This window comes from Amycolatopsis sp. NPDC058340, from assembly GCF_042723975.1.
In the GTDB taxonomy this organism is placed as follows: domain Bacteria; phylum Actinomycetota; class Actinomycetes; order Mycobacteriales; family Pseudonocardiaceae; genus Amycolatopsis.
This window is the reverse complement of record NZ_JBHXIB010000006.1, coordinates 129,344-237,159: the sequence shown is the minus strand read 5'-3', so window position 1 is coordinate 237,159 and position 107,816 is coordinate 129,344. Positions and strand designations below refer to the sequence as shown.

137 protein-coding genes and 1 tRNA gene (2 of these 138 running past the window's edge) are annotated in these 107,816 nt (G+C 69.0%); 95 read left to right on the top strand and 43 right to left on the bottom strand.

Annotated elements, in window-relative coordinates:
• Both ACFWIW_RS11165 and ACFWIW_RS11160 read left to right on the top strand, forming a co-directional pair.
• Positions 1–823, top strand: partial view of a pyridoxal phosphate-dependent decarboxylase family protein gene (locus ACFWIW_RS11165; RefSeq protein ID WP_378368304.1) — the 3' portion only. It extends 542 nt beyond the left edge of the window; only the last 823 of its 1,365 coding nucleotides appear in the window; its start codon lies beyond the left edge, outside the window; it ends in the stop codon at positions 821–823.
• A 33-nt stretch (positions 824–856) separates the two neighbouring features.
• Entirely contained in the window at positions 857–2,245 is a 1,389-nt protein-coding gene (locus ACFWIW_RS11160; RefSeq protein WP_378368303.1) for an amino acid permease, read from the top strand.
• Here ACFWIW_RS11160 and ACFWIW_RS11155 read toward each other — a convergent pair.
• The gene (locus tag ACFWIW_RS11155) at positions 2,214–3,191 is read right to left on the bottom strand and encodes an ROK family protein (protein WP_378368302.1); all 978 of its coding nucleotides are present in this window, start codon (positions 3,189–3,191) and stop codon (positions 2,214–2,216) included. The two genes, ACFWIW_RS11160 and ACFWIW_RS11155, sit on opposite strands and share 32 nt — an antisense overlap.
• An 8-nt stretch (positions 3,192–3,199) precedes the next feature.
• On the bottom strand, positions 3,200–3,628 hold the full coding sequence (locus ACFWIW_RS11150) for a helix-turn-helix domain-containing protein (protein ID WP_240594667.1): 429 nt from the start codon (positions 3,626–3,628) through the stop codon (positions 3,200–3,202).
• 127 nt (positions 3,629–3,755) lie between these two features.
• Between ACFWIW_RS11150 and ACFWIW_RS11145 the strand changes: the two genes are divergently transcribed.
• Positions 3,756–5,171: an MFS transporter gene (locus ACFWIW_RS11145; RefSeq protein WP_378368340.1), complete on the top strand. Its 1,416-nt coding sequence runs from the start codon at positions 3,756–3,758 to the stop codon at positions 5,169–5,171.
• Here ACFWIW_RS11145 and ACFWIW_RS11140 read toward each other — a convergent pair.
• The 4 genes from ACFWIW_RS11140 to ACFWIW_RS11125 all read right to left on the bottom strand — a co-directional run bounded on the left by ACFWIW_RS11140 (position 5,111) and on the right by ACFWIW_RS11125 (position 8,299).
• Positions 5,111–5,575 (bottom strand): SRPBCC family protein, encoded by a 465-nt coding sequence (locus ACFWIW_RS11140; RefSeq protein ID WP_378368301.1) that lies wholly within the window; start codon positions 5,573–5,575, stop codon positions 5,111–5,113. The genes ACFWIW_RS11145 and ACFWIW_RS11140 overlap by 61 nt on opposite strands.
• 28 nt (positions 5,576–5,603) lie before the next feature.
• Positions 5,604–6,602, bottom strand: coding sequence for an aliphatic amidase (locus tag ACFWIW_RS11135; protein ID WP_378368300.1), 999 nt, complete (start codon positions 6,600–6,602; stop codon positions 5,604–5,606).
• A gap of 26 nt (positions 6,603–6,628) precedes the next feature.
• The gene (locus ACFWIW_RS11130; RefSeq protein ID WP_378368299.1) at positions 6,629–7,129 is read right to left on the bottom strand and encodes an AmiS/UreI family transporter; all 501 of its coding nucleotides are present in this window, start codon (positions 7,127–7,129) and stop codon (positions 6,629–6,631) included.
• Between the two features lie 93 nt (positions 7,130–7,222).
• Positions 7,223–8,299, bottom strand: a complete 1,077-nt coding sequence (locus tag ACFWIW_RS11125) for a substrate-binding domain-containing protein (RefSeq protein WP_378368298.1) — start codon at positions 8,297–8,299, stop codon at positions 7,223–7,225.
• A gap of 87 nt (positions 8,300–8,386) precedes the next feature.
• Between ACFWIW_RS11125 and ACFWIW_RS11120 the strand changes: the two genes are divergently transcribed.
• On the top strand, positions 8,387–8,797 hold the full coding sequence (locus ACFWIW_RS11120; RefSeq protein ID WP_378368297.1) for a MarR family transcriptional regulator: 411 nt from the start codon (positions 8,387–8,389) through the stop codon (positions 8,795–8,797).
• A gap of 40 nt (positions 8,798–8,837) precedes the next feature.
• Here ACFWIW_RS11120 and ACFWIW_RS11115 read toward each other — a convergent pair whose 3' ends face one another.
• Positions 8,838–9,308 carry a GNAT family N-acetyltransferase gene (locus ACFWIW_RS11115; protein ID WP_378368296.1) on the bottom strand — a complete coding sequence of 157 codons (471 nt, stop codon included), beginning with the start codon at positions 9,306–9,308 and terminating at the stop codon, positions 8,838–8,840.
• A gap of 338 nt (positions 9,309–9,646) precedes the next feature.
• On the opposite strand from ACFWIW_RS11115, the gene ACFWIW_RS11110 reads away from it, so the two are divergent.
• Complete coding sequence (locus tag ACFWIW_RS11110; RefSeq protein ID WP_378368295.1) at positions 9,647–10,531, top strand: LuxR C-terminal-related transcriptional regulator; 885 nt, start codon at positions 9,647–9,649, stop codon at positions 10,529–10,531.
• 36 nt (positions 10,532–10,567) lie between these two features.
• On the opposite strand, the gene ACFWIW_RS11105 is transcribed toward ACFWIW_RS11110, so the two are convergent.
• From ACFWIW_RS11105 to ACFWIW_RS11050, 12 genes are read right to left on the bottom strand one after another with little or no spacing between them, the layout of a single operon-like run.
• Positions 10,568–11,317: an amino acid ABC transporter ATP-binding protein gene (locus ACFWIW_RS11105; RefSeq protein WP_378368294.1), complete on the bottom strand. Its 750-nt coding sequence runs from the start codon at positions 11,315–11,317 to the stop codon at positions 10,568–10,570.
• 7 nt (positions 11,318–11,324) lie between these two features.
• Positions 11,325–12,002, bottom strand: coding sequence for an amino acid ABC transporter permease (locus tag ACFWIW_RS11100; RefSeq protein ID WP_378368293.1), 678 nt, complete (start codon positions 12,000–12,002; stop codon positions 11,325–11,327).
• 4 nt (positions 12,003–12,006) lie between these two features.
• Positions 12,007–12,816 carry a substrate-binding periplasmic protein gene (locus tag ACFWIW_RS11095; RefSeq protein ID WP_378368292.1) on the bottom strand — a complete coding sequence of 270 codons (810 nt, stop codon included), beginning with the start codon at positions 12,814–12,816 and terminating at the stop codon, positions 12,007–12,009.
• 3 nt (positions 12,817–12,819) lie between these two features.
• Positions 12,820–14,277, bottom strand: coding sequence for an amidase (locus tag ACFWIW_RS11090; protein ID WP_378368291.1), 1,458 nt, complete (start codon positions 14,275–14,277; stop codon positions 12,820–12,822).
• Positions 14,274–15,245 carry an aspartate carbamoyltransferase gene (locus ACFWIW_RS11085; protein ID WP_378368290.1) on the bottom strand — a complete coding sequence of 324 codons (972 nt, stop codon included), beginning with the start codon at positions 15,243–15,245 and terminating at the stop codon, positions 14,274–14,276. Before ACFWIW_RS11085 ends, ACFWIW_RS11090 begins: the two co-directional genes overlap by 4 nt.
• Before the next feature lie 6 nt (positions 15,246–15,251).
• Positions 15,252–16,274 (bottom strand): hypothetical protein, encoded by a 1,023-nt coding sequence (locus tag ACFWIW_RS11080; protein ID WP_378368289.1) that lies wholly within the window; start codon positions 16,272–16,274, stop codon positions 15,252–15,254.
• Positions 16,253–17,230 carry an aldo/keto reductase gene (locus ACFWIW_RS11075; RefSeq protein ID WP_378368339.1) on the bottom strand — a complete coding sequence of 326 codons (978 nt, stop codon included), beginning with the start codon at positions 17,228–17,230 and terminating at the stop codon, positions 16,253–16,255. Before ACFWIW_RS11075 ends, ACFWIW_RS11080 begins: the two co-directional genes overlap by 22 nt.
• Positions 17,231–17,235: 5 nt before the next feature.
• On the bottom strand, positions 17,236–18,405 hold the full coding sequence (locus ACFWIW_RS11070; protein WP_378368288.1) for a pyridoxal phosphate-dependent aminotransferase: 1,170 nt from the start codon (positions 18,403–18,405) through the stop codon (positions 17,236–17,238).
• 13 nt (positions 18,406–18,418) lie between these two features.
• Positions 18,419–19,537, bottom strand: a complete 1,119-nt coding sequence (locus ACFWIW_RS11065) for a zinc-binding dehydrogenase (RefSeq protein ID WP_378368287.1) — start codon at positions 19,535–19,537, stop codon at positions 18,419–18,421.
• 16 nt (positions 19,538–19,553) lie between these two features.
• Positions 19,554–20,801, bottom strand: coding sequence for an aminotransferase class III-fold pyridoxal phosphate-dependent enzyme (locus ACFWIW_RS11060; RefSeq protein ID WP_378368286.1), 1,248 nt, complete (start codon positions 20,799–20,801; stop codon positions 19,554–19,556).
• The gene (locus tag ACFWIW_RS11055) at positions 20,798–21,559 is read right to left on the bottom strand and encodes a thiazole biosynthesis family protein (RefSeq protein WP_378368285.1); all 762 of its coding nucleotides are present in this window, start codon (positions 21,557–21,559) and stop codon (positions 20,798–20,800) included. The genes ACFWIW_RS11060 and ACFWIW_RS11055 overlap by 4 nt, the downstream gene beginning before the upstream one ends.
• Before the next feature lie 3 nt (positions 21,560–21,562).
• Positions 21,563–22,747: a peptidogalycan biosysnthesis protein gene (locus ACFWIW_RS11050; protein ID WP_378368284.1), complete on the bottom strand. Its 1,185-nt coding sequence runs from the start codon at positions 22,745–22,747 to the stop codon at positions 21,563–21,565.
• 261 nt (positions 22,748–23,008) lie between these two features.
• On the opposite strand from ACFWIW_RS11050, the gene ACFWIW_RS11045 reads away from it, so the two are divergent.
• Positions 23,009–24,259 (top strand): MFS transporter, encoded by a 1,251-nt coding sequence (locus ACFWIW_RS11045; RefSeq protein ID WP_378368283.1) that lies wholly within the window; start codon positions 23,009–23,011, stop codon positions 24,257–24,259.
• On the top strand, positions 24,256–25,422 hold the full coding sequence (locus ACFWIW_RS11040) for a peptidogalycan biosysnthesis protein (protein WP_378368282.1): 1,167 nt from the start codon (positions 24,256–24,258) through the stop codon (positions 25,420–25,422). Before ACFWIW_RS11045 ends, ACFWIW_RS11040 begins: the two co-directional genes overlap by 4 nt.
• 307 nt (positions 25,423–25,729) lie before the next feature.
• Here the strand turns inward: ACFWIW_RS11040 and ACFWIW_RS11035 are convergent.
• Together ACFWIW_RS11035 and ACFWIW_RS11030 are read right to left on the bottom strand one after the other, a co-directional pair.
• Positions 25,730–25,803: transfer RNA gene (locus ACFWIW_RS11035), tRNA-Arg, on the bottom strand.
• 242 nt (positions 25,804–26,045) lie between these two features.
• Entirely contained in the window at positions 26,046–26,435 is a 390-nt protein-coding gene (locus ACFWIW_RS11030; protein ID WP_378368281.1) for a peptidase inhibitor family I36 protein, read from the bottom strand.
• Positions 26,436–26,572: 137 nt separating this feature from the next.
• On the opposite strand from ACFWIW_RS11030, the gene ACFWIW_RS11025 reads away from it, so the two are divergent.
• Positions 26,573–28,144 (top strand): recombinase family protein, encoded by a 1,572-nt coding sequence (locus ACFWIW_RS11025; protein WP_378368280.1) that lies wholly within the window; start codon positions 26,573–26,575, stop codon positions 28,142–28,144.
• A 152-nt stretch (positions 28,145–28,296) separates the two neighbouring features.
• Here the strand turns inward: ACFWIW_RS11025 and ACFWIW_RS11020 are convergent, their stop codons facing one another.
• Both ACFWIW_RS11020 and ACFWIW_RS11015 read right to left on the bottom strand, forming a co-directional pair.
• Positions 28,297–28,590 carry a hypothetical protein gene (locus tag ACFWIW_RS11020; RefSeq protein WP_378368279.1) on the bottom strand — a complete coding sequence of 98 codons (294 nt, stop codon included), beginning with the start codon at positions 28,588–28,590 and terminating at the stop codon, positions 28,297–28,299.
• Between the two features lie 291 nt (positions 28,591–28,881).
• Positions 28,882–29,445 (bottom strand): hypothetical protein, encoded by a 564-nt coding sequence (locus tag ACFWIW_RS11015; protein ID WP_378368278.1) that lies wholly within the window; start codon positions 29,443–29,445, stop codon positions 28,882–28,884.
• Between the two features lie 104 nt (positions 29,446–29,549).
• Here ACFWIW_RS11015 and ACFWIW_RS11010 point away from each other — a divergent pair, with 104 nt between their 5' ends.
• From ACFWIW_RS11010 to ACFWIW_RS10830, 37 genes are all read left to right on the top strand, one after another.
• On the top strand, positions 29,550–29,891 hold the full coding sequence (locus tag ACFWIW_RS11010) for a helix-turn-helix transcriptional regulator (RefSeq protein ID WP_378368277.1): 342 nt from the start codon (positions 29,550–29,552) through the stop codon (positions 29,889–29,891).
• Positions 29,888–30,040 carry a hypothetical protein gene (locus ACFWIW_RS11005; RefSeq protein WP_378368276.1) on the top strand — a complete coding sequence of 51 codons (153 nt, stop codon included), beginning with the start codon at positions 29,888–29,890 and terminating at the stop codon, positions 30,038–30,040. The genes ACFWIW_RS11010 and ACFWIW_RS11005 overlap by 4 nt, the downstream gene beginning before the upstream one ends.
• 76 nt (positions 30,041–30,116) lie before the next feature.
• A complete protein-coding gene (locus ACFWIW_RS11000; RefSeq protein ID WP_378368275.1) occupies positions 30,117–30,521 on the top strand; it encodes a hypothetical protein in 405 nt (134 codons plus the stop codon).
• Positions 30,518–30,874: a hypothetical protein gene (locus ACFWIW_RS10995; protein ID WP_378368274.1), complete on the top strand. Its 357-nt coding sequence runs from the start codon at positions 30,518–30,520 to the stop codon at positions 30,872–30,874. Before ACFWIW_RS11000 ends, ACFWIW_RS10995 begins: the two co-directional genes overlap by 4 nt.
• Positions 30,874–31,245 (top strand): hypothetical protein, encoded by a 372-nt coding sequence (locus tag ACFWIW_RS10990; protein ID WP_378368273.1) that lies wholly within the window; start codon positions 30,874–30,876, stop codon positions 31,243–31,245. The genes ACFWIW_RS10995 and ACFWIW_RS10990 overlap by 1 nt, the downstream gene beginning before the upstream one ends.
• Positions 31,242–31,670 carry a hypothetical protein gene (locus ACFWIW_RS10985; RefSeq protein ID WP_378368272.1) on the top strand — a complete coding sequence of 143 codons (429 nt, stop codon included), beginning with the start codon at positions 31,242–31,244 and terminating at the stop codon, positions 31,668–31,670. The genes ACFWIW_RS10990 and ACFWIW_RS10985 overlap by 4 nt, the downstream gene beginning before the upstream one ends.
• Complete coding sequence (locus tag ACFWIW_RS10980) at positions 31,667–32,575, top strand: PD-(D/E)XK nuclease-like domain-containing protein (protein WP_378368271.1); 909 nt, start codon at positions 31,667–31,669, stop codon at positions 32,573–32,575. Before ACFWIW_RS10985 ends, ACFWIW_RS10980 begins: the two co-directional genes overlap by 4 nt.
• A complete protein-coding gene (locus ACFWIW_RS10975) occupies positions 32,572–33,762 on the top strand; it encodes a hypothetical protein (RefSeq protein ID WP_378368270.1) in 1,191 nt (396 codons plus the stop codon). Before ACFWIW_RS10980 ends, ACFWIW_RS10975 begins: the two co-directional genes overlap by 4 nt.
• The gene (locus ACFWIW_RS10970; protein ID WP_378368269.1) at positions 33,759–34,016 is read left to right on the top strand and encodes a hypothetical protein; all 258 of its coding nucleotides are present in this window, start codon (positions 33,759–33,761) and stop codon (positions 34,014–34,016) included. Before ACFWIW_RS10975 ends, ACFWIW_RS10970 begins: the two co-directional genes overlap by 4 nt.
• Complete coding sequence (locus tag ACFWIW_RS10965) at positions 34,013–34,165, top strand: hypothetical protein (RefSeq protein ID WP_378368268.1); 153 nt, start codon at positions 34,013–34,015, stop codon at positions 34,163–34,165. Before ACFWIW_RS10970 ends, ACFWIW_RS10965 begins: the two co-directional genes overlap by 4 nt.
• Positions 34,162–34,512, top strand: a complete 351-nt coding sequence (locus ACFWIW_RS10960) for a hypothetical protein (protein ID WP_378368267.1) — start codon at positions 34,162–34,164, stop codon at positions 34,510–34,512. The genes ACFWIW_RS10965 and ACFWIW_RS10960 overlap by 4 nt, the downstream gene beginning before the upstream one ends.
• Entirely contained in the window at positions 34,509–34,802 is a 294-nt protein-coding gene (locus tag ACFWIW_RS10955; protein WP_378368266.1) for a hypothetical protein, read from the top strand. The genes ACFWIW_RS10960 and ACFWIW_RS10955 overlap by 4 nt, the downstream gene beginning before the upstream one ends.
• A 148-nt stretch (positions 34,803–34,950) precedes the next feature.
• Positions 34,951–35,313 carry a LuxR C-terminal-related transcriptional regulator gene (locus ACFWIW_RS10950; RefSeq protein WP_378368265.1) on the top strand — a complete coding sequence of 121 codons (363 nt, stop codon included), beginning with the start codon at positions 34,951–34,953 and terminating at the stop codon, positions 35,311–35,313.
• Positions 35,313–35,573, top strand: coding sequence for a hypothetical protein (locus ACFWIW_RS10945; protein ID WP_378368264.1), 261 nt, complete (start codon positions 35,313–35,315; stop codon positions 35,571–35,573). The genes ACFWIW_RS10950 and ACFWIW_RS10945 overlap by 1 nt, the downstream gene beginning before the upstream one ends.
• A complete protein-coding gene (locus tag ACFWIW_RS10940; protein ID WP_378368263.1) occupies positions 35,573–36,229 on the top strand; it encodes a hypothetical protein in 657 nt (218 codons plus the stop codon). The genes ACFWIW_RS10945 and ACFWIW_RS10940 overlap by 1 nt, the downstream gene beginning before the upstream one ends.
• Positions 36,226–36,888, top strand: a complete 663-nt coding sequence (locus ACFWIW_RS10935; protein ID WP_378368262.1) for a hypothetical protein — start codon at positions 36,226–36,228, stop codon at positions 36,886–36,888. Before ACFWIW_RS10940 ends, ACFWIW_RS10935 begins: the two co-directional genes overlap by 4 nt.
• On the top strand, positions 36,885–37,088 hold the full coding sequence (locus ACFWIW_RS10930; RefSeq protein WP_378368261.1) for a hypothetical protein: 204 nt from the start codon (positions 36,885–36,887) through the stop codon (positions 37,086–37,088). Before ACFWIW_RS10935 ends, ACFWIW_RS10930 begins: the two co-directional genes overlap by 4 nt.
• Positions 37,085–37,306 carry a hypothetical protein gene (locus tag ACFWIW_RS10925; RefSeq protein WP_378368260.1) on the top strand — a complete coding sequence of 74 codons (222 nt, stop codon included), beginning with the start codon at positions 37,085–37,087 and terminating at the stop codon, positions 37,304–37,306. Before ACFWIW_RS10930 ends, ACFWIW_RS10925 begins: the two co-directional genes overlap by 4 nt.
• Positions 37,303–38,361: a DUF5131 family protein gene (locus tag ACFWIW_RS10920; protein WP_378368259.1), complete on the top strand. Its 1,059-nt coding sequence runs from the start codon at positions 37,303–37,305 to the stop codon at positions 38,359–38,361. Before ACFWIW_RS10925 ends, ACFWIW_RS10920 begins: the two co-directional genes overlap by 4 nt.
• On the top strand, positions 38,358–39,317 hold the full coding sequence (locus tag ACFWIW_RS10915) for a DNA translocase FtsK (RefSeq protein WP_378368258.1): 960 nt from the start codon (positions 38,358–38,360) through the stop codon (positions 39,315–39,317). The genes ACFWIW_RS10920 and ACFWIW_RS10915 overlap by 4 nt, the downstream gene beginning before the upstream one ends.
• Complete coding sequence (locus tag ACFWIW_RS10910; protein ID WP_378368257.1) at positions 39,314–39,511, top strand: hypothetical protein; 198 nt, start codon at positions 39,314–39,316, stop codon at positions 39,509–39,511. Before ACFWIW_RS10915 ends, ACFWIW_RS10910 begins: the two co-directional genes overlap by 4 nt.
• 84 nt (positions 39,512–39,595) lie before the next feature.
• Positions 39,596–39,871, top strand: a complete 276-nt coding sequence (locus ACFWIW_RS10905) for a hypothetical protein (RefSeq protein WP_378368256.1) — start codon at positions 39,596–39,598, stop codon at positions 39,869–39,871.
• Positions 39,872–40,458: 587 nt separating this feature from the next.
• Entirely contained in the window at positions 40,459–40,596 is a 138-nt protein-coding gene (locus ACFWIW_RS10900; RefSeq protein ID WP_378368255.1) for a hypothetical protein, read from the top strand.
• Positions 40,593–40,841 carry a hypothetical protein gene (locus ACFWIW_RS10895; RefSeq protein ID WP_378368254.1) on the top strand — a complete coding sequence of 83 codons (249 nt, stop codon included), beginning with the start codon at positions 40,593–40,595 and terminating at the stop codon, positions 40,839–40,841. The genes ACFWIW_RS10900 and ACFWIW_RS10895 overlap by 4 nt, the downstream gene beginning before the upstream one ends.
• On the top strand, positions 40,838–42,079 hold the full coding sequence (locus tag ACFWIW_RS10890) for a hypothetical protein (RefSeq protein ID WP_378368253.1): 1,242 nt from the start codon (positions 40,838–40,840) through the stop codon (positions 42,077–42,079). The genes ACFWIW_RS10895 and ACFWIW_RS10890 overlap by 4 nt, the downstream gene beginning before the upstream one ends.
• Positions 42,072–42,767, top strand: a complete 696-nt coding sequence (locus ACFWIW_RS10885; protein WP_378368252.1) for a hypothetical protein — start codon at positions 42,072–42,074, stop codon at positions 42,765–42,767. The genes ACFWIW_RS10890 and ACFWIW_RS10885 overlap by 8 nt, the downstream gene beginning before the upstream one ends.
• Positions 42,760–43,137: a hypothetical protein gene (locus ACFWIW_RS10880; RefSeq protein WP_378368251.1), complete on the top strand. Its 378-nt coding sequence runs from the start codon at positions 42,760–42,762 to the stop codon at positions 43,135–43,137. The genes ACFWIW_RS10885 and ACFWIW_RS10880 overlap by 8 nt, the downstream gene beginning before the upstream one ends.
• Complete coding sequence (locus ACFWIW_RS10875; RefSeq protein WP_378368250.1) at positions 43,134–43,322, top strand: hypothetical protein; 189 nt, start codon at positions 43,134–43,136, stop codon at positions 43,320–43,322. Before ACFWIW_RS10880 ends, ACFWIW_RS10875 begins: the two co-directional genes overlap by 4 nt.
• Before the next feature lie 50 nt (positions 43,323–43,372).
• On the top strand, positions 43,373–43,792 hold the full coding sequence (locus tag ACFWIW_RS10870; RefSeq protein ID WP_378368249.1) for a RusA family crossover junction endodeoxyribonuclease: 420 nt from the start codon (positions 43,373–43,375) through the stop codon (positions 43,790–43,792).
• Entirely contained in the window at positions 43,789–44,052 is a 264-nt protein-coding gene (locus ACFWIW_RS10865; RefSeq protein ID WP_378368248.1) for a hypothetical protein, read from the top strand. The genes ACFWIW_RS10870 and ACFWIW_RS10865 overlap by 4 nt, the downstream gene beginning before the upstream one ends.
• Positions 44,053–44,137: 85 nt before the next feature.
• Positions 44,138–44,383, top strand: a complete 246-nt coding sequence (locus ACFWIW_RS10860) for a hypothetical protein (RefSeq protein ID WP_378368247.1) — start codon at positions 44,138–44,140, stop codon at positions 44,381–44,383.
• Positions 44,380–45,423, top strand: coding sequence for a hypothetical protein (locus ACFWIW_RS10855; RefSeq protein WP_378368246.1), 1,044 nt, complete (start codon positions 44,380–44,382; stop codon positions 45,421–45,423). The genes ACFWIW_RS10860 and ACFWIW_RS10855 overlap by 4 nt, the downstream gene beginning before the upstream one ends.
• Complete coding sequence (locus tag ACFWIW_RS10850; protein ID WP_378368245.1) at positions 45,420–45,716, top strand: helix-turn-helix domain-containing protein; 297 nt, start codon at positions 45,420–45,422, stop codon at positions 45,714–45,716. Before ACFWIW_RS10855 ends, ACFWIW_RS10850 begins: the two co-directional genes overlap by 4 nt.
• Positions 45,677–46,210, top strand: coding sequence for a hypothetical protein (locus tag ACFWIW_RS10845; RefSeq protein ID WP_378368244.1), 534 nt, complete (start codon positions 45,677–45,679; stop codon positions 46,208–46,210). Before ACFWIW_RS10850 ends, ACFWIW_RS10845 begins: the two co-directional genes overlap by 40 nt.
• The gene (locus ACFWIW_RS10840; RefSeq protein ID WP_378368243.1) at positions 46,207–46,614 is read left to right on the top strand and encodes a hypothetical protein; all 408 of its coding nucleotides are present in this window, start codon (positions 46,207–46,209) and stop codon (positions 46,612–46,614) included. Before ACFWIW_RS10845 ends, ACFWIW_RS10840 begins: the two co-directional genes overlap by 4 nt.
• Entirely contained in the window at positions 46,611–47,213 is a 603-nt protein-coding gene (locus tag ACFWIW_RS10835; RefSeq protein WP_378368242.1) for a hypothetical protein, read from the top strand. The genes ACFWIW_RS10840 and ACFWIW_RS10835 overlap by 4 nt, the downstream gene beginning before the upstream one ends.
• Positions 47,210–47,506, top strand: a complete 297-nt coding sequence (locus ACFWIW_RS10830; protein ID WP_378368241.1) for a hypothetical protein — start codon at positions 47,210–47,212, stop codon at positions 47,504–47,506. The genes ACFWIW_RS10835 and ACFWIW_RS10830 overlap by 4 nt, the downstream gene beginning before the upstream one ends.
• A gap of 45 nt (positions 47,507–47,551) precedes the next feature.
• Here the strand turns inward: ACFWIW_RS10830 and ACFWIW_RS10825 are convergent, their stop codons facing one another.
• The 7 genes from ACFWIW_RS10825 to ACFWIW_RS10795 all read right to left on the bottom strand — a co-directional run bounded on the left by ACFWIW_RS10825 (position 47,552) and on the right by ACFWIW_RS10795 (position 50,846).
• Positions 47,552–47,809 (bottom strand): hypothetical protein, encoded by a 258-nt coding sequence (locus tag ACFWIW_RS10825; protein ID WP_378368240.1) that lies wholly within the window; start codon positions 47,807–47,809, stop codon positions 47,552–47,554.
• A 25-nt stretch (positions 47,810–47,834) separates the two neighbouring features.
• Positions 47,835–48,365 carry a hypothetical protein gene (locus ACFWIW_RS10820; RefSeq protein ID WP_378368239.1) on the bottom strand — a complete coding sequence of 177 codons (531 nt, stop codon included), beginning with the start codon at positions 48,363–48,365 and terminating at the stop codon, positions 47,835–47,837.
• A 122-nt stretch (positions 48,366–48,487) separates the two neighbouring features.
• On the bottom strand, positions 48,488–49,126 hold the full coding sequence (locus tag ACFWIW_RS10815) for a hypothetical protein (protein ID WP_378368238.1): 639 nt from the start codon (positions 49,124–49,126) through the stop codon (positions 48,488–48,490).
• 92 nt (positions 49,127–49,218) lie between these two features.
• Positions 49,219–49,632, bottom strand: coding sequence for a hypothetical protein (locus ACFWIW_RS10810; protein WP_378368237.1), 414 nt, complete (start codon positions 49,630–49,632; stop codon positions 49,219–49,221).
• A gap of 105 nt (positions 49,633–49,737) precedes the next feature.
• Positions 49,738–50,067, bottom strand: coding sequence for a hypothetical protein (locus ACFWIW_RS10805; RefSeq protein ID WP_378368236.1), 330 nt, complete (start codon positions 50,065–50,067; stop codon positions 49,738–49,740).
• Between the two features lie 152 nt (positions 50,068–50,219).
• The gene (locus ACFWIW_RS10800; protein ID WP_378368235.1) at positions 50,220–50,438 is read right to left on the bottom strand and encodes a hypothetical protein; all 219 of its coding nucleotides are present in this window, start codon (positions 50,436–50,438) and stop codon (positions 50,220–50,222) included.
• 57 nt (positions 50,439–50,495) lie between these two features.
• Positions 50,496–50,846 (bottom strand): DUF6011 domain-containing protein, encoded by a 351-nt coding sequence (locus ACFWIW_RS10795; RefSeq protein WP_378368234.1) that lies wholly within the window; start codon positions 50,844–50,846, stop codon positions 50,496–50,498.
• Positions 50,847–50,988: 142 nt separating this feature from the next.
• On the opposite strand from ACFWIW_RS10795, the gene ACFWIW_RS10790 reads away from it, so the two are divergent.
• The 11 genes from ACFWIW_RS10790 (at position 50,989) to terL (ending at position 56,966) form a co-directional block, all read left to right on the top strand.
• Complete coding sequence (locus ACFWIW_RS10790; protein WP_378368233.1) at positions 50,989–51,192, top strand: hypothetical protein; 204 nt, start codon at positions 50,989–50,991, stop codon at positions 51,190–51,192.
• Entirely contained in the window at positions 51,185–51,559 is a 375-nt protein-coding gene (locus tag ACFWIW_RS10785; RefSeq protein WP_378368232.1) for a hypothetical protein, read from the top strand. The genes ACFWIW_RS10790 and ACFWIW_RS10785 overlap by 8 nt, the downstream gene beginning before the upstream one ends.
• Positions 51,556–51,849, top strand: coding sequence for a hypothetical protein (locus ACFWIW_RS10780; RefSeq protein ID WP_378368231.1), 294 nt, complete (start codon positions 51,556–51,558; stop codon positions 51,847–51,849). The genes ACFWIW_RS10785 and ACFWIW_RS10780 overlap by 4 nt, the downstream gene beginning before the upstream one ends.
• Positions 51,846–52,070 carry a hypothetical protein gene (locus ACFWIW_RS10775; protein WP_378368230.1) on the top strand — a complete coding sequence of 75 codons (225 nt, stop codon included), beginning with the start codon at positions 51,846–51,848 and terminating at the stop codon, positions 52,068–52,070. The genes ACFWIW_RS10780 and ACFWIW_RS10775 overlap by 4 nt, the downstream gene beginning before the upstream one ends.
• Before the next feature lie 182 nt (positions 52,071–52,252).
• Positions 52,253–52,639, top strand: coding sequence for a hypothetical protein (locus tag ACFWIW_RS10770; RefSeq protein WP_378368229.1), 387 nt, complete (start codon positions 52,253–52,255; stop codon positions 52,637–52,639).
• Positions 52,636–52,842: a hypothetical protein gene (locus tag ACFWIW_RS10765; RefSeq protein WP_378368228.1), complete on the top strand. Its 207-nt coding sequence runs from the start codon at positions 52,636–52,638 to the stop codon at positions 52,840–52,842. Before ACFWIW_RS10770 ends, ACFWIW_RS10765 begins: the two co-directional genes overlap by 4 nt.
• Before the next feature lie 26 nt (positions 52,843–52,868).
• Complete coding sequence (locus ACFWIW_RS10760; protein ID WP_378368227.1) at positions 52,869–53,270, top strand: hypothetical protein; 402 nt, start codon at positions 52,869–52,871, stop codon at positions 53,268–53,270.
• 6 nt (positions 53,271–53,276) lie between these two features.
• Positions 53,277–53,600 carry a hypothetical protein gene (locus ACFWIW_RS10755; protein ID WP_378368226.1) on the top strand — a complete coding sequence of 108 codons (324 nt, stop codon included), beginning with the start codon at positions 53,277–53,279 and terminating at the stop codon, positions 53,598–53,600.
• Between the two features lie 451 nt (positions 53,601–54,051).
• Positions 54,052–54,657, top strand: coding sequence for a hypothetical protein (locus ACFWIW_RS10750; RefSeq protein ID WP_378368225.1), 606 nt, complete (start codon positions 54,052–54,054; stop codon positions 54,655–54,657).
• A 99-nt stretch (positions 54,658–54,756) separates the two neighbouring features.
• Positions 54,757–55,530, top strand: coding sequence for a hypothetical protein (locus ACFWIW_RS10745; RefSeq protein ID WP_378368224.1), 774 nt, complete (start codon positions 54,757–54,759; stop codon positions 55,528–55,530).
• Positions 55,527–56,966: a phage terminase large subunit gene (gene terL, locus ACFWIW_RS10740; RefSeq protein WP_378368223.1), complete on the top strand. Its 1,440-nt coding sequence runs from the start codon at positions 55,527–55,529 to the stop codon at positions 56,964–56,966. The genes ACFWIW_RS10745 and terL overlap by 4 nt, the downstream gene beginning before the upstream one ends.
• A gap of 93 nt (positions 56,967–57,059) precedes the next feature.
• On the opposite strand, the gene ACFWIW_RS10735 is transcribed toward terL, so the two are convergent.
• Together ACFWIW_RS10735 and ACFWIW_RS10730 are read right to left on the bottom strand one after the other, a co-directional pair.
• Positions 57,060–57,224 carry a hypothetical protein gene (locus ACFWIW_RS10735; RefSeq protein ID WP_378368222.1) on the bottom strand — a complete coding sequence of 55 codons (165 nt, stop codon included), beginning with the start codon at positions 57,222–57,224 and terminating at the stop codon, positions 57,060–57,062.
• A gap of 43 nt (positions 57,225–57,267) precedes the next feature.
• Positions 57,268–57,483 carry a DNA-binding protein gene (locus ACFWIW_RS10730; RefSeq protein ID WP_378368221.1) on the bottom strand — a complete coding sequence of 72 codons (216 nt, stop codon included), beginning with the start codon at positions 57,481–57,483 and terminating at the stop codon, positions 57,268–57,270.
• Positions 57,484–57,624: 141 nt separating this feature from the next.
• Here ACFWIW_RS10730 and ACFWIW_RS10725 point away from each other — a divergent pair, with 141 nt between their 5' ends.
• From ACFWIW_RS10725 to ACFWIW_RS10610, 24 genes are all read left to right on the top strand, one after another.
• A complete protein-coding gene (locus ACFWIW_RS10725) occupies positions 57,625–57,843 on the top strand; it encodes a hypothetical protein (protein WP_378368220.1) in 219 nt (72 codons plus the stop codon).
• Positions 57,836–60,013, top strand: coding sequence for a phage portal protein (locus ACFWIW_RS10720; protein ID WP_378368219.1), 2,178 nt, complete (start codon positions 57,836–57,838; stop codon positions 60,011–60,013). Before ACFWIW_RS10725 ends, ACFWIW_RS10720 begins: the two co-directional genes overlap by 8 nt.
• A complete protein-coding gene (locus ACFWIW_RS10715; protein ID WP_378368218.1) occupies positions 60,013–61,053 on the top strand; it encodes a head maturation protease, ClpP-related in 1,041 nt (346 codons plus the stop codon). The genes ACFWIW_RS10720 and ACFWIW_RS10715 overlap by 1 nt, the downstream gene beginning before the upstream one ends.
• Complete coding sequence (locus ACFWIW_RS10710) at positions 61,050–62,480, top strand: phage major capsid protein (protein WP_378368217.1); 1,431 nt, start codon at positions 61,050–61,052, stop codon at positions 62,478–62,480. Before ACFWIW_RS10715 ends, ACFWIW_RS10710 begins: the two co-directional genes overlap by 4 nt.
• Positions 62,477–62,659 carry a hypothetical protein gene (locus ACFWIW_RS10705; protein ID WP_378368216.1) on the top strand — a complete coding sequence of 61 codons (183 nt, stop codon included), beginning with the start codon at positions 62,477–62,479 and terminating at the stop codon, positions 62,657–62,659. The genes ACFWIW_RS10710 and ACFWIW_RS10705 overlap by 4 nt, the downstream gene beginning before the upstream one ends.
• 84 nt (positions 62,660–62,743) lie before the next feature.
• Positions 62,744–63,154 carry a hypothetical protein gene (locus ACFWIW_RS10700; RefSeq protein ID WP_378368215.1) on the top strand — a complete coding sequence of 137 codons (411 nt, stop codon included), beginning with the start codon at positions 62,744–62,746 and terminating at the stop codon, positions 63,152–63,154.
• Positions 63,155–63,173: 19 nt separating this feature from the next.
• Positions 63,174–63,626, top strand: coding sequence for a hypothetical protein (locus ACFWIW_RS10695; RefSeq protein ID WP_378368214.1), 453 nt, complete (start codon positions 63,174–63,176; stop codon positions 63,624–63,626).
• Positions 63,626–63,934: a hypothetical protein gene (locus ACFWIW_RS10690; protein ID WP_378368213.1), complete on the top strand. Its 309-nt coding sequence runs from the start codon at positions 63,626–63,628 to the stop codon at positions 63,932–63,934. Before ACFWIW_RS10695 ends, ACFWIW_RS10690 begins: the two co-directional genes overlap by 1 nt.
• A 13-nt stretch (positions 63,935–63,947) precedes the next feature.
• Entirely contained in the window at positions 63,948–64,163 is a 216-nt protein-coding gene (locus ACFWIW_RS10685) for a hypothetical protein (RefSeq protein ID WP_378368212.1), read from the top strand.
• A 59-nt stretch (positions 64,164–64,222) separates the two neighbouring features.
• A complete protein-coding gene (locus tag ACFWIW_RS10680) occupies positions 64,223–65,269 on the top strand; it encodes a hypothetical protein (protein ID WP_378368211.1) in 1,047 nt (348 codons plus the stop codon).
• Between the two features lie 2 nt (positions 65,270–65,271).
• Entirely contained in the window at positions 65,272–65,649 is a 378-nt protein-coding gene (locus ACFWIW_RS10675) for a hypothetical protein (RefSeq protein WP_378368210.1), read from the top strand.
• Positions 65,646–66,098 (top strand): hypothetical protein, encoded by a 453-nt coding sequence (locus tag ACFWIW_RS10670; protein WP_378368209.1) that lies wholly within the window; start codon positions 65,646–65,648, stop codon positions 66,096–66,098. Before ACFWIW_RS10675 ends, ACFWIW_RS10670 begins: the two co-directional genes overlap by 4 nt.
• A 1-nt stretch (position 66,099) precedes the next feature.
• Positions 66,100–66,876: a hypothetical protein gene (locus ACFWIW_RS10665; RefSeq protein ID WP_378368208.1), complete on the top strand. Its 777-nt coding sequence runs from the start codon at positions 66,100–66,102 to the stop codon at positions 66,874–66,876.
• 9 nt (positions 66,877–66,885) lie between these two features.
• Positions 66,886–67,314, top strand: a complete 429-nt coding sequence (locus ACFWIW_RS10660; protein ID WP_378368207.1) for a hypothetical protein — start codon at positions 66,886–66,888, stop codon at positions 67,312–67,314.
• A 10-nt stretch (positions 67,315–67,324) separates the two neighbouring features.
• Positions 67,325–67,732, top strand: coding sequence for a hypothetical protein (locus ACFWIW_RS10655; RefSeq protein ID WP_378368206.1), 408 nt, complete (start codon positions 67,325–67,327; stop codon positions 67,730–67,732).
• A gap of 18 nt (positions 67,733–67,750) precedes the next feature.
• A complete protein-coding gene (locus ACFWIW_RS10650) occupies positions 67,751–68,146 on the top strand; it encodes a hypothetical protein (RefSeq protein ID WP_378368205.1) in 396 nt (131 codons plus the stop codon).
• 8 nt (positions 68,147–68,154) lie between these two features.
• On the top strand, positions 68,155–68,277 hold the full coding sequence (locus ACFWIW_RS10645) for a hypothetical protein (protein ID WP_378368204.1): 123 nt from the start codon (positions 68,155–68,157) through the stop codon (positions 68,275–68,277).
• Positions 68,278–71,694 carry a hypothetical protein gene (locus ACFWIW_RS10640; RefSeq protein ID WP_378368203.1) on the top strand — a complete coding sequence of 1,139 codons (3,417 nt, stop codon included), beginning with the start codon at positions 68,278–68,280 and terminating at the stop codon, positions 71,692–71,694. It abuts the gene before it with no gap.
• A complete protein-coding gene (locus tag ACFWIW_RS10635) occupies positions 71,691–74,495 on the top strand; it encodes a hypothetical protein (RefSeq protein ID WP_378368202.1) in 2,805 nt (934 codons plus the stop codon). The genes ACFWIW_RS10640 and ACFWIW_RS10635 overlap by 4 nt, the downstream gene beginning before the upstream one ends.
• Positions 74,496–74,504: 9 nt before the next feature.
• Positions 74,505–74,978, top strand: a complete 474-nt coding sequence (locus ACFWIW_RS10630) for a hypothetical protein (RefSeq protein ID WP_378368201.1) — start codon at positions 74,505–74,507, stop codon at positions 74,976–74,978.
• A gap of 53 nt (positions 74,979–75,031) precedes the next feature.
• A complete protein-coding gene (locus tag ACFWIW_RS10625; RefSeq protein ID WP_378368200.1) occupies positions 75,032–75,256 on the top strand; it encodes a hypothetical protein in 225 nt (74 codons plus the stop codon).
• Entirely contained in the window at positions 75,253–75,954 is a 702-nt protein-coding gene (locus ACFWIW_RS10620) for a hypothetical protein (RefSeq protein ID WP_378368199.1), read from the top strand. Before ACFWIW_RS10625 ends, ACFWIW_RS10620 begins: the two co-directional genes overlap by 4 nt.
• The gene (locus ACFWIW_RS10615; protein ID WP_378368198.1) at positions 75,954–76,949 is read left to right on the top strand and encodes a hypothetical protein; all 996 of its coding nucleotides are present in this window, start codon (positions 75,954–75,956) and stop codon (positions 76,947–76,949) included. The genes ACFWIW_RS10620 and ACFWIW_RS10615 overlap by 1 nt, the downstream gene beginning before the upstream one ends.
• Entirely contained in the window at positions 76,946–77,275 is a 330-nt protein-coding gene (locus tag ACFWIW_RS10610; RefSeq protein WP_378368197.1) for a hypothetical protein, read from the top strand. Before ACFWIW_RS10615 ends, ACFWIW_RS10610 begins: the two co-directional genes overlap by 4 nt.
• Before the next feature lie 544 nt (positions 77,276–77,819).
• On the opposite strand, the gene ACFWIW_RS10605 is transcribed toward ACFWIW_RS10610, so the two are convergent.
• The 4 genes from ACFWIW_RS10605 to ACFWIW_RS10590 are packed head-to-tail and all read right to left on the bottom strand — an operon-like array spanning position 77,820 to position 78,962.
• The gene (locus ACFWIW_RS10605; protein WP_378368196.1) at positions 77,820–78,164 is read right to left on the bottom strand and encodes a hypothetical protein; all 345 of its coding nucleotides are present in this window, start codon (positions 78,162–78,164) and stop codon (positions 77,820–77,822) included.
• Positions 78,164–78,484 carry a hypothetical protein gene (locus ACFWIW_RS10600; protein WP_378368195.1) on the bottom strand — a complete coding sequence of 107 codons (321 nt, stop codon included), beginning with the start codon at positions 78,482–78,484 and terminating at the stop codon, positions 78,164–78,166. Before ACFWIW_RS10600 ends, ACFWIW_RS10605 begins: the two co-directional genes overlap by 1 nt.
• Positions 78,481–78,765 carry a hypothetical protein gene (locus ACFWIW_RS10595; RefSeq protein WP_378368194.1) on the bottom strand — a complete coding sequence of 95 codons (285 nt, stop codon included), beginning with the start codon at positions 78,763–78,765 and terminating at the stop codon, positions 78,481–78,483. Before ACFWIW_RS10595 ends, ACFWIW_RS10600 begins: the two co-directional genes overlap by 4 nt.
• Positions 78,762–78,962, bottom strand: a complete 201-nt coding sequence (locus ACFWIW_RS10590; protein WP_378368193.1) for a hypothetical protein — start codon at positions 78,960–78,962, stop codon at positions 78,762–78,764. Before ACFWIW_RS10590 ends, ACFWIW_RS10595 begins: the two co-directional genes overlap by 4 nt.
• Positions 78,963–79,128: 166 nt before the next feature.
• Between ACFWIW_RS10590 and ACFWIW_RS10585 the strand changes: the two genes are divergently transcribed.
• Both ACFWIW_RS10585 and ACFWIW_RS10580 read left to right on the top strand, forming a co-directional pair.
• Entirely contained in the window at positions 79,129–79,617 is a 489-nt protein-coding gene (locus ACFWIW_RS10585; RefSeq protein ID WP_378368192.1) for an NUDIX domain-containing protein, read from the top strand.
• 27 nt (positions 79,618–79,644) lie between these two features.
• Positions 79,645–80,862, top strand: a complete 1,218-nt coding sequence (locus ACFWIW_RS10580) for a helix-turn-helix domain-containing protein (protein ID WP_378368191.1) — start codon at positions 79,645–79,647, stop codon at positions 80,860–80,862.
• 69 nt (positions 80,863–80,931) lie between these two features.
• On the opposite strand, the gene ACFWIW_RS10575 is transcribed toward ACFWIW_RS10580, so the two are convergent.
• The 5 genes from ACFWIW_RS10575 to ACFWIW_RS10555 all read right to left on the bottom strand — a co-directional run bounded on the left by ACFWIW_RS10575 (position 80,932) and on the right by ACFWIW_RS10555 (position 83,991).
• On the bottom strand, positions 80,932–81,312 hold the full coding sequence (locus ACFWIW_RS10575) for a hypothetical protein (RefSeq protein ID WP_378368190.1): 381 nt from the start codon (positions 81,310–81,312) through the stop codon (positions 80,932–80,934).
• Between the two features lie 94 nt (positions 81,313–81,406).
• The gene (locus tag ACFWIW_RS10570) at positions 81,407–81,997 is read right to left on the bottom strand and encodes a hypothetical protein (protein ID WP_378368189.1); all 591 of its coding nucleotides are present in this window, start codon (positions 81,995–81,997) and stop codon (positions 81,407–81,409) included.
• A 52-nt stretch (positions 81,998–82,049) separates the two neighbouring features.
• The gene (locus ACFWIW_RS10565) at positions 82,050–82,274 is read right to left on the bottom strand and encodes a hypothetical protein (protein WP_378368188.1); all 225 of its coding nucleotides are present in this window, start codon (positions 82,272–82,274) and stop codon (positions 82,050–82,052) included.
• Entirely contained in the window at positions 82,271–82,735 is a 465-nt protein-coding gene (locus tag ACFWIW_RS10560; RefSeq protein WP_378368187.1) for a hypothetical protein, read from the bottom strand. The genes ACFWIW_RS10565 and ACFWIW_RS10560 overlap by 4 nt, the downstream gene beginning before the upstream one ends.
• Before the next feature lie 206 nt (positions 82,736–82,941).
• Entirely contained in the window at positions 82,942–83,991 is a 1,050-nt protein-coding gene (locus ACFWIW_RS10555) for a LacI family DNA-binding transcriptional regulator (RefSeq protein WP_378368338.1), read from the bottom strand.
• 121 nt (positions 83,992–84,112) lie between these two features.
• Here ACFWIW_RS10555 and ACFWIW_RS10550 point away from each other — a divergent pair, with 121 nt between their 5' ends.
• Positions 84,113–85,291 (top strand): MFS transporter, encoded by a 1,179-nt coding sequence (locus ACFWIW_RS10550; protein WP_378368186.1) that lies wholly within the window; start codon positions 84,113–84,115, stop codon positions 85,289–85,291.
• Between the two features lie 104 nt (positions 85,292–85,395).
• On the top strand, positions 85,396–86,586 hold the full coding sequence (locus ACFWIW_RS10545) for a sensor histidine kinase (RefSeq protein ID WP_378368337.1): 1,191 nt from the start codon (positions 85,396–85,398) through the stop codon (positions 86,584–86,586).
• Here the strand turns inward: ACFWIW_RS10545 and ACFWIW_RS10540 are convergent.
• Positions 86,560–87,198 (bottom strand): histidine phosphatase family protein, encoded by a 639-nt coding sequence (locus ACFWIW_RS10540; RefSeq protein WP_378368185.1) that lies wholly within the window; start codon positions 87,196–87,198, stop codon positions 86,560–86,562. The genes ACFWIW_RS10545 and ACFWIW_RS10540 overlap by 27 nt on opposite strands.
• Before the next feature lie 42 nt (positions 87,199–87,240).
• Here ACFWIW_RS10540 and ACFWIW_RS10535 point away from each other — a divergent pair, with 42 nt between their 5' ends.
• From ACFWIW_RS10535 to ACFWIW_RS10525, 3 genes are all read left to right on the top strand, one after another.
• Entirely contained in the window at positions 87,241–89,274 is a 2,034-nt protein-coding gene (locus ACFWIW_RS10535; RefSeq protein WP_378368184.1) for a cytochrome c oxidase assembly protein, read from the top strand.
• 207 nt (positions 89,275–89,481) lie between these two features.
• A complete protein-coding gene (locus ACFWIW_RS10530; protein ID WP_378368183.1) occupies positions 89,482–90,024 on the top strand; it encodes a hypothetical protein in 543 nt (180 codons plus the stop codon).
• 353 nt (positions 90,025–90,377) lie between these two features.
• Positions 90,378–92,252 (top strand): Calx-beta domain-containing protein, encoded by a 1,875-nt coding sequence (locus ACFWIW_RS10525; protein WP_378368182.1) that lies wholly within the window; start codon positions 90,378–90,380, stop codon positions 92,250–92,252.
• Positions 92,253–92,305: 53 nt separating this feature from the next.
• Here ACFWIW_RS10525 and bla read toward each other — a convergent pair whose 3' ends face one another.
• Positions 92,306–93,196, bottom strand: coding sequence for a class A beta-lactamase (bla, locus tag ACFWIW_RS10520; RefSeq protein WP_378368181.1), 891 nt, complete (start codon positions 93,194–93,196; stop codon positions 92,306–92,308).
• Positions 93,197–93,297: 101 nt separating this feature from the next.
• Between bla and ACFWIW_RS10515 the strand changes: the two genes are divergently transcribed.
• The 8 genes from ACFWIW_RS10515 to ACFWIW_RS10480 all read left to right on the top strand — a co-directional run.
• Positions 93,298–94,179, top strand: a complete 882-nt coding sequence (locus tag ACFWIW_RS10515) for a LysR family transcriptional regulator (RefSeq protein WP_378368180.1) — start codon at positions 93,298–93,300, stop codon at positions 94,177–94,179.
• Positions 94,176–95,078, top strand: a complete 903-nt coding sequence (locus ACFWIW_RS10510) for a serine hydrolase (protein ID WP_378368179.1) — start codon at positions 94,176–94,178, stop codon at positions 95,076–95,078. The genes ACFWIW_RS10515 and ACFWIW_RS10510 overlap by 4 nt, the downstream gene beginning before the upstream one ends.
• A gap of 62 nt (positions 95,079–95,140) precedes the next feature.
• Positions 95,141–95,614, top strand: a complete 474-nt coding sequence (locus ACFWIW_RS10505; protein ID WP_378368178.1) for a flavodoxin family protein — start codon at positions 95,141–95,143, stop codon at positions 95,612–95,614.
• A 179-nt stretch (positions 95,615–95,793) separates the two neighbouring features.
• Positions 95,794–97,563 (top strand): alpha/beta hydrolase, encoded by a 1,770-nt coding sequence (locus tag ACFWIW_RS10500; RefSeq protein WP_378368177.1) that lies wholly within the window; start codon positions 95,794–95,796, stop codon positions 97,561–97,563.
• 185 nt (positions 97,564–97,748) lie between these two features.
• Entirely contained in the window at positions 97,749–98,666 is a 918-nt protein-coding gene (locus ACFWIW_RS10495) for a helix-turn-helix domain-containing protein (RefSeq protein ID WP_378368176.1), read from the top strand.
• A gap of 158 nt (positions 98,667–98,824) precedes the next feature.
• Positions 98,825–100,201: an MFS transporter gene (locus tag ACFWIW_RS10490; RefSeq protein WP_378368175.1), complete on the top strand. Its 1,377-nt coding sequence runs from the start codon at positions 98,825–98,827 to the stop codon at positions 100,199–100,201.
• Positions 100,202–100,370: 169 nt separating this feature from the next.
• Positions 100,371–102,131 carry a fatty acyl-AMP ligase gene (locus ACFWIW_RS10485; RefSeq protein WP_378368174.1) on the top strand — a complete coding sequence of 587 codons (1,761 nt, stop codon included), beginning with the start codon at positions 100,371–100,373 and terminating at the stop codon, positions 102,129–102,131.
• Positions 102,128–107,816: the 5' portion of an SDR family NAD(P)-dependent oxidoreductase gene (locus tag ACFWIW_RS10480; RefSeq protein WP_378368173.1), read on the top strand. Its footprint extends 731 nt past the window's final position; the window shows 5,689 of its 6,420 coding nt (coding positions 1–5,689); the start codon lies at positions 102,128–102,130; its stop codon lies beyond the right edge, outside the window. Before ACFWIW_RS10485 ends, ACFWIW_RS10480 begins: the two co-directional genes overlap by 4 nt.

Below are 107,816 nucleotides of genomic sequence, written 5' to 3'. Positions count from 1 at the left end.
GCTGCTGCGCACCGGGAAGATCGGCACCGTCGTCCTCACCGCCGGGACGACCGCGCTCGGCACGGTCGAGCCGGTCCACGAGGCACTGGCGTTGCGCGAACGCTACGGCGTACGGGTGCACGTCGATGCCGCGTACGGCGGATTCTTCCGGCTTCTGTCCGGTTTGGACGGTCCGGAGGGGCTGCCCGAAGCCCCGTGGCAAGCCATCGCCGAGGCCGACTCGATCGTCATCGATCCGCACAAACACGGCCTCCAGCCCTACGGCTGCGGCGCGGTGCTGTTCAAGGACCCCGGGGCGGGCCGGTTCTACCTGCACGATTCGCCGTACACCTACTTCACCTCGGACGACCTGCATCTCGGCGAGATCAGCCTCGAATGCTCCAGGGCGGGCGCGGCCGCCGCCGCGCTGTGGCTCACCTTCCGGGTCCTGCCGCCCACCCCCGACGGACTGGGCCGGGTGCTCGCGGCCGGGCGCCGCGCGGCGTTGCGGTGGGCGAAGCTGCTGGAGGACTCCGAGCGGTTCGACCTGTACCAGCCGCCGGAACTCGACATCGTCACCTACTTCCCCCGCACGGAGCCGCTTTCGCTGTCGAGGATCGACCGGGAGAGCGAGCGGATCCTGCGCACCGGCATGGCCGCGGCGAGGGAGCCGGTGTTCCTCAGCACGCTGCGGGTCGGCGAGCCGCAGTTCGGTCTGCGTCACACCGGGGCCGACGCGGATGCGGACGGCGCGAGGATCCTGCGTAGCGTGCTGATGAAGCCCGAAAGCGAGGACCACGTCGACCGGCTGCACGAACGGCTGGAAGAGTTGTCCCGCGGTTGAGCTCCACCGGTACCGCAGACGAATGGATCCACCATGCCCGCACCAGGTCCCGCCGAACCCGTGACCGCGATCGAGACGAAATCGCTCGGCTCCGGGTTCCGGCGGCGGCACGTCACCATGCTGGCCATCAGCGGGGCGATCGGCGCCGGGCTGTTCGTCGGCACCGGCGCGGGGATCAAGACCGCCGGCCCCGGCATCCTGCTGTCCTATGTGGTCGCGGGCCTGCTCATGGTGCTCGTGATGCGCATGCTGGGCGAGATGGCGGCCGCCGAGCCGAGCAGCGGTTCGTTCTCGGTGTACGCGGAGAAGGCGCTCGGCCGCTGGGCCGGGTTCACCGTCGGCTGGCTGTACTGGTCGCTGCTGGTGGTCGTGGTCGCCGCCGAGGCCACCGCGGCCGCGGGGATCGCGAACGGGCTGCTGCCGCAGGTTCCACAATGGACCTGGGTGCTGCTGTTCATGGCGGTGCTGACCGTGGTGAACCTGTTCGCCGTGCGCTCGTTCGGGGAATTCGAGTTCTGGTTCGGCGCGATCAAGGTGACCGCCGTGGTCGCCTTCCTCGTCCTCGGCACCCTGGCGGTGTTCGGGATCCTGCCGGGGACGACGGCGGTCGGCCTGGACAACCTCACCGGGCACGGCGGTTTCCTGCCCAACGGCCTGCAAGGCGTGCTGACCGGGCTGCTCGCGGTCGCGTTTTCCTTCGGCGGTATGGAACTGGTGACCATCGCGGCCGCGGAGTCCGACGACCCGGCGGGGTCGATCCGCCGCACCACGCGCACGGTCATCGTGCGGCTGCTGCTGTTCTACATCGGTTCCGTGGCGCTGATGGTGCTGTTGCTGCCGTGGGAATCGGCCTCGGCCAACACCAGCCCCTTCGTCACCATTCTGGAGAAGATCGGGGTGCCGTCGGCGGCGCTGCTGATGAGTTTCGTCGTGCTGACCTCGTTGCTTTCGGCGCTCAACGCGAACCTCTACGGCGCCTCGCGCATGGTGTTCTCCTTGGCCGGACGCGGTGAAGCGCCGCGCGCGATGCTGAAACTGTCCGGGGCCGGCGTTCCGAGGACGGCGGTGCTCGCTTCGGTGGCCTTCGGTTTCGTGGCCGTATTGCTGAACTTCCTTGCCCCGGAACACGTTCTGCCGTTCCTGCTCAACGCCATCGGGGCGAATATCCTGCTGGTCTGGATCTTCGTCGCCGTCTCCCAGTTGCGGCTGCGGAAGGCGGCGGAACGCGACGGCACGGCCGCCGATCTGCCGGTGCGGATGTGGGGTTTCCCGTGGCTCAGCTGGGTCGCGCTGCTCGCGATGGCGGGTGTGCTCGTTCTCATGTGGACGGACGCCGACGCGCGGACGCAGCTGTTCACCAGCGGCGCGGTCGCCGTGCTGATCGTGGCGATCAGCCTGCTCCGGCGACGTCCTCGACACTGAACAGTTCGCGCTCCACCCGGCTCAGCGCCAGCCGGACCGCGCCGAGCGCGACCGCGTCTTCGCCGAGCGCCGACGATTCGACGCGCACCGGGAACAGGCACGACCGGGCCAGTTCGGCGCGCAGTTGCGTGGTCAGCTCCCCGGAGCCGCTGATCACCACCAGTCGCGGGTCGAGGGCGAGGACGATGGCGGCGACCAGCTCGGTGAACCCGCCTGCCTGGCGCAGGGTGCCGATCTGGCCCGCCGCGCCGTGGTGGCCCGCGTGCAGCTTCCCGCCGAGCAGCAGGCCCAGCGAGACGGCGGGCCCGGCCCGTACGTAGACGACGTCGTCGAAGCCGTGCGCCGCGCCGCGCCAATGCTCGGCCAGCGTGGCGAGTTCGGTGTCGTTCCCGGCCAGCACCGGGCAGCCGCCGAACTCGGCGGGCAGGTCGACGCCGGTCCAGCCGGGCAGGCGGTAGTTGTGGACGACCTTGCCGCCGGACACCACGCCGGTGGTGCCGATGCCGAGCACCCGCACGTTCGGGTGGCCTTCGACGGCGGTGGTGAGCACCCGGTGCGCGGTGCCGAGCCGGTCCGCGGCGGCCGTTTCCGGGGTGAGCCCGGCCCTCGCCCGTCCGACGACCTCGCCCCGCAGGTCGGCGACCAGGCACAACGCCTGATGCGGGCCGATCTCGAGGCCGGCGACGTGCCCGGACTCGTGGCGGAAGCGGTATCGCTTGGCGGGCCGCCCCACCGGCCGCGGCGCGCCGGGCGGAAGCGGGACCTCCTCGACCAGCCCCTGTTCACCGAGGTCGGCGGCGATCTCCTCGACCGTCGGACGGGAGACCTCGCTCGCCTTGACCAGTTCCGCGAGGGTGAGCTCCTCGGCCGCGTACAGCGCCCGCAGGACGGCGATGGCGTTGAGCCGCCGCAGCAGTGACGGATCCCCTCCGGACAGTCTGGCCATGCGGCTCCCTAGGCGGTGACGCGTTTGTCGTACTGGGCGCGCGCGAGGGCGATCTCGCCCTGGTGGTCCTCGGTCCAGGTGACCAGCGACTGGATCGTCTTGTGCAACGTCATCCCCAGCGGGGTCAGCGCGTACTCGACGCGGGGCGGCACCACCGGGTAGACGGTGCGGCTCACCAGCCCGTCGCGTTCCAGATGCCGCAGCGTGGTGGTGAGCATGCGCTGGCTGATGCCGTCGATCTTGTACTTGAGCTCGGTGAACCGCAGGGTGTTGCGGTCCAGCAGCGCGATCACCAGTAGCGACCACTTGTCCGCCACCCGGTCCAGGATCTGGCGGACCTCGCAGTCCTCACGGGTGTCCCACTGGAAGGCCTCGTAGTCCTCCTCGGTGAGTTCGCAACGACTAGGTGAGTTCAAAGTGCCTTCTTCCATGGTCATCGATGGTGACGGAAGATCCCCTTGGTTACAAGAGGGAACCGACCGGCCGATGAGTAACCGTCGGTTCCCGTTCACTGAGGGAGATCCGATCTTGAACGACTCGCAAACGCTTGCGCGCACCGACCGGATGGGCGGGCGGGCCTGGGGCGTGCTCTTGGTGCTGTGCGGTGCCATCTTCCTGGAGGGCATCGACGTCGCGATGCTGAACGTGGCGCTGCCGTCCATCCGGGCCGAACTCGGCCTGTCGACCGCGACGCTGAGCGGCGTGGTGAGCGCCTACGTGCTCGGCTACGGCGGGTTCATGCTGCTGGGCGGGCGCGCCGCCGACCTGTACGGCCGACGCCGCATGTTCGTCGGCTGGCTGGTGGTGTTCCTCGTCTTCTCCGGGCTGGGCGGATTCGCCACCGAAGGCTGGATGCTGGTGCTCGCCCGGTTCGTCACCGGCGTCGCCGCGGCCTTCATGACCCCGGCGGGCCTGTCCATCATCACCACGAGCTTCGAAGAGGGCCCGAAGCGCAACAAGGCCCTGTTGTTCTACGCCGGCACCGGGGCGGGCGGCTTCTCGCTCGGCCTCGTCATCGGCGGCCTGCTGACCAGGATCGACTGGCGCTGGGTGTTCTTCACGCCGGTGATCCTGTCCGCGGTCATCCTGCTCGCCGCGCTCTGGCTCATCAAGGAACCCGCTCGCGAGGGCGGTGGACCGCGCCGCCTGGACTTGGCCGGAGCGGTCACCGTCACGGTCGCGATGCTGCTGATCGCCTACGCGGTGGTCCGGCTGGAACACCCCGGACAGGGCTGGGGCTGGACCGTCGCGTCGTTCGCCGGGGGAGTGGCCGCGCTGGTGGCCTTCGTGTCCGTCGAACGCCGTTCACCCGCGCCGCTGGTGCGCCTCGGCATCCTGAGGTCGGGGCCGCTGGTTCGGGCGAACGTCAGCGCCCTGCTGTTCGCGGGCTCGTTCTTCGGGTTCCAGTTCCTGGTCACGCTGTACCTGCAGGAACTGCGGGGCTGGTCGACGCTGGAGACGAGCCTGGCGCTGCTGGCGGTCGGGATCGACGCGATCCTCGCGCCGACGCTGACCCCGCGGCTGGTGGCGAGGTTCGGCAACACCCGGCTGATCTTCGGCGGCCTCGTGCTCGCGGCCGTGTCCTACGCGCTCTTCCTGCCGCTGGGCCTGGACTGGACGTACGCGGCGATGTTCCCGTCGATGATCATCCTGGGTCTCGGCTTCGCGCTCGCCTACGGTCCGCTGACGATCGTCGCCACCGAGGGGATCGCCGAGGACGAACAGGGGCTCGCGGGCGGTCTGCTGTACACGGCGTTCCAGTTCGGCGCGGCGCTCGGGCTGTCCGCGGTGACCGCCGTCAACGTCGCCGCGCTCGGCGCGGATGGTTCGCCCCAGGCGGCACTCGGCGGGTTCCGGGCGGCGCTGGTGGTGCCGCTGGTGATGGCCGTGCTCGCCGCGATCGTCATCGCGTCCGGCCGTCAGCGCGTTTCGGCGAAGGAAGCCAGGTTGGCCAGTGAGGAGGCGATCCCGGCCTCGTGATCCGCCTGTCCGATACCGGGCGGCACGTCCGTCGCGGTGACGGTCACTTCGGTGCCGTCACCCGCCGCGGCCAGGTCCCAGGTCATCGTCATGGTGCCCGCGAACGCGGGATCTTCGGACTCGAAGACGGCCTGCTGCACCACGCGTTCGGCGGGCACCAGGTCGGCGAACCCGACCTCGACGACGTCCGTCGCGTCCGACGATTTGCCGGGCGCGGCGGACGCGTCGAGGTAGGTGAGGGTCATCCGGAAACCGCCGCCCGGCCGCGGATCCCAGTGCTCGATCCGGCCGCGCATCCCTTCGGGCGGCAGCCAGGCTTCGAGGGACTCGCGGTCGAGAAGTGCCCGATAGACGGTCTCGGGCGGGGCGGCGATCGTCCGGCTGCCGCTGTCGATCCTGTCCATGCGCCGAGTCTAGGGCGCACCGTCCTGGTCAGGGGTGCCGAGGAGTGATGGTGTCGCGGGTGATCGATTCCACCTTCTCCTGCGCCTTCTTGGCGTCGGTGACCCAGAGCTTGTAGAAGTCGAACGGGCAGTCCGCGACGCCCTTGTCGCCTTCGTCCGCGTCCTGCACGCCGGTGTAACCCCGGTGCAGCAGCTTGAAGATGTGGTTCTGCGACTGGTCGTAGGTCCGCGCGTCACGGATCGCCGAAACCGAAAGCTGCGCGTACTGGATCCCGTATTCCTCTTCGCCGGTCTCGCCGAGCGTGCGCCCGTCGAAGCCGATGATCGCGGAATGCCCGAAGTAGGAGTACACGCCGTCGAAACCGGCGGCGTTCGCCACCGCCACGTAACAGTTGTTGGCCCACGCCATCGCCTTGGCGATCAGGATCTGCTGTTCCTTGGCCGGGTACATGTAGCCCTGGCAGCGCACGATCAGTTCGGCGCCCTTCATCGCGCAGTCGCGCCAGATCTCCGGGTAGTTCCCGTCGTCGCAGATGATCAGCGAGATCTTCATGCCCTTGGGGCCGTCGCTGACGTAGGTGTCCTCGCCGGGGTACCAGCCTTCGATCGGGCACCACGGCAGGATCTTGCGGTATTTCTGGACGATCTCGCCGCGGTCGTTGATGAGCACGAGCGTGTTGTACGGCGGTTTGGCCGGGTGGTCCTCGTGCCGCTCGCCGGTGATCGAGAAGACGCCCCACGTCTGGGCTTCGCGGCACGCGGCGGCGAAGATCTCGGTCTCTTCGCCGGGAATCGTCGCCGCGGTCTCGTACATCTCCTTCGGGTCGTACATGATGCCCTGCGTCGAATACTCGGGGAACACCACGAGATCCATGCCAGGAAGGCCGGATTTCATGCCCACCACCATTTCGGCGATCTTGCGGGCGTTGTCGAGGACCTCGGCCTTGGTGTGCAGGCGCGGCATCTTGTAGTTGACCACCGCGACGCCGACCGTGTCCGGGCTGGCGGAAATATCACCGTGTCGCATGAAGACTCCTTTTCTCCGAACGGTTTTCAGGACGGGTAAACGCCGGTGAGGCCGAGGAAGGCGGGCACCGTGCACGTCGGCTGGCTGAGCAGCAGGGTGGTCCAGCCGGTGAACCGCGTCAGCTGTTCCTTGCCAAGGCCGAGAACCAGGAAGAACAAGGTCCACAGCAGGGCCCAGGACAGCCAGATGACGCCGAACACCGGATCGTCGTCGTGCCAGAACGCGATTCCCGCGTACACCACGGCGGCGCCCGCCACGAAGAGCGAGAACCAGCCGATGCCTTCGGGCTCCAGGCCGGCGAGGTTCGCGATACCGACGTACAGATAGGTGAAACCGAACAGGTACAGGCCGGACGCGGCGAGGATCGCGTCCCGGTCGCCGCCCGCCTGCACGATCAGCACGGTCGGGGTGACGCACTGCAGCGCGCCGACGAACAGGTTCAGCACCGCCGCCGAACGCGGAGGTATCCGGCCGAGCAGCATCAGGCCGTTGATCATCAAGGCGGCGCCGACGTAGAGTAGGCCCACGTCACCCATGCTCACCTCCGCAAGATGTGCGTCACATGGAATAATTTCAAATGAAAGTATGTGGTGTGCCGGAGCGAGTCAAGAGGGCGGATTTCAGAGCCTGGTGAGGACTTCGAAGTCGTAGCCGTCGGCGACCGCGAGATGGACGTGCTGATCGGCCTGCCGCCCGCGGAACTCGATCGTGCCTCGAGGGCCGTGATAGGCGACGCCGTCGATCGCCGCGTTGAGCGCGGGGAGCTCCGACGTCCCCGCCCGGCGGACGAGTTCCGCGAGCGTGTGCAGCCCCTCGTAACAGGATTCGGCGGCGTTGTTCAGGGCGGGGGCGCCGGGGCCGTTGCGGTCGACGTAGCGGCCGAGCAGGTCCATCGCGTCGGCGGTGACCATGGACCGGAAGTAGGCGGCGGAGACGTAGAGGTTGCCGGTGGCGTTCGCGCCGCTCGCCAGGAGCATGTTCTCCTCCATCAACGGGCTGAACCGGACCAGCCGATCGCTGAGCCCGTGCGCGGCGAAGGCGCGGTTGAAGCGCACCGCGTCCTGCCCGACCAGCAACATGAGCACACCGTCGCTTGTGGACCGTTCGATCTCGCGGACCACTGTGGACATATCGCCCGCCCCGAGCCCGACGAACGCCTCGCCGGTGATCCGCAGATCGAGCTCCCTGGCGTAGTGGCGGATCGCGCGGGTCGACCGGTGCGGCCAGACGTAGTCGTCGCCGACGACGAACCAGCTTCTGGTTCCGAGGTGATCGCGCAGCCAGCGCAGCGCCGGCTCGATCTGGCAGCGTGGTGTCTCGCCCGTGCAGAAGATGCCCGAGCGGCGCTCGCCGCCTTCGTAGAGCGACGTGTACACGTACGGGATCCTGTCGGCCACGACCGGCGCGAGCGCGTGCCGGATCGACGAGATGTGCCAGCCGCTCACCGCGTCGACCCGCCCCGTGCCGACCAACCGCCGCAGCTCATCGGCGACCTGCGCGGGGGTGCCACCGCCGTCGACCACCTCGGCTTCGACCTGCCTGCCGAGGATGCCGCCGGATTCGTTGAGCTCGTGGACGGCCAGTTCCGTGATCGCCTCGCACGACGGGCCGAACAGCCCGGCGGGTCCCTGCAACGGGACCACCATGGCCACACGCCAGGTGTCGTCGCGGGGCCGGGTGGCGAGGCGTGGGGGCATGGCGCTCCGTGCGGTGGCCCGGTAAGGTCAAAGTGCTTTCACCTGGAAGTATTGCGAGGGTGTCCGGTTTTGGCAAGGGGACGGGATATGGGGACACGCGGCGTCACGACCGCCGGAACGTCGCTCACCGGCTCGCTCACCCGCGCCGCCCGGGCCGTCGCCGCCAAGGTCGAGCAGGTGCTCGCCAAGGAAGGCCTCACCTTGGACCAGTGGCTGGTGCTGGACGCGCTGAGCGGCAAGGGCGGTCTCGCCATGGCCGACCTCGCCGACCGGACGCTCGCCACCGCCCCGACGCTGACCAGGGTGGTGGACAAACTGGTGACCACCGCGCAGGCCTACCGCGAGGTCGACGCTACGGACAGACGTCGCGTGCTCGTCCACCTCAGCGCCCGTGGCCGCGCGACGTACCGGCGCGTGGCCGCGAAGGTGTCGGAAGTGGAAGCCCGGCTCGACGTGCCGGACGAAGTGCTCGTGGCGTTGCGGGGTCTCGGCGACTGAACGTCGGGGATCCGGATTCCGTGCCACCGCCGGATCGCCGTCATTCGTCGAGAACCCGCGCCAGCAGCATGGTCGCCGGGCCGAAGCCCGCGCGCAGGTAGAACGGCACCGACCGGTCGGTGGGGGACAGGACGACACGATCGCAACCGCACGCGCGCGCGTAGGCGAGGGCGGCGTCGACCAGAGCGGCTCCTATTTCCCGATCGCGGTGCGTGGCGAGCACGAAGGCATTGCCCAGGTAGGCCCAGCGTGTGGCGGAGAGACCGGGCCGCGGCATTCGTTCGATCAGGGCGAGGTTCACCATACCGACGGCCTCGCCGTCGAGTTCGGCCAAGAACGCCGATCGGCGCGATGCTTCGGCGGCGTACCAGCAGGCGAAACGCTCTTCGAACCCGTCGTCCTCGACCGGCTTTCCCGACTGCTCTTCCGTCCATGCTCGCCGCAGTGCCGCCAGTGTCGGCACGTCGCGCTCGCCGGCCTGCCGGATCGACACCGGGTGCGAAGACGTCATGACCTGATCTTGGCATGGTGCGGGGGTCCCGGTCCGAGTGACTCCGCCCGGTCCCGGCGATTACCACGCTTTTGCCGGTATCGACGGCGATGAAATCGCGCGTAGCGTGGATGACGAGGCCATTTCGTCATTTATCTGCGTCAGGTCTTCAAAGGTAACTGTGGGGGTACCTGTTGCTCTGCCATTGTCGCGATAAGTCGCCTGCATGTCCCCTGTCTCGCTCGACGACGTCCCGATTACCGGGACGCGTCGTCACGTTCCTCGAAAACACCGACGAGATCGCGCAGCTGGTGGCCGGCCGGGAACAAAGCTCTCTGCGTGCCCATCTTCTGGTGGCGATGAACACCTTCTGGCCGACGGACTCGGTGCGTGTGCTGCGCCTCGGCGAGTCGGATCCGCCGCTGGACGCCGACGCACTGGGCGACTGGATCCTGGGGCGCCGGTGGCCGTACACCGTCGACCAGGACGAAGGCGTGGTGCTGCGCGGAAGCCCGTGGCTCGAAGCCCTGCGATTCGGTTTCCAGGACGCGATCGTGGTGCCGGTGCTCGACGCCGGGCACGCGGGCCGTTGCCGGGTGATCGGCTTCGCCGCCGCCTTGTCGTGCAGTCCGGACGTCTACGACGCACAGGCGGTGGAGGCGTTCTTGCGCCTGACGCGGACGATGATCGACGAGTCGGCGGAAGGACGGTCCGAAGGCCGGGAAGCCCACCCGGACGAAGATTCGCCGGCGGGGTGGTCCTGCCCGCCGGAGCTGGCCGACAGCATCGGTGGGAAGCTGTTGCCGCTCCGCGCGGGTATCGCCCGGGTCAGACGGACGGCGCCGAGCGAGGAAGTCGCGCTCCAGCGCGCCGTCCAGGAATTGAACGAGACCTTCGGAGCGGTGTGGAACGAGATGTTCAGTCTCCTCACCGGGCCCGCCCGCAAATCGGAGAACCTGGTATCCCGGCTGACCCCCCGGGAAAAGGAAGTCGCCGAACTCGTGGCGAAAGGGCACAGCAACAGGGAAATCGCCAGGTGCCTCTACATCAGCGAACCGACGGTGAAGACGCACGTCTCGAGAATATTGCGCAAGCTCGGGGTCGGGCAGCGTGCCGAGATCACGGCGCTGGTCCGGTCGGCGCCCCGCCGGGTTTGCGGGACGCCGGCGCGGGACTCGCCCGGCCGTCGGCCGAACGGGCGGCTGAAGAGGAAGGACGGCCGCGAACGGGACGGCCGCCGGTGAGCGGGCACTGAGACGGCCGGGCCGCCTGTCCGGGAGTCATCGCGGGGTGCTCGGAGGTTGGTCCGCTTCGGTGACCGGCGTGAGCGTACGTTCGTACTCCGGCGAGGTTTCCGTGACGATCCGGCCGTCGTGGAGCACGACGATCCGATCGGCGAACCGTTTGGCGAAGGTCAGTTCGTGGGTCACCATCAACATGGGCAGACCGGTGTCGGCCAGACGGCGGATGATGGCGAGCACGTCCGCGGTCAACGTGGCGTCGAGTGCCGAAGTGATCTCGTCGAGCAGGAGGATCCGGGGCCGCATGGCCAGCATGCGGGCGATGGCGAGCCGCTGCTGCTGCCCGCCGGACAGCGTGGTGGGGCGCCGGTCGCCGAGGCCGGAGAGCCCCACCATCTCCAGGTGTTCCACCGCGATCCGGACCGCGGCGTCCAGTGGGACGCGGTCCACCACCCTCAGCGGCATGACGATGTTGTCACGGACCGTCCGGTGCGGGAACAGGTTGAACTGCTGAAAAACCATCCCTATGGCGTTGTCCCGCCTGCGTTCCCTGCCGCTGATCCGCCGTCCCCGGACCAGTATCGCCCCGGTGTCGGGTTCCGCCAGGCCCGCGATGCAGCGGAGCAGCGTGGATTTGCCGCTGCCGCTGCGGCCCATGACGGCCACGAGTTCCCGTTCTCCCACCGAGAGGTGGATGTCGTGCAGTACCGGCGATCCGCTTTGGTAGGCGAACGACAGACCGCGCACGGCCAGCACCTCGGCCGTGTTCCCGTTCCGGGGCTCGTCCATGCTTCTCCTACACCATCGCGAGTTTGCGTTCGAGCCTGCCGCTCAGCATGGACAGCGGGTATGTGACGACGAAGTACATGACGGCGAGCAGGGTGTAGACCTCCAGCGGCCGGAAGGTCGCGTTGACGATGGATTGGGCCCGGTAGGTGATCTCCGGTACGGCGATCACACTCAGCAGCGAAGACTCCTTGATCAGGAGGATCAGGGTGGTCGCCAGCGCGGGCAGCACATGGCGGAACGCCTGCGGAAGGATCACGTGCCGGATGGTCTGCAACCGGGTGAACCGCAGCACCGCCGCGGCCTCCAGCTGGCCGGGCCCGACCGAGGTGATCCCCGCCCGGAACACCTCCCCGAGGACCGCCCCCGAGTTCAGGGTCAAGGCCAGTACTCCGGCCGAGATCACCGGCAGTTCGACCCCGAGCAGGATCGGCAGCGCGTAGAAGATCCAGATCAGCTGCACCAGCCCCGGCGTGGTGCGGAAGAACTCGGTGTAGGCGTAGGCGAGCTGGCCGAGCACCGGCACGTTGTTGGCGCGCACGAGCGCGCAGAGCAGACCGACCACGCTGCCCGCCAGCAGGGAGACCACCGAAAGGCCCGCGGTGAAGGCGAGCCCGCCGAGCGCGGCGTCCAGCGCCTCTCCGGTGAACAGGTAGGTCCAGTCGAACGTGTAGTCCGTCGCCGCCATTCCCTCACCCGCCCAGCGAGTTCTCGGGGGTGATCCACTTCTTGAGCGCTTCGTCGATGGTCCGGTCCGCCTTCTTCCCGGCGATGAACCGATTGAGTTCGGCGAGCAGTTCGCCGTCGCCCTTGGGAACGCTCCAGCCGACAGGTACCGGGTCGACCCCCTCCGGTGCGTCGGGAATCACGCGGAATTGCGGGTACTTCGCCAGGATCGCCGGCATGATCAGCGCCTCGGCGGCGACGGCGCTCGCGCGGCCGCTGCCGAGTTCCGAGATCAGTTCCGGCAGACCGGATCCGGCCGAGGGCAGCTCCCGCAACTTCGCCCTCGGCACGACGTGACGGCAGATCAGGCACTGCGCGCCACCGGCGAGGCAGGCGATCGTGACCCCGGGGTCGTTGAGCGAGGCGAGGTCGGTGAGCCTGGTGTCGGTCTTGGCCACGAGCCAGGCGCCGCCCATGGACAGCAGCGGATCGGCGAAGTCGACCGCTTTCCGGCGCTCTTCCCTGGCCTGCAGTGAGGTGATCATGTCGTATTTCCCTGATTGCAGACCGGCGATGATCGTGGCGTAACTGGTCCCCACGTACTCCACCCGTACGCCGAGGCTCCGCGCGAATTGATCGATCAGGTCGACGTCCAGGCCGACGTACGAGCCGTCGGCACGCCGGATCGTCAGCGGTGGAGAGGCGCCGATCCCGACGCGCAGCACCTTCTCGTCCCGGATGCGCTGGAGGCTCGTCCGCTGGTCGGTCGCGGCGCAGGACGAAGCGACCAGTGCCAGTGCCAGCAGGAGACCGAGCAGAACACGGGGCTTCAGCATGGATCACCCTCCACTTCCCGGCCGACGCAGGACCGGACGACGGCTCGTCCATGGCCGGACCTGCTCGAACACTTGTGCCACTTCCAGCAGGAGCGCGTCGGCTCGCCAGCCGGTGATCAGTTGCAGCCCGACGGGCAGCCCGGCGGAGGTCCACCCCGCGGGCAAGGTGATCGCCGGATTGCCGGTGAGGTTGAAGGGATAGACGGCCGCACCGGCCAGCAGGGCGTCTTCCCGGCCGGGTGTCAGCCCGGGGGTCCGGTCGTGCGGCCAGCCCGCGACCGGGCAAGTCGGGGTCAGCAACACGTCCCAGTTCTCGAAGAACTCGCGGAAATGGTGGAAAAGCCGGGTCCTGGCCCGGCCGGCGGCCCCCAGCTCGGCCATCGACCGGGTCCTTCCCCGCCGGACCAGGCGGCGCAGGGAATCCGGGCATGAGGCGTCGACCGGACCCGGATAGCGCATCGCCAGGCCGCCTTCCCAGAGCACTCGCTGCACCTCGCTCTGATCTCCCCAGCCAGGTGACGGAGCCGGGGGAGCGGACCCGAGTGCCTGCGCGAGTCGTCGTGCCGCTTCTCCCGTGATCGCGGCGACTTCGGGGTCGACCGGCAGCCCGCCTTGGGGGGATTCCGTCCAGGCCAGCCGCAACGGGGCAGGTCGCCGGGCAGACCCGCCGTCCGCCACCGGGGCCGACCACGAGAACGGGTCCCGGGAGTCGGCGCCCTGCGCCAGGCGGAGGAAGAGCGCCGCGTCGGCGACCGTTCGGGCCAAGGGGCCGATGTGGACTCTCGGAGCGGTGAAAGCGTCCGCTACCGGGAAGGCCGGGATCCTGCCGAAGGAGGGTTTCAAACCCACGACACCGCACAAAGCAGCCGGAACGCGGATGGATCCGCCGCCGTCGCTGCCCAGCGCGAGCGGGCCCATTCCCGCCGCCACGGCGGCGGCCGCTCCGCTGCTGGAACCGCCGGCACCGTAATCGAGCCGCCAAGGTGTGCGCGCCGCCACGCCGTCGCTGGACATCGACGAGTAGCAGTAGCCCTGTTCCGGAGACCGGGTCTTTCCGAAGGGGATCGCCCCCGCGGCCCTGAGCCGACCGACGACCAGGTCGTCCTCGGTCTCCGGTTCCGCCCCGCGGACCGCCCTCCCGTGACCGGTCCGCATCCCGCGCACCGGATGCAGATCCTTCACGGAGAACGGGATCCCGGACAACGGCCCGGCTTCTCCCCGCCGGTACGCGTCGTCGGCCGCGTGCGCCGCCTTCAAGGCGCCCGCCGCGTCCACCTCCACGAAAGCGTGCAGGAGGGGATCGACGGCGGCGACGCGATCGAGCACCGATTCCATGATGGAGGCCGCGGTCACCGTGCCGCCGCGGAGTGCGGCCAGCAGTTCGGTGGCCGGCAGCGTCCAGAGTGCCGTCGTGGAGCGGGCCGCGGCCCGCTCGCCGGAGCCCGCCTCCACTTCGGTCACCGGATCCCCACCGCCAGCTGCTCGGGTGCGCACAAGCAGGAGGCCAGCATCGCCGCCTTCATCCACATGCCGTGCCGGACCTGGGGAAGGTAGTGCGCCACGGGGAGACCGTCGACGTCCGTCGCCACCTCGTCGGTCCGCGGTCCGGGATGCAGGATCGGCACCTCCCGGTTCACCCGTTTCAGCACCGCCGCGTCGATGCGGAACCGTTCCGGGGTCGAGCTGACGTCCGCCGCGTTCGCGAGCTGCTGTGCCGTGCTGTGGTCCGGATGCCGGGTGCCGATCGTCTCCACGAGGTCGCATCGGGTGAGCAGGTCTTCCACGTCGCCGACCGTCGTCCAGCGGACTCCCGCCGCTTCCAAGGCGAGCCTGCTGTCTTCGGGCACCGAAGTCCCCGGCTCGGGAAGGAACACGACCTCGGCCGGGCGCAATTCGGCCAGTACGAAGGTGATCGAGTGCAGGGAACGCACGTTGGCGTTACCCAGCAACCCGATGCTCGTGCCGGCGAGGTCACCCAACAGCTGCCACATCGTCCAGACGTCGCCGAGGGCTTGCGAGGGATGCTCGTTGTAGCCGTCGCCCGCGTTGATCACCGGAACCGGTGACACCAGTGCCGCGCGAGCGGCGGCACCGCTTTCGAAATGCCGCAGCACCACCGCGTCGCCGAGCATGCCCAGGTTCGCCACCACGTCCTCGAGCGTCTCCTGGTAGAAGTCACCCGCCCTGGTGGAGGACGCTTCCGCGAATCCGGTGCAGGCGGCGCCGAGGCGCAGTGCCGCCGATTCGAAAGCGGTCCGGGTGCGGGTGCTCGGCTGGTAGAAGGCGCTGACGACGACGCGGCCGTGCAGCAGCGTGGACCGCTGCGCGGCCGGGAGCGCGCGAATACCCGCGGCGAGATCGAACATGCGCCGGATGGCTTTCCCGTCCATCGACCGCACAGAGGTGAAATGCCGGATCTCCGTGGCCATGGCGGGTTATCGGGCCATGGCCTGTGTGGTGACCTGGGACCAGCGCGACTCGGCCGAGTTCGCCGAGTAGTACTCGAGGACACCGTTCATCAAGGCGTCGTAGAGCTCGACGATGCCGCGTGCCGCCTTCGTGAGTGCCGCGTACCTGAGCGGTTCGACGACGGGCACGGTGGTGAAGACGTCGAGCGGGAACGATCCGTGGTCGAGGTCCGCGTCGAGGGTGGCGTGCCAGTGGAAGCGTTCGGTGACCTCCTTCGGAACGTCGTAGTGCGTGCGCATGGCCTCGTACACGTCGGTCTCCGGCGCTGGCGTCGCGTCCAGGCCACTGCCTTCGTCGCGCATCAGCGCCACCGCGTACAGCAGCGGGTCGCTCTGCGCCCACCAGTTGTAGGTGTTGAGCAGGCCGAGGGTCTGCGGGAGCGGTACCGCCGCGTCGATCCCGGTTTCGGGCAGCCAGTGCGCCAGCGCCTCGCGCAGCATGTCGCCGTGCGGATGTTCCTCTTCGTAGAACTCCATGTAGAGGTCGCGAGCGGCCTTGGTCGGCGCGTTCGCGATCGCCAAAGAGATCTCGCGTGGCGCGTTGGACACCTGGTGGCAGATTTCCAGGCAGAACCCCTTGACGACGTCGATCGGCGCGCGACCGGCCCCGACCTCGACGTCGAGGGGAGTCACCGGCCGGATGTCGGTACGCTGGCCCAGCCCGCGCCAGTCCCACATCTGGCCTTCCAGGCGCCAGTACGCCTCGCGGCCGCTCAGCCCGCCGTCCGCCAGCACCTCCTGCTCCCCGTCGAGCAGAAGCGGCGTGCCGGACAGCTCGGTCACCAGCTCCTGGACTTCGTCGGTGCCGAGCAGGCTGTTGAGCGCGATCTCCGGCAGCGGTGTGCGCCCGTCCATGGCCATCGTGGCGAGTTCCACGGGCTTGGTCAGGGACACGGGGAAGGTGTAGGCCCGGCCACGATAGGTGAACCGGAGGTTCTCGCTCTCTCGGTCGATGACCGCGGCGGGCTTCAGATACGGCTTGGTGACCATGTTCGTGGTTCCTCTCTCCGGTCCGGGTGGCTGGACGGCGCGACGGACGGTCCGTCGCGCCAGGGCGGTGCGAGATATTCGGGGGTGCCCGCGGGGCCGGGCATGGGCGGATGCCGCACACCGGCGGCGCGCAACGCGGCGAGCAGGCCGGGATCCAGGACGCGCGTCGCCGCGGCGGTCAGCGCCGCGACCTCGGAGACCGACGACAGGCCGACGCAGACTCCCCGGGCCCGGTGCTCGGCCAGCACGAAGGGCACCGCGACGTCTTCGACCCGGACTCCGGCCTCATGAAGCAGCGTCCGCAGCCGGGTCGCCGCCGCTGCCAGCCCGGGGACCTTCGTGAGCGCGGCGAGATCGAACAACCTTCCTTGATGGAACGGAGCGCCGAGATCGACGCGGAGACCCGGGGTGGCGAGAAGGACTTCGGCCGAACGCCACAACAGGTCGTACTGCTTGGCCACGAGCACCCCGGTCGCGGACAGCCGGGCCGCCGCGGTGGCGAGGATTCCGGCGTTGTTGCCGGACACCCCGATACCGACCCCGGTCTCGGCGGCGAGCTCGCGCAGCGTCTCCCAGGCGGGCACCGGCCGCCCTGGCGGCGGGGCGCCCAGCTCGCCAGGCGAGGAGCGAGGATCCCACCAGCACGCCCAATCCGCCTCGTGCAGCAGCACTTCGCCGGGCAGGCCGCCCAGCCTCGCGACGCTGCGTTCGAACGCCTCGCGCACGGCCGCGTGCTCGCGATGGTCTCCCGGTTTCTCGAAATAGCCGAGTTTCGTGCGCACACGCACCACCGGCCCGGCCCGGCGCAGCCAGGAGCCCAGTACGGACTCCACATAGCCGCGGCCGTAGAACGACGCGGTGTCCACCGCGGAGCCACCGGCTTCGGCGAACGCGTCGAGCACGCGATACGCGGTCTCCGGGGGCAACTTGGCGAAGTGCACGGTCCCGAGCGTCATCCGGTTCACGGGTTCGGCTGCTCCGCGACCCCGAGCAGCGTGCGGATCCGGGCCGCGGCCGTGGCCGCCACGTCGTCGTCGAGGCCGACGAAGAACCGCACGTGACCCCGGCCGCTGCTTCCCGCCGCTTCTCCGGGAACGCACAGCACGTGTTGTTCGGACACGATGCGCTCGGCGAGCGACTCGCCGTCCACGTCCGCGATCCGGGGGAAGACGTAGACGCCGCCCTCTGGCATGGCGCACTCGATCCCGGGGATCGAGTCCAACGTTTTGGCCAGGCGGGCCGTCTTCTCCTCGTATTCGGAGCGGACCCCTTCCAGGTAGGTGGCGAGGTCGGCCCGCAGCGCGGCCGTGCCGAGCACCAGGGCGGGGCTGGAGCTGTACATGTAGGTGAAGAGGCCGAACCGCTTCAGCGCGTCGATCGTGGGTGCGTCCGCGGTGATGTACCCCATCCTGATCCCGGTCAGCGCGAAGCTCTTGGACAGGCTGAACAGGGAGATCGCGGACCGGCGCGCCGCGCGCGCGGTGGTGTGCCGTCGGGAGCCGTAGACGAAGGTTTCGTACTCTTCGTCCACGACCATGCGCGCGCCGCGTGACTCGCACAACCAGCCGACGCGGTCGAGTTCCTCCTCGCTCAGCACCGATCCCGTGGGGTTGAGCGGGGTGTTCAGCAGGACCGCGGCCGTGTCGTGGTCGATCAGGCGGTCCAGGTCGTCGAGGTCGATCGTGTCGTGGGCCGAGTGGCGGGTGGTCCGCACCCGCACCACTTCGGCGCCGGCCGCGATCGCGATCCGTGGATAGTGTTCCCAGCACGGATCGGTGATGATCACCTTCTTGCGGGTCCCGTGCACGAGGACCGACAAGGTGGAGAACAAGGCCTGCGCGCCACCGGGTACGGCGATGATCTCGTCCGGGCCGACGTCGAGATGGTTGACCTCGTGCAGCTTGTGCCGCGCGGCATCGAGGAAGTCCGCCGTTCCCTTGAACGGCGAGTACTTGGTCAGCACGTCCGGTGCTGCCGTGTGCAGGGAGTCCAGCAGGCCGGGCGGGCAGGGGAAGCGCGGTTCGCCGCCGGCCATCGGTATCACGTCGGGCCATCCCGCCGCCGCGGCGCGTTCGGCGATCGCGGCGACGGCGGACAGGGGAAGATCCGGTCGGATCAGGGGAGTCGTCATCGTCTTCCTCTCTTCAGCCGTTCGGCCGCACCACTCGCTTGAGGTAGTCGCGTTCGCCGAGGACCAGATCGAGGTCGGTCAGCTGGGCGAGCGTCAGCTTCGAAGACACGATCTCGTCGAAGGCGAGATCTTCGCGTTGCAGCAAGCGAAGCGCCTTCGGATAGGCGGTGGGCGGGGCGAGCACCGAACCGACCACTTCCAGGTCCTTGCGGCAGATCACCGCCGGATCGGTCGGGACGGTCCCGTTCGGGATGAAATGCCCCAGTTCCACGACGCGGCCACCCGCTCTGGCGAGGGTCAGCGCGTCGGTGAACAACTCCGGGACGCCACCGCATTCGACGACCACGTCGAAGCCGAGGCCGCCGGGGGAGCCGGCGATCAGTTCGTCGAGCCAGGGGGTGCCGGGCTCGGGGACGATCACGCGCAGCCCGAGCTTTTCGCCGACGTACTTGGCCCGCCACTCGTTCGTCTCGGTCACCGTGACCTCGAGTCCGGCCGCGGCGAGTACCAGGGCGACGACGGCACCGACCGGCCCGGCCCCCAGAACGGCCGCGGTTCCCCCGAGCAGGGTCCCCATCCCGATGTCCGGCCTGCCGTGGCCCAGCGCGCGTTCGGCGCCCCGCACCGCGACCGAGACCAGCTCACCCAGTACCGCGCGGTTGACGTCCATGCCATCGGGCACCGGGATCACGGCGATGTCGTCCGCGAGCTCGATCTCGGTGGAGAACCCGCCGAGAGGGAACGCGCCGTCCGGGCGGAACGCGGAGAATCCGTGCACGACGCGCCGCGGGCACAGGTGCTCATGCGCGCCGAAGGACAGGCACATGGTGCACCGTCCACAGGCCTTGCCGGGAACGACGAGCACCAGGTCTCCGGCGGCGATCGTGCTGCCGCCGACCACCGGCGTGGCGGGCCCCGGCCGCTGGACCCGGCCGAGGATCTCGTGCCCGAGACCGAGCACGTTGTCCGGCCTGCCGAAACCGCTGTGCGCCAGCACGTGCAGATCGGTTCCGCAGATACCGGCGGCGACGACCTCCAGCACGGTGCTGTCGGTCCGGTGCACGTGCTTGACCGTGTGCTCGGACAGTGCGGTCCCGTCCCAGACCACTGTTCGCGCTTCAGACGTTTTCACTGATGGCTCCCCATTTCTAGTGGCCACGCGTTTCGTCGACGACCCGGCCGATGGTGTGCAGTGCCTTGGCGAGTTGATCGGCGGTGATCGACCGGGGCGGTTTGATGCCGAGCGCGCTGCCATAAGGGCGCACGTAAACCCCCGCGTCGAGGCAGGCGTCGGAAATGTGCCTGACGTAGGCGGGATCGGCGGGGACACCGTCGGACAGGATCTCCCACGCCCGCACCATCCCGATCCCTCGCGACCGGGCATGGGTTCCGGTGGCGGGGGGAAGATGCTCGTCGAGCACCGAGCAGAGTTCGCCGAAATCGCGCTGCTGGGCGGGATCCGCCAGCAGTTCACACGTCGCGTCCATCGCCGCAACCGCGACCGGATGCCCGCCGTTGGTGTAGTCGGCCTCGCCCCAGTTGAGGTTGTCCAGCTCCGCCGTGGTCGCGCAGACGGAGAGCGGGAAACCACCCGCGACGCCTTTGGCCAGCACGAGCGCGTCGGGCCGGACCTGCCACAACGTCGACAACGTGTTCCCGGGAACCCAGCCGAAGGACTGGCATTCGTCGAGGACGAGCGGCACGCCGAATTCACGGCAGGCGGCCGCGACGGTGGTGACGAAGGCGGACATGGCCCGCCCCAGGAACACCCCTTTGCTCAGGAGCACCGGATCGACCAGGACACAGGCGAGTTCGCGATGGTGGCGTGCGATCAGTTCGGCGGTGAGCTCGCCGTTCTCGGTCGGGCATTCCAGCGGATCGTGACCGTGGTCGTCACAGTACGGCGTCGGCGCGAACAGCACGTCCTCCGTGCTGCCGCGCAGGATGTCCGACGGCCGCTCGCCGAGCCCGCGGAAATGGATGACCTGGGTGGTCTGGCCGAGGTAGATGCCGTCCACCGTGAGCACCCGGGACCGCCCAGTGGCCCGTCTGGCCTGTTTGACCGCGCACTCGACCGCGTCGGAACCGTTGCACATCCGGATGTTGAACGAGGTCAGGTTCGGTGGGAGCAGAGGCCGCAACCGCTTGATGGCCATACGGTCGCGCGGGCAGTCGAAATCCTGGTCGACGAAGGTGTAGTCCCGCAGCTGCCCGATCACCCGTTCGGTGATGAACGGATGCGACTGTCCGAAAAGGAGATTCACGGTCTGGCTGCTGAGGTCCAGCCATTCCCGGCCCGCCGCGTCCCTGATGACCGCGCCGTCCCCGCCCACCACCGAGATCGTCCCCCGGCGGGGGATGGTGTTCCGGGACAGACGGGGGTCATCCGAGGTCATCGTGCCGCGGCCAGGACGAAGGTGTCTCGTGCTTGCGCGACGAAGTCGGCCATCACGGTCTCCGGGGGCCTGCCGTCGTCGAACAACACGCTGTTGACCAGCGCGCCGTCCGCGCCGAGCTTCGCCGCCAGCGCGAGGTCGGCCGGTTTGCCGACCCCGCCGTCCAGCACCACGGGCACCGGGAGCTCGCAGATCCCGCCGAACGTGATCGGGTCGGCGATCCCGGCACCGGTGCCGATGTTGGAGCCCATCACCCGCAGCAGCCCGCAGCCGGCGTCGGCGGCGGCCTTCGCGGCGGCGAGATCGCAGGACAGCAGCGGGAACACGGCCAGCGACGGGTCCCAGCTCATCAGCCGCGTCGCCGCCTCGATCACCTGGTCGTCTCGCGACGCTTTCAGATCCGGTGTGAGCACCTCGAGCTTGAGCACTTTTTCACCGGTGAGCGCGACGGCGGCCTTCGCCGCTTCCACGGCCGCGTCCGCGCTGGTGCGGAGATTGATGTTGAGCATCTTGACGTAACGTCCGACGTCGATCCGCTCGCCGAGCGTGTCATAGGTGACACCGGCGAAACCCAGTTCGAGTGCGGCGCGATCGCCCGCGGCGTCGAGATGGTGGGTGTTGATCGGGAGTACGTTCGTCCCCGACGCCTTCAGCAACTTGATCACGGTGTCCAGCGAGGCGCGGTGGCGTTCGGTCCCGAAACAGTGCCACAACCGGCTCACCGTCAGCCCGGCGACCTCGATTTCCTGCTTGACCATGTTTTACCCCTCGGTCGGTTGTCCCGTTCGGCTTGTTTCCCGAGCAGGCCGGCTCTTGTCCGTCAGGGCTCGAACCACGGTCCGCAAAGTGCCCTCCGGTGCCCGGCGCCGCGATTCGGCGAATTTGACGTAGGCGAATCGGGGCTGTGACTCGCAGCCCCGGGATTTCTTGGTCTCTTCTGCACTGATGGAGTAGTCGATGTATTGAAAACCGTGAGCGACGGCATGTCTGATCGGTGTGTAGAAGACGGTTTGGAAGTAGATCGGCAGCGAGGGCTCCCAGCCGTATTCGCGGCCGGGCTCGCGGACGTGGATGGTGTGGCCTGCCGGGATGAACGTCGTGAACCCACGCAGGGTGCCGTCCCTGGTGCGCGCCGTCGCGACCAGGTAGTCGTCCCCGAAGACCTCCCTGGCCTGTTCGTGCCGGGCCACCAGCTGCTCGACCTCGGTCGTCACCCCGTATTTGAGTTCGTGGGCCTGCTGCAAAGGGGCCAGCTCACGTATCACCGGCGAAGTGCATCGCTCGACGGCGGCGACCACACCGGCGGCGTCCAGCCGTCGTTCCTCACGCCTGATCGCCTGCGCGCGCCGTTTGGAGACACTTTTCAGGTATCCGTCGAAACCGTCGGCGGGAACGGTGAGCATATGGTTGCGATGACTGGGGAATTCCGTGTACCCGTTGGCCGAAAGGCAGTCGCGCAGAGAGTGGTCGCTCTCCGCGACGTAGAGGAACGCGGTACTCGCCGCGCCGAGTTCCTCGGTGAGCCGGTCCAGCTCTCGCACGGCCGCGGTCAGGACGGCGCGTCTCTCGGACGTGGTCAGCCCCGGCCGGATCGGTGCCGCGGTATGCGAGGTCCGCCTGCCACCGCACAAAAGGGTGGGCAGTGCCGATTTCGCCAGGTCCGCGCCGGAGACGTCGCGCCGGACCGGTTCGGGGAGCAGGCCCGACAGGAAGGTGTCGAGCCGGATGAACGGTGAACCCGCCGAGCGGTCGTCGAGCAGGAAACAAGGAAGCGCCGACAAGAGCGAACCTTGCTTGTTCCTGACGGCCAGGTAAATGGGCTTGTCCCGGCTCACACGTTCTTCGAGCCGTAACCAGCGCGACGATACGAACAGGTTTTCGGTGTCCGCGACCTGTCCGTATCCCATACCGGTCAGTCGGTCGATCGAATCGTACCTTTCCAGCACGAAGGACTCCCCCTGGTCGCTTCCCGGCCGATCGCAGTGATCAGGACTTTACTCAGGGGCCGTCGAAGCCGGTCAAGTGAACGATGGATTTGTGAAACTAAGATGTACGCCGAAAGTCGTCCCTCAATCGGAGTATTGAGGGAAGCGCCGGATACTTGCCATCATAAAACGTATTTACCCTCGCGTGATATGCGGCCGTCTATTTGGCGTGCGCGAAATCGGTAATTCGGCCCCGGGGTGAAGCATCGAATTGTCGGGAGGATGACGGTGGCGTTGGCCCTGTCGTGGCGGGCACCTCTGTTCCGGCGGTTCGCCGTGTCCAACGGCCTGTCGATGGCGGGCGACCAGTACGCCCAGGTCGTTCTGCCACTGGCGATTCTCTCGATCGGCGGCGCGGTCGAAGTGGGCTTGGCGCTCGGTGCGCGCGCCTTGTCCACCACGGCCTTCCTGCTCCTCGGCGGTGCGATCGCCGATCGGGTGCCGCGCGCCGCGGTGCTGATCGCCGCCAACGCGGTCAAGGTCCTCGTGCAGGTGGCGACCGTCCTGCTGTTGCTGGGCGGTGTGTCCTCGGTGTGGCCGATCGTCGCACTGCAATGCGGATACGGGGCGGCGGTCGCCGCCTACCTGCCCACGACGAACGGGGTGATCCAGCATCTCGTGCCCCGGTCCCGGTTGGCCTCCGCCAATGCCCAGGTGGGCATCATCACCAGCCTGGCCACCGGCGGCGGCCCGTTGCTGGCAGGCGGACTGCTCGTCGTCGCCAGCCCCACGGTCGCCCTGCTCGTGGGCGTCGCGGCCTTCGTGGTCGCGATCCTGCTGCTGGTGAAGGTCCCTTGCGGGCGTGCGCCCCGGTCGGCCGGGCCCGGCCTGGTTCGGGACCTGGTCACCAGCTGGAACGCGTTCAAGGAACTCACCTGGTTGTGGAGCGGAGTGCTCTTTCTCGGGCTCTTCCAGTTCGTGGTGATGGGGCTGTACTACGTCGGGGGGCCGCTCGTGGCCGACGAAAGGCTCGGAGGACCCGACATCTGGGGATTCCTCGCGGCCGCCTACGGCTGTGGCACGGTGGCAGGCAGCGCGCTCACCCTGCGATGGCGCACGTCGAATCCGCTGCACGCGTTCTACTGCGCCCTGGTCTTGATGGTGCCCGCTCTGCTCTGTCTCGGCTGGGCCGCCCCGCTCGGATGGCAACTGGCCGTGCACGCGCTCGCCGGGGCGGGAATCGCCTACGCGAGCGTGTTGTGGGACCTGTCGGTGCAGGCGTCGGCCGAGCCGGAGTACGTCTCGCGGATCTCGGCGTACGAATGGCTGGGGTCGACGGCGCTGCGCCCGCTCGGGCTCGCGCTCGCCGGGCCCGTGCTCATCGGACTGGGGATCACCGCCACCTTCACCGCCGCCGCCGCCCTGCTGGTGGCGGGAGGCGGGCTCATGCTCGTGATCACGAGCATGATGACCTCGCGGCCGAAAGAACTCGACGTCGGCGCGGGACGTTCCCCGGAGGAGGTCTCCAAGTGACCTGGACCGTCGGCATCGCCACCAGCGTGCACGAATTCGGCCCGCACGAATGGGACGTGCTCGCCGATCCCGCGGGCTGTTACGCCGGCTGGTCGTGGACGGCGTTCGCCGAGGCGGAGACCGGCAGGCGATGCGCGTATGTTTTCGCGCGGGACGGACGCGGGCTCGCCGCGGTGCTGCCGTTGTGGTTCACCACGGCGGACGAACACGAGTTCAGGACACCGTCGCTGCTGCTGGGAGATCTCGGGGTGACAGGGGTCCGCTACGCGGTGATGGGGTTTCAAAAGTCCTATCGCAGCGGGGTGCTGACCCGCGACGGTATCGACTCGCGCTCAGTGATCCCGGAGCTGACCGCGGCGGCGAATCGGCACGCGGCCGAACACCGGGCCTCGGGTGTGCTCGCGCTCTACGCGGACACTTCCACCATGCTGCGGCTGACCGGTGCGGTGGGTATGCGCCGGGCCGTACTGCTCGACGGCTGCGCGGGAATCGAGGTTCCGGCCGACGGACTGGAGGGCTACCTCGATCGGTTCTCGCATCAGCGCAGAGGACAGATTCGCCGCGAGATGCGCAAGTTCGCGGGCGCGGGCTACGAGGTCGGCGTCGAGTCGCTCACCTCGTGTCTCCGGGAATTCGCTCCGCTGGCCGCCCAGCTCGAGAGCAGGCACGGTATGGGCGGTGACGCCGAAGAAATGCTCGCGTCACTGACAAGACAGGCGAAGGCGGGAGACGAGCACACATCGGTGTTCACCGCTCGCCGTGACGGCGCGCTGGCGGCGGCCTGCCTTTCCTATCACTCCCGGCCGGACCTGCTCGTGCGCATGTTCGGCAAGGACTACGACCGCCCGGACAAGGCCGAATACTTCAACCTCCTCGTCTACGAACCCCTGCGTTACGCGATCACGCACGGGTTCGATTGGGTCGAATTGGGGCACAGCACGGCCGCCGCCAAAGTGGCCCGCGGCGCGATCTTCCGCGCGTTGTGGGCAGTCGATCTCTCGGACCGTCCGTTGTGGACCGAACAGCGGGGACGAGCGCACACCGCGAGCCGCTTCGAGCTGCTGACCGCCGAGGCGACGAAGCTGCGGTCGGTGGCTCCGGCGTCGCTCTGGTCGGACCTGTCCCCTGAACTCGCGGAATCGGTGGGTTTGTCCTCCCGCTGAGCCGTGGAGGCTCGCGATGGCCGAGAGCGCGGCGGCCTCTCCTCGACGGCGGCCGGAGTCAACGAGCAACCTGATTGGCCTTGCTTGAGAAACTCCCCACCGGCGTCAGTGATCTCGAAGCGATGCGGGATGAGCTCGCTCGCGGGCTCTTCGAGATGGCTGTATGCAGGATCACACCGGCAGGGGAGACGCTCCCGGCGCTTCAGTGAACGATCCGGGAAGGTTGCCTGGTGGCGCGGGTCCGAGAAGTGACATCGCGGGCGGAGGGGCCTGTGTGGCCCCTCCCGTCCCGTTCTCCTCTGCGACGTGCCCCCGGCAGGACTTGAACCTGCGACCTAGAGATTAGAAGGCTCTTGCTCTATCCAGCTGAGCTACGAGGGCCGACGTCGGCGACGTTGGGTGTCGCCCAGCATCGGCAGCTTAGCCGTCGCCAACCTGTCGATCGTTCGACACCGCCAGATCGTTTCAGGTCGAGCCCACCGTTTTTTGGAACACCCGTGAGCGCGTCACGACGCGGGGTGACGCGCTCACGGGCCGGGGCCGCTTCGGGGGAGCGGCCCCTGGGTTCGTGCAGGTCGCGAGTCGACTCGTCCGCGAGCGACCGGCACGAACCGCCGGGGTGGTCAGTCCCAGATCTTGAGGGCGCGGATCACGAACGGTCCCTGGGGTACGTAGGTGCCGCCACCCGGATAGGTGATGAAATCTCCCTCCGTCGTGCATTCCTCGCTTTGGTAGATCGTCACGTCACGGCTCAGCCGATTGACGAACGAATGCCCGTCGAAGCCTTCGGGCAGGGGAATGCATTCCTCGGGATTGGCGGTGCGCAGGTCGAATTTGTGCACCGCGCCGCCGTATGATTCCGCGCCCCATACGCAGAACTCGCCCTTCAGGCAGTCGGGCTGGGGCGGCGCGGTGGCGGCGCCGGCGACTCCGGCGCTGGTCAGCAGGCCCGCCAGGGCGAGCAGGAGTACGTGCGGGAGGCGGGCGCGCAGGTTCGTCAGACGTCGTTGCATGGCTGGGTTCTCCCCCGTGAATCGGCGGCTTGAGCGCCGTCAATGAATGTTTGATTCCACGATGCCGCGCGGGGAAGGCTTTGTCTGCCCGCATTTCTACTTCTGTAGAAATGCCTTCTTAGATGTACCCTAACCTGATGGACGTCATCGGACCAGAGGCAGCCACCCGGATGCAGCAGCCGGCCGGGATCGAAGTCGCCGCCTACGAGCGGGTTTCGAAGGACGAAAGCGGCATCGAGCGATCCCCTGAACAGCAGCACGAGGGGCACCTGGATACCTGCGCCCAGTTCGGCTGGGCGATGAGCGAGAAGGCCGTCTACCGGGAGGTCGGGTCGGCGTCGAAGTACCAGCGCAAGGCCCGTGCCGCGTTCGACAGGTTGATCGCCGATCTCCGCGGTGGCCGGTTCACGGCGAAGGTCCTCATGCTCTACGCGATCAACCGCGGCTCCCGGAAGACAGGGGAGTGGCTTGATCTGATCGACCTGTGCGAGGAACTCGGCATCGTGTTTTGGGTCACAATCTATGACCGCATCGTCGATCCGAAGAAGCCCCGCGATCGGAAGCTGCTCATCGACGACGCCTCGAAGGGGGAGCTCGACGTCGCGGAGATGTCGCAAACGATCCGCCGCGCCACCGCCGCCGCCGCGAAGAAGGGGCTCCCGCACGCCAGGATCCCCTACGGTTACCGCCGGATCTACGACGAACGCACCCGGAAGTTCGTACGCCAGGAACCGGACCCTGTCGAGGCGCCGATTCTCCAGGAGATGTACCGGCGGGTACTGAAGGGCGAATCGTTGAGGGGGATCGCGAAGGACCTCAACACCCGCGGCTCGAAGCGGCGGGGCGGCGGTGACTGGAACTCGCAGAACATCGGGTTCCTGCTGCTGCACGAGACCTATCTCGGGATCCGGGTTCACGATCCGAACCGGCGGTCGGTGTATGACCCGATGACTCCGGACGCCGTCGTGACTCAAGGCGTGTGGGAGCCGCTGGTCGACAAGCCCACGTGGCTCGCGGTGAAGCGCATCCTGCGTGACCCGTCCAGGCTGACGAACCTGCGTCCCGGCGCGGTGATCCACCTCTTGTCGGGCATCGTCGCGTGCGCCAAATGCTCGGAACCCTTGCGCGTGAACCTGAAGAAGCGGAAGTACTGGCGCTACGTGTGCGTCAAGAACGGCTGCGTGAACATCGACAAGTTCGACCTGGAGGAGTACGCGGAGCGGCTGATGCTGAAGTATCTCGAAACCCTCGACGAGTACCTCCTGGTCGACGACACGAACACCGAGCTGGCTGAAGTGCTCGCTCAGCTGGCCGAGGCGCGCAGCGACTACGACGATGTGACGGCCGCCGCGCGGGCGCGTAAGGACGCAGGGAAGGCGAAGTCGAAGTTCGCGACCGAGCGGGCGATGGAACTGGAAGACGAGATCGCCGACCTCGAGAAGCGGGAGGCGGAGCTGCGGACGCCGAGCGCGCTGTCCGGGTTGATCACTCCGGGTGCCGGTGTTCGGCGGGAGTGGGCGGATGCCGCGTTCTCGACGAAGCGAGAGATCGCGAAGATCATTCTTGCGCCGACGCCCCATGGAACGTTGGGTTTGGGGCAGTTGCGGGTCGAGCAGATCGGGCCGACGGGCCGCGGTCGAAAGGTGATGCCGATCGAGCGGACGCATTTCTACCGGCCGGAGAAGTCTGAGGTGAAGCGGCTGCGGTAGCGGAGGGGGGTGGGAAAGACGGCTTTAGAAGACGCCCCCCCCCCCCGCAGTTTTACGGTTTCGTCTCAGGCGTTGCCGGGGGAAGCGGCGTGCCTGAAATGAATTGATCAACGTCGGGCGGGACCACCCCGTTCGCCCGACGTTCCCCCGGGTTATCGGTGCTGATCCTGTGTGAGGATCTCGTCGATCTCGTCCAGCATCTCGCGCGTTTCCCATGCGTCGCGGATGTACTCCGCGCGGAGCTGGGCAGTCTCCGCTCGCCAGCCGAGCAGGATGAGCACGATTACTAACCCAAGGTTCAGGATCAGCAGGTGCGGCGGCCAGTCGAGCGCCGCGCCGGCGACTGCCTGAGTTGCTCCGATCGCGAGAGCGCCCCCTGCGCTCCAGTAGAGCTTCCCGTGGGAGACCGTGTTTTTCGTTGGCAAAGTGGCCCTAGGGGTGGTCACTCGTTGACTCCCTCCTCTGTCGTACGGGGATGACCCGATTGCAGGAGGACTATCGCCAAACCGTGACCAAGCGTGAGCTGAAAATTCAAGGATCTTTCAGTTCCACTCGAAGGGCCTACAGTTTGGTCACATCGCGGTTGCAGAGATGCAGAGTCTCGGCCTCGGGAGGGTTCAGCTATTTCGGACGATCTTGTGCGCCACTACGGTGCTCGCGTATCTGACAAAACCGCAGGTCAAACTAAGGTTGCACTGTCCTAAGTGGCCCGGTTGCGCGTGTCTAAACGGGAACTCTTAGTCATCCCTCGAACTGGAGATCTCGGCTTCGATGGTCGGCGCCTCGGCCTTGATCCGTGACGCTTCCTTCAACCAGAGAATCGCCGCGCGGTCACCGCTAGTGATCCTGATCTGTCGGGCGAACTCGAGGATGTCCTCGACGCTCATTGCGAGGATCTTTCGCCGGGCCTCGGCGGACCACTCGTGCGGCGCCGGCATCTCGGTCCGCGGCTCGATGGGAGGTTTCGCGGGTGTCGGCGTGAGTGTCCAGGGCGGGGCGCCGGTTCCGTCGATGTAGGCCTGCGTGCTGCCGATCGGCCAGTCGATGCCGCCCTCGATCGCTTCGAACACGGACTCGCCGATGCGATCGCTGCCGATCTCGGCGTAGGCGACGCTGCTTTCGTGGACGTCGATGTGTTCGGCGAACGCCTTCTGGCTCTTGAATTTCTTGCGTCGCCGGGCCCTCTTGATCTCTTGGCCGACTTCCTTACGCCGTGTCTCCACGGCGCCAGGATATCCCAGGGTTTTACAGGTAGGTGCATGTCGACCAGGGGGATGTTGGCCACTCCAGACGAGGTGCATTGCCAGAAGGTAACAGAGAGTCCCAGGGAAAGCACAGGGAATCCCAGATTTCGACTAGGTAACACAGGTTGTAGCGCCTGGGAAAGTCTGGCAATGTCTGGGACATGCCAGCAGTGAACTTCACCCTCCTTCGCGACGCACGGGACGAGCGCGACTTCTCGAACACCGAGCTGGCGGACCAGGTCAAAATCTCCCCCAAGTACCTGGAGAACGTCCTGCGCGGCGCCGACCAGCCCTCGATGCGTCTCGTCTACCGCTTCTCCCGGGTGCTCGACCTGGCCGTCAACGACATCGTCGCGGCCGACGCGAAGCCGACCGGCGACCCCTCCGACCCGCCGAAGCAGCCCGGCCGCCCCGCTGGACCCGCACGACGCCAGGACACCGAGCAAGACCGTAAGGGCCCGAAGCGCGTCGCCAAGGACGGCGCGCTCGCGGAGGCGTCGTGATCATCCGGGCCGAGCCGGGGGAGGACTACGAGCAGTACTTCGCTCGTCTGCTCGCCGCGTCCGGCCCGCCCACCCCCGAAGAAGCCGAGCGGCTCCGGCAGTTGCTGCCGCTCCCGCGCACCACCCTGGCCACCGACAAGGCGGCCTGATCCCAAGTCCCACAAAGAAAGGCCCGCCTCGTGCTGGCACACGAGACGGGCTGCGACCAGAGAGAAAGGACCTCTCATGATCGATCAGAAGGATACGGCCCCGCGCCACGCGGCGGTGGATGGTCCGACGTTGCCGGGCGGCGTCAAGGTCGTGCACACGGATGGCGGCCGCCGCTACAAGGTCGAGCCGGACGAGCAGCCGACGACGTTCCTCGACGGGTTCGAGGACGCGGCCGCCGAGCACACCGCGGAGCTGGAGGCGCTCGCGGTCGAGAAGGGCACGCGGGTCACGGCGTTGTTCGCGATGGTCCGGTTCATGGTCGTGGCGTTCGTCGGCGTGCTGGTCGACGTCGCCGCGTCTGGGATCGAGGCGTCCGCACGGTGGGAGCTGACGCACGCCCGCATGGTGGCGCGGATCGCTCTCGCCACGGTGTCGGCGCTCGTGCTGGCCGGTGCCGGTGTCGGGTGGTGGCTCGCGTGAGCGCCCGTATCGAGGTCCGGATGGACGCGGTCATCCCGGAGTACATGGTGCCCGCGTTCGTCGGGTCGCCCGCGTTGCGCGCGGAGTGGACCGAGGTCGCACACCAGGGCGAGGACGGCGCCGACGTCTGCATCTACCGGCACCACGACGAACCGCACGCGGCCACGATCCGGCTCACCCCGGACCCCGACCCGGACCTGGTGCACGCGGGAACCGCGCACGTCGACGAGATGACGGTGTGCCGGTGCTGCGCGTACGAGGCCGGTCACCTCTACGAGGAGATGCGCGGCCAGTGCCGTACCTCCGGCGAGGTCGGCGTGGAGCTGCGTCAGTCGGACGGGCGGTGGATTTGATGTTCCGCAAGGAAAAGGCTGCCGAGATCGTGAAGAGCGCGGCGAAGACGGTGGCGGACAACCTGAACGTGCGGAAGGCGACGCGGACGCTCGACCGCATCGTCGAGCAGGAGGCGCCGCGCCCGAAGCCGGGGAAGGCGGAGCTGTCGGTGGTGTCGCCGTCGCCGGGCGGCGGGCTCGCCTGCCTCGCCCGGCTCGGCGCGCTGCTCGGCGCGGCGGCGGTCGCGGTCGTGCTGCTGGCCGGGTGCGACAGGGACACGACGGGCAGGCCGTCGCCCCCGCCGGTCACGTCGTGCGAAGAGGACCAGCCGTGCTGGGACTGCCACACCATGGGCAACAAGGTGTGCGGACCCGAGGACGTGCGCCGATGAGCCGCGCACTGGAGCAGGCCGACCTGTTGTCGGCGCTCGCCACACATCTCCGTGCCTACCCGCACTTGCAGCGGGTGAACGTCGGCGAGAGCGCGGCTGGCTTCGAATTGCAGATCATGGGGTACCGCCACCTCGGGCAACCGGACGGTGTCGAGGCGCTGTTGGCGTGGGCGAAGACCTTCGAGCGCCCGGAGATCACGATCCGTTGGCACCAACAGCGGACGCTGGTCACGACGGTCTCGATCACGACCAGACTCGGCGGCCACGCGGTCGAGGTTTGGGACACCGACGACGGTGACCTGCACCGCTGGTTGACCGGCGGCCCGCACGACCGGACCGTGATCACGCTGGCGCAGCTGGCCGCGTACGTCGCGGCCGGGACCGTCGAGCACGCCAACGAGCACGCCCCGGCGGTGACGTCGTGACCGCGCTCGCGCTCGACGTGAAGATCGCGAAGCCGGGGATCTTCGAGGACATCCCGGACGCGGTCTACCACGCGGACCCGGTCGAGGGCGGCTCGCTGTCCTCGACCGGCGCCCGCGCGCTGCTCCCGCCGAACTGCCCGGCGAAGTTCCGCTACGAGCAGCTGCACGGCCGCGCACCGAAGCGGGAGTTCGACGTCGGGCACGCCGCGCATCACCTGGTGCTCGGCACCGGCCCGGAGCTGAAGCTGCTGGAGTTCGACGACTACCGGAAGAAGGACGCGCAGATCGCCCGCGACGAGGCGTACGCGGCGGGGCAGGTTCCGCTGCTGCTGCACGAGTACGACCTGGTCGAGGACATGGCGCTCGCGTTGCGGAACGACCCGGCGGCGGGGCCACTGCTCGACCCGAGCAAGGGCCGCACCGAGCTGACGCTGGTGTGGAAGGACGTCCAGACCGGGGTGATGCTCCGCGCCCGGGTGGACTTCGCCCGCCCGGCGCCGGACTCGGATGTGGTCTACATCGTCGACTACAAGACGGCCCGCTCGGCCGAGCCGTCCGCGATCGAGCGCATGAATTTTGATCGCGGCTACCACCAGCAGATGGCGTTCTACTGCGAGGGCGCGCTGGAGACCGGGCTGACCGGGAAGCCGGTGCCGCTGCTGGTGGTGCAGGAGAAGACGCCGCCGTACGTCGTGACGGTCTCGGCGATCACGAAGACCGCTTACGACTGGGGCACGGTCCTCAACCGGGCCGCGATCAACCTCTACTCCCGTTGCCTCGCAACGGATACATGGCCCGGATATGCCACCGACATCATCGCCTCCGGCGTGCCCGGCTGGGCCGAACGCGGCTACGAGCAGGCACTCGACCGGGGCGACTACGACATTAAGGGGATCAAGAAATGACCAGTAACAGCAAGGACATCACGCTCCCGTCGGCCGCCGCTCAGCCCGACCGGATCGGGCAGGGCACCGCGGTCGAGCAGTCCCGCGCGATCGCCGAAGTGCAGGGCGCCATCATCGTCGCGCAGCGCGTGCCGCGGAACGTGGCGAAGGCGACGGCCGCGATGCGCGAGTCGTGCAAGCAGAAGTTCCTCGCGGAGAAGTCGTTCTACGCCTTCCCCCGCGCCGGGGGACAGGTCACCGGCATGTCGGTGTACCTCGCGCGTGAGCTGGCCCGCTGCTGGGGCAACGTGCAGTACGGCGTCGACGAGCTCCGCCGGGACGACGAGTTCGGCCAGTCCGAGATGCTCGCGTGGGCGTGGGACGTGGAGACCAACACGCGCGTGTCGATGAAGTTCATCGTCCCGCACACGCGTGACCGCAAGGAAGGCGGACCGGTCCGGCTCACCGACTCGCGGGACATCTACGAGTCGAACGCGAACGCCGGTGCCCGTCGTGTCCGCGAGTGCATCACGAACATCCTGCCGCCGTGGTTCGTCGACGAGGCCAAAGACCTCGCCCGCAAGACGCTGGTCGACGGCGGCGGGGTGCCGTTGCAGAAGCGGATCACCGACCTGATCGAGCGGTTCGCCGAACTCGGCGTGTCGTTGCAGCAGCTGGAAAAGAAGCAGGGCCGCGGCTCGAACGCGTGGACCGCGCTGGACGTGGCCAACCTGACCGTGATCGGTCGATCGCTGGCCAACCGCGAGATCCAGATCGAGGAGGCGTTCGAGCCGGACATGCCGTCGGCCAGCGACTTCAAGAACCCGGAGACCGTGCCCGCGCAGAAGCCGGCACCGGCCGCCGAGGTCGTGCCGCCGGTCGAAGAGGTCGACGGCGGCGAGTCGGCGAAGGAGGCCGGGCAGTCGGAGGAACCGGAGACCGAGGACGGTGCGGAGGAGGCCGGGCCGGAGCCGAAGGTGGCCAGTGTCGACGTCGCGAAGCTGGTGAACCTGCTCGGCGCCAACGGGGTGAAGGCCCGCGCCGACCAGGTCGCGGTGATCAAGCTGATGACCGGCTCGAAGATCGGCGCATTCCGGGACCTGACGGTCTCGCAGCACACGTACCTCATGACGCGGATCGCCGCGCTGGTCGAGGACGGCTCGTTCGCCGAGACGGTCAAGAAGGCCATGAGCGGAGCGACGTCGTGACCGCCGCGACCGCCGAGATGGCGACGCCGGGGCAGCTGACCGTGCTGAACGCCGGGCTCGTCGAGCACGGTGCCAAGGCGCGCGAGCACCGTCTCGCGCTCGTCGCTTCGCTCGTCGGCCGTCCCGGTCTGAAGTCCACAAAGGACCTCACCCGCGAGGAGGCAACGAAGGCCCTGCGGTATCTCGACCTCGCCGAAGAGGTCGGGGAAATGCAGGACCTGATCGACCAGCACCGCCCGGCGGTGACCCCGTGAGCAAGCACCCGAAACTCAACAAAGCGGGGGACCGGATGGAGATCGCCGGGCAATGGGCCGTGGTCGTCGGCTGCGTCCTGCTGATCGCCGCCCTTGGCCCGATCTTCGTCCTGTGGCTCATCGACGTGGTTGGGCGGTGGATCCGATGACCACCCTGCACACCCTGCTGCACGTCGTTGAGCACGCGGAACGTTGGCGGATCGGGGATCACGCGATCAAGCAGTTCGCGGCGAACGCCGTCAGGATCTCGTTCCTCCTGCCGGACCAGGACACCGGCCTGTTCGTGAAGTGGGCGCGGCACCTCGACGACGAGAGGATCACCGGCTTCGCCGCCGGGCCGATAGGGCACCTGCACGTCCGTGGCCGGATCATGTCCGGCCACACGATCGATGTCTCTGTCCTCCACGAGGGCCAGTGGCTGCGGACGGCCGGGCTCGTCGGTCCGCTCGAACTCGGCGAGGTCGAGCAGGCCGCCCGTAAGGCGGTGGCGGCATGAACGACGTCGAGACCATTCCGGAGCTGGCACGTCGGCTCGCCGCGCAGTACCTCGCGCGAGCCGCCGACGCGATGGCCGAGCACGCGGCCACCTGCAAGGCGGCCGCCTACCGAGCGAAGAACCGCGGGGCGACGGGCACGTTCCAGGAGCAGCAGTGCCGCGAAGGCGCGTTCACGTGCGCCGAACTGCACCTGCGCGAGGACGCGGCCGAGCTGACCGGGATCAAGCCGCCGCCGAAGCGGCGCCTGCCGGTCGTCGAGTCCGCCGGGCTTTTCGAGGTGGCGTCGTGACGCGCCGGCAGTGGCGGGAGTCGCTGCGCCGTCTCGTCGTCCGAACGAACATCGCGGTCCGTCGGGACCGTCCACAAGCGACGGTTGAGGCGCCCATGTGGTTCCTCGCCGACATCGCCGCCGGGGGAGCGGCACGAAGGAGAACACCATGGCTGTGATCAATCCCGTGTTCGTGGTCGACGCGGACGAAACCGCGATCTCCGGGGCGATGGCGGAGCTGCGGTCGTTCGGCCGTGCCGTCCCGGTCATCCGGGTGGCCGACGTCGAACCGGCTACGCGGCTGGATCCGCGACGCGCCATCGAGAATCCGCTGTCGGTCCGCCAGGCGGAGGTGCTCAGGCTCATCGCCGAGGAGGGCCTCAACGCTGGTCAGATCGGGCTGCGTCTCGGAATCTCGGGTGTCAGCGTGCGAACCCACCTGGACAAGATCTTCCGGAAGCTCAATGTCAACAGCCGCCCGGAGGCGGTCGCGGTCGCGATCCGGCGCGGCATTCTCGGCGGTGGTGCGTGATGTACGAGTCCCGCGCCTACGACAAGCCTGCCGCCGAAGGCTTCGGCCCGGATCCGGTCGTCGTGCTCGTCGTCACCGGCACACACGACGTGTCCCGGCTCGTGCACCTCCTCAACGGTGGTCAGCCGGTCATCGAGCAGCTGGAGATCGGCAGGAAGCTGGCCGCGCAGGTCGCGCGGCACAACGGCGGCCGCGCCGCGCTGAAGCTCCTCGCGCAGCACGGCGGCCCCGACCTCCTCCAGAAGCTAGGGGAGTCCTGATGGAGTGGCAGATCGAGCCCATGTCCACCTGGTCGTACCCGGACACCAAGGGGCGTAAGGGGAATCCGTTCCGGGCGAACTTCACGTCCACGATCAAGCTGCTCGTCGCCGAGCTGGAGCACCTCGACGTGCAGGGCGCGGTCGCGGTGCGGGTCGTCGCCGACGAGGCCGACGTCCGCCGGGACGGGATGCTCCGCGCGAAGGCGAACGTTCGGCACCCCGGCGTCGCCCTGTCGTTCACCTCGAAACGCCTGGGCACGCTGACCTACCCGTGCGACGCATTCCGCGCCCAGTACTCCGGTGAGCCCGCCGACTGGCAGATCAACCTGCGCGCGATCGCACTTGGTCTCCAGCACCTGCGTGCGCTCGATCGGTACGGCATCGCCGGACACGGGGAGCAGTACACCGGTTGGCGCGCCATCGAAGCCGCGGCCCCGGCCGAGTTCGACTCGGTGGACGCCGCGCTGCGGTGGCTCCTCGACTTCACCGAGATGCCGAGCCGCGACATCTCCGGGCAGGCAACGCGCGAGGTTGCGGAGCTGATGCTTCGCCGTGCATCGCTGAAGGCCCACCCGGACGTCGGCGGCAGCCCGGACGACTGGTCCAGCGTGGACGCCGCCCGGCAGTTGCTGAAGAAGGCTCGGGTGATCGCGTGACCACGACCAAGATCCCGGATCCGCTCGTCGTCCTGCGTCGCGCCGAGCAGAAGCACACCGGCGAAGAACCCGGCGACCTCGGCCACCTCGCGGACGCCGTGCGCGCGCAGATCGTCGGACCGCTCACCGCAGGCGGAATGCCGGTCGTCGACGACGCCGAGGTGCAGAAGCTCCAGGCCGAGAAGCGGCGCCTCGACGCGCGGGTGACCGAGCTGCGGAGCATGGTCGCCACTCGTGACGGCTCGATCGACCGGCTGAAGTCGACGGTCGAGGCGCTCAAGATCGAGGTCGTCCAGCTGAAGACCGAGCTGGACACCGCGCGTGCCCAGCTCCGTGACGCCGAAGCCCTGCCGCACGGCGGTGTCGAACTCCTCCAGGCCGACAACGCCCGGCTCGCCAACGACCTCGCCGCCACCCAGCGGGATCTCGCCAACGCGAACGCGACGCTCGACGCCATCGCCGACGAACAGGCGGCCGCGGTGCATACCTGCCAGTGGCCGGTCACCGAACCCGGCACCGAGCCGGGGCAGTGCGCCTGCGGCAAACCGTGGCCGCGTGGCGTCGACGCCGAGTTCGAAGAGGTCGTGCCGGACGTCGAGCCGTGGGACGCGCTGTTCGGCCAGATCCGCGCCGAGGTCGCCGGGCGGTGGTCCGCGTGAGTGACGCTGAGGTGGCGTACGGCAAGCACCTGAACAACATCCCGTCGTGCGCGCAGCCGTGCCCGATCGGTCATGCGGGCGAGCAGCTGGACGTGTTCGAAAACGTCGCTGTCTGGGCGTGCGGGTTCGTTCGCCCGCTGCCGCCGGTGAAGCAGCCGCGGTGGATGGCCGCGTCACGGGAGAGGCAGGCCCGGAAATGACCGACCTTCGCGTGCTGCACGAGCACGGCCTGACCCATCACCAGACCGGCCCGCTCCGGAGCGCGGGCTACGACACCGCCGAGGCGATCGCCGAACTCGTTGAGGCTCACCGCGCGGACGGCGAGGCCTCGGTGCTCGCGCAGCTGCCGGGCATGGGGCCGCGCCGCCTCGCTCTCGTCTGCGCCGCCGTCGACAGCTGGCGGGCGGTGGACGCATGAGCACCGGCATCTCCTGGACCGACGAGACGTGGAACCCCGTCGTCGGCTGCACCCCGGTGTCCGCTGGGTGCGACCACTGCTACGCCGGAACCCTCGCCGCGACCCGGCTCAAGCACCTGCCGTTGTACGCCGACCTCACCGACGGCGGCCAGTTCAACGGCAAGGTCAAGACCGTCCCCGAACGGCTCGACAACCCGATGCGGTGGCGGAAACCGCGGCGCGTGTTCGTCAACTCGATGTCGGACCTGTTCCACGACGCGGTGCCGCTGGACTTCATCGTCGCCGTGTTCGCCCGGATCTGGTGGAACCCGCACCACCAGTTCCAGCTGCTGACCAAACGGCACGCCCGGATGCGCGCGATCATGTCGGAGATCGAGGCACGGCTGCGCGAGATGGAACGGGACCTCGCGCTCGTCGACTGCCCGACGCCGCTCGTCTGGCCGCTGCCGAACCTGTGGCTCGGCGTGTCCGTGGAGAACCAGCGGTGGGCCGACATCCGCATCCCGGTCCTGCTCGACACCCCGGCCGCCGTCCGCTGGATCTCCGCCGAGCCGCTCCTCGGACCGATCGACCTCGTCGGCGGCGGCACGAGCCAGAAGTACTGGCTCACCGGTGAACCGACGTGGGGCCCGGAGTACCCGGAACCGACCAGCCCGACCGGCATTCCGGTGCGGGACCTCGTCACGAAGCCGGGCCTGGACTGGGTCGTCGTGGGCGGCGAGTCCGGAAAGGACGCCCGCCCGATGCCCGCCGGGTGGGCACGGTCGCTGCGGAACCAGTGCGAGGACGCCGGGATCCCGTTCCACTTCAAGCAGTGGGGCGAATGGGCGTCGCTCGTCCGGCTCGCGAACGCGGACGGCACCGGACACACCGACCCGTGGGCCGACCGCGAACCCGACGCCTACGTCTGCGAGCGCACCGGCCGTGTTGTCGACGAAGCCACCGCCGAACGCGAAGTCGGCTCGTGGACCGGTGTCTACCGCGTCGGCACGAAGGCCTCCGGTCGCGAACTCGACCGCCGCATCTGGGACCAGTACCCGGCGGTGACCGCATGAACGGCAGCGACACCGACCAGCTCCGCCTGATCCTCCACCCGCTCGGCCAGCTCGCCCGCCCGTCGCTGTGGGGGATCGAGGACGTCAAGGCCGTGATCGCGACCTTCAAATCCAAGGCCAGCAAGGACAAGGACGGCGAAGGGCACCAGGTCCACATCTCCGTCGACCTCGGCCACGTCACGGTGTCCGAAGACCCGAACCTGTTCGAGGACGGCGTGCAGCTGTCGTTCCACGAGCAGGTCGTCGACGACTTCCCCCGCCGCCTCTGGCACGTCCTCGAACACGTCGGAGTCGACGCCTACGTCTCCAGCGAAGGCGGCCTCGTCCCGGCCGCGAACCGCACCGACCTCGGCGCCGCCCGCCTCGCCCCCTTCACCAAGGTCGCGTCCAAACTCGGCGAACCGATCCAGCTGTTCCGCACCCACCAGAACCGCTACCTCCTCGTCCAGATCGGCGAGCACTACCGCGGCGCCATCGCCCCGATCCGCTGGGATCTCGAGGAATCCCCGTCCAACGGGCACGAGCCGTCCGGCGACGTCCACACCCCGGACCTGCCGCCGATCCCGAAGCGGGACACCCCGCCGCCGCCGAAGACGTTCACCCCGTCCGGTGTGCGGGAGTCGTCCGGCGTCATCACCGGATTCCCCACGCTCCCGCGCGACACCCGCGAACTCGGCAAGGCCGCAGACCTCGTCATCACCTCCCAGTACGCGCTCCCGTCGCTGCTGACGCGAGGCCTGCGCGTCACCGCCAAGCGCGCCGACGGGCTCCTCGAAGACCTGTTCAGGTTGGGGATCGTGGGCCCGTACTTCGGCGGCCGCGCCCGCGAAGTCCTCGTCAAGCCGGAAGGGCTCGACGACGTCCTCAAGGTCATCGCCGAGCTGAAGACCGAGGAACCCGAAGACGACGACCAGGACGCCGTCGACGGCGACGAGCTGGACGGTGACGACGAATGAGCGACGAGATCACCCGCCTCCTCGACGGCGCCCGCGACGCCGCACCTGGCATGACCGAGGCCGCGATCCGTGGCGTGGTCGTGAGCGTCCTCAACACCCTCGACGAACTCATCGAGGAAGCGGGGGAGGACGCGATGTGGCCCGACCCCGGCGACCTCGGCCTCCTCGCCAGAGACGTCGAACGCCGGGGCTGACGCCCACCCAGACGTGGCGCTGGCCGGACCTGCTTCCCCGCGGTCCGGCCAGGCCACCCCACCAACACCGACGAGGAGGTGCGCATGGCGCTCCGCATCCAACGACTCCCGCCCCTCACACGACCGGACACCGCCCCCATCTCCCACGCGAACGTGCAACTCGCGTGCTGGAAAGGCGAACTCCCCGCCGAGATCCTCGCCACCCACGAGCGCGATCACCTCGTCTACGAGCTGTGGCTGGACGGCTGGACCGACGTCGAGATCGCCACGCACACCCACATGACCACCTACACCACCGGTCGCATCCGAGCCCGACTCGGACTCGCGGCGCACCCCACGAGCACGAAAGGGGCTGCCTGATGCCCGACTTCCGCGTAGCCGAGACCGCACCAGAACACCCGAAGATGCGAGCCGCCGGGCCCGCCGCGCTCGGCCTCTGGGCGATGGCCGGCGCGTACTCGATGAACCCGTCACACCTCACCGATGGCTGGGTCCCGCTGCACTGGGTGCAGTCCTGGCCGAGCGGAAAGAAGCTCGCAGAGACCCTGGTGAGGGTGGGTCTGTGGCTGCGCGAGGAGCGTGCCGGGATCCCGGGCTACCGGTTCCATGACTGGCTGGAGACGCAGCGCTCAGCATCGTCCATTGAGGACGAGAGGCGGAAGGCGCGAGACCGGATGCGTGCAGTCCGTTCAGGAAATGTTCGCCCGAACAAGCCACGAACGTCCAACGGAACAGACAGCGAACGTTCGCCGAAGGTTCGCGACTCCCTATCCCTATCCCAGTCCCCTAAAGGGGACTTGGGTAGGGAGGGTCACCAAAGCAACGCGCGAGCTCGCGAACGCCCCCCAACCCGCTGCCCCCAACACGCAAACGACGACCAGCCGCCGCCCTGCGGTCGCTGCGCCGGGGCCCGGCGTGCCGCCGAAGCCTGGGACACCGAGCACGCCATGGCCGCCCACGCCGCCATCCGCGGCTGCCCGTTCTGCGACGCCGACGGCCGCCGCTGGCACCCCGACGGCAAACGCCACGGCACCGTCGGCCCCTGCGACCACCGGCCACCCGCCACCCAGCGAGCCACCGGATGAGCCGCCGACGCGGCCGAGCGAACCTCCGCACCGGGCTCTGGCAGGACCTCCCCGGCGAAGGCTTCGTCGCCGCCGAAGACCTCCCCGACGAACTCGCCACCAGCCCGCTCCTCCGCGAATGCCCCCACTGCCACGCCGCACCGCGCCAACCCTGCACCGCCGCCAGCCACCGCCGAGGCGGCCGACGCCAGCTCCGCGGCTACCACGACAGCCGCAAAACCCCCACCAGCCAGGAGAACCCGTGAACCAGCCCACCCACGACGCCAAGGCCCGCGACTTCATCGAGCGCGCCGAAGCCGCGCTCAAGGTCCTGCCGGAATCCGCGAAGCCCGGCGAGCACGCGACGGTCGAGCAAGCCGCCGCACTCGTCACCGTCGCCGCCTCGATCGCCACCGCGCACGCCGTCCTCGCCCACCTCGACGCCCTCGCACTCCCCGCACCCGGCACCGGCGACGTGATCCTCGATGCCGCCCGGAAGCTCACGGACGAACTCGACGCCGTCCAAGATCATGACCACGGCGGGCTGACATCCGGGCCGGACGATCATGCACAGGCCGTTGTTCCCGGGGCTCCTGTGGCTCCTGTGGCGCCTGAGACAGGGTCGCCGATGTCCCCGGGTGCCGGAAACGGCAGCGGCGAAATCAGGGCCGATCTCGAAGCGCTGATCGTCGACACGGCCGGGTGCGCCTGGAACCGGCCGCCGATGGAGGTTGCAGACGCGATCCTCGCCGCCGGTTGGCGGCCGCCGCTGCCGGACGTGTCGGGCGAGGACTTCGCACCGGACGACGAGAGCCCCGTCGCACTGGTCGCCGCGTACCTGAAGCACTTCGTTGGCGGCCCGGGTCGTGCGTCGCTTGCCGCCAGCGGTCTCGACGTCCTCGGCCTGCTCATGAAACCCGCGCCGGACGGCGATACCGAGGACGCGCGGGTCCGCGAGATCCGCGCCGTGCTCGCCCCGCTCGGCCTGTACGCGACCGGCCCGGACCATCTCGCCGACGCGCTGCGCCGCATCCGCGCCATCGTCGGCGGCGAGCTGCCGCCCGCCCGGCGGGTGTTCTTTCCCTACGACACCGTGCCCGCCGGAGTGGCCGTCCAGTCGGCGACGGGCGACATCGCCCGCTACGCCGTCGCAGTTCAGCTGACCGAGCAAGAGGGCTGGGACGGACCAGGCGTGGAGATCCAGTCGTTGACGGCGAAGGAGTGGCAGGCCGCGGTGGACCAAGCGGGGCGTGAGCGGCGCGAGCGGGAGCAGGTCCACGCCGCCCTGCTCGGTGCCGAACTCGGTGCGGACGTCGCCCGCGAACACGGCGTGCTCCCCGACGAAGACGACATCGAGGAGTCCACATCGGACACGGAGCACGCCGACGGCTGCACGGGCTGCGACGGTCCCGGCATCGTCCCGTGCGCCGCCGACCAGGTCATCGGGAACACCGCGTTCCGCGACGGCCAGCCGATCAAGGACCTGGAGGCCGGCCGTGGCTGACCAGATCGAAACCGCTGGCGCCGAACGCCCGCGCTACAGCGCCGAGGAACACCTCAAGGACGCCCGCGAGGAGATGCGCCGGATCTGCGCCGAGCGGGACCTCTTGCTGTGGCTGCACGCCGAGCTCGACCACGGCGTGCGCCACGCCCTGCACGGCCTGGACTCCGACCTGCCCGACGACGCGCCGCTCGCTGCCCGCGTCGACGAGCTCCACGAGTCCTACCTCGACGCCCTCCGGCTCGCATCCGAGCACCTCACGGACTATCAGCAACGGGACAGGCAGCTCCGGGAGCGCACCATGCAGCGGGACAAGGCGCTGCGCGAACGGAACGGGCTCGAACGCGAGCGGAACCAGTTGCAGGCCCGCCTCGACGCGGTGAAGCTGACTTGGGCTGCAGCTGCCGCGATCGCCGACGTGGGCGCGGCAGACGATCCCGATCGGTGGGTGACAGCGAAGGCTGCGATCCAGGACTTCGGCCGCGCACTCAAGATCGACCAGCCCGCCGAGCCGACATCGCCGTCCGCTGTGGACAGTGGCGAAGACGTGGCGAAGCAGTGCCAGTACCAGATCATCCCCGGCACAGGGCCGGACCGGGGCGGCCTGTGCATCGCGACCGCCACCGACGGTGACTTCTGCAAGACCCACACCGAAGCGATGCGCGCGAAGCCCGAGGCGACCGATGGCTGACCGCAAGCGCGCGAACTATCTCAGCCCGCCGGACCTCTACCGCCTTGACTGGGCCTGCCGCCCGATCGTGGACGCCTTCGACAGGCCGGTGTACCTCGTCGGCTCCGTCTACGCACGGGCCGACTACCGGGACGTCGACCTCCGGCTGATCCTCGACGACACCGTGTACGCGCGGATGGTGCTCAGCGACGCGTGGCTGCTGCTGACGAACATCGCCTACTCGGACCTCATCGCGAAGGCCGCGAACCTGCCGGTGCCGGTCGACTTCCAGATCCAGTCCATGACCGAGGCCAACGTCCCCGAGCACGGGCACCGCGAGCCGATCGGGATCCGCTGGGACATCAAGACCCGTGAGGAGGGACCGCGGTGACCCTCGACCCCGGCCAGCCCACGAAAGAGGTCGACCTCGCGCACGTGAAGGAGCTCGCCCGCGAAGGCGCCTGGTTCCTCGGCGCCATCGCCGCCCTGCTCTTCCTCGGCTGGTCCGACCAGATCACCTACGCCATGGCCTACATCGCCGTCAACGCCAAGCAACCCCCGGAGCCACCGCAATGACCCAGACCTTCACCCGATTCGTCGTCGGAACCCCCGCACCGCAAGGTTCCGTGAAAGCCTTCGCGAACAAGAAGACCGGCCGCCCGATCATCGTCAAGGACAACCAGGCCCGCCAGAAGACGTGGCGCGCCGACGTCCGCGACGCCCTGCTCGACGACTTCGGTGGCGCACCTCGGACCCACTTCGACGGACCCGTCGACATCCGGCTCGACTTCGTGCTGCCCCGGCCGAAGTCCACACCGAAGACCCGCCCCACCCCGGCCGCGACGAAGAAGCCGGACCTCGACAAGCTGATCCGCGCGGTGTTCGACGCCATCACCGAGTCCGGCATGTGGACCGACGACTCCGCGGTCGTCGTCGTGACCGCGACCAAACGTATCGCCGAGATCGGGGAACCATCCGGCTGCCTCATCGAACTCTGCGAGGCCGTCGCGGTCGCGCCGTCCGGCGAACGGCTGGTGCTCCTGTGACCGCCCTGGAGCAGGTCGACACCTACGCCGCACAAGACCGGTGGTTCGAGCTCAACCCGAACATCGGCACCGGCAACACCCGCGACGAGTGCGCACCGAAAGCCTTCGACGCGCTCCGCGAAGTGCTCAAGATCCACCGCGAGCACGAGTCGGTCGACGGAACCTGCGTCGGGTGCAGCGAACGGGCCGAGAGCTACGACGACATCCCCTACCCGTGTCCGACCGTCACCGCCATCACCACCGTGCTGGAGGCCACGTGAACGCCGCGACCATCCCGTGCCCGCGCTGCACGCACATGACATGCACCTGCGCCAAGACCACCACGACCAAGACCGGAGGCAGCAAGTGACCGACCCCAACGTGATCCACCCGCACGAGCACCCCGGCGACTCGGCCATCCCGATGCCCGCCTCCGGCTACACCGTGCAGTACGTCGACGGCGAACGCGGCGAGGTCGTCCACCTCGACCGCGTCGCCCCCGAATTCCTCGCCCGCACCGGCCGCCGCGAACTCCGGCTCATGGACACCCTGCTCAAGGAAGCCCTCGCGAACGTCCGCGACGCGTGGCTGATCAAGGAAGGTGGCCAATGACGATCCGCTACTGCGACAAGCAGTCCAGCCGCGACGCGACGAAACCTTGCCCGCACGTCGCGCTCGCCGGAACCAGCCAATGCCTCGAACACCGCGAGCTCGGCGCGGTCGTGCAGCTCCAGCCGCTCACCCCGCTCACCCGGCAGGACTGGCTCCTCGCCGAACAACCCGACCGCGAAACCGTTGCCCTGCCGCCGGTACCGACACTGCCGGCGCCCAGCCCGTGGGCCGAGGGCGAGCGCATGCTCGACCGCCTCGGCCAGATCCTCGACCACGCCGACTTCGCCGCCGCGCACGACAGCGTCCGACCTGAGCTCGCCGCCGCAATCCGGGCTGCCGCCGACGAGGACTCGACCGGCGTCACGGTGCTGTCCCTCGACGACATCGCGGCGCGCGGTCGGGCCGCGTTCCGGCGGTTCCTCGACGCCGAGATCACGAAGGCGGAGGGAGACCACTGCACGATCTCGCCCAGCTACGAACCGCTGGGCATGGACCCGCTTGCCCACCTGTGTCGTCAGTTCGACGGCGTCGGACTCGACGCCTCCACGGCGCCGCCTCCGCTGCGCGCACCCGAGGTCACGCTCGACGACCTCGTCGAAACCCTTCAGCGGATCGAGACCGTGGCACCGCCGAACCCGATCAAGCTCACCGTCGAGCAGCTGGCCATCGTGCGCCGGAATGCCGCGCCGCGAGCACCGTGGGAACCCGACCCCACGATCTGGGGAGTGCCGGTCGAGATCGTCGACCTGGTCGAGGACTCGACGCCGTACCGGTGGCGACCAGTTCAGCCCGTCGAGCTGGTGCCGCCACGCCCGCCGTTGCCGCCGGTGGAGGAGCTCATGGACAGCGCCATGCAGCGGATGCTGCTGCCACCGCGAACCTTCCCGCACCCCGCCCGGGCCACGCCCGCCGAGCTGCACCGTGACGTCGTCCTCGCCGAGGCCACCGCCGAGCCCGTCATTAAACGACGCCCACCCGCTGGAAAACGACGGTCGATCGTCGGTCGGATCTGGCGGCGACTCCGCCGGTGGGCCAGATGACCGACAGCAAGCCCCGCCGCCGGAAGGACTCCGGCGTCGGGGCGTGGCTCGCCGAACTCCGCACCCAAGCCGGACTATCGCAGGCCGAAGTCGCGCGCCGCATGGGCATAGACGCCAGCGCCGTGTGGCAGCTCGAAGCCGGATGGAACGACTTCCGCATGTCCACCCTCGACCGCTACACCACCGCCATCGGCGCCCGGGTCCACATCGGACTCGTCGACCAGGCACACACCGGCCCCCAGGAGAAAAGACCATGGAATCCGAACTCACCAGCGGCGCCATCGCCACGATGATCCTCGTCCCGCTCGCGCTGGCTGCCCTGGTCGCCATCTTCGTGATGCTGCGCCGGTACGCGGCGCAGCAGACTCTCAAAGCCGCGGAGATGGACGCCACCCGCGAAGCGTGGACGCTCGGCGGCAAGCACGCACGCGAGGACGCCACGTTCGCGGTCCGCCTGTCGTGGCTTGCGCCGGTCGTGACCGCGGCTGTTCTCGCGCTCACGTGGTGGGGCATGTACCCGTGGAAGCACGAATACCATCACTGGACCCCGGTTGCCGGTGTCGTTGAGACCGTAGACTCCCGGCTCGTCGCAGCAGGCGAGAACACCATGCAGGACAAGTTCGTCGTCAAGTTCACCGGGAACGATCAGCAGTACGGAGTGCTCGACACCCGCGCCGCCGGCCTGAAACCCGGCGACCGGCTCACGATCACCTGTGTCCGGATCTGGCAGTGGACTGGCAGCCACGGCTACGACTGCAACTTCATCTCCCTGGAGCGCGCCCGATGAGCAGCATGTACCGGATCCTGTGCCTGTCCCACGACCCGGCCATCGTGATCGAGCACCCTGAGTTCCATTCCGGCTCCAACGGCCGCGAACTGGCCGAAGCCGTTGTGCTCCGTGGCATCGAGGGGCACAAGGGCTGCGACCTGCTCATCGGACGCTACTCGTACCCGCTCATCGAGGTCGGCTGTCCGGATCGGACACGCGAGCATGTCGGCGGCTACCACCCGCATCACACCGTCTGGGTGGACGCGATCTGGCTGAAGCTGCTCTACCTCGCGCAACGCGCACCCAAGGACAGCCCCGAACGGCAACTCGCCGAGCGCGCGCCGATGCCCGGCTGCTGGACCCCCGAACGCCTGCACTGCCTCCGTACCGAACTCGACCTTGCCGAAGGGACAACGCAGTGAAACCCACCGCCAAGATCAAGCTCGGCTCGCACGGCAACGGCAGTGTCGTCGTCGACGATCTCGACATCGCCAACACCATCACCCGACTCACCGTCCACACCGAAGCCGGCGGCGGCACCGAGGCTCAGGCTGAGGTTCGGTTCTTGGTGGCGGAGAGCGAGTTCGAGGCCGCGGTCCGGGTCGATGACCGCACCCGGACCGCGCTGCTCAAGCTCGGATGGGCCCCGCCCGGCGAGACCGCGCCACCCGCCAGCACACCCCGGCCGGAGCACCTCGGACTCGCCGACCTGATCGCCCGCCTCGAACGCGAACACGAGACGCACCCCGACAAACGGATCCGGACCGGATTCCACCGGCCGCAGTCCTACCGCGGTGATTACATGGATCTCGCGTTCGAGATCACGCACGACGTCCCGGTGAAGGACATGCTTGACAGCGCCCGCCTGGCGCTCGGCACCACGTTCCAAGGCTGGAAGGGCGGTGACTACACCATGCACGAGCACACACAGGTGTGGCTTATCCCCGAACCCGGCGACTGCGGCGAGTCCCTCGGCGCGATCCTCCTCGAACACCTCCTCGCCCAGGAGGTGACAGCGTGAGGCCGGGGCCAATCCCGGACGACGAGATCCTGCCCGGCTCGCAACGAATCGTCGTCGGTCCGCCACCCGGCCACGAACTCGGCGGCGACATCCTCGCCGCCGAGGTATGCGTCCGGCGCCTCGCGTCGTTCGGCGGCATGCCGGTCCTCTCCACTCGGTGCGTGCTGGAACCGGGCGACCTGGAGAAGCTTCAAGCAGGCGGATCGGTGTGGGTCCACTTCTACGGCGGGCAGCTGCTTCCCTTCGACGTGAACGTCCTGTCGCCCGGCGCGCCGGAGCTGGCCACCGACTGAACGACGAAGGCCCCCGGCGTGATGCCGGGGGCCTTCTGCTGCGCACTAGCCGCGCATGGCGCTGTCGGCGACTTCGTTGGTGACCTGGGTGATGTTCTCCAGGGCGGCGAACACGTCACTCGACAGGCTCATCGCCTTGTTGATGGCCTCCTGGATGCGTCCGGCCCCGAGGTGGCCGCTCCCGAGGTGCTCGGACACTTGCGCCCCGTACTGCTCCAGCCGGGTGGTGACGGCCTGCTGCTCCTGGAGAGGCATGTCCGCGCCGAGGGCTTTGAGCTGCGCGGCGGATTCTGATACAGGCAAAGGGGTTTCCTCCCTGCTCGGGGGTTCAGCCCCGCTGGACGTTGTCCGCGACCTGGTTAATCGCGTCGGTGAACATGCCGAGTGCGCCTTCGAGCGCGTCGACCGCGGCGGTGACCGCACCGGCCGCCGACTGGATGGTCTGCATCCCTGCGTGGCCCTCGCCGAGTGCCACGGCGGCGGCCGCGATCCTGGCTTCGGTGTCGGTGCGCACCTCGGCCGCCATCGAGCGCGCGTGGTCGCCCGGCGCGATGTTCCTCAACTGGGCTGCGTCGTCCTGTACGGACACTGTTCCTCCTGTTATCGCGGGCGGCCATTCGCCGCCTGCCGGGTGTTTCTGACCGATGGCTTCGTCCCGCACGGGCTCGCGGTCGACGTCGTTGCGCCAGCCGCTGAGCGCGTTCGCCAGCTGCTGATCTACGACGTCACCGGGCACGTCGAGGTTGCCGCCGTCGCCGAGCAGGGAGAGCAGAACGTCGTCGTACTCGACTTCGCCGAGCGTGTCCAGGAACTCCTGGACGTCGTCGATCTCCCCATCATCGGGGTCGCGTGGAGGCATGGTGAAGTCCAATGTGGAGAGTCGGCGAATGTCGCGATTGATCCTGACGGGATCGGAGCCATCGTCAGCGGGGTCTCGATTCCCCGGACACCGCGCGGGGGAGGGCCGCGCAGTGTTTCGGCTCAGCGTGCGGCGCGCCGGTCCTGCTCGGCCGCGATCATCCGCGCCCGCTTGGCCGAGAGCCAGTCGCCTTCCTGCGCCTCGTAGAACCGCCGGAAGTTGTGCAGGGTCCGCTCGTCCATCGACGTGTACGACTCGCGGGACGCGTCGATCTCGGCGTTGATGTGCGCCGCGCGATCCTGGAGCTCGGCGAGCACCATCCACCGCTTCCGGCCGTCGGTCAGGTCGAACAGCACCGACAGCGTCGCCGAGTCGAGACCACGCAACAGGACCCGGATGTCCTCGGCCTGGTCATCGATGTCCGCGAGCCGGTCGTCCGCCTCGGCAGCGAGGTTCCGCAGGTGACGTACCAGCGTTGCGTCGTCGACCCGGATCGGCTCGTCGTCCGGCTCGTCGAGCGCGTTGAGCGCGTCGCCGAGCTCCTCGGTCAGGTACGCGACCGCGAGCCCGCGCACCGCGCGCCGGACCGTGTCGGCGAACGTGACGAGTTCGGGCACGGTGCCGGTCACGACGTAGGCGGACGCGGACGGGTCGCCGATGCACACCGAGTACCCGGGCATGTCGTCGTCGTCGATCTCGGCGGCGGGCTGGCCGGTGACGGCCACGGTGGCGGCTTTGTGCCATTCGTATCGTTCGCTCATAAGGGTTTCCTCCAGGGAGCCATCGTCAGGCCGGTCACGATTCCGGCGACACCCCGCGTGCGTGCGGGGTGTTTCGGCTCAGCGGCGCAGGATCACCGCCACTGCGCGAACCCGGCGCCGCAGCACGAGCAACCCTTGCCGTGTTGCGGCTTCTGCGCGGGCTGCGCGTTCTCCGCCGCGTGGCAGTTGCAGTGCCACACGCCGTCCGCGAAATAGGTCCGCTTGTGCAGCAACTCCCGCACGACGCGGATGGCGATCGCCGTGCGCGGGGAGCTCTGGTCGATCAGCTCCGCGAACGCGGCCATCGACCGGAGCGACCTGTCCTCCAGGTGACGGATGGAGCGCAGGACGTCGTCGGCGTGCGCACGCTCGTGCAGCTCGTCGAGGACCTCCTGCCGGGTCGCGGTCAGCTCGGCGATCCGCTTGGCGGACCAGCCTTCGCGCTCGGCCATGGCGATCTCGTCGACCAGCGCGGCCGCGCGGTGGGTGAGGCTGTCGGTGGACATGGGCATAGTGGGGCTCCAATCGGAATATCTTGCGGGAGAAAGACTTTCGAGTGCCCCCGCTCGGCCATGAACCGGCGGCGCCTACACGCTGCGAGGGCTGGGTGTTCAGCGGCCGAGGTCGGCGCCGTCGGCCTTCCAGAACGCGCCGAAGATGGGCAGGTCCCACAGCGACCGGGGACGCTTGTCCTCTCGGGGCTCGGACCTGGACAGCTCGTCGGCGGTGTATGGCTCGGGCATCTCGAACATCCAGGCAACGGCATTCCGGCGGGCGTTCAGCTCCAGCGCGACCGCGTGCAGGCTGGTCACCGCCACGTACCGCACGTACGCGGGCCGCCCGTTCCGGTCGTGCTTGGCGTTCTTGTACTGGTCGGCGAAGTGGGCGACGAAGGCGTCCAACTGGGCGGCGGTGCATCCGGCGTACTCGGTGGTCTGCATGGCGTTTCTCCTGTCTGGTGTGGACGGTCGGGTCAGGAAGGGAAATATCTTGCGCGGAAAGTACTTCGGGTCGGGTCGGTGTCGACCAAGATCGACACCGACCAAGATCGACAACTCAGGCGGTGACGAGCAGGGCGGGTGTTGCCGAGCGGCTAGTCGTCGAACCGGTATCCGTACTTCGCGAAAATTTCGTCATCGATCCGCTTCAGGTCACGAGCTCGCTTGGCGCGTGCGTCCGCGACGGCGACCCTGAAGTCCTCGGAAAACGTCGGCGCCGGTCGCTCGTCCCACTGGGCGAGCAGGCATCGACCTGCGGTTTCGATCGCGCGCTGGTCCCGAGGGCTGAGCCTGTCGTAAGCGGCGGCGGCCATTGGATTCTCCGTTCGGCATGGTGGTGGAGCAGATGCCCCCGGCCGGGGGCGGTGCGGTCAGGCGGCGGTGACGAGCTGGGCGGCGATGCGGTGGTAGCAGGTGCTGATACCCCGGAGCCCGGCCTTGCAATTGCAGGCCTGCGCGGCGGTCAGGTACCGGTCGACACCGTTCGACGCGACGACGGCGAACACCGGGGTGCGGCGGCGACGGACGAGGACCAGGCCGCCGTCGGCGATCAGCTCGACCGCCTTTTCGACCTGGGCGGGCTTGTGGGCGGCCAGCTTTGCGGCGGCGGCGATCCGGGCGCCGCAGGTGCGGCCGTAACCCCGGGCGATCGAGGTAGTGGAGCGGAGGACGCGACCGCAGCGGGTGCACCGGGTGGTGGTGGTGGCGGTGGTGCTGGTCATCGGGGCCTCCGTGGTTCTTGGTGTACGTACACCTTAGGCATAGGTGTACGTACACCGCAAGGGGGGAATCGAACCAATCTGTACGTACACCAAGAGTGCGCGTACCCTCACCACTCGTACGTACACCCGACAGGGGAGACCGATGCCCGACGCACCCAAGACACAACACCGATCAGTCCGCATCGCCGACGACGACTGGTCCGACCTCGGCGACGCCGCCGCGGCCGTCGGGCTCGACCGCGCCAAGGCCATCAACCAGATGATCGGCTGGTTCCTCCGCCGCCCAGGCGTCAAACTCCCCGCGCGCCCGCCGGCGCCTCCCGTCGAGGAGGCGGACGGTGCCTGACCTGGACGAGCGGCAGACCTACTACATCACCGCCAAGGAATTCCCGGTCGCGATCGGACTACGCGACGTCACCTACCACGAGGCTTTGAGGATCGCGCGGAACTGCGTGGCGCGGGGTGAGATTCTGCACGGCCCGGACGACGACACCGAGGGCTACGTCATCGCCTTCGATCGGGTAGCGGGCGTCCGAGTTACCGTGAAGGTGCCGTCCGGTCCTGCGATGGCGATGCCTCCGGAGGTCGTCAAAGAGCTAGCCGTGGAACCGGAAGACGGTGGTGACGATGAGGACAGGCGTGCCTACCTCGACAAGCTGTTCGACGAGCTGATCGAGGAGTACCACGAGCACAAGGAGCGCCGGAAGTCATGAGCGACGACGAGCCATCGACGGTGTGGGTGATCCGGATCCGTGACGAGATCCGCGCCCACATGGGCACGAACCCGTCGCCGCATTACGCCCGCACCGAGGCTGAACGTGACTGGTACCTACAGGGCCACATTCACAGGCCGATCGAGGACTACGTCGTCGAAGAGGTCCCCGGCCCTGTCGAGCGCGCCATCGAGGCCGAGCGGGAACGGTGGGAACGCGCGAAGACCGAGATCCGCGCCGAGACCCGCCGCAAGTTCCTTGAAGGCAAACAGAAAAGCCAAACGCCGTGAGCGACGAACAGCTCCGCCCCACGATCACGAACCTCGCCGACCTGATGCCGAAGTTCGACCCGGGCGCCGTCGAGGGCCTGCGCCGCAACATGGCGGCGATCGGCTTGTCCATGGCGCAGTACGGCGAAGGACTGCGGAAGGCCGCGCCAACCATCCTGGCCAACGTGGCGAAGGCGCTGCCCGCGCTTCCGTCGGCCCGAACCAGTGAGGAGCACAAGTGACCGAGACCGCCCCCCATCTGCCACAAGTGCGGCGAGAAGCCGGCCGGACCGGGCGGCATCCTCTGCCCCGGCTGCCGGACCGTGATCGAAGCGCAGAGGCTGCCGTGACTGTGAGCGCGTAACAGGTTGATCGTCGGGCGCGACTTCTACCGATCTGGACCCAACAAGCAGGGGAGACGCTGATGGTCAACGCGATTCGCCGTCCTGGCGAGACCAACGCCCAGTTTGCTGCTCGCGTCCTTGGGGAGATCTCCCAACTGCCGAGCGCCTGGGGCGCGGACGAGGACGCCAAGGAACTCCGCGTGCTCGCGGGCCGGATCGCGCGCGGCGACTACCGAGGCGACTTCGTCGCGGACTCGCCCGAAGTGCGGCTCGACCTCACCGAGTTGGTGGACGTCGACGGCTGGCTCGTCAGGCTGAACGGCGAGCCCAAGGGCGTGATCGACAACGAAGACCTCGACGACGAATGCCCGATGTGGAAGCAGCGCGATACGGCTGACCCGGCCGCGCTCTACGCGCAGATCGAACCGTACCTGCACGAACCCCGGAAGCCAGAGAGTCAGGAATGAGCGCTGAGCACGAGCTACCCGACCGCGAGTTCTGGGCGGCAGCTGAAGCCGAGGACGACGCCGCGATGACTGTCGGACTCAACTACGACGAGGACGAGTCGGAGGACGACCAGATCGCGCGGTATGAGCAGGAGCATGAGGCGCTCCTCAACTCGCCGACGTCCGACCGTGACCCCGACGACCCCGAACCCGAGATGTGGTGACAATGATCGGACTAACCGACTTCCTCATGACCATCACCGTCAACCCCACCCTGCTGCCGAGTGCGGCTGATGCAGTCGAAGAAGCTGCAGTCAACGAGCGCGCACAAGAGAACCACTCCTGCGCCCGCTGCGCCAAACCGGCGACCGCGGCCCAGGTCATCGGGACCGATGCGGGCTCACGCTGGTTGGACTTCTGCGGCGGTTGCCAGGCAGAGTACGACGACTTCAACCTCATGCTCGAAGCGAGAGCGGACACCAACGAATACGGCATCGGCCCGTCAGGCGCGACCGAGCCCACTATCGAGGCGGGGGTACACGAGCCCGGTTTGGCGAATGCCCGCCGGATGGTTGCGGCGTCGCACCCAGGTTTCCTGGTGTTCCGACGGACCAACGGTGGCCCGTGGGCGTTGGACACGGAGAGGTCGTGACCAGCAATGGTTCGACGGCCCTATCACATCTCGCGTCAGCAGCATCTGGGTGACACTCTCGACAAACTACAGGACATCGGTGCGCTCTCGTGGCGCTGGGAGTACGACTTCAACAGGAGCACGGCGCTCTACTGGATCGCGCTCGCTGGCGAACATGAGAAGCGGTTCGAGACGCGGAACGCCGAACGTCTGGTGCAGAAGATCTGCGACGAGCGCGGCATTGTGTGGAAGCCGGTTCCCCATCCCGGCGGCGAGAACCTCTACCGCGAGACGCTGGCGTGGATCGCTGCGGAGAAGCTGCGGCGCGAGGACGACAAGTCCAAGTCCTGAACTGCCCTGGCGCCCACTGTCTAGATGACCTACCAGAAAGGCGGTAGAACATGGACGCGGCAACAGCTGCGCTCATAGGCGCGACTCTCGGTATGAGCGGCGCCATCGCGGCGTCGATGATCACTACCGTGCGAGGTAGGCAGCTCAGACGCGAGGACAGGCAACAGGAGGCATATGCCAACGGTATCCGTGTCTCTGCGCAGATTCTCAACACGGCGAAGGAAAACCGGAACGTTCAGCCTCTGCTGGAGGCATGGGGACACATTAGCCTCGTCGGTGCCCCAGACACTGCTGAGCAGTATCGGCGTTTCACCATGGAAGTCACCAAGGGACTGGCGGATCCTTCGTACAAGGCTGACCTGAGATGCTGGACTGAGTTCCAACGGCTCGCTCGGCGGGATGTCGGTGCCGAACCCAGACGCCGGCGTGGTCTTGCGAAACTGATCGGCAAATGGCAGTCGAAACGGCGGCGCTCGTGAAACTGATTCGCGACACGTTCAAGAACATCGGCCCCCGCGGATGGCTTCTCGCCGCGGGGGCCACGGTCGGCATCCTCGCGATGTTCGGCTTCCGAGAGTGGCTCGGTCCCGGTGACTGGGCCGGACTGGGTCAGTGGGTCGGCGGGCTTGGGGCGTTCGCTGCCGCTCTCGTGGCACTCGATATTGCAAGGCGCGAGACGGTTCACCGAGAGGAGGCTGATGCGCACCAGGACTTCGTGCGTGCCACGTTCATCACGAGTCGAACGGAAGGCGGGCAGTCTCTAGTGATTAGCAATCGCGGCCCCGAGCCAGTAACCGATGTTCTCGTTACGAATTACTACGAACCGGGAGAGGATCATCCTCGCGTGGTTCAGATGGCACCTATTCAGATCTTGATGCCGATGTTGCCACCGTACAACACAGACTTCGAGTCCAAGCCTCACATGCCGAATCTGAACACTGAATTGGCTTCGATGATTCAACGGGGCGTGGTGTTTGGATACGAGTACACCGATATGCGGGGGAATCGTTGGTCGCGCAGGGGTGACGAGCTGCCAGTCTTGGCGAAGCGCGGCTAGCGCGGCATAGTATCGCGTTTCGGGTTTGCTCTGTCGCGTTCGAGCGGTCCCGGGTGACAATGGCGGCATGGACACCAGCGGCAGATCGGACGGTGCGTGATGGTGGAACGGAAGAAGCCCCGCGGGTCTGCGCCGAACCCGATGTGCACCGGCCGCTCGAAGATCCGCGACGCCGACGGCAACATCATGCGCGACGAGGACGGCAACATCCTGGACCGGCCGTGTGAGAACCACGCCATCACCGGCGGCACCGTCTGCTGGACGCACGGCGGCCGCGCCCCGCAAGTCCGTGCGAAAGCCGCCGTGCGCGCCGAACTCATGAACTGGGGTCTCGGTGACAGCACCGTCGAACCCGGCGAAGTTCTCCTCCGCCTCGTGTCGCAGTCCGCCGCCCGCGCCGAGCTGTACTCCGGACTGCTCTCGGACGCATTCGACGCCGCCGAACGACTCCAGGCCGCACTCGACGCCGAGCAGCTCCTCATCGAAGGCGAACCCGGACCACGCGACGACAAGCTCCCCGAAGCCCCCGGGCTCCAGGCCGCCCGCGCTGATCTGGAACGCATCTTCACCACCGGCGGCGTCTCCGCGTTGATCGGCAACACCTACGCCGACACCAAGGACGGCCGCATCTACGCCACCGGCGAAGCCATCCGCGGCCTCGCCAAGCTCGAAGCCGACGAACGCGACCGGTGCGCGAACTTCTCCGCCAAGGCCATCGCCGCCGGTCTCGCCGAACGGCAGGTCCGGCTGGCGGAGCGGCAGGCCGAACTGGTCCTCGGCGCGATCGAGGCCGCGCTCGACGTCGCCGGAATCCCCGCCGGCGCCCGGGGCCCGGCGAAGATGGCCGCGGCGCGGCACCTCAAGGTCGTGTGACCGTGGACGGGCTGCTGCTCGCCGCGCAGCGGCTCGAAGAGCAGGCCGCCGAGGCTGAGCGTCCACCGCAGACGCTGGGCGAGTTCACGTCCACGGTGGACCCAGCGAACGTGCAGACCAAGGCGCTTGACCTGATCGACGAGAAGCTCGCCGCGGTCGCCGCGGGTGAGATCGAGCGGCTGATCATCTCGTTGCCGCCTCAGGAGGGGAAGAGCCAGCGGGTTTCGCGCCGGTTTCCGGCGTGGATGCTGAAGCGCAACCCGGAGCTGCGGATCGCGATCACCTCGTACGAGCTGGGTGTGGCGCGCCGGTGGGGTCGGCAGATCCGTAACGACATCGCCGAGCATCCGGAGCTCGGGTTGAAGGTGCGGGGTGACACGTCGGCGGCGCACGAGTGGCAGCTGGACGGTCATGAGGGCGGCGTGTACAGCGTCGGTATCGGGGGCGCGCTCACCGGTCGCGCCGTCGATCTGCTGATCATCGACGACCCGATCAAGGACCGGGCCCAGGCCGATTCGGAGACCTACCGCGAGGCGTGCTGGGACTGGTGGACGAACGTCGCCCGTACGAGGCTCGCGCCGGCCGCCCCTGTCGTGATGATCTTGACGCGGTGGCATGAGGACGACATCGCCGGGCGGCTCCTCGACGGCGAAGGCGGCTGGGAACTCCTCAACATCCCCGCCCAGGCAGAGAGTGAGGACGACCCGCTCGGCCGTGAACCGGGGGAGTACCTGGAGTCCACGCGCGGCCGAACCGCCGAGGAGTGGAAGGCGATCGAATCCGATGTCGGCGCGCGCGTGTGGAACGCGCTCTACCAAGGCCGACCGTCCCCGGCGGACGGCGACATGCTCAAGCGCGGGTGGTGGCAGTACTACAGCGCGCCTCAATGGGTCGAGCAGGACGATGGGTCGATGCTGCCGTCCCGGTTCGACGAGGTGATTCAGTCGTGGGACATGGCGTTCAAGGACACCAAGAAAGCCGACTTCGTCGTTGGGCAGGTGTGGGGGCGCCGGGGTGCGGACGCCTTTCTGCTCGATCAGGTGCGTGGTCGCATGGACTTCCCGACGACCTGCCGCGCGATGCTGGCGCTGTGCGCGAAATGGCCGACGGCGCACGCGAAACTCGTGGAGGACAAGGCGAACGGCACCGCAGTGATCGCGCAGTTGAACACCACGGTGGGCGGCATCATCCCGGTTAGCCCGACCGAGTCCAAGGACGCGCGTGTCGCGGCGGTGTCGTCCTATGTGGAGTCGGGGAACACGTTCCTTCCTGACGCCGAGCTCGCCCCGTGGGTGGGTGACTTCGTGGAGGAGTGCGCCGCGTTCCCCAACGGCAGCAAGGACGACCAGGTGGACACGATGTCGCAGGCGTTGAACCGGCTGCTCGTGTCCGCGGTCCGGCCGCGGTTCCGCAGACTTGGCGGCGGCGGGCGGTAGGCTCCGGCGTGCAGTGGTTGGCGCTGGTTTCGGGACTGGCGGTCAGCCGAAGGGCCCTCGACGTGGTGGCGTCGAGGGCCCTTCGCATGTCGCTCAGCCGTCCGCCTCAGCGGCCTTTCGACGCGCCTCGGTCCCTGCCCGGCGCTGTCTGCGCAGACGGTCGTTCCGGCGCTCGACCAGAAGGTAGATCGCGATCGGCACGCCGAAGAACACGGCCAGAAAACCGATGCCCATGAAGAACTGTTGCACGCCGGTCATCGTCGTCACCTCGTCTGCGTAGTCGCAGTGCGGCCAAGGGTCGTTACGGCGCGGTCTCATCGAGGAGCCGGATGAGACTCGACGTCACGACCTTGACCCGACGTTTCCCCATCCGCACGACCTGGCACGGGAACCTGCCCTCGCGGGCCAGCCGGTAACCGTGCGTCCACGAGATCCCCAGCGCCCGCACGGCGTCCCGGACATCGACTGTGGCCGGCCAAGTTCGCACCTCGTCGAGGGTCACATTTTGGTTGTCCATTGTGGTCTCCTGTGCCCTCGGATGGCGTGATGTGCAAACTGTACATCTATTGCCATTTTCGAAGCGCAACCTCGCCGTTGTGCCTGGTCAGAGCTATACGCAATGTGTCAACTTGATCGGCTTGGGCTGTACATTGTGCCCATGCTGACCACTCTCGCCGCGATCCTGAAGCCCGCGGGCAAGCACGTCGGCATGGTCATGCTCTCCCTCCTCGGCCTCGTCCTCCTGGTCATCGCCGCCTACCGCTGGGACCTCACCGCCGGTCTCGCCGCCACCGGACTCGCCTGCTGGCTGCTGGAAGCCCGCATCGACATGGAGATCCGCCAGCGCAAGGCCGACCAGGACGACGGCCGTGGCTAGCCTCCTCGGCGGCGTCGCCCGCAAACCAGGCCCCCGCAACGAATCGCCCGTCCCGCTCGTCTCCCGCGCAGCCGCGAACGCCTTCGGCGGCAACCACACCCGACGCGACGCACGCGGCCAGCTCGACATGATGGCCATCAACGGCACCATCTTCGGCATCGTCAACAAGACGAGCACCGCGGTCGCGAAAACCGTGTGGAAGCTCTACCGCAAAGCGAAGTCCGGAAAGGACGAAGACCGCGTCGAGGTCACCCGGCACGCCGCGCTCGACGTGATCAACCGGCCGAACAAGTTCTTCACCCGCATGGAACTGTTCGAGACCGCACAGCAACACCTCGACCTCCCCGGCGAAGCCGCTCTCGTCATCGGCCGGCATCGTGCGTCGCGGCTTCCGCTGGAGCTGTGGCCGGTGCGCCCCGACCGGCTCGACCCGGTCCCGCACCCGACCGACTACCTCGCCGGATGGATCTACACCAGCCCTGACGGTGAGCGTGTTCCGCTCGCCGTCGACGAGGTGCTGCATGTCCGGATGCCGAACCCGGTCGATCCGTACCGCGGTCTCGGCCCGGTCGGCACGATCCTCGTCGAGGCCCGGTCCGCGCAGTACGCGGCCGAGTGGAACGCGTCGTTCTTCTACAACAGCGCGGAGCCCGGCGGGATCATCGAGGTCGAGAAGCGCCTCACCGACGACGAGTTCGACGAGCTCTCCGCGCGGTGGGACGAGCAGCACCGCGGCGTCGCCCGCGCGCACCGGGTCGCGATCCTGGAGCAGGGAAAGTGGATCGACCGCAAGTACTCCCAGCGGGAGATGGAATTCTCGGCGCTTCGCGGCACGACCCGCGACGCGATCATGGAAGCCTACGGGTTCCCGAAGTCGATGCTCGGCATCACCGAGGACGTCAACCGCGCGGTCGCCGAAGCCGGAAAGGCCGTGTTCGCCGAGTGGCTGACCGTGCCCCGGCTCGACCGGTGGCGCGACGCCCTGAACGCCAAGTTCCTGCCGCTGTTCGGCGACACCGCGCACGACCTCGAGTTCGACTACGACTCGCCGGTGCCCTCGGATGCCGAGGCGGAGAACGCCGAGCGTTCGTCCCGCGCGGAGGCGGTGGCCGCGCTTGTCGAGGTCGGATTCGACGGCAACACCGCAGCGAAAGCCTACGAGTTGCCGGACGGCCTGGTGTGGCACAAGCCCGCCGACGAGTCACCGGCGCGCGAACCCGCGCCCGGTCCGGCCACGGCTCCGGCCGAGCCGGGCGCACCCCAGCCCGCTGACCCGGTCGAGGCGCTGTTCCGCGGTCTGGCCGCGAGGCCGGCACCGGGCGCCCAGGACGAGGCCGATGTGGCGTTGCGGCGGCTGCTGCGGAACGCGCCGCCCCTGGAAACCCCGCCGGAGGGGTGGCCGGAGCGGAATGAGGCCGCCGTCGACGAGGTCGACCTCGCGCCGGTGCAGGAGGCGTGGGCGGCCGCGGTCGCCGCGCTGGTCGAAACGTGGAACACCACCATCGTCGCGAAGTGGATCACGGCGCTGATCGATGCGATCAAGGCGGCGCTCGGCGGCGACGGTGACCGCGCCGACCTTGGCACACTCACCCTCGACATCGACGACGCGACCACGCTCCTGGCCGACGCCATGGCCGCGATGGGGGAGACCGCGGCCGGGCACGCCGTCGACGAGGCCGCCGAGCAGGACGTCGACCTCACCGCGACCTGGCCCACCGTCGAGGAGCTCGAGGCGGCCGCGCGGGAGATCGCGGACTTCGAGGCCCGCCGGTACGCGCTCACCGCCGGGCGGGAGGCCGCTCGCGTGGCTGGCCCGGAGCCGGACGAGGACGTCGTCGCCGAACACATGCGCACGTTCCTCGACGAACTGTCCGACGCGCCAACGGAAACCGCGCTCGGCTCCGCGCTCACCGACGCACAGAACCAGGCCCGCGCCAAGACCCTGAGCACCGGCCCGGTCGGCGCGCTGTACGCCTCCGAGCAGATGGACCGCAACACGTGCGGCCCGTGCAGGGAGGTCCACGGCCGGTGGATCGCGAACACCGACGACCAGGCCCCGTTGAACAAGCTCTATCCGGCCGGCGGGTACATCGACTGCCTCGGCCGGTGGCGCTGCAGGGGGACCGTTGTGGGCGTCTGGCGCCCGAAGACCACCAAGGGAGGCCAGTGATGTCCAAGGGCGCCCGGCTGCGCTCGCAGCGTGAGCGGCTGCAGGGCCACGTCCGGCAGGGAAAGACCGGCCAGACCTGGTACCGGATCGACAACCTCGTGCAAAGCCCCGGCTCGGCGTGCATCTACCTGTACGGCGAGGTCGGCATGTGGGGTGTCACCGCCGAGGACTTCGTGCGGGACCTGCAGAACGTCAACGCCAGCCAGCTCGACCTGCACATCAACAGCATGGGCGGCGACGTGTTCGAGGGCATCGCGATCCTCAACGCGCTGCGCGCCCACCGGGCGACGGTCACGACCTATGTGGACGGTCTGGCCGCGTCGATCGCGTCCGTGATCGCTATGGCCGGGGAGAAGGTCGTCATGGGCCGCAACACCACCATGATGATCCACGAGGCGCACGCGATCGCGATCGGCGAAGCCGACGACATGCGCTCCATGGCGGACCTGCTCGACAAGACCAACGACAACATCGCCTCCATCTACGCCGAGAAATCAGGTGGAGACGCGGGCCAGTGGCGCGAGGCGATGCGCGTCGAAACCTGGTACTCGGCGGAGGAAGCCGTCGCCGCCGGGCTGGCCGACGAGGTCGAAGCCGCACCGGAGCGGGAACCCACGGACGACGCGATGGCCGCCTCATACGACCTGTCGGTGTTCAAGTACGCCGGCCGGGACCAGGCCCCGGCGCCGGCGATCCCGGCCCCCGCGAACTCCGCGGACCCGGCCCCCGATCCGGAGCCGGACGAGGACACCGATCCGGAGAACAAGGCCGCCGAGCCGGGCGAGGACGAGCCGGTCGAGGAACCGGCCGTCGAACCCGCCGCGAAAGCGGAGCCTGGCACCGAGCCCGACGAAGACGACGCCCCCGGTGAACCCGACGAGGACGAGGACGAGGACACCGACGAGATCCCGGCGAACGGCACCGACGCCGCCGTCACCGACCAGTGGGCCGCGCTCCAGCACGGCCTGCTCGCACACGCAGCACCGTCCACCGTGGACGAGTTGCTCGCAGCCCTTGAGAAGGAAGGAACACCGGCATGACCGCCACGCTCACGCTCTCCCCGGGGCAGCGCGACCAGCTCGCCCGCCGCGGCTACCGCACCGACGAGGTCGGCCGCGTCATCAACCGCGCCCCCGCGGTCCCGCGCAACAGCGACGAGCTGCTCGACGCGCTCGGCGACCCCGACCAGATCAAGAAGATCTCCAACAAGGAAGGCCTGGCCGAGTTCATCCAGGCCTACGCCGACGGGCAGGCCAAGAACGACCCCACGATCGCCGCGCAGATCAAGGAAGAGACACAGAAGCAGTTCGCCGAGATCCTCAAGGCGAACCAGATCGAGAACATCAACCGCCTCAACCTCGACCCGCGTGCCATGCCGGTGCAGCGCTCGAAGCACTACAACCCGAAGGCGGCCGGCGCCGCTCTGGACAAGGACTTCGGCGACTGGTCCTCGTTCATGGCCGCGACCTGGGTCGGCCACAACTCGCAGGAGTCGCTTGCCGCACGCAGCGAGATCAAGAAGCTCCAGGCCTCGTTCGGCTCGGGAATCCCGGCGGACGGCGGGTTCCTGATCCCGGAGTTCCTGCGGTCGGAGCTGCTGCGCGTCGCGCTGGAGAAGGCTGTCGTCCGGTCGCGGGCGCGGGTCGTGCCGATGGAAACCCTCACCGTGCCGTACCCGATGCTCGACTCCACCTCGAACGCGTCCAGCGTGCACGGCGGCATCGTCGGCTACTGGACCGAGGAGTCCGGCGCGCTCACCGACTCCGCGCCGAAGTTCGGCCGGATCGACCTGGTCGCGAAGAAACTCACCCTGTACAGCGAGATCCCGAACGAGCTGTTCCAGGACAGCATCATCTCGCTCGAACAGTTCCTCTCGGAGTCCTACCCGGAGGCGCTGGCCTGGTTCGAGGACGTCGCCTTCACCGGCGGCAACGGCGTCGGCCAGCCGCTGGGCTACCTCAACGCCGAAGCCGCGGTGTCGGTGTCCAAGGAAAGCGGTCAGACCGCGGCCACGATCCTGTGGGAAAACCTGGTCAAGATGTACTCGCGGATGCTCCCGGCCTCGCTCAACTCCGCGGTGTGGGTCATCAACAACGACTGCTTCCCGGAAATCGCCACGATGGCGCTGTCGGTCGGCACCGGCGGTTCGGCGGTCTGGATCGGCGAGGGCTCCGGCGAAGGTGCGCCGCCGGTGCGGATCCTCGGCCGTCCGGTCGTGTGGACGGAGAAGGTCTCCAGCGTCGGCACCGCGGGCGACGTCAACCTCGTGGACTTCGGCTACTACCTCATCGGTGACCGCCAGGCGATGCAGTCCGCGACGTCGACCGAGTTCAAGTTCGGGAACGACAAGACCGCGTTCCGGCTGATCGAGCGCGTCGACGGCACCCCGTGGATCAAGTCCGCGATCACCCCGAACAAGGGCTCGAACACCCTGTCCCCGTTCGTGAAGCTCGAGACCCGCGCGTGAGCTGGAGCGGCGAAGCCCCCACGGGCCTGACTCCGATCACCGGGGTCGGGTCCGCCGGGGCGGTCGTGATCGGCGGCGCGTGGGAGGACGACCCGTTCGCCGTCGCCGAGCAGGCCGCCCGCGAGGAGCGGCACACCACCGCACACCTGCAGGACGAGAGCGGCCAGCCCGCTCCGTAGTCGTTGCCGGGGCCCGGCGGCAGTCACTCCCCGCCGGGCCCTTGTACCGAATGGCACTCAACCCCCAGAAGGAAAGGCAACATCATGGAAGGCCTCGGCCGCGAGTTCAACGCCATCCCCATCGCCGCCGGCGTCGGCGTCAGCCTGAAGAACGCCACCGGCGTCACCTTCATCTGCACCGGCGCGGACACGTTCACCGTCACCTGCGCGGACACCCTCGCGGGTTCGTACGCCAGCCCGGGGAACATCCTCACGCGCAAGGTCACCAACGCGCAGACCAATGGCACTGCCGCCTGGGCCGAAACGACTCAGGCCGCGAGCAACGCCGTGACGATCGCGTCGGGCGCGACCGCGATCCACGTGGCCGCCGAGTCCCTCCCGGACGGCAAGGCCTACGTGAAGTGCACCCCGAGCGGCGCCGGTCTGGTCGCGGCGATCGTCCACGACCTCACCACGCGCCGCGCCCCGGCCAACCTGCCCGCGCTGAGCGCCTGACCATAAAGGACAGACGAACATGTCGACTCTCATCCAGGGCAGTCAGGTCCGGTCGATCGCGCTCGGCGTCCGTGTCGAGAAGTCCACCGGCACGCTGGCCGCGACCACGGTGCCGCTGTTCACCATCGCCGGTGGCCTGGTGGCGGTCACCAGCCTCGTCGGCCGGGTCACCACCGCGATCACCGTGGCGAACAGCTACAAGCTCCAGCACAACCCCACCCTCGGCACCACGCGGGATGTCTTCTCCGCCACGGATCTCGGCACGACCGACACCGCAGCCGGGGAGATCATCGTGCCGCTCCTCGACGCGGCCGCGGTCGTGACGGTGGGCGCGCGCGGTCAGAAGACCGGTGGCGCGTTCATCTGCGACTCCGGACAGATCGAGTCAGTGTCGGCCGGCACGGACGGCGCGATCCTCTGGGTCCTGACGTACGTGCCGATCGACAACGGTGCGTCGGTGGTGGCTGCCTGATGGCCACGTGGGAGTGCCGGGAGTGCACCGCGCTGTATGCGCCCGGCGCTCCCGCGTGCCCGCAATGCCAGGCCAACGATCCGATCCAGGAAACCGAGCAGCTTCAGAGGGAGCTGGAAACGATGCCGAAGATCACTGTCCATGGTGGACCGTCCAACGCGGACACCGGCGAAGGCATGCCTGAAGCCGTCGTGCCCGACTCCGAGACCGAGGCCCCACCCGCTGAGGCACCTGCCGTCGAGGAAAAGCCGGAGCCGGTGGCCGACGGGCCGAAACCCAGGGCGGCGCGGAAGACGTCGAGGAGCTGAACCAGGGGGATCGATGGCGGACACCGGAGGTTGGTACGGGCTACTCGCCATCTACCAGGAGGCTGTCCAGCACCAACGCGACGAACTCGAACGCGACCCTGCGGCCTGTTTGGACTGCGGAGAACCGCTGACCACCGGACCGAACGGCGAACTCTACTGCCGGTTTGACGGCTCGACCTGGGAAGCAGGCAACCGCCGAACCGGTCGCATCGGCACCGCCCACAACTGAACATCGCTCCACTCCCTGTCGCCCACGGGCGGCACGGCCAAGACAGCAAGGGCACAGGAATGGCACGGATCGCCTACGCGACGCGGGAACGCGTCAAGCGCGCGCTAGACAGCGCGCAGACCGCGCGCACCGACGCGCAGGTCGACACTGCCCTTCTCGCGGCCACCGACGCCATCAACGGCAAATGCCACCGCCGCTTCTACCCGGAGTACAAGACCGTCGCGTTCGACTGGCCCGACCGCGTCCAACGGCCCCCGTCGTGGCGACTGTGGCTCGACGCCCACGAAGTCGTGTCCGTCACCAGCTTCGTCTCCGGCGGCGTCACCATCCCGACCCTGGACCTGAAGCTGTACCCGAACAGCGGACCTCCCTACAACCGCATCGAGATCGACCTCGCGTCGTCGTCCGCGCTCTCGGCCGGGGACACCTACCAGCAGAGCACCGTGATCACCGGCCTATACGCCGGCGCGCCGGTCGTCGAGGTCGCGGCCGGGCAGCTGGTGGAAGCGGTCGACACGACGGAGACCGCGGTCGATGTGTCGGACTCGGCCGCCATCGGGATCGGGCAGCTGATCCGGGTCGACTCGGAGCGCATGGTCGTCACGGGGAAACGGTCGCTCACGACCGGCCAGACCCTGCAGGCGAACCTCGCAGCGCAAGCGAACGGGGCGACGGTGGCCGTCGCTGACGGCAGCGGCTTCGCGATCGGCGAGGTCATCCTCATCGACGGCGAACGGATGCTGATCCTCGACGTCGCCGGTAACACGCTGATCGTGAAGCGCCAATGGGACGGCACCGCGCTTGCCGCGCACACCGCGGGCGCCACAGTGTTCGCGCCGCGGACGCTGATCGTGGAGCGCGGCGTACTCGGCACCACCGCGGCCGAGCACTCGACGGCGGCCGCGATCGTGCGGTGGGAGCCGCCGCCGCTGGTCGAGTCGCTGGCGGTCGCCGAGGCGTTGGTGCGGCTCGGATGCGAGCAGGCCGGGTACACGACCGTGACACGGGCGGGGGAGTCGTCTCGGTCGGTCACGCTCACGATCGACGACCTCCGCGAGCAGGTCTACACCGCGCATGGTCGCAAGGCACGAAGCCGGGCGGTGTAGCGATGGCGACAGTGACGATCTCCGGCCCGTTCTTCGACGACCGGAACCCCACGATCCGGCGGGAGCTGGAAGACGAAGGCCTCAACCGCGTCGGCGGCCAGGGCCTCGCGGACGTGCACGCGAATCTGAACCTGTCGATCCGGAACCCGACCCCGTACTACGAAACGCAGATCACGAGCGAACGCCACGGCGACGAGCAGATCGTGCACGACCGCGACGTCATCTACGGCCCGTGGCTGGAGGGCACCGGGTCGAGGAACGCTACGACCCGGTTCAAGGGTTACGCGTCCTTCCGCCGCGCGGCGCAGGAACTCGAAGGCCAGGTCGACGGGATTCTCGTCCCGATCGTCGACCGCGCGGTCAGGGGGCTGAACGGATGACGCTCGGGTTCGAGTCCATTCAGGACGATCTCATCTCCCACGCGGGGCGGCTCGGCGTGTTCGACACCGTGAACGGGCATGAGACAACGAACGCCCCCGGGCGTGGTGTGCACGCCGAGGTGTACGTCGACACGATCGACCCGGTGCAGTCGTCTGGGCTGGCGGCGACGTCGGCGCGGCTCGGCGTGAAGGTCAGGGTCTCGACCGACATGTCTGATCCACAGGACGGAATCGATCCGCGGATCGTCGGTGCGGCGGATGCGTTCATCGGATCGATCCACTCGGACTTCGAGCTCGACGGCGACGCGCGGCACGTCGATCTCCTGGGTGCGCACGGGATTCCGTTGTCCGGCCGGTCGGGATACATGGTCAGGGCGAACCAGCAGTTCCGGGTGATCGACGTGATCGTTCCCATCATCATCAACGACGCTTGGACGCAGGAGGCCTGACGTGGCAAAGCAAAGCGGATTGGGTGACGCGCTCTGGATCTCCGGGTACGACGTGTCCGGCGATATCCAGCAGCTCAACGAGATCCAGGGCGGGGCGTCGCCGATCGACGTCACCGGCATCAACAAGGCAGCCATGGAAAGGATCCTCGGCGTCCGCGACGGGAAGATCGACGCGACCACGTTCTTCAACCCCACCAACGGCCCCGGCGAGATCGCCTCGGTGCACGAGCGGCTGTCGCTGCTCCCGACCGCCGACCAGATCGTCACCTACGGGCGCGGCACCACCCTCGGCGCGGCGGCCGCCTGCCTGACCTCGAAACAGCTGAACTACGACATGAAACGCGGCACCGAGGGCGAGGTCACGTTCGACGAGTCCTCAGTCGCGAACGCCTTCGGCCTGGAGTGGGGCAACCAGCTGACCGCCGGGCAGCGCACCGACACCGCCGCCACGAACGGCGCGGGGGTGGACTTCGGGCTTGGCTCGTCCGGCACCGGGCCCTCGGAGTTCGGCGCGCAGTTCTACCTGCACGTGTTCGCGTTCACCGGCACCAGCGTCACGGTGAAGATCCAGGAGTCGGCGGACAACGGCGTCGGTGACGCGTGGGCCGATGTCGTCGGCGGCACCTTCGCCGCGGCCACCGGGATCACCACGCAGCGGCTGGAGACGGCGCGCGGCCAGACCGTCGAACGCTACCTCCGCGCGATCACGATCGGAACGTTCAGCGAGGCCGTGTTCGCGGTGGTCGCCAACCGCAACGACGCCCCCACCTTCTTCTAGGAGCCGACCATGCCCATCCAGCACTACCGGATCTCGTCCCCTTTGGACACACACTTCCGTGTCGGGACGTGCGAAGAGGACCACTGCACCGCCTACCTCAACGGGTGGCGCACCGTCGTCGACGAGAACACGTCGCTCGGCGCCGAGCAGGCCGCCTACATCCGCGGCGACCGGACGCGCCGGCACGTCGAGACCAGCGAGCTCATCGAGGCGCCGCCCGGCCAGCCGCTCGCCGCGGCGCGCGTCCAGACCGTGTTCACGTTCGAGCCCGGGCAGCGCTGTTTCCGGCAGCACCGGGTGCCGATCGACAAGCCGGAGCTGTACCTGGTCCAGAACGACCGCGGGCAGGTGATCACCCGCCACTCCGGCCCGGATCCGTGGGTCGACGACTTCTGCACCAACCAGAACCGGCTCTCCGAGCTGATCAACCGAGGATAGGAGCACGACCATGGCTAAGAGCAGCGGTCTCGGGATGACCACCCTGAGCGTCGACAACGCCGCCGGGACGGCAAAGGACATCAGGAACGATGTCACCGACTTCGACTTCGCGACGCCGCGCGCGGAGCAGGACGTCACCGGTGTCGACAAGAGCGCGCGCGAGCGGCTGTTGCTGCTCGCAGATTTCTCGGGCTCCCTCAACGGAGTCTTCAACCCGGCGACCGACCGCATCCACGACGTCGCGAAGACCGTGCCGTCAACCGCCGTCGCGCGCACCGTCGCGATGACGCTGAACGGGGTCACGCTCAACAACGAATGCGTCCTCACGGACTACAGCGTCAAGCGCGCCGCGTCCGGTGAGCTGACCGTCACCGTTCCGTTCGCGCTGGCGGACGGCGCCGTGCCCACCTGGGCCTAAACCCGAAGGACCATCCACATGGGATTCAACGGAAACCCCACCACCTACGCCCTGGAGTTTGACCACCCCGAACTCCAGGGCCTGAAGGTGCGTGTACGTCGCGGCTCCGTCCAGCTGCGCAACGACTACGACGACGCCGAGAAATGGCAGGAACGCCTCGCCATCTTCGCGAGTGTCCTCGTCGAATGGAACATCGAGATCGACGGCGTCCCGGTCCCGATGACCGTCGAGGGCATGACCAGCCTCGAAGACACCGTGCTCCTCCCGATCCTCCAGGCGTGGATGGAGGCGCGCCGACCGACCGCCCCTTTAGAGCAGCCATCGACGCCTGGCGTCGTCGAGTCCACGCCGCCGCCGGAGACGAGGGACCTGGACCTCGAAGCCTCGATCGGCATGACGCCCCTCGCGAGCTGACCAACGCCATGTGGGTGCTGGAGACGGCACAGCGGTTCGGCGTGTTGCCGACCGCGGTGCTCGACTCCGACGAGCGGCTGCTGCAACTGCTGGAGATCGAGAAGTACGCGTTCAGGGAGGAGGCGAGCTAGGTGAGTAACGACGTCCGCATCAACGTTCACTGGAACGATCGCGACGGCGACAAGTTCGCCGCCGCCCAGAAGGCGAAAGCGCGGAAGGCAGGTGAAGGTGCGGGCGACGAGTTCTCCGGCACCTTCACCGTCCGCGCCCGCAAGGGCACGGAGAAGGCCACCGACGCAATCGCGAACGAACTCAACCGCTCCCAGCAGAAGATCGCCGCGGTAGGGGAGAAGCTCGGCGGCGCGGCCGGGGACGGCATCGAGAAGGGCGCCAGAGAAGGAGCCCGGCGTGGCGGCGCCGCCGTCGACGGTGAAATGTCCCGCGTGGCCGGGCGGGCGAACAAGGCATTCGACGCCAAACTGTTCACCGGGCTGTCGGTAGGACTTCCCGCCGCGGCCGCGATCGGCGCGGCAGGAGCGGCGGCTGTGCTCGCGCTCCCCGCTGCCGCCGCCATCGGCGTCGCCGGAATGATCCTCCAGTCCAACGAGCAGATCTCCGGGTCGTACGGCGAACTCGCGGGCGACATCGTGGACGACGCGACCCTCATGGCACAGGTCCTGAAAGGCCCGGTGCTGACCGCGGCGTCGGACCTGCACGACTCGTGGGACCGGCTCGCTCCCGTCGCGAAAGAAGCGTTCGGCGCGAGCGCCGGGGAGGTCAAGGTCCTCACCGGCGCCGTCACCGACCTCGCCGAGGGCGCGCTGCCCGGCATGGTGACCGGGCTCAAGGGATCCCACCAAGCGCTCGTCGGTGTCCGCGCCTTCGCCGGTGAAGCGGGCCACGGCTTGGGCGAGTTCTTCGCCAACGCCTCGAAGGGCTCGTCGGGCGCCGGCCAGGGCATGGCGATCTTCGGCGGCACGGTGCGGATGGTCGAGGGCCGTTTGGGGACACTGTTCGCGAACCTCGCGAACGGCTCGTCGGGGCCGCTGACCCAGCTGCACGTGTTCCTCGACCTGGCAACCGATTCGCTGCTCGACCTGACCTCACAAGGCGGCGCCGCGATCTCGTTCCTCAACGGATTCGGCGCGGCGGGCGGCGGAGCGATGGCCGTGCTCAGTGGCTTGGTCACACTCCTCAACGCTCTACCGCAGGGCGTGACCCAGTTCGGTGGCTCGCTCCTCGCCGCCTCGATGATCGCCTCCAAGTTCGGGCTCGACATCGGCCGCAACTTCGAAGGCATCGGCGCCAAGGTCCGCGCCGCCGGAAACGACCTCAACGGCATCGAGCGGGGCGCTGCGAAGGCCGGCACCGCGGTGGGTGCGCTGGCCGGTGCCGCGTTCTCTCCGGCGACGCTGGCGGTCGCCGCGCTGAGCGCTGGCCTGATGATCCTGGGCCAGGAGCACCAGGACGCGGCGGGTGATGCGTCGGCGCAGGCGGCGCGGGTACGTGACCTCTCGGCGGCGTTGCGGGAATCGAAGGGCGCGATCACCGAGTCCGTGCGTGCGAAGGCCGCGGACAAGCTCGCGAACTTCCAGCTGCACGACGGCACCCGGAACCTGATCCTCGACACGCAGAAGCTCGCCGGAGCGAGCGGCGTGCAGCTGCTGACGTCCGGCTACCTGGGGAACACGGAGGCGGCCAAGCAGCTCGTCACCCAGCTGCGCGGGGTCACTGAGGCGCACACGCACGTGGCGGGTGGCGCGGAGGCGCTCACCACGAGGTTCGAGCGGCTCGGTATCGGTGTCGGCGGCACCGTCACGGCGATGGACGACACCGGCTTCGCCGCGAAGCAGCTGGCCGACATCGTCGAGAACGCGTCCGGCGAGTTCGGCAAGGCGGCCGACACGAACAAGGCGCTCGGTGTCGCGGCGCAGTCCGGCGCGAAGTCCATGACCGCCCTTGAGTCGGCCATGGACGGGATGAAGGACGCCGCGTCGGGCAGCGAGGAGAAGCTGTCGGCGCTGGTGGATGTGATGAACATCCTGGAGGGCCGGAACGCGACCTTCGAGGAGTCCATCCAGGCGGGAAACGACTCGCTCCGCGCGATGGAGACCGCCTTGAAGGACGGCATGGACAAGGCCGACGGGTTCGGCAAGGCGCTGCTAAACGCGGACGGGTCGCTGAACACGTTCACCGCCAACGGCTCGCAGCTGCAGGACCTCGCGACAGGTCTTCAGACGTCGTTCGCGAAAGCCGGTACGTCGATCGACGAGATGGTCCGCAAGGGCATGCCGTTCGACGAGGCCGTGAAGAAGGTCAACGACGGGCTCGCGGTGCAGCGGGACCGGTTCGTCGACATCGCACAGAAGATGGGGCTCACGAAGGATCAGGCGCAGGCGCTGGCCGACAAGTACGGCCTGATCCCTAAGGAGATCACCACCTACGTCACCGCCGACACGAAACAGGGGAAGGACGCGATCGCGGCGCTCCCCGAGTTCGCGCAGAACACCAAGGGCGCCGTGTCGGTGACCGCAGACATCAACCGCGCCACCAACCAGATCTCCAGCGTCGTCGAATACGCGGACGGGTCGACCGGTGTCGTCACGATCGATGCGCAACGGAACCCGGCGAACAACCAGATCGAGGCCGCGGTGCAGTTCGCCAATGGCTCCCGAGGCTTCCTCACGATCGACGGATTCATCCAGGCCGCGAAGAACCGCACCTTGGAGGCCAAGCGGAACGCCGACGGCACCGTCTCGTGGATCGTCGTCGACGCCAACACCACCCGCGCGAACGCGGCGATCAACAACGCTGCCCGGAACCGCACCGCCACGATCACGGTGAACACCCAGTTCAACAGCGGCACTGGCTACGGTGCCCGCCCCGCACCCGGCTACGCGAAGGGCGGCCTCGTCGGCTACGCCTCCGGCGGCCAGATCCGCTCCGTGCCGAAGTTCGCCGACGGCGGCAGCATGCTCGACATCCGCGCCGGCGGGCTGATGCGGGGCCCGGGGACGGGGACGTCGGACAGCATCCTCGCGCTGTCGTCGCGCGGCCCGATCGCCGGGTCGAACGGCGAGATGGTGATCCGCGCGTCCCAGGCCCGGAAGTGGGGGCCGCTGCTGCAGGACATCAACAACGGCGTGAACGGGTTCGCAGGCGGAGGTTTGACCGGAGCTGCGCAGGAGGCGCTCAGCCACCTGGAGGGCGGCGGCTCGTTCTCCGAGGACTTCAGCTTCCGGGGCGGCTCGGCGAACATGGGCGCCTTCAACGATCAGCTGGCGGACATGTTCTACAAGGCGCGGCCCGGCTACGACTTCAACGCGAACTCGCGCGGCGACGTCATCCGGTTCCTGCGCCAGGTCGTCGGCAGTGCCGCGGCGTCCGCCCAGGCTGCCCGCGGTGGGCAGCGGTCCGGCGGCGGCCCGGTGGTGCTCGAGGTGCAGTCGTCGGGGCATCCGCTGGATGACTTCATCGCGGAGCTGATCCGCCGGTATGTGCGGGTCAAGGGCGGCGGCAACGTCCAGGCCGCGTTCGGGAGGGGATGATCGTGGCGTTCCCGAACGATCCGGAAGACACCCGCTACGAGCTGTACCTGTCGACGCTCGGCTGGGTCGATGTCACCAGCGACGTCTACAACCGCGACGGTGTTCAGGTCACCCGCGGCTACACGTCGGAGCGCACGGACGGCGCGGCACAGCCACAGAGTTGCCAGCTGACGTTGATGAACCACACCGGCAAGTACTCCCCGCGGAATCCTTTGGGCGCCTACTACGGGAAGTTCGGGCAGAACACTCCGCTCCGTGTGTCCACTGTGGTCACGAAGGATTCGTTCGACCGCACGGTCGTGAACGAGTGGGGACAGACCGACGAGGGTGACGACTACTACCTGTATTGGTCCGGTGGTGGGATCGCCGACTTCGATGTGACCGCAGGGAAGGGCACACACACCATCGGTGGCACGGTCCAATACCGGATCTCGACGTTGCAGGGCACACGGTTTCGGGACGTCGAGATCCGCGCCACGGTCAGCCTCCCGTTCACCAATGTGACTGGCGGCAACGTCGAGCCCGCGAATCTGATCGTCGGCGGGCAGGACGTCGGCGGCGCTGGTGCGACCGACTACTTCATGCTGGAACTCCTGATCACCACTGCCGAGGCGATCACCGTCCGGCTGCTCCACGTCAGCGGCTTCGAGATCGCTCCACTCAGGACTCTCGCCTTCGCGCACACCGGTGTCCCGCTGCGCGTTGCGTTCCAGACCGAAGGGCAGACGCTCCGCGCGAAGGTGTGGCGCGCGGCGGACCCGGAACCGTACGCGTGGACCATCGAGGGCGGCTTCAACTACGACGAGTTCATCGACCGCGCCCCGGGCTGGGTCGGGATCCGCTCCGGGGTGTCTGGCGGCAACACGAACATTCCGGTCGTCTTCTCCTACGACGACGTCGAGGTCCGGGTCAACCGGTTCCACGGCGAGGTTGCTTCCTGGCCGTCCCAATGGGACACCAGCGGCAACGACGTCTACGTCCCGATCGAAGCCGCGGGCATCCGGCGGCGGCTCTCCCAAGGACAGGCGCCGTTGGTATCGACGATGAGGCGCGGGAACCAAACCGCGACCTTCTCTTCGGATCCAGGGGCACCGCCGCACGTTCTCTACTACCCGATCGAGGATGAGAGCGGTTCGACGTCGATCGCTTCTGGGCTACCCAACATCGGGCCCATGCAGATATCCGGGGGCGGCACACCGCAGCTCGCTGCTGACAGCAGTTATCCCGGCAGTGCGCCGTTTGGAAAGCCGAACAATTCGAGGTGGAGTTCGCCGGTTATCAGTACCCCGGCGACCGGAACGGTGCAGCTGATGATGCTGCTGTCGGTTCCAAGTACCGGCGAGACAGACCTGGCGACGTTCTCACAGCTCGGATGCACCGGCTCGATCGGGTTCGTCGACTGCTTCTACCACTCCGGATCAGGCGGTGGCTTAGAGCTGCGCTTCTACGACCAGGGCCGTGCGGCGATCACAAGCTCCGGAACGATTCCCGCCAATGTGAACGGCCGCCCGATGGTGATCTCGATCGAGCTGGTTCAGAACGGCGGCAACGTCGATTGGACCCTGGCATGGTGGCCGAAGGGCGCAAGCGGAGGAACGGCCTTCTTCGGAACTGTCCCGGTCCGGTCGATTGGCGCGCCACGGCAGCTGCTTCTCTCGCCCTACACCCAGGTCAGTAGCTCGGCGCTCGGTCACGCCGCGGTTCGGACGAGCCTCATCAGCATCTTCAGCTTGAACGACCAGCTGAATGCCTACGCAGGTGAAGGCGCGATCACCCGGGTAGAGCGGCTGTGCCTCGAAAACGATGCCATCAGCCTCAGCTTCATCCGGAGTTCGATCCTCGACGGCGCCAAAGTCGGCACGCAAGGACGCAAGAACCTTCTCGACCTGCTCGACGAATGCGCGAAAGCCGACCTCGGGTATCTCAACGAGTCGAGAGACATCCTCGGTCTCGTGTTCCGGTATGGCCGTTCGCTGTACAACCAGGACGCCGTGCTCACGCTCGACTACGCGGACGGTCAAGTGCAGTCGCCGTTCGGGCAGGTTGACGACGATCTCCTGCTCACCAACGACTTCACCGCGAAGCGCACGAACGGATCGAGCTACCGCGCAACCCAAGAAACCGGTCCCCTCGCCGTCACCTCGCCGACGAGCGGCGCCGGCGTCGGCCGGTACGTCGACGAGCAGGAGTACAACGTCGCGACCGACGACCAACTGACCGACATCGCCACGTGGAAGGTCCATCTCGGCACCGTCGACGAACCGCGGTATCCGCGCGTCACTGTGAACCTCGCGAAGCTGGCCCTGGTGTCGAAACAGCTCTACGTCGATGCCCTCAGCGTGAACTTGCAGGACCGCATCGAGATCATCAACCCGAAAGAGCTGGTGATCAACGGCACGATCTCGCAGATCGTGCCCGGCTACACCGAAAAACTTGCTAGCAAAGAACACGAGATCACCTTCGTCTGCGTACCCGGCGTCCCGTACGAAGTCGCCGAAGCAGCGTCCGACACCGGCGACACGAACCAGTGGGTCTTCCGAGCGGACACCGACAGCTCGACCGTGAACACCACGGCCGCCGCTGGCGCAACGAGCCTGTCGGTGGCGACACCAGCCGGTCCACTGTGGACAACCGTGGCCGACGACTTCCCGCTCTATCTGGACGTCGGCGGGATCAAGGTTCGTGCGACCGCGTGTTCTGGCGCCTCGTCGCCGCAAACGTTCACCGTCGACGCGCTGCCCGTCGCGCGCGCCGCCGGGCTGTCCGTGTCCGTCTGGCACCTGCCGGTGCTCGCCCTATAGGAGGTATGCATGGCTTTCACGGCAGGCCAGAAGGTCCGGGCCAGCGACCTCAACGCCCTCAGCAACGGCCTCGTTGAAGACCTCACCCGCACAGCGAACAGTGCAGGTGGCATCACCACGACCGAGACCGTGCTCGACTACGTCACCGCGGTGCTGACGGCTGGCCGAACCTACCTTCTGAAATGGGAAGGCGACATGTCCGGCGCCTCCGCGAACAGCACCTTCGGGTTCCGGGTGCGCTACATCGCGGCGGCATCTCTCACCGTCGCGGGTAGCACGCTGGTGCGGCGGAAGATCTGGGAAATCAAGGCTTTCGGTACCCACGAACCACAGTTCGTATCCGGCAAGTTCGTCGCGCCGACCACGGACACCTACTCCGTCGGCGTCTCGGTCGTGCGACTCCTCGGAACAGGCAGCGTTACCGGCTTCGCCGGGGCCGACAACGAAACCACCACCGAACTCTTCGACATCACGAAACCGTAGGCGACATCAATGAACCGTCCACAAAGGCCACACGAAGCACGAAAGGGGTGTCGGTGAGTGATTTCTCAGACCTGGTCGTCGCGATCCCCACAGGAATCAGCATCCTCGCGAGTACGAGCGTGCTCGTCTACCGCACGTGGATCGCACCGAAAAAGGCAGCGAAGGCCGCCGGGACCGAGACCGCCGAAAAGCTTCTCGAAGCCCTGGCCGACGGCGAACTCGACGCCGACGAACTCCGCGACATCCAGCAGAGCCTTCGAAAGGAGGAAGACCCGTGACCGGTAACACCGCACGCGAGATCGTCGACCAGGCCGCGGCGCACGCCGGCCGGGACCATGTCGCCCGGGTTGCGGCCGTCGTGCTCGCCACGTCCTTGCTTGTGCTGGGTGTCTACTTCGGGCCGCGGATCGTGTCGCAGGGGGACAGGATCGGCGAGCTGGAGACGACGGCGCGGGACAGCGCGGTCGCGGCGACGAAGCTGGCCGACCAGGTCAAGGCGCTCGGTGGCACGCCGGTGGTGCAGCCGCCGCCAGTGCCGGTGACGGCGAGCGCCGCGCCGGATCCGGCCATGCTGCGGCAGGCGGCCCGGGTCGCGGTCGCCGACTACTGCGCCGCGCCGTCGCACCCGTGCCGCGGCGTCGATGGCGCGTCCCCGAACTTCGACGCGATCGTGACGACGGTCCTGGCGCGGATGCCGACACCGGAGGACGGCCGCGACGGCAAGGACTCCGCGAGTCCCGATTGGGCGGCGCAGGTCGCCGCGTATTGCGGACAGGTGACCGAGCCGTGCCGCGGGCCCGCCGGGCAGAAGGGCGCCGACGGGAAGGACGGCCAGGACGGAAAGCCGGGCGCCGAAGGACCGCCGGGCCCGACGTGCCCGGACGGCTACACCGCGCAGTCCCGGCGGCAGGGCACCGAAACCTGGTGGGTCTGCGTCGCCGACGCCGCCTCAACTCTCCCGCTTGGAGGAAGCTGATGGACACGACAGGAGTGCTGCGCGGCGTCGACGTCTCGCACCACCAGGAAGGCCTCGACGTCGGCCGCCTGCCCGTCGACTACGTCATCGCCCGCACCGCGCAGGCCGCGGGCGGCCGGTATGGCACGACCCGGGATCGCGCGTACGCGAAGCACAAGGTGAACGCGATCCGCGGCGGGAAACTGTTCTGCTCGTACCTGTACCTCGGCAACGCGATCAGCGCGGCGGCGAACGTGGCGCTGCACGCCAGCATCGAGCCGGACCGGGGTGTCCCGGTGATGGTCGACTGGGAGGACGGCTCCGGTGATGGCGCGTTTCTGCGTGCGGTGATCTCCGAGTTCGGCAAGGCCGGATACCGGGTCGTGCTCACGTACGCGCCGAAGTGGTACTGGCAGAAGGTCGGCAGCCCGCGCCTCGACGGCCTGCCGCCGCTGGTGTCGTCGCGCTACCCGGACAACAACCCCGCCGGTTACGAGGCCCAGTACGAGAAGTGTCCGGCGTCCTTCTGGAACGGCTACGGCGGCAACACGGTCGGCGTCTTGCAGTTCTCGTCCAGCGGACGCCTCGACCCCTATCCCGGCAACAACCTCGATCTTCTCGCTTTTCGAGGAACCCGACCCCAGTTCGCCGCCGTCCTCGGCGGCCAGACCCAGGAGGACGACATGGCTTGGACCGAAGCCGACTTCAACACCCCGCTCTTCACCGACAACCCCGGCACGCCGGCGGCCCGGGTCGTCCGGTTCCGCGACGCCATGTCGGAGCTGCGCGCGGGCATGAAGTCCACGACGGCCGCGCTGCAGCAGGCGCTGCAGCTGCTCGCCGACAGCCCGGACCTGCCGGTCACGGAGGAGCGGCTGAAGGAGATCTTCCGCGAGGTCGTGCGGGGCGAGACCGGGCCGGTGGTGCGGGAGGTCCTCGGCGAGGACAACGCCGCACAGGCCGACGCGATCGTGGACGAGCTCGCGCAGCGACTCCAGATCGGTGGTGCGGCGTGAACCGGCTGGGTGATCGTCTGGTGTCGTGGCTGCGCACGATCGTCCCAGGCCTGTGGGCGTTGGGGATCGCGTGGCTGGCCGGGCTCGGCCTGCCGGACAGCGTGACCGGCGCGGTAGACGGGCTCGGCCAGATGGTGCTCATCCCCGCGGCGCTCGCGGTGGTGTACCCGCTGCTGCGTGCCCTGGAGGCGAAGATGCCGCCGTGGCTGACGCGGCTGGTGCTCGGCTCGAACCAGCCACCGACCTACGGCACCGCGAGTGACGGGACACCGGTGGTGACGAGTCTGCCGTCCGCGCCACCGCCGCGCGGCGGCGACGTCGATTGACCGTTGTAGACGACGGGCCCGCACCTGGATATCCGGTGCGGGCCCGTCGTCGATTCGTTGTCTTCCGGCATTCACGCCTTTTCCGCACACTCGCCCTGGCATGTGGTGCTTCCGCATTCGCACGGCACGGGCGGGGGTTCCGTGCCGTACTCCTGTCGGTGCTGTTCGGCAGCGGCAGCGGCGGCGGCCAGCTCCGTCTGGTGGCTTTCTCGGCTCATGCGTCCTCTCTCGGTAGAAGGTTGCCGGGGGCGGGGCTACCCACCCCACCCCCGGCGCCCGCCGCGGATCGCATGCCCCAAGCGGCGGGCAGATGCCGGGGCCGGTGAAATCAGGCCGCCCCGGCTCCCCGCCGTCCTTCTCGGAGACGGCGGGGCGTTTGCGGTGAGTCCGGGGCCCTCCCGTGCACACAAGGGGCCCCGGACTCTGTCCGCTCGTCGAGTGGGGGCCGATCCTCGGGGGAGTACGCGAGAGGACCGGTCTCGACGAGCAGGGTGGAAACCTGGTCGGCGCGCCGTAGCTGGCACCGTCGCGCCGACCAGGTTGCTCAGGGGGTCGGGATCACGAGCCCGCCCGGGGTGACGCGATGCCCGGCGACGACGAGTTTCCGTTCGTCCCGGGCCATGAACCGGCGATGTTCGAGCCGCCGGATGCCGTAGTGGATGGCTTCGATGGGCGGTCGTTTCCGGCCGTTGAGAATCACGGTGAGGCTCTTCGCCTTGACTGGTTGCCGCTCCACCTCGACGTCGAGATCGATGCTCAGCTCGATGAGGTCGAGCCCCCACTCGTCGTGGTCCTCGACCTGCTCCCACGGAAGGAGCATGAATCGGCCCAGGCTGATCTTGCCCAACGCGGCACCGTGGTCACGGATGAACTCGACCGGTGGCTCCACTACCTCACCTCTTCGACGTGGTCGGTCTCGCGGATGGGAAGCGGGGCCAGACGAGAGCACCATTCGCACGCCAGGGCGAACCCAAGATCCTCAGTCGCGCTGGCCTGCGCGCCCCGTGGCGGGTCGGCGAACCGTCCGTCCTGGCACCACAGGTGGACGCGTTGAACGCGCAGCTTGGGCTGGTAGGCCCAATGGGCGCGGCTGTCGGATCCACGCACCGGCACATACAGCGCCCCGGCCTCACGGACCCGCAGGCCGCCGAGTTCGATCACGGCCGGGATCGGCGGCCGCGAGCTGTGAAACTCCACGGGCATCGTCACCGCCTCCAGACCAGCGGGCACCGGGTGATCCGGTCACGGCGCCGGAGGGACGCGCACGCGTCGCAGGTGCGGGCGCGCAGGGGAGCCTCGGCGCGTACGTCCATGCGAGGAAGACGGCGCGGCTCGGCCGCGGCTTCCTGGCACCGCGGGATGAGCCACAGAATCGAGCCGTCCGCGAGCTCCGTCCGCAGGAGGTCATGCACCTGACCGCCGAGGATCCGGTCCGGGCAGTAGCACGGCACGTAGTCCTCGTCGGTCATCGCGATCACGGCCGCCGTCACCGGGTGCCCTCGACGCGCTGGAGATCCTCGTTCGACTGCTCGAGTGCTCTGATCAGGTTGGTGGCCTCAGGGACAGTGAACGTCGCGCTCGGCCCGGCGCCGATCGCGAGACCTCTTCGCCATCTGCCGTCCACGTTGCTGCGTACCAGGCCGACGATCACCTCGACGGGCGTGCCGTTCGTGTCGGCGACGCGCATTGTGCGCTCGCTTCGCCACCACCGAGTTCCCATACCAGGAACTTTGGCGCAGAGTGATCGACAACAACACAGCCCGTGACAACCAGTTGCGCGCTGGAGCCCCCGCCAACTAGGCGTGAAAGGCATAGATCAGCCGGGCCACCGCCGAGCCGCTAGCCTCCGGAGCGTGGATCTGCTCCCGTTCGACGACTACGTGCGCTCGCTCAACCGGAAACGGATGTCCGCCGGAGTCCTCTTCTACGACCGGGCCGGCCGCGTTCTGCTCGTCGAGCCGTCCTACAAACCGCACTGGGACATTCCCGGCGGCGCCTGCGACGAAGGCGAACCACCGTGGCGCACCGCCGACCGCGAGATCCGGGAAGAACTCGGGATCGCCCGCCCGCCGGGCCAGCTGATCGTCATCGACTACATCCCCGCCGACGACCGGATGCCCGAAGGCATGGCGTTCATCTTCGACGGCGGCGAGATCACCGACGACGACGTCGCGAAGCTCGACATCACCGACCCGGAGATCCTGTCCGTCAGTCTGGTCCAGCTCGACACCGCCGCCGCCAAGCTCAAGCCGATCCTCGCCCGCCGGATCGCCGCCGCGCTGGACGCCGCCCGTTCCGCCAAGCTCGTGATCTGCGAAGACGGACGCCCCGTCGCGGGATAGGCTGGACGGCCGGAAACCGGAGGCGCCATGACCACCCCGTTCGCGGAGAACCTCGCACGGTTCCGCAAAGGGCGGGACCTCTCGCAGGAGGAACTTGCCGAAGCGGCTGATGTCGGCATCGACACCGTGGCACGGATCGAGCAAGGCACCCGCGCCACCTGCCGCCCGAAGACGCTGCGCAGCCTCGCGAACGCCCTCGGCGTCACGGTCGACGCGCTGCTCGGCGCCGCTCCGAAGCAGCACTCGCGGGACGTCGACGTCGTACCCCTCCGGAAAGCCATCACGGCCGATGCCCGGATCCCGGGCCTCGACGACTTCGCCGAATCCCGCGAACTGCTACCGCTCGCCGAGCTGACGACAAGCGCACACAGCGCATGGCGCGCCTACGTCGACGGCCGCCACAACGAACTCCTCCACGCTCTACCCGCCGTGCTCACTGATGCACGCCGCATCGTCCGAGACACCCACGACGACCAACGCGCAGGCGCGCACCGCGTCCTGTCCACCGCCTACCGGCTCGGCGCCGGAATCGCCGGACGCATCGGACTCGACGACCTCGCCTACACCGCCGCCACCCGCGCGCTCGACGCCGCCACCGAATCCGACTCTCCCGAAGTCGAGGCCGCCATATCCCTGCGCTACCTCGCCTGGACCCTTGTCCGCCAAGGCCGCGCCGAAGAAGCCGAACGCGTCGCCACCGAAGCCGCCGCCGTCATCGAACCCCGCATGCTCGACCGCGACCCCATCCGCGCCGGCGTCTTCGGCAACCTGCTCTTCAACGCCGCCACGGCCGCACTCTCGTCCGGCAGCGCGGGCCGAGCCGAAGACCTTCTCGCAGCGGCACACGCCGCCGCGATCCGTTCGCGCGGCGACACCGCGAGCGAGGCCGCGATCTTCGGCCCCCGCGTCGCGGCGCTTCAGCGCGTCGACCTCGCCGTCCGCGCCGGAGACCCAGAGCATGCCCTGCGCCTGGCCGACACGGTCCCTGACGTCCAAGGGGGCGACGTCCCAGCGTTCTGGGAAGCAGGGCACCGGCTCTACCTCGCCGCCGCGGCCGCCGAGTTGCGCCGCGACCGCGAGGCCCTCGGCTGGCTGGCCGAAGCGAAAGACCTGGCCCCCGACTGGGTCCGTTACCAGCCGCTCGGCAAAGCCACGATGAAACGGCTCGTCGACCGCACCACCCGCCGCCGAGGCCCGGAGTTCGCCGAACTCGCCGCCCACTACGACGTGATCACCCCGACCTGACAAGGCCGTCGGACAGCAGAACGCCCCGGCACCAACAGGCACCGGGGCGTTACTACGAGCGAAGGGCATCTACGCCGTCGGCGGCACACCCGCCACATCCGACCGCCGGGCCGGACGCCGCACCACCAACACGCCAACCAGGGCCAGCACCCCGACGCCCGCGAGACCGAACCCGACACCGCGGCGCACCGCCAGCGCGTCACCACAGACCGCCTCATAGCCCTCAAGTAGCGACCCATACCGGGTATCCAGCCGAGCCGCCGCGATCTCCGCCGCGAGATCCTGCTGCGACGCCGGCGCGTCCGCGGCGAGGTTGTTCGAGTAGAAGCCGTTCCCGCAGGCGAGAGCCCGGCCGCCGGGTGACGTTGCTTGAACGGGGACCAGTAACCAGATCAGCGCGCCGACGAGCACGGCGGCAGCGACGAGGACGACGATCAAGCGCGGCTTCATGCGCAGCTCTCCCACGGTCGGCGACGTCCCACGAAGGTGAGACGTCGAGACACGTCGTCGAGAACCCGCCGAGCGTTACGCCAGCCGCCGCCAGCTACGACTTCGTGAACTGGCAGCCGGAGACTTCGAGGAACTCGCCCTTCTTCACCGTCACCCGGGCAGGCCCGGATCCGGCGTGGTTCGTGATGATCGCACCAAAGTCACCGGAGTCGTTCCTGAGCCGCGCCCAGTAGCAGAAGGCGCCGCCCGGTGACTTGTACGTCCCGGCCGCGATGTCCTCGCCGACCTTGTAGGTGCCGTCCCCGAACTCCGTCAGCGGACCGGTCGGAGACGGCGGCGCAGTCGTGACCGGCGGAGCGGCGGCGAGCGTCGTGGCTGGCGGGAGAGTGGTGACGGGATCCGGCTCCCGGAACGGCGTTGTCGGCGTCGTGTGTGGTGCGAGGCTTTGCCCGCCGGAAACCTGATCCCGCGGCCGCGTCTTCCCGCTCGCGTCGATCCAGGTGTAGCCCTTGCCCGCGCACGGCGGCTTCTGCGTGCTGTCGGCGCACGGGCTCACCGACGACACGGCCACCGCGAGGAGCGAGAAGACGAGCACCCCAGCCAGCACGACACCAGCGACGAGGAAGTAGGGCCACTTCGGCGGCTTCGGCTTGATCGGCCGCGGAACGGGAGAGGGGTAGGTCATGACGAGCCTTTCGCGGTTGGTGTGCATGAACTCGGGAGAGGTGGAACAGGTGTTACGCGCTGGGCAGGCGTTCGTAGTTCATCCAGGTGCCGATGAACGCGGCCAGCCAGCCGAACAGGACCGCGACACCGGACAGGACCGCGGTCGGGTCGTGCATGCCGCGGTCGAGGATCGCGACCGGCACCACGGTGATGAGCGCGACCGAGCAGGCGACGAGCGGCAGCAGCCACAGCCGGTAGATCGCGAGCCGCCGCGCCGGCGTGCGCGGGCGGGTCACCGGTGGTCCTCGAGGAGCTGGCCGTCGGCGGTGATCGGGTCGGCGTCGGTGGCGGCGAAGATCGGCTCCCGGCCGCCGGGCTCGACGTGCCGGGCGCCGTCGATGGTCGGCCGCGGTTGGCACCAGCAGCCGAGCGACATCGTGTGGAACCGCCGATCGAGCCGGTGCGGCGGAGTGGCAATCAGCTCGGCCGCACGATCGACAGTGAGATCCAGCCCGGACGCGAGGATCTCGAGACGGCGCCGGCGGCCGGAGCCGAGCGGGGGCGCGCCGTCGAAGAGGAGTTCGGCGAGCGCGAGCGCGAGGTTCGTGTCGGCTTTGCTGAGCAGCTGCCCGGGCAGCCAGGACACGCGCCAGCGTTCGGGGTCGCCGGGGTAGCGGGCGGCCTGCACGCGGCGGGCGGTGTGCGGGGTGCGGTAGGCGGTGCGCCGGTCGGTGGCCGGCGCGGAGGCAGTGGTCATGGGTGCTCCCGGGTTGGGAGCGGGTGACCGTCTGCCTCCCGGCGATGGGCCCGCTGGCTATGGTTGCCAGAAGGCCCAGGTCAGAGACCTAACCGGTTAGGGTCATCTACGGTCATATTTCCGTGGATAAGTAGTTGTGCGCCGCTCGATCGGGGTGAGTTGTCCACATATCACCGGGGCCGCCTTGCGTTTGCCGAAATCGGCTGCTACGCGGGCGCGGAGGAGTCCCTCACGACCAGCTCGGCGGGTATCTCGGCGGGGGCGGGGGCCTTCTCGCCGCGCAGCAGTCTCAGCACCAGCTCGCCGGCCGCCCGGCCCTTGGCGGCGAGATCCTGCCGGACGGTCGTCAGCGGTGGTTCGGACCATCGGGCGGCCGGGATGTCGTCGAAGCCCACGACCGAAAGATCACCCGGGACCGACAGGCCGAGCTGCCTCGCCGCCGAGATCGCCGCCAGCGCGAGCAGATCCGACATGCACAACAGCGCGGTCGGCCGCGGGTGCCGGTCGAGCAGGCCGAAAGCGCTCGGCAGGGCTCCTTCGACCGAGAGCCCGGACGCCTCCCAGATCGGCACGTCCGTCGCCGGGATCCCCGCCTCGGCCAGCGTCTCCAGGTATCCGGCCATCCGTTCGCGGTTGTCGTGGAACCGGCTGTTCCCGGCCTCGGCCACGCTCAATTCCCCGCCTCGGGGCGCCGAGAGGCACTGCGCCGAGAAGATCCCGATCCGCCGGTGCCCGAGTTCCACCAGGTGCCGGGCCGCGGCGGCCGCTCCAGCCCGGTCCGCGACCCCGATCCTGGCCGAACCGCGGATATGCGGCTGGTCGATCACCACCAGCGGCATCCCCCGGTCCCGGACCGCGTTCAGCGCCGGCGCGCCGTCGGCCAGCGAATACGCCACCGCGATGTCGGCTTGCGCGGTCAGGATCCGCTCCGCGCGCGGGCCGCCGCTCTCACCGTCGCCGGGGAGCAGCAGGAGGGCGTGGCCCTCGGGGTCGACGACGGTCGAGAGCGCGTCGAGGGTGACCGACAGCGCGGGATCCGAGAACGCCGTCGACAGGTTCGTGTCGAGCAGGACGGCGATCGCGCCGGTGCGGCTGGTGGCGAGACTGCGCGCGGTCGGGTTCGGCCCCGCGTACCCGATCTTCTTGGCCGCGCGAAGCACCTCTTCCCGCAGCTGGGCGGACAGCTGATCCGGCCGGTTGTAGGCGTTGGACACGGTCGCCCGCGACACCCCGACGGCGTCGGCGACATCGTCCAACGTCGGCCTTCGCCGTCGCGTGCTGGTCACCGGCGCAGTGTAGTCCCGGGCCGCGCCGGTGGACTTTCTGAAGCGCTTAAGTCATTCTGGGGGAAGAGGAATCGAAAGGAGACTGGGGTCTATGCGTGACCGTACGGCCGTTTTCGTCGTGTTCGCGCTCAACGGGGCCGCGCTCGGCTCCTGGGCGCCGCGGACTCCGGCGTTGTCGGAAAGGGTGAACGCCTCACCGGGCGTTTTCGGGCTGGCCCTGCTGGGCGCCAGCGTCGGGATGCTGATCGCGGCGTCGGTTTCGGGGCGGCTGATCGAACGCCACGGCGCCCGCGCGGTGGTCGCGGGCAGCACGATCATCGCCTGTGCCGCGCTGCCGATGATCGGCTTCTCGACGTCGGTCGCCCTGCTCGCCGGGGCGCTGTTCGTCCTCGGCGCGAGCGTCGGCGCGCTGGACGTGGCGATGAACGTCGCGGGAGTCGAGGTGGAACGCCGGTCCGGGCGGGCCATCATGCCGATCCTGCACGCCGGATTCAGCTTCGGCGCGCTGGCGGGCTCCGTCGCCGCCGGATTCGCCGCGTCGCACCAGTGGTCGCCGGGGCGGCATCTCACGGTCGCCGCGCTGGCCGCGCTGGTCGTGCTGGCCTTCGTCATCACGGCCGTGCCCGGCGCGCGGCCCCTGCACACCGAACCCGTCGAGAAACCGCGAGTGCCGCCGATCAAACGTCCCGTCCTCTGGCTGCTCGCCGCCATCGCGCTGTTCTCGGCGATCGCGGAGGGCGCGAGTTCGGACTGGTCCGCGCTGCTGATGACGTCCGTGCACGGGGTCGGCGACGGCGCCGCGGCCTTCGCCTACTCCGGGTTCGCCCTGGCCATGGCGCTCGCCAGGCTCGCGGGCGCCTGGCTGCAGAACCGTTTCGGCGCGACGCGCGCGCTGGCGGTCGGCGCCGGGATCGCCGCGGCGGGCCTGGTGCTCGCCGCGGTGGCGAGCCTCCCGGTGTTCGGGTTCGTCGGTTTCGCGCTGGCGGGTGCCGGGCTGGCCGCCGCCTTCCCGATCGCGTTGAGCCTCGCGGGAGCGTCGGGGAAACGCGCCGACGGCACCGGAGGCGAGCGGGAGCTGGCCTTCGTCACGGCGATCGCCTACACCGGCTTCCTCGCCGGGCCGCCGCTGATCGGCGGGATCGCGCAGGTGACGTCGCTTTCGGTGTCGTTCCTGTTCGTCGGCTTGACCGCCGCGCTGATCGTGCCGTCCGCGGTGGCCGCGGCGCGGGCGCGGAAACGGGAGGAGGCCGCCGAACCCGTCGCCCGTTGACATTCTCGCCGGAGCCCGGGCAAGCTGACCGCTCGGTAAACTGAAATGAATGCGGCTTGGTCGCCATTTCAGGAGGGCTGATCCGGGGGAGGGGCGGCGTGAGAGTGCTGATGCGGGGAGCGGGTGCCGGGATTCCGGCGCGGCTGGTGCGGACCACGTTGCCCTGGCTCATCCTGGTCCCGGTGGCCTTCCGGCTGGTGATGCTGGCGCAGGCGCTGTGGACGGCGGGCACCGGCGGGTCGGTGCTGTGGATGTTCGTGCTGCTGCACCTGGTGCCGAACGTCGCCGAAGCCGTCTGGATCTTCCGCCGTCCTCCGGCCGGGACGCGGCTGGTTCCCGTGGCGGACGCCGGGTTCGCCGCGCTCTTCGTCCTGGCGGCCACGCCGTTCGCGCAGGACGGCGCGATCACGTCGATCACCTGGACCCATTTGATGGGCACGGTGATGATCTGCGCTCTGCTGCGTGGCGCGCCGGCGGGGGCGTTGGCCATCGGGGGCGCGGTGCTGCTGCACACCGTGCTGTCCCCCGGCTCCCCGCTCGGTCTCCTGCTCACCCTCGTGACCGCCCTGGTGGCGTCGCTCGCGATCGTCGGCGTGGTCGGTGCTTCGATGCGGTTCGCGCTCGGATTCGGGGAGCAGCAGGGCCGGGCGGCGGAGCGCGAACGGCATCGCCGCGACGTCCACGACACCGTCCTGCAGGTGATGGAGTCGTTCGCGATCCCCGCGCCGGCCGACGAACTCGACCCGGCGGCCAGCCTCGACCGTGTCCGCCGGATCGCTCGCGCGCAGGCGATGCGCATCCGGATCAGTCTCGAACACGAATCCACCGAACGGATCGGATTGCACCAGCGGCTGCGGCTGCTCGCCGCCGAGATGGCCGCGGAGGGCCTGCGAGCCGAGGTCGTCATCCAGGACGACTGCGCTCCGGAGCTCGCGGAAGAAACGGCCGTGGCACTGCACGACTCGGTCAGGGAGGCCCTGCGGAACACGTTGAAGCATTCCGGGACCCGGCGGGCCGTGGTCAGCGTCGAAGAGATCGGCGGCGGGGTTTCCTTGACGGTGCGCGATCACGGCGCCGGATTCGACGTCGGTGACCGGCGGCGTGGCTTCGGCCTCGAGCACTCGATCATCGCCCGGATGGCCGAGATCGGCGGTTTCGCGCGGATCGAATCCAGCCCGGGCCTGGGAACGAGAGTGGTGCTCCTCGCTCCTCCATCCATACCCCCGCCACCGCCCTCGAAGGGGGCGCTGCGCGCCGCTGAACTTGATTCAGTCCTGCGTCTCCCCGTCGGGTGAGTCCCGCCACTGGCGGAACGGGCGGTCCAGCGTCCATTTGTCGCCGACCCGCTCGACGACCCGGTATTCGCAGGTCGTCGGGTTGGACAGGGATTCGAACAGCTCGATGCTCCAGCCGAACAGGCGACGGCACAGCAACCGGATGGTCAGCCCGTGTGAGACGACCAGCACGGTTTCGGGGTGATCTTCGCCGCACGCGGCCAGTTCGCTGAGGAACGCCGCGACCCGGTCGTCCACGTCCGCGCCGGACTCGCCGAACGGGAGCCGGTAGAAGAAGTGCCCGAACTCGTGGCGGCGTTGTTTCTGGACCTCCTGCTCCTGCGGATCCTGGAGGTTGCCCCAGTCCTGTTCCCGCAGCCTCGGCTCCGGCACGATCCGCTCGCAGGAGTCACGGATGTCCATCAGCCGCAACGTTTCCCGCGTCCGCAGATACGGGCTGACGTAGACCGCCGGCCGCTGCCCGTCGAGGAGTTCCTCGATCTCCGGGCCCGCCAGCCTGGCCTGCTCGCGGCCGGCTTCGGTGAGCGGCAGCGCATGGTCGGGGATCCGGGTGTAGGCGAGCTCGTCGACGTTGCCGAGCGACTCGGCATGCCTCAGCAGGATGATCCGCACGCCGCCATCTTGCCGGTTGCGCGTCCGGCATACCCTCGTGACGTGCCTTCAGACCCCGAGACGAAACCGGCCCCATCCGCGCGGAAGGCCGGTGTCCTGCCGCTGGTGTCGATCGGGGCGCTCCTGGCCGCGGTGGTGGCCGTCGGCCTGGTCGCGCTGACCGGTGGCGCCGGTTACGTCATCGCCGGACTCCCGGACCCGGGGCTGGTGACGCGCTACGGCATCACCGTCGTCCGCGTGCTGGCCGAGGCTGCTTCGGTGCTGTGCGTGGGTTCGCTGCTGCTCGCCGCGTTCCTCGTCCCGCCGCAGAAGTCCGGAACGCTCGCGGCCGACGGTTACGCGGCCATCCGCGTCGCCGGCGTCGCCGCGTGGGTCTGGTTCTTCGCTGCCGCCGCGTCGATCTTCTTCTCGGCGGCCGACGGCGCCGGACGCCCCTTCACCGAGGTGCTCTCGCCGCAGGTGCTGATCGACCTCGTGGACGCCATCGAACAGCCCAAGGCCTGGCTGTTCACCGCGTTGATCGCGTTGCTGGTCGCGCTCGGCTGCCGTCTCGCGCTGACCTGGGGCTGGACGACGGTGGTGTTCTTCCTGTCCGTCGGCGGCCTCGTGCCGGTCGCGGTCACGGGGCATTCCGCGAGCGGCGGCTCGCACGACATGGCGACCAACAGCCTGCTGTACCACCTGGTCGCCGCCGCGCTGTGGGTCGGCGGGCTGGTGGCGCTGCTCGCGCTCGGCTGGCGCCGCGGCGAGAACCTCAAACTCGCCGCGACACGTTTCTCCAAGCTGGCACTGGTCTGCTGGATCGTGATGGCGGTCTCCGGCGTCGTCAACGCGCTGGTGCGGATCAGGATCGCCGACCTGTTCACCACGGACTACGGCCTGCTGGTGGTCGCGAAGGTCGTCGCGTTGCTGCTGCTCGGTGTCTTCGGGCACCAGCAACGGCAGAAGGGTGTCGCCGGGCTGGTGAACGGCGCCGGCGGCGGTCAGTTGCTGCGGCTCGCCGCGGTCGAGGTGCTGATCATGTTCATCACGATCGGCATCGCCACCGGGCTCGCGAAGACCCCGCCGCCGCAGGAATCGCTCACCCAGCCGTCGACGACGGAACTGCTGATCGGCTACGACCTCTACGGTCCGCCGACCGTTCTCCGGCTGCTCACGGATTGGCGGTTCGACCTCGTCTACGGCACCCTCGCGATCGTTCTCGCCGGGCTGTACCTCGCCGGGGTGCGACGGTTGCGCCGCCGCGGCGACACCTGGGCCACCGGCCGGACGGTCGCCTGGCTCGCGGGCTGTTTCGTGCTGCTGATCGCGACGTCGTCCGGTATCGGGCGGTACGCGCCCGCGATGTTCAGCGTGCACATGGGCAACCACATGCTCCTGTCGATGGTGACCCCGGTGCTGTTCGTCCTCGGCGGACCCGTGACGCTCGCGCTGCGCGCGTTGCCGGCGGCGGGCAAGGACGCCCCGCCCGGGCCGCGTGAATGGCTGCTCGCGTTCGTGCACTCGCCGCTTTCGCGGTTCCTGACGCATCCCATCGTCGCCCTGCTGCTGTTCGTCGGTTCCTTCTACGGCCTGTACTTCTCGGGCCTGTTCGATTCCGCGCTGAACTACCACTGGGCGCATCTGGCGATGAACGCGCACTTCCTGCTTGCCGGGTATGTCTTCTACTGGCCGGTGATCGGTGTCGACCCGGCGCCACGACGGCTCCCGCCGCTGGGACGGCTGGGGATGATGTTCGCCGCCATGCCGTTCCACGCGTTCTTCGGGATCGCGCTGATGAGCATGCAGACCGTGCTCGGGCAGGACTTCTACCGCGGGCTGAAACTGCCGTGGGTCACCGATCTGCTGACCGACCAGCGGCTCGGCGGCGGGATCGCGTGGGCGTCCGGTGAACTGCCGGTGCTGCTGGTGCTCGTCGCGCTGCTGGTGCAGTGGGCGCGCCAGGACGAGCGGGAGGCGCGGCGCCGGGATCGCCGCGAGGAGGCCTCGGGCGACGCGGATCTGAACGCCTACAACGCGATGCTGAAGAAACTCGCCGATCAGGGGCGTGGGCCGGGGCAGGGCTCGTCCCGCTGACGTTGCGAAAGCCACTTTCGCAACCTTCAACGTTGGGAAAGTGGCTTTCGCAACGTCGGCGGTCTCCTCGGCCAGTCGGCCGTCCGTTGTTTCGGCAGGGGCCGGTCCTTGAGGGCGGTCGGTTGTGCGCGCGAAAGGACCTTGTGCTCGTCGTGCCGGCTCTGTTCCCCTGGCGGGGTTCATTTCGCACGAAGAGGGGGAACTCTCGTGTTCAAGAAGATATTCGCCGTCCTGTCGGTGTTTTCGATCGCGCTCCTGGGGGTCGCGGGAACTGCGCAGGCCGGGATCACGCAATGGGCCGACGGATACGAATCGAATCCCTTCGGTGTCTGGGAGCGGGGAATCCAAGGCGGTGACGGGCATTCCTGGGTCGACATCGGCATGGGTGTCGCGCGAACCGGAAACAACAACGGCTGGCTCTTCGCCGACAACGGCTGGTCGGCGATGAGGACCGCGAAGTCGCTCAGCGGTTTCCCGTCGAATCGATCCAATTGCGCCGCCGCGATCCACGCGGACCCGGTCGGTGGAGGGGCGAACATCGGCCTCGAGATCTGGGATCCCAACGGCTGGCGGAAAATCTCCCACACGGTGAAGTGGATCGACGACTGGGCGGGCTATCAGCTCATCACCTTGCCGAATCTCGATCTGAACGGCGTGGGTACCGTGTATCTCCAGCCGATCTACGGCAACAATGGCGGGCCGGCGAAGTATGTCCGCTTGGACGACGCGATCATCCAATGCGTCTACTGACCGGTCGCCACGACACGGTCCGATGTCTCGCCACGGTATCGATCGGCGTGCGACGTTGCGACATTCGGTGATTGTCCGTCGCACCGCGTTCGGTGAGGCGATCACGGAAAACGCAGGGAACTTCGACACCTCTCACGCTGAAGAGTGAGAGACGTCGAAGATCCTTCGGCTGGACGGCGCAACGCGGACCTGGTCCGCGTAGCCCGGATTCGCGGTAACAGCACCGTTGGCGCCTTGACACAGGGCGCTTTGGGTGAAGACCGGCCCTCGCGCTAACGAAAAGCGAAATATTCCGTCTTTCTCAGGCAGCCCGTAGGAATTCCGGCTCCGGCCGGATCTGAGGAGGGAAGTCCATGTCACGAAGACCACTGCTCGTCGTCCTGGCCGCCGTCACGGCGATGTTCGCGTCCACCGCGGTCGCGGCCGCGGCCCCGCCGGGAGTCGACCCGGCCACGGTCGATCTCACCCTCAACGCGGGGCAGAGCACGACCGTGACCAAGAACGTGACCACCTCGGCCGTGCCGCCGAACCCCGACCTCGTCCTGCTCGCCGACACCACGGGCAGTATGGGCGGGCCGATCGGCAACGTGCGGTCGAACGCCAGCGCCATCACCGGTGACGTGCTCGCCGCGCAGCCGACCGCGCAGTTCGGTGTCGCCGAGTACAAGGACTTCACCGACTCGGTGCCGTTCAAGGTCAACCAGGGCATCACCGCGGACACGGCCGCCGTTCAGGCGGGGATCGACCAATGGTCGGCCGCGGGCGGCGGGGACACCCCGGAGGCCAACCTGAACGCGCTGTACCAGCTGGCCACCGGCGCGGTCGCCTTCCGGCCGGACGGCACCCGCATCATCGCGTGGTTCGGCGACGCGCCGTCGCACGACCCGAGCGGCGGGCACACGCTGGCCCAGACCATCGCGGCGCTGCAGGCGGCGAAGATCCGCGTGGTCGCCGTCAACGTCGGCGGGCTCGACGCCACGGGACAGGCTTCCGCCATCACGTCCGCGACGGGCGGTGTGCTGCTGAACAACGTCCCGGCCGGCCAGGTCTCGCAGGCCATCCTGGACGGCATCAAGTCCATCGAGGTCACCGTGACGCCGAAGGTGACCAGCTGCGACCCGCAGCTCACCGTCACCAACGACCCCGGCAGCGTCAAGGTGACCAGCGGTGAGGTCGCCACGTTCACCGAGACGATCAAGGTCGCGGCAGGGGCGGCCCCGGGCACCTACCAGTGCGTCGTCGACTACCAGGTCGACGGGATGTCCCGCGGGTACATCGAGACCACGACCGTGCGCGTGCTCGGGCTGACCATCAACGACGTGACGGTCGGCGAGGGCTCCGGGGGCGCGCAAGTCCCGGCGACGTTCACGGTGTCGCTGCTCGGCGGCCCCAGCCCGAATCCGGTGACGGTCCAGTACGCGACCGCCAACGGCACTGCGACCGCGCCCGCCGACTACGCGGCGGCGAGCGGGACGGTCACGTTCGCCCCCGGTCAGACGGCCAGACCGGTGACCGTCCTGGTCAACCCGGACAAGGTCGACGAGCCGGACGAGACCTTCACGGTGAACCTGTCGGCCCCGTCGGGAGCCGGTCTCCTCGACGCGACCGGCGTCGGCACGATCGTCGACGACGACCGTGACGGCGTCTTCTCCTGCACGGGTACCGCGGCGAACGTCCTCGGTGTGACCGCGGCACGGGCCAACCCGGCGAACCTGCCGTGTGCCGACGACAGCAGCACCGTCGCCGCCGCGACGCTCAACGCCGGTCTGATCAAGGTGGACACCAAGGTGCTCACCGCGTCGACCGATCTCACGCCGGACGACCAGTCGGCGGCTCCGGCCGCGGGCGATCGCGCGCTGGCGTCGGCCAAGATCGACAAGACGGTGATCAGCACGCTCGGGTTGACCATCGAACTCGGCGTGATCCAGTCGCAGGCGACCGCGACCTGCCAGCCGTCGGCGGGCGGGCTCGCGCCGGTGCTGGCGGGCAGTTCGAACGTCGCCTCGCTGAAGATCAACGGCGAGTCGATCACGGTGGGCTCGGCGCCGCTGACCATCCCGCTGGTCATCGGTTCGCTGAAGCTCAACGGCCAGACCGTGGCGAACGGCGTCGTGAAGCAGCAGGCCGTCGCGCTGGACACCGCGCTCGCGAAGATCGTGCTCGCGGAGTCCCAGGCCGACGTGCACGGAACCTCGGCGCATCCGGCGGGCAACCCCTGCCGTCGCTGAGCCGCTGAATCCCGCCGGGACGGACGCAGCCTCGTCCGTCCCGGCGGGACGGCTCAGGGGAGGGCCTTCACCGCCGCCGCGGTGGCGTCGGCGAGCAGCTTGTTGTCGATCTCGGCGTCCTTGCCCGGCCGGTCGGTGAGCACCGAGATGACGATCGGCGCCCGGTCCGGCGGCCACACGACCCCGATGTCGTTGCGCGTCCCGTAGGCCGCCGTGCCGGTCTTGTCGGCGACCGCCCAGCCGGGCACCCCGGCGCGGATGTTCTGATCGCCGGTGGTGTTGGCCCGCATCATGTCGACGAGGATCTTGCGCTTGTCCTCGGGGAGGGCGTCGCCGAGCGCGAAGGCCCGCAGGCTCACGGCGAGCGCGCGGGGTGTGCTGGTGTCCCTGCTGTCGCCGGGCGCCGTGTCGTTCAGCGCCGGTTCGATCCGGTCGGCGTGACTCGTGGTGTCGCCGATCCCGCGGAACACCGCGTTGAGTCCTTCGGGGCCGCCGAGTTCACGGAAGAGCAGGTTCCCGCCGGTGTTGTCGCTGTACCGGAGGGTCGCGTCGATGACGGCGCGCAGCGGCAGGCCGGTCGCCACGTGTTTCTCCGTGACCGGCGAATTGGTGACCAGGTCCTGCTTTCCGTAGGTCACCGTGCGGTCCAGCTCGGCGACCGGCGTCCGCTGCAGGACACCGCCGGCGCTGAACACCTTGTGCGTCGAGGCGTAGGCGAACCGTTCGTCGGCGCGGAAGGCGACCTCGCGGCCGGTCGCGGTGTCCACCGCGTACACCCCGAGCCGGGCGCCGTAAGCGCGTTCGAGCCCTTCGAAGCCGGGACGTTCGGTCGACACGGACGGCGCGGCGGCGGGCGGCGGTGGCGGAACGGGGGTGGAACACGCGGTGAGTGAGGCGACCGAGAGCGCCAGCAGCGCGGCCCACCGGCGGGAAGTGACGGACACGGTGATTCCTTTCAAGATCGTTCGATGTCCGCAGTCTGTCCAGCACCGGTCATGCTGTCCAAGACATGAATGACGACTTTCATGCGAAACACGCATAATATGTGGTCGTGGACCTGATCGGGAGTTGCCGGGCGTTCGTGAGCGTGAGCGAGGCCGGGACGTTCACCGCCGGGGCCGCGCTCGCGCGCATCCCCCAGCCGGTGGCGAGCCGCCGGATCGCCGCGCTGGAACGGCATTTCGGCGAGCGGTTGTTCGACCGGTCCACCCGGCGCGCCGTGCTCACCCCGTTCGGGCGGGACATGCTGCCGTCGGCGAAACGGCTGGTGGCCTTGGCCGACACCCTGGAGCACGACGCGCGGCGCGCCAGACTGCGGCCGATACGGCTGGCGATGCCGGAAACCTGCACCGTCCGCGAGCTCGCCGAACTCGACGCGGCGGCGCGGGCGCTGGACGTCTTCCTGGAGTTCCGCCAGGCGCCGCCGCGGGAACGGGCGGAACTCGTGCGAACGCAGGAGGTGCGCGCCGCGCTCACCGCCGTCCCCGGCGAGGAGGGCACCTGGAAGGTGCCGCTCGGGCTGGCGGGCGTGGGCAGACCGCGGGGAGACGTCCTCCATCTGGAAACGTTGCGGGTCGGCCGGTCCGGCGGTTCGCCTCGGCGGGTCTGGATCCAGCCCGAAGACGACGTCCCGCATCTGCGCGACCGCCTGTTCCGGATCCGTGACGCGGTGGGGCTGCGGCCCGCGCAGGTGTCCGTCGCCGATTCGCTCACCGCGGCCGCCGCGGCCGTGTTCGGTTCGGACGATCTGCTGCTGTGCTCGGCGGCGCAGGCGACCGAGCTCGGCTTGACCTGGCGGACCATCGGCGAGATCCGGCTCGTGCGCGGGTTCGAGATCACGGCGGGGCCCGGCGAGGACGCGCAGCGGCTCCGGGCACGATTGGGGCCGGACATCGCCCGGTGTCTCGGCGCGGAGGAGACGACGTGAACACGGAACCGCTGCTCAGGCGGCTGCGCGCCGAACTGGCCGACGGCGGCCTGCGGGGTTCGTTCCTCGTGCGAGATCTGCGTACCGGTCACGAGGCGGGCATCGACCCCGACCTCGAGTTCCCGAGCGCCTCGCTGGTGAAGATCCCGCTCGCCGCGGCGACCTTGGAACGGATCCGGCGCGGCGAGCTGGACGGCTCGGCGCGGCTCGACGTCGAACCGGGTCGGGCCACGTCGCCGGGGCCGACCGGGCTGACCCGGTTCCGGCATCCGGCCAGGGTGGCGATCGACGACCTGCTCTACCTGACGATGGCCATCAGCGACGAGACCGCCGCGGACGCGCTGTTCGCGCTGACGCCGCCCGCCGAGGTCACCAGGATGACGCGCGAATGGGGCGTCACCGGGATCGCCGCGCGGCATCCGGCCGCCGATCTCAGCGACACCCCGGCCGAACGCTTCGACCCCGCCGACGTCCACCTCGCGCACGCGCTCGCGATCAACGCCGGCACGGCGGGGCAAGGCCATCCCGTTCCACAGCTGGACGTCACGCGCGCGAGCTCCGGTTCGGCCCGTGCGTTCGTGAACCTGCTCGAAGCGCTGTGGAAGCCGTCCAAAGTGGACGAACAGGTGGCGGCGCGGGTTCGCGAACTGATGGGCCTCAACCTGTTGCGTCAACGGCTGAGCCCGGATTTCGTCTCCGACGCGACGAAATGGTCGTCGAAGACGGGGACCGTGCTGAATCTGCGGCACGAGGTCGGGGTGGTCGAGCACGCCGACGGCGGGATGTTCGCGATCGCCGCGCTGACCGAATCCAGGGTGCCGGCGGCGATCCAGCCGGAAGCCGAGGTGCTGATGGCCCGCGTGGCGCGGGAGCTGCGGGATCACCTGCGCGAGGGGTGACGTCACGTTCTTCGCCGCTGCCCGGTTCCTAAGGGAAAGGACCGGCGAAGTGGAGGATGGGCATGAAGGTCGTCATCGTGTGCGTTTCGGTGTCGCACGGCAACACGGCGAGGGTCGCCGAAGTCATGGCGGGGGTGCTCGGCGCCCGTGTCGTCAGCCCCGGGGAGATCGAGCCCGCCGACCTCGAATCCTGTGACCTGGTGGGATTCGGCTCGGGGATCTTCGGGATGGACTTCCATCCGCGCCTGCGCCGGTTCGTCGAGGAGCTGCCGGGGGACCAGCGGCGGAAGGCGTTCGTGTTCACCACGAGCGGTCTGCCCGAACCGCCGTTCCGGCGCTACCTCAGCCGTCTGGCGCGGCTGCTCGGCGACAAGGGATTCGACGTGGTGGGCACCTTCTCGTGCCGCGGGTTCGACACGTGGCTCCCGTTCAAGCTCGTCGGTGGCCTCGGCAAGAACCGGCCCGGCACGGCGGATCTCGACGCGGCGCGGCGGTTCGCCGAAAACGTGCTCGACAAAGCCGATTCGCGGCCGTGACCCGCCCTGGTGTCCCGGGTGCCCGTTCGTGTCGAGATCCCGCCATGTCGGGTATCCGCCAGCTCGTGGCCGTGTGGGAAAGCTGATCACCCGTCTTTACTTCACGTACGGACGTCGGGGGGCTCCTGTCGAAAGGGATCATGGTGATCAGTAGGACGAGAAAGACGCGGAGAGGCACGGTGGCCGTCGTCGCCGGTGCGTTCCTGGCCTCGGGCCTGGTGCTGGCCCCCGCCGCGGGTGCGGCTCCCGCGGCCAAGGCCGAGCCGGACACCGCCGCGCTCGCCGGCGCGCTGACCAAGCAGGCCGTGGCCTGGGGCGAGTGCTCGTTCCCGTCCGTCGCGCCGGCGACGGAAGCGGAACTGAAGAAGGTCAAGGGCCTGGCCTGCGCCACCGTCCAGGTGCCGCGCGACTGGCACAACCCGCAGGACGGCAACACGATCGGCGTCCGCGTCTCCAAGACCGGGACCGCCTACCCCGGCACCGGCAGGCAGGGCATCGCGCTGGTCAACCCCGGCGGACCCGGCGGCGAAGGTCTCCCGTGGGGCGCCGCGATGGCGATGCGCAGCCCCGTGCTGGCCTCGCAGTACGACTTCGTCGGTTTCGACCCGCGCGGTGTCGGCCAGAGCACCCCGCTGACCTGTAGCTACACCGTCCCGGACAGCACGGATCAGAACGTGATCAGCCGGGCGAAGGTCGAAGGCTGCCTGAAGAACCCGCTGACGAAGTTCATCACCACCGAGCAGACCGCGTACGACATGGACTTCATCCGGGTGCTGCTCGGGGAGAAGAAGACCAGCTACATCGGTTACTCGTACGGCACGTGGCTCGGCACCTGGTACGCCACCACCTTCCCGAGCAAGGCGCACCGCTTCCTGCTGGACTCGTCGACCGACGCGAGCCGCCCGACCCTGGAGAAGACCTGGGACCTGCAGCCGCGCAGCCGTGACCGCCAGTTCCAGGAGGCGTTGCTGCCCTACGTCGCGCGCAACGACGCCAAGTACAAGGCGGGCACCGACCCGCTGGAGATCCGCCGCAACTGGGAGAAGGCGGGCGGCACGCGGGAATTCGCGGGCATGCTCTACGCCGCGTGGTTCATCATCCCGGCGATGTACGACACCACCCAGTACCCGTCGGCGGCCTCCATGGTGGCCGCGCTGGCGAAGGGACCGGCGCCCACCGGGACCGACGCGGAGAAGCTGGAGCAGGTCGTCGCGAAGGCGCTCGCCACCCCCGGCCTGACCGACGCGAACAAGGCGTTCCTGAACAAGGCCAAGGGCAACGCGCTCGAGGCCATCGCGAAGAAGGACTCGGTCGAGCGCAAGGCCTCTTACCAGGGCGGCGCCGAGGTCGAGACCTGGGACGCGGCGTTCGAGGCGATCCGCTGCCAGGACGGCCAGTGGAACCAGAACCTGCACTACTGGACGTACTGGCAGGCCGACCTGACCGTGAACGCGCCGTTCATCGCGCCGATCATGGCCCTGTCGGGCGCGCCGCTGTGCGCGTTCTGGCCGACCACCAACGCCAAGCCCGCGCCGGACGCCAAGACGTTCCCGAAGCTGCTGATCGCGCAGACCGAACTCGACGCGGCCACGCCGTACGAGGGCGCGCTCGCGACCGCGAACGGTCTGCCGGGCGCCAAGATGATCAGCGTCGACAACGAAGGCAGCCACGGGATCTTCCCGTACAACACCGACTGCGTCGACGACCCGATCGTCGCCTACTTCCAGACCGGTCTCACGCCGAAGAAGAAGTTCACCGGCTGCCAGGGCCTGCCCTTGCCCGGTGAGGACAAGACGGTCGAGGTCGGCGGCAACCTCGGGCACGACGGGAAGATCAAGATCAAGATGATCACGTCCCAGGTGCGCAAGGCGAACGAGATCGTCCGTGAGCTGCTCGAAGGCGCCGCCACGCCGGAAGCGGACGAGAAGGGCCTGCCCGCCAACGCCTGATCCCCGGCAGCGTCGCACAATGGCTCCCGCGAACCGATCGGGTTCGCGGGAGCCTCTTCGTGTGATCTGTGACGGTTTCGTTATCGGCCCGGCCGCACGATCCGGCCGTTTTCCCCCTCAAGACCTGGTGAAGCGTGACATCGATGTCACGCCGATCGATCCCGGGGTGGGGGAGGAGAAGCGTCATGCTCGCCGAGTCGCGAGGTCTGTCGGTGGAGGCCGAGCAGCTGTATCGGGCCCTGCTGGAGGGGCGTCCGGGCCCGCCCGGCGCCGAACTGGCGGAGTTGGAGCGGTTCGGCCTGATCCGCGCCGGCGCGTCCGGTGTGGAGGTGTGCCCGCCGCGCGCGGCGCTGTCGGCGTTCGCGGCACAGCACGAGGCCGCGGCCGTCCGCGCGCGGGAGGCGGCCGAGGTGCTCGGCGCCGCCTACTCCCTGCGGACGGGCCGCGACGCGGACTTCGTCGAGGTGCTGCGGAGCCGGGACGAGGTGATCGCCACCTTCGAGGGTATGCAGACACAGGCTGGCGTGGACATCGTCGCGCTGGACCCGGGGTCCTACATGAGCCCGAAGGCCGAAGTGAGCACGGTGCAGCCGGGATCGATGGCGCGCGGCATCGCGTACCGCGTCGTCTACGACTCGTCCGTGCTGCGGACCGACGACGGATTCGCCCAGGTGCAGTCGAGTATCGCGCTCGGGGAACAGGCCAGGGTGTTCCCCAGGCTGCCGCTGAAACTGGTGATCGCCGACAGCAACCGGGCGCTGATCGCCGTCCCGAACTCCGACGCCGGTGACGTGCTGGCCCTGCTGATCCATCCGTCGATGCTGCTGAGTGCGCTGATCGAGTTGTTCGAATCGTTCTGGCGGATGGGCGTACCGGTCCGGGCGGGTGGCCCGGACGACGCGGAAGCGACGCAGGAACCGACCGTCGCCACACGCCGTCTGCTCGCGTTGCTGAGCGGAGGCCTGACCGACGAAGCGATCGCGCGCGAGCTCGGCATTAGTGAACGCACGGTCCTCCGGCGGATCAGCCGTCTTCAGCAACTGCTGGGCGCGCAGACCCGGTTCCAGCTGGGAGCGCAGGCTTCCCGGCAGGGGTGGTTGTAGCGAGCGTGAGTTGTAGCGCGAGCGTGAGTTATAGCGCGAGCGTGAGTTGTAGCGCGAGAGTGAACGGGAGTCCGAGGAATTGTCACGGGGGCGTGGGGTCGCGTCTCGTGAGTGGTAAGGACGGTTAGAACCGTCTTTGCCACTCACGAGGATGGACAATGAGAGCGACGCTGCTCATGATCGGGCTCGGGGCGTTCGTCACCACCCTCGACAACACGATCGTCGCGGCGGGCGCGCCTTCGCTCGCCCGGGAACTCGGCCTCGATCTGCCCACGCTGCAATGGGTGAGCATCGGCTACATGCTGCCGTTCGCCGGGTTGCTGCCGGTGGCGGGAACGCTGGTGGACCGCTGGGGCCAGGCCACGACGCTGCGGGCCGGGCTGCTCGCGTTCGGCGCCGGCGCGGCCGTCGGCGGGTTCGCCACGACGGCGTGGCTCGTGATCTCCGCGCGGGTGCTGCAAGGCACCGCCGCGGCGTTCCTGGTCCCGGCCCTGCTCAGCCTGCTCCGCACCGATCTCGACGGGCGAAAGCGCGCGGTCGGTGCCGCGGTCTGGACCGCCTGCCTCGCGGCCGCGCTCGCACTCGGCCCCACGCTCGGCGGGGTGCTGAGCGAATATCTGGGCTGGGGCTGGATCTTCTTCGTCAATCTCCCGTTCGTGGCGGTGATGCTGGCGCTGGTGCGCAGGGTCGCCCACGCGGACCGTGATCCGGGCGCTGGGCGGCCTGCCGTGCTATCTATGCTGGTCGTGACCACCGCGATGGTCCTGACCACCGCCGCGGTGGTGGAACTGAGCGCGGCGCTCGGCGCGGCGGGGGCGGCCTTCGCGATCTGGTTCGTGTTGAGGGAAAGACGCGCGCGCGTGCGGCTGGTGCCGAAGGCGCTGACCGGGACGCGGGTCTTCACCGGCGCGCTCACCGTGCAGTTGCTGTGGGGTCTGGGGGTTTCGGGGGTCTTCTTCTTCACCCCGTTGCTGCATCAGGAATCCCTCGGCCTCGGGCCGATGCTCGCCGGTCTGCCGCTGGTCGTGGTGGCGCTCGCGGTCGTCGCCGCCACCCCGCTCGTGCCCTGGGCGGTACCACGCTGGGGTCCACATCGGACAGTCGCGGCCGGGCTGGCCACGGTGGCCGCCGGACTGCTGGCGATCGCCGCGGTCAACCACGTGCCGGAAATACCGCCGAGGATTCCCGGGCTGGTGCTGATCGGCGCCGGATCGGCCCTGACCACTCCGTTGACCTCGTACGCGCTGGAGATCGTCGCCGAGCGGCACGCGGGCACCGCCTCCGGACTGCTCACCGCGTCCCGTGAACTGTCGAGCGCGCTGGGGGTCGCGTTGATCGGCGCCGTGCTGTCGGTGGTCCGCACGGCCCGGCTCGACGAGGGTGCCCCGGCCGCGCTGGCCGACGGCTACACGGCCGGGCTGCTGACCGCGGCGGCGCTGCAACTCGCCGGGGCGTTCCTCGCGCTCCGGCTCCTGAACCCCCGAAGTTCGTCTCGAAGTGACAAGCGGGGTGCCCCCTTTCTCACTTCCCGGTGAGCACGTCCGTGCGAGCGTCGGCGTTCCATCATCCTTTCATTGACACCCTTCCCTGGACATCCATACAGTTCCGGACAGATAAAGAACGGTCTCCGGAATGGAATCCGCTTTCGGCAACGGCGCCGTTCCGAATTCACCCGCTCCTGCTCGAGTCGTCAAACGAGGGGCCATGGAAACCATTTCGGAAACGGTCGTCGCCGCCCGCGGCACGGACGACACACCCGGTGGGGAATCGTTCGCGACACTGCTGAGGTACTGGGCGTGGCGGCTCGGCGACGAGGTCGCGGTGACCTACCTCGACCATCGCGCCGGAGCGGACGGCCGGGCGATCACCCTGTCCTGGCGCGAACTCGACGACCGGGTCGATCTCCTCGCCACCCGGCTGACCGGCTTCACCGGCCCCGGGGACCGGGCCGCGATCCTGGCGCGGCAGTCCGTCGACTACGTCGTCGCCTTCCTCGGCGCGATCCGCGCCGGGCTGGTCGCGGTCCCGCTGTTCGCCCCGGACCTCCCCGGGCACACGGGCAGGCTGGCCGCCGTGCTCGCCGACTGCACGCCGAGGGTCGTGCTCACGACCACCGAGGGACTCGACGCCGTCGCCGGTTTCCTCGCCTCGACGGAGATCGAGCGCCCCGCCGTGCTCGCCGTCGACACCACAGCTCCGGTCGCGGCCGGTGACCGCTCCTGGCCGCGACCGGAACCGGACGGACTGGCGTACCTGCAATACACGTCCGGTTCCACGAGGACCCCGGCGGGTGTGATGCTGACCCACCGCAACGCGCTCACCAACGCCCGACAGGCGTGCGACGCCTACGCGGTCGAAACCGGGACGACGTCCACCGTCAGCTGGCTGCCGCTCTTCCACGACATGGGCCTGATCCTCGGGATCGGCGCGCCCATGGCGGCGGGCGCGGCGTCGGTCCTGATGGATCCGCTCGCCTTCCTCGAACGTCCGTCGCGCTGGCTGCGCGCGCTGTCGGCCAGCCCCGGCGCGATCAGCGCGGCCCCCAATTTCGCCTACGCCTACAGCGCTTCCCGCGTGACCGAGGCCGAGAAGAGCTACCTCGAACTGAGCCGGGTCGTCTCGCTGATCAACGGCAGCGAGCCGGTCCTCCCGTCGACGATCGCGAAGTTCCACGGCGCTTTCGAGGAATGCGGGCTGCGCCCGGAGGTGCACCGGTCGTCCTACGGGCTGGCCGAGGCCACCGTGCTCGTGTCCGTCACCGAGGCGGGCAAGGCGCCGCGAGAGGTCGCCTTCGACCGTGATCAGCTCGCCGAGGGGCTGGCGACGCCCGCGCTCCCCGGCGCGGCGTCCACCACGCTCGTCTCGTGCGGATTCCCGGCGGGGCAACGGGTCCGCATCGCGGATCCGGTCACCGGCGCGCTGGTCGAACCCGGCAGGGTGGGGGAGATCCAGGTCAACGGCCCGAACGTCGGAGTGGGGTATTGGGGACGGCCCGCCGCGTCCGAGGGTGTCTTCGGCCTCCCGCCGATCGACCCGGAGTCCGGCGCGGGCTGGCTCGCGACCGGGGATCTCGGCGTGCGGTACGACGGCGAACTGTTCATGACGGGCAGGCTCAAGGATCTCGTCATCGTCGACGGCCGCAACCACTATCCGCAGGACATCGAACAGACCGTGGAGACCCATCCCGCGGTCCGGCCGCATTCCGCCGCGGCGTTCTCGATCGGGCGCGAAGACGGCGAAGCGGCGGTCGTGATGGTGGAGCGCGCCAAGGGGCGCGAGGCCGACGTCGCCGCGGCGACCGGCGAGATCCGGAGGGCGGTCTCGGCCGCGCACGGTCTGCGTCCGCACGACGTCGTCTTCCTCGCCCCAGGCGAGGTTCCGCGCACGTCGAGCGGCAAGATCAGCCGGGCCCTGTGCCGGAAGTCCTATTTGGACGGTTCGCTGACCGCCCGGCGGCTCGGGTGACCGGCCAGATCCGCGCCTGGCTCGTCGCGCGGGTGGCCGAGCGGACCGGGGCGCCCGCCGCCCAGGTCGATCCCGACCGGCCACTGCACGAGAGCGGGCTTTCCTCACGCGAGTCGATGGAACTGGCCGCGGACCTGGGCAGGCACCTCGGCCGTCCGTTGCCGCCGACGCTGGTGTGGCAGTACCCGACGATCACCGCGCTCGCCGCTCGTCTGTCCACAGTGGAGGAGGCCGCGGTCGTCGGCGGCGAAGGCCGTGAAGAGGAGCCGATCGCTATCGTCGGTGTCGGCTGTCGTTTGCCGGGCGGTGTCGAGTCGCCCGAGCAGTACTGGCGGCTCCTGGACGCCGGACGCGACGGCATCCGCGAGGTCCCGGAAGACCGTTGGGAGATCCCCGCCCGCGGCGGTTTCCTCGGCGACGTCGCCGGTTTCGACGCCGAGTTCTTCGGCATCACGCCGGGTGAGGCCGAAACCATGGACCCCCAGCAGCGGATGCTGCTCGAAGTCGCGTGGGCGGCGCTGGAACACGCCGGCATCCCGCCGTCCACGCTGCGCGGAAGCCGCACCGGGGTGTTCGTCGGGCTCTCGGCGGGAGAGTACGGCCACCTGACGATGGCCGACCCCGCCACCGTCGACGTCTGGTCCGCCACCGGCGCGGCGACGAGTATCGCCGCGAACCGGCTGTCGTACCTGTTCGACCTGCGCGGCCCGAGTCTCACGCTCGACACCGCGTGCTCGTCGTCGCTGGTCGCGGTGCACCAGGCGGTGCAGAGCCTCCGCCGCGGCGAATGCGGGACGGCGCTCGTCGCCGGGGTGAACCTGCTGCTCTCACCCGCGGTCACCGCGTCCTTCGAGCGGGCCGGGGTGCTGGCCCCGGACGGGCACTGCAAACCTTTCGACGCCGCCGCCGACGGTATCGCCCGCGGCGAGGGCTGCGGGGTGATCGTGCTGAGACCGCTGAAGGCCGCTCGCCGCGAGGGCGACCGGGTGCTCGCGGTGATCCGCGGCAGCGCGGTCAACTCCGACGGCCGGTCGAACGGTCTCGTGGCACCCAGCCCCGGCGCGCAGGCGGATCTGTTGCGTGACGCGTACGCGGCGGCGGGCGTCGAACCGTCCTCTGTGGACTACGTGGAGGCGCACGGGACCGGCACCGAGGTGGGCGACCCGATCGAGGCGGGCGCGCTCGGCGAGGTGCTGGGAGCCGGCCGCGAACCCGGCCGCCCGCTCCTGATCGGCTCGGTGAAGGGGAACCTGGGCCATCTGGAAGGCGCGGCGGGGATGGCCGGGCTGATCAAGGTCGTCCTCGCGATGGTCCACCGGCGGCTGCCGCCGACCCCGCATCATCACGAACCCAGCCCGCATGTCGATTTCGCCGGGCTCCGCCTGCGCGTGGTGGACACCGGGACGGATTGGCCGCGTTACTCCGACGTCGTGCGCGCGGGGGTCTCCGCGTTCGGGTTCGGTGGCACCAACGCCCACGTCGTCCTCGAAGAGTGGCCTGCCGCGTCGTTCGCCGCCCGGGGGAAGGAAACCGGGAATTCGCGGGTGTTCGCGCTCTCCGCTCGCTCGGCCGAGGTGCTCCGGGCGCGGGCCGCCGATCTGGCGGACTGGCTGGAAGATCCCGCTCACCGGCAGGTCTCGCTCGACACGGTCGCCGCGACGCTGGCCAGGAGCCGGGACCATCTGCCCGTCCGTGGCGCGGTCGTCGCGGCGGGACGCGACCGGGTGGCCGCGGCCTTGCGGGCGATGGCCGCCGGACGCGAGAGCGGTGACGTCGTCCTCGGCGAGGCCGGATCCGTGTCCGGCGTCGTGTTCGTCTTCTCCGGCTACGGCTCCCAGTGGCCCGGGATGGGCCGCGTCCTGCTGGGCACCGAGCCCGCGTTCCGGGCCGAGGTGGAGGCACTCGATCCGGTGTTCCTGGCCGAAGCCGGCTTCTCCCTGCGCGCGGTGTTCTCCGGCGAGTACGACCCGCCGGACCTCGGCGCGACGCAACTCGCGTTGTTCGGCATGCAGCTCGCCCTCGCCGGGCTCTGGCGTGCGCACGGTGTCGTCCCGGCCGCGGTGCTCGGGCATTCGATGGGCGAGGTCGCGGCCGCCGTCGTCGCCGGTGCGCTGGACGTCGCCGACGGCCTGCGCGTGATGGCCACCCGCGCCCGGCTGCTGGCCGAGGTCGACGCCTCGGGCGACGGCGCGATGGCGGTGGTCGAACTGTCCCCGGCCGAACTCGCCGACCTGGAAGCGGATTTCCCCGGGATCACCGTCGCGGTCTACGCCTCGCCGGTGCAGTGCACCGTCAGCGGCGGAGCCGAACAGGTCGAGGCTCTGGTGTCGCATGTCGAGAGCCTCGGCAGGCTGGCGAAACGGCTACCGGTCGGCGGGGCGGGGCATTCGGAGGCCGTCGACGCCGTTCTCGGCCGGTTCCGTGCCGAGCTCGGCGGGCTGTCTCCGGCACCGGTGGAGATTCCCTGCTACAGCAGCGTTCTCGATGATCCACAGTGGACTCCGGTATTCGACGTCGACTACTGGGCGGCGAATCTGCGGCGTCCGGTGCGGTTCAGCCAGGCCCTGGCGGCGGCGACCGCCGACGGGTACGGCGTGTTCGTCGAGATCTCGCCGCATCCGGTGGCGCTGGCCGCGATCGAACAGAGCACCGGAGCGGTCGCGTTGCCGTCGGCGAGCCGCAAGATCGACGAGCGGCTGGCGTTCCTGACCACGCTCGCCCGGCTCCACACCCTCGGGCTGCCCGTCGTACTCGACGACGGTGGCCCCCGGCCGCTTCCGGTCGAGCTGTCCGGACCGCGCTGGCGGCACCGGCGGTTCTGGCCGCGGCGCCCGGCGCTCCGATCCGGTGGCGCGCATCCCTTGCTGGGTGTCCACATCGAACAACCGACCGGCGGCGGACACCTGTGGAGCGCGGACGTCGGAACCGAGACGCTGCCCTGGCTGGCCGACCACGCGGCGATGGGGGTCCCGCTGTTCCCCGCCGCCGGATTCCTGGAACTCGCGCTCGCGGCGGCGAAATCGGTCCGGAGGCCCGCCGGGCAGCTGCGTGTCGGCGGTCTCGAACTGCATCGGGTCCTCCCGCTGGCCGCGCACACCGAGGTGACGACCAGCCTGAGCACCGGACCGTCCGAAGTGGACGTCTACGCGCGGTCCGCCGACGGCGGCTGGGTGCGGCACGCCACCGCCCGGGTCCGCGACGGGAACACCGCGGTGGTGCCGTTCGGCGCCGTCGGCGACGAGGCGCGGCCGATCGATCTGTATCAGGTGCTGGCCGGGATGGGGCAGAGCTACGGTCCCGCTTTCCGTGGGCTGAGCGACGTTTTGGCGGCCCCCGGCCGGGCTTCGGCGTCGATCACCCTGCCCGCCGGCGATCCGGCGTACGTCCTGCATCCGGTGATCGCCGACGCCTGCCTGCACGCGCTGGCCGCGGCCGCGGGGGACGTGCTGCGCGAGGCCGACGGCGTGTTCCTCCCACTGACCTTGGGCGAGGTCGTCCTCGCCGGTGACCCTCGCCGCGGTGTCCGGGTCGACGCCGTGCTCGATTCGCTCGATCCGGCGGGTGACGGCCTGGTCGGTGGTGTCCAGCTGGTCGACGCCGACGACGTCGTCCTGGTCGAGTTCCGCGAGGTCTACTGCCGCCGGTTCCAGCGTTCGTCGCTGCCGGTGCCGATGGCGGATCTGCTGTTCGAGACGGTCTGGCGGCAGGCCGGCCTGCCGCCGGCCGCACCGGGCGAGCGCCGCTGGGTCGTCCTGCACGAGGACGCGCCGTGGCTGACGGAGCTGCGTGACCGGCTCGCCGGGGACGAACTGGTGACCGTTCCACTCGGGGACCGGGCCGCGCTGGCGGAAGCCTTGAGAGCCCGCGAGGTGACGGGAGTCCTGGTTTGCGCCGGGCCGGGCGGGATCGACCCGATGCGGGACGCGCGGATGGTCGCGACGGTCTCCGGCGTCCTCGCCGAAGTGGCCGAAGGCGCGCCGCGGTTGTGGTTCGTCAGCGCGGGCGCGTCGGCCGTCGAACCCGGCGAGCCCGGAGACCCCGGCCAGGCCTGGCTGCGCGGACTTGTCCGCGTTCTCGCCTTCGAGCATCCCGAGCTGCGGGCGAGCCAGGTCGACTTCGACGCCGAGCCGGATCCCGCCCGGCTCTGGGTCGGCAAGCTGGCGGCGGAGCTCCGCGCGGACGCGCCGGACGACGAGATCGCCTGGCGCGAGGGCGTCCGGTACACGAGAGTGCTGGCCCGGCCGGAACTCGGCGGGCCTGGCCACGAAACCGTTGTGCGCGAAGGCGCTTATGTGATCACCGGTGGTCTCGGCGGCCTCGGCCTGGTCGCGGCGGACTGGCTGGCCGGACGCGGCGCGACCAGGCTCGTCCTCTCCGGCCGGAGTGGGGCGAGCCCCTCCGTCGAACCGCTGCTGGCGGATTTGCGTGAGCGGGGCGTCGACGTCCGCGTGGTGACGGGAGACATCGCGGCGTCGGGAACGGCCGAAACGCTGGTCGCGGCCGCGACCGACGGCGGGCTGCCGCTGCGTGGCGTGCTGCACGCGGCCGGTGTGCTCTCCGACGGTGCCGCCATCGGTCTCGACGAAGACGCCGTCGGGGCCGTCTGGCGCGCGAAAGCGCTGGGGGCGTGGCGTTTGCACGAAGCGACGGCCGGGCACGAACTCGACTGGTGGCTGACGTACTCGTCGGCCGCCGCGCTGTTCGGATCGCCGGGGCAGGCCGCCTACGCCACCGCGAACGCGTGGGTGGACGCGCTCGTCGCCTGGCGCCGGGCCGCCGGACTCCCGGCGGCGACCATCGGCTGGGGCGCGTGGGGCGAGGCCGGGGCGGCCGTCGGCAACCGCAACCCCGTGCTCGAACCGCTCGGTACGGAGGAGGCGCTGGCGGCATTGGACGCCGTGCTGCGACGCGACCGTGCCTCGACCGGGATCGCCCGCGTCGACGCCGGGACCGTCTTGGCCCTGTTCCCGAGGCTGGCCGGTCGGCCGTTCTTCGAGCTGCTGGTACCGCGGGACGAACCGGTCGCCGGGCAGTCCACTTGGGACGGACTGGAAGCGCTGCGGGCGGCGCTGCCGGATGCCGCCCGCGAGATGCTGGCCGACTATCTGGCCGGGCTCGTCGCCGGGATGCTCGGCCTCGCCGCGGACGAGATCGACCGGAACGCTCCGCTCACCCGGCTCGGCCTGGACTCCCTCACCGCGATGCGCGCCAGGGGAGTCGTGGAACGCGATTTCGGTCTGCCACTGCCGATCCCGCTGCTGCTGCGTGGTGCGAGCCTCGGCGAACTCGCCGACCATCTCGCGGAACAGGCCGGATTCGGCGAGGCGGTCGCACGGCCGCCCGGACCGAACGCGGCCGTCGGGCCTCGCGATCCGGCCGAACGCTGGATCGCCCGGCACTGGCAGGCGGAACTCGGCGGCGCGGAACCCGGCGTCCATGACGACTTCTTCGCCGTCGGTGGCGACGCCGAAACGGCCGAGCGGCTGCGCGTGGTCTTCGCCGGGCAACTCGGAGCCGTTCCCGAACGGCTTTTCGCCACGCCGACGATCGCCGCGATGGCCGATCTGCTGCGTGACGCGATCGAGGGACGAGGAGGCTGCCCTGTCCGGCCGTTGCGTGAGGGGGGCACGGATCCGGTGTTCCTGTTCCATCCGGCGGGCGGCCCGACGAGTGTCTACGAAGGGC

Excerpts from the sequence above, each read along its gene's own strand:
- ACFWIW_RS10945 (WP_378368264.1), top strand. The coding sequence starts at position 35,313 with ATGTACGAGTCCCGCGCCTACGACAAGCCTGCCGCCGAAGGCTTCGGC.
- ACFWIW_RS10570 (WP_378368189.1), bottom strand. The coding sequence starts at position 81,997 with ATGACCTACCCCTCTCCCGTTCCGCGGCCGATCAAGCCGAAGCCGCCG.
- ACFWIW_RS10850 (WP_378368245.1), top strand. The coding sequence starts at position 45,420 with ATGACCGACAGCAAGCCCCGCCGCCGGAAGGACTCCGGCGTCGGGGCG.
- ACFWIW_RS10765 (WP_378368228.1), top strand. The coding sequence starts at position 52,636 with ATGAGCGCTGAGCACGAGCTACCCGACCGCGAGTTCTGGGCGGCAGCT.
- ACFWIW_RS10780 (WP_378368231.1), top strand. The coding sequence starts at position 51,556 with ATGAGCGACGACGAGCCATCGACGGTGTGGGTGATCCGGATCCGTGAC.
- ACFWIW_RS10810 (WP_378368237.1), bottom strand. The coding sequence starts at position 49,632 with ATGTCCACCGACAGCCTCACCCACCGCGCGGCCGCGCTGGTCGACGAG.
- ACFWIW_RS10955 (WP_378368266.1), top strand. The coding sequence starts at position 34,509 with ATGAACGACGTCGAGACCATTCCGGAGCTGGCACGTCGGCTCGCCGCG.
- ACFWIW_RS10990 (WP_378368273.1), top strand. The coding sequence starts at position 30,874 with ATGTTCCGCAAGGAAAAGGCTGCCGAGATCGTGAAGAGCGCGGCGAAG.
- ACFWIW_RS10590 (WP_378368193.1), bottom strand. The coding sequence starts at position 78,962 with ATGCGCGTCGCCGACACGAACGGCACGCCCGTCGAGGTGATCGTCGGC.
- ACFWIW_RS10855 (WP_378368246.1), top strand. The coding sequence starts at position 44,380 with ATGACGATCCGCTACTGCGACAAGCAGTCCAGCCGCGACGCGACGAAA.
- ACFWIW_RS10685 (WP_378368212.1), top strand. The coding sequence starts at position 63,948 with ATGGCGGACACCGGAGGTTGGTACGGGCTACTCGCCATCTACCAGGAG.
- ACFWIW_RS10790 (WP_378368233.1), top strand. The coding sequence starts at position 50,989 with ATGCCCGACGCACCCAAGACACAACACCGATCAGTCCGCATCGCCGAC.
- ACFWIW_RS10795 (WP_378368234.1), bottom strand. The coding sequence starts at position 50,846 with ATGACCAGCACCACCGCCACCACCACCACCCGGTGCACCCGCTGCGGT.
- ACFWIW_RS10645 (WP_378368204.1), top strand. The coding sequence starts at position 68,155 with ATGTGGGTGCTGGAGACGGCACAGCGGTTCGGCGTGTTGCCGACCGCG.
- ACFWIW_RS11105 (WP_378368294.1), bottom strand. The coding sequence starts at position 11,317 with ATGGACGAGCCCCGGAACGGGAACACGGCCGAGGTGCTGGCCGTGCGC.
- ACFWIW_RS10880 (WP_378368251.1), top strand. The coding sequence starts at position 42,760 with ATGGCTGACCGCAAGCGCGCGAACTATCTCAGCCCGCCGGACCTCTAC.
- ACFWIW_RS11145 (WP_378368340.1), top strand. The coding sequence starts at position 3,756 with ATGGGCGGGCGGGCCTGGGGCGTGCTCTTGGTGCTGTGCGGTGCCATC.
- ACFWIW_RS10550 (WP_378368186.1), top strand. The coding sequence starts at position 84,113 with ATGCGTGACCGTACGGCCGTTTTCGTCGTGTTCGCGCTCAACGGGGCC.
- ACFWIW_RS10770 (WP_378368229.1), top strand. The coding sequence starts at position 52,253 with ATGGTCAACGCGATTCGCCGTCCTGGCGAGACCAACGCCCAGTTTGCT.
- ACFWIW_RS11060 (WP_378368286.1), bottom strand. The coding sequence starts at position 20,801 with ATGACCTCGGATGACCCCCGTCTGTCCCGGAACACCATCCCCCGCCGG.
- ACFWIW_RS10805 (WP_378368236.1), bottom strand. The coding sequence starts at position 50,067 with ATGCAGACCACCGAGTACGCCGGATGCACCGCCGCCCAGTTGGACGCC.
- ACFWIW_RS11075 (WP_378368339.1), bottom strand. The coding sequence starts at position 17,230 with ATGACGCTCGGGACCGTGCACTTCGCCAAGTTGCCCCCGGAGACCGCG.
- ACFWIW_RS10895 (WP_378368254.1), top strand. The coding sequence starts at position 40,593 with ATGAGCCGCCGACGCGGCCGAGCGAACCTCCGCACCGGGCTCTGGCAG.
- ACFWIW_RS10820 (WP_378368239.1), bottom strand. The coding sequence starts at position 48,365 with ATGCCTCCACGCGACCCCGATGATGGGGAGATCGACGACGTCCAGGAG.
- ACFWIW_RS11070 (WP_378368288.1), bottom strand. The coding sequence starts at position 18,405 with ATGACGACTCCCCTGATCCGACCGGATCTTCCCCTGTCCGCCGTCGCC.
- ACFWIW_RS10915 (WP_378368258.1), top strand. The coding sequence starts at position 38,358 with ATGAACGGCAGCGACACCGACCAGCTCCGCCTGATCCTCCACCCGCTC.
- ACFWIW_RS10845 (WP_378368244.1), top strand. The coding sequence starts at position 45,677 with ATGGAATCCGAACTCACCAGCGGCGCCATCGCCACGATGATCCTCGTC.
- ACFWIW_RS10745 (WP_378368224.1), top strand. The coding sequence starts at position 54,757 with ATGGTGGAACGGAAGAAGCCCCGCGGGTCTGCGCCGAACCCGATGTGC.
- ACFWIW_RS11055 (WP_378368285.1), bottom strand. The coding sequence starts at position 21,559 with ATGGTCAAGCAGGAAATCGAGGTCGCCGGGCTGACGGTGAGCCGGTTG.
- ACFWIW_RS10560 (WP_378368187.1), bottom strand. The coding sequence starts at position 82,735 with ATGACCACTGCCTCCGCGCCGGCCACCGACCGGCGCACCGCCTACCGC.
- ACFWIW_RS11000 (WP_378368275.1), top strand. The coding sequence starts at position 30,117 with ATGATCGATCAGAAGGATACGGCCCCGCGCCACGCGGCGGTGGATGGT.
- ACFWIW_RS11030 (WP_378368281.1), bottom strand. The coding sequence starts at position 26,435 with ATGCAACGACGTCTGACGAACCTGCGCGCCCGCCTCCCGCACGTACTC.
- ACFWIW_RS11100 (WP_378368293.1), bottom strand. The coding sequence starts at position 12,002 with ATGGCGGCGACGGACTACACGTTCGACTGGACCTACCTGTTCACCGGA.
- ACFWIW_RS10635 (WP_378368202.1), top strand. The coding sequence starts at position 71,691 with ATGATCGTGGCGTTCCCGAACGATCCGGAAGACACCCGCTACGAGCTG.
- ACFWIW_RS11010 (WP_378368277.1), top strand. The coding sequence starts at position 29,550 with ATGCCAGCAGTGAACTTCACCCTCCTTCGCGACGCACGGGACGAGCGC.
- ACFWIW_RS10735 (WP_378368222.1), bottom strand. The coding sequence starts at position 57,224 with ATGACCGGCGTGCAACAGTTCTTCATGGGCATCGGTTTTCTGGCCGTG.
- ACFWIW_RS10900 (WP_378368255.1), top strand. The coding sequence starts at position 40,459 with ATGGCCGCCCACGCCGCCATCCGCGGCTGCCCGTTCTGCGACGCCGAC.
- ACFWIW_RS10985 (WP_378368272.1), top strand. The coding sequence starts at position 31,242 with ATGAGCCGCGCACTGGAGCAGGCCGACCTGTTGTCGGCGCTCGCCACA.
- ACFWIW_RS10660 (WP_378368207.1), top strand. The coding sequence starts at position 66,886 with ATGCCCATCCAGCACTACCGGATCTCGTCCCCTTTGGACACACACTTC.
- ACFWIW_RS10675 (WP_378368210.1), top strand. The coding sequence starts at position 65,272 with ATGGCGACAGTGACGATCTCCGGCCCGTTCTTCGACGACCGGAACCCC.
- ACFWIW_RS11160 (WP_378368303.1), top strand. The coding sequence starts at position 857 with ATGCCCGCACCAGGTCCCGCCGAACCCGTGACCGCGATCGAGACGAAA.
- ACFWIW_RS10690 (WP_378368213.1), top strand. The coding sequence starts at position 63,626 with ATGGCCACGTGGGAGTGCCGGGAGTGCACCGCGCTGTATGCGCCCGGC.
- ACFWIW_RS10960 (WP_378368267.1), top strand. The coding sequence starts at position 34,162 with ATGACCACCCTGCACACCCTGCTGCACGTCGTTGAGCACGCGGAACGT.
- ACFWIW_RS11015 (WP_378368278.1), bottom strand. The coding sequence starts at position 29,445 with ATGCACCTCGTCTGGAGTGGCCAACATCCCCCTGGTCGACATGCACCT.
- ACFWIW_RS10975 (WP_378368270.1), top strand. The coding sequence starts at position 32,572 with ATGACCAGTAACAGCAAGGACATCACGCTCCCGTCGGCCGCCGCTCAG.
- ACFWIW_RS10695 (WP_378368214.1), top strand. The coding sequence starts at position 63,174 with ATGTCGACTCTCATCCAGGGCAGTCAGGTCCGGTCGATCGCGCTCGGC.
- ACFWIW_RS11155 (WP_378368302.1), bottom strand. The coding sequence starts at position 3,191 with ATGGCCAGACTGTCCGGAGGGGATCCGTCACTGCTGCGGCGGCTCAAC.
- ACFWIW_RS10700 (WP_378368215.1), top strand. The coding sequence starts at position 62,744 with ATGGAAGGCCTCGGCCGCGAGTTCAACGCCATCCCCATCGCCGCCGGC.
- ACFWIW_RS10910 (WP_378368257.1), top strand. The coding sequence starts at position 39,314 with ATGAGCGACGAGATCACCCGCCTCCTCGACGGCGCCCGCGACGCCGCA.
- ACFWIW_RS10650 (WP_378368205.1), top strand. The coding sequence starts at position 67,751 with ATGGGATTCAACGGAAACCCCACCACCTACGCCCTGGAGTTTGACCAC.
- ACFWIW_RS10630 (WP_378368201.1), top strand. The coding sequence starts at position 74,505 with ATGGCTTTCACGGCAGGCCAGAAGGTCCGGGCCAGCGACCTCAACGCC.
- ACFWIW_RS11085 (WP_378368290.1), bottom strand. The coding sequence starts at position 15,245 with ATGGCCACGGAGATCCGGCATTTCACCTCTGTGCGGTCGATGGACGGG.
- ACFWIW_RS11125 (WP_378368298.1), bottom strand. The coding sequence starts at position 8,299 with ATGCCCCCACGCCTCGCCACCCGGCCCCGCGACGACACCTGGCGTGTG.
- ACFWIW_RS11120 (WP_378368297.1), top strand. The coding sequence starts at position 8,387 with ATGGGGACACGCGGCGTCACGACCGCCGGAACGTCGCTCACCGGCTCG.
- ACFWIW_RS11080 (WP_378368289.1), bottom strand. The coding sequence starts at position 16,274 with ATGGTCACCAAGCCGTATCTGAAGCCCGCCGCGGTCATCGACCGAGAG.
- ACFWIW_RS10615 (WP_378368198.1), top strand. The coding sequence starts at position 75,954 with ATGGACACGACAGGAGTGCTGCGCGGCGTCGACGTCTCGCACCACCAG.
- ACFWIW_RS11110 (WP_378368295.1), top strand. The coding sequence starts at position 9,647 with ATGAACACCTTCTGGCCGACGGACTCGGTGCGTGTGCTGCGCCTCGGC.
- ACFWIW_RS10680 (WP_378368211.1), top strand. The coding sequence starts at position 64,223 with ATGGCACGGATCGCCTACGCGACGCGGGAACGCGTCAAGCGCGCGCTA.
- ACFWIW_RS11135 (WP_378368300.1), bottom strand. The coding sequence starts at position 6,602 with ATGCGACACGGTGATATTTCCGCCAGCCCGGACACGGTCGGCGTCGCG.
- ACFWIW_RS10495 (WP_378368176.1), top strand. The coding sequence starts at position 97,749 with ATGCTCGCCGAGTCGCGAGGTCTGTCGGTGGAGGCCGAGCAGCTGTAT.
- ACFWIW_RS10950 (WP_378368265.1), top strand. The coding sequence starts at position 34,951 with ATGGCTGTGATCAATCCCGTGTTCGTGGTCGACGCGGACGAAACCGCG.
- ACFWIW_RS10920 (WP_378368259.1), top strand. The coding sequence starts at position 37,303 with ATGAGCACCGGCATCTCCTGGACCGACGAGACGTGGAACCCCGTCGTC.
- ACFWIW_RS11140 (WP_378368301.1), bottom strand. The coding sequence starts at position 5,575 with ATGGACAGGATCGACAGCGGCAGCCGGACGATCGCCGCCCCGCCCGAG.
- ACFWIW_RS10840 (WP_378368243.1), top strand. The coding sequence starts at position 46,207 with ATGAGCAGCATGTACCGGATCCTGTGCCTGTCCCACGACCCGGCCATC.
- ACFWIW_RS10710 (WP_378368217.1), top strand. The coding sequence starts at position 61,050 with ATGACCGCCACGCTCACGCTCTCCCCGGGGCAGCGCGACCAGCTCGCC.
- ACFWIW_RS10580 (WP_378368191.1), top strand. The coding sequence starts at position 79,645 with ATGACCACCCCGTTCGCGGAGAACCTCGCACGGTTCCGCAAAGGGCGG.
- ACFWIW_RS11025 (WP_378368280.1), top strand. The coding sequence starts at position 26,573 with ATGGACGTCATCGGACCAGAGGCAGCCACCCGGATGCAGCAGCCGGCC.
- ACFWIW_RS10490 (WP_378368175.1), top strand. The coding sequence starts at position 98,825 with ATGAGAGCGACGCTGCTCATGATCGGGCTCGGGGCGTTCGTCACCACC.
- ACFWIW_RS11115 (WP_378368296.1), bottom strand. The coding sequence starts at position 9,308 with ATGACGTCTTCGCACCCGGTGTCGATCCGGCAGGCCGGCGAGCGCGAC.
- ACFWIW_RS10925 (WP_378368260.1), top strand. The coding sequence starts at position 37,085 with ATGACCGACCTTCGCGTGCTGCACGAGCACGGCCTGACCCATCACCAG.
- ACFWIW_RS10715 (WP_378368218.1), top strand. The coding sequence starts at position 60,013 with ATGTCCAAGGGCGCCCGGCTGCGCTCGCAGCGTGAGCGGCTGCAGGGC.
- ACFWIW_RS10760 (WP_378368227.1), top strand. The coding sequence starts at position 52,869 with ATGACCATCACCGTCAACCCCACCCTGCTGCCGAGTGCGGCTGATGCA.
- ACFWIW_RS10940 (WP_378368263.1), top strand. The coding sequence starts at position 35,573 with ATGGAGTGGCAGATCGAGCCCATGTCCACCTGGTCGTACCCGGACACC.
- ACFWIW_RS10815 (WP_378368238.1), bottom strand. The coding sequence starts at position 49,126 with ATGAGCGAACGATACGAATGGCACAAAGCCGCCACCGTGGCCGTCACC.
- ACFWIW_RS10725 (WP_378368220.1), top strand. The coding sequence starts at position 57,625 with ATGCTGACCACTCTCGCCGCGATCCTGAAGCCCGCGGGCAAGCACGTC.
- ACFWIW_RS10755 (WP_378368226.1), top strand. The coding sequence starts at position 53,277 with ATGGTTCGACGGCCCTATCACATCTCGCGTCAGCAGCATCTGGGTGAC.
- ACFWIW_RS10800 (WP_378368235.1), bottom strand. The coding sequence starts at position 50,438 with ATGGCCGCCGCCGCTTACGACAGGCTCAGCCCTCGGGACCAGCGCGCG.
- ACFWIW_RS10505 (WP_378368178.1), top strand. The coding sequence starts at position 95,141 with ATGAAGGTCGTCATCGTGTGCGTTTCGGTGTCGCACGGCAACACGGCG.
- ACFWIW_RS10575 (WP_378368190.1), bottom strand. The coding sequence starts at position 81,312 with ATGAAGCCGCGCTTGATCGTCGTCCTCGTCGCTGCCGCCGTGCTCGTC.
- ACFWIW_RS11150 (WP_240594667.1), bottom strand. The coding sequence starts at position 3,628 with ATGACCATGGAAGAAGGCACTTTGAACTCACCTAGTCGTTGCGAACTC.
- ACFWIW_RS10905 (WP_378368256.1), top strand. The coding sequence starts at position 39,596 with ATGGCGCTCCGCATCCAACGACTCCCGCCCCTCACACGACCGGACACC.
- ACFWIW_RS10525 (WP_378368182.1), top strand. The coding sequence starts at position 90,378 with ATGTCACGAAGACCACTGCTCGTCGTCCTGGCCGCCGTCACGGCGATG.
- ACFWIW_RS11095 (WP_378368292.1), bottom strand. The coding sequence starts at position 12,816 with ATGCTGAAGCCCCGTGTTCTGCTCGGTCTCCTGCTGGCACTGGCACTG.
- ACFWIW_RS10485 (WP_378368174.1), top strand. The coding sequence starts at position 100,371 with ATGGAAACCATTTCGGAAACGGTCGTCGCCGCCCGCGGCACGGACGAC.
- ACFWIW_RS10670 (WP_378368209.1), top strand. The coding sequence starts at position 65,646 with ATGACGCTCGGGTTCGAGTCCATTCAGGACGATCTCATCTCCCACGCG.
- ACFWIW_RS10750 (WP_378368225.1), top strand. The coding sequence starts at position 54,052 with ATGGCAGTCGAAACGGCGGCGCTCGTGAAACTGATTCGCGACACGTTC.
- ACFWIW_RS11045 (WP_378368283.1), top strand. The coding sequence starts at position 23,009 with ATGACGGTGGCGTTGGCCCTGTCGTGGCGGGCACCTCTGTTCCGGCGG.
- ACFWIW_RS10655 (WP_378368206.1), top strand. The coding sequence starts at position 67,325 with ATGGCTAAGAGCAGCGGTCTCGGGATGACCACCCTGAGCGTCGACAAC.
- ACFWIW_RS10730 (WP_378368221.1), bottom strand. The coding sequence starts at position 57,483 with ATGGACAACCAAAATGTGACCCTCGACGAGGTGCGAACTTGGCCGGCC.